At 34.9% G+C, this 115,343-nt stretch carries 105 protein-coding genes (1 of these 105 running past the window's edge); 58 read left to right on the top strand and 47 right to left on the bottom strand.

Annotated elements, in window-relative coordinates:
• Positions 1 to 408, top strand: the 3' portion of a protein-coding gene (locus GKZ88_RS20710) for a hypothetical protein (protein WP_155104217.1). 75 nt of this gene lie to the left of the window's left edge; 408 of the gene's 483 nt are visible here — the last part of the coding sequence; the start codon falls outside the window, past its left edge; the stop codon is at positions 406 to 408.
• Between the two features lie 43 nt (positions 409 to 451).
• Here GKZ88_RS20710 and GKZ88_RS20705 read toward each other — a convergent pair whose 3' ends face one another.
• Both GKZ88_RS20705 and GKZ88_RS20700 read right to left on the bottom strand, forming a co-directional pair.
• Positions 452 to 2,002, bottom strand: a complete 1,551-nt coding sequence (locus tag GKZ88_RS20705; protein WP_155104216.1) for a patatin-like phospholipase family protein — start codon at positions 2,000 to 2,002, stop codon at positions 452 to 454.
• Between the two features lie 253 nt (positions 2,003 to 2,255).
• Positions 2,256 to 2,702, bottom strand: coding sequence for a DUF4375 domain-containing protein (locus tag GKZ88_RS20700; RefSeq protein WP_230392570.1), 447 nt, complete (start codon positions 2,700 to 2,702; stop codon positions 2,256 to 2,258).
• 637 nt (positions 2,703 to 3,339) lie between these two features.
• Between GKZ88_RS20700 and GKZ88_RS20695 the strand changes: the two genes are divergently transcribed.
• The 5 genes from GKZ88_RS20695 (at position 3,340) to GKZ88_RS20675 (ending at position 6,759) form a co-directional block, all read left to right on the top strand.
• Positions 3,340 to 3,789 (top strand): protease complex subunit PrcB family protein, encoded by a 450-nt coding sequence (locus tag GKZ88_RS20695; protein ID WP_155104215.1) that lies wholly within the window; start codon positions 3,340 to 3,342, stop codon positions 3,787 to 3,789.
• Between the two features lie 140 nt (positions 3,790 to 3,929).
• The gene (locus GKZ88_RS20690) at positions 3,930 to 4,358 is read left to right on the top strand and encodes an SMI1/KNR4 family protein (protein ID WP_155104214.1); all 429 of its coding nucleotides are present in this window, start codon (positions 3,930 to 3,932) and stop codon (positions 4,356 to 4,358) included.
• A gap of 9 nt (positions 4,359 to 4,367) precedes the next feature.
• The gene (locus tag GKZ88_RS20685; protein ID WP_155104213.1) at positions 4,368 to 4,925 is read left to right on the top strand and encodes a YdeI/OmpD-associated family protein; all 558 of its coding nucleotides are present in this window, start codon (positions 4,368 to 4,370) and stop codon (positions 4,923 to 4,925) included.
• 74 nt (positions 4,926 to 4,999) lie between these two features.
• A complete protein-coding gene (locus GKZ88_RS20680) occupies positions 5,000 to 5,902 on the top strand; it encodes a PhzF family phenazine biosynthesis protein (RefSeq protein ID WP_155104212.1) in 903 nt (300 codons plus the stop codon).
• Between the two features lie 122 nt (positions 5,903 to 6,024).
• The gene (locus GKZ88_RS20675) at positions 6,025 to 6,759 is read left to right on the top strand and encodes a hypothetical protein (protein ID WP_155104211.1); all 735 of its coding nucleotides are present in this window, start codon (positions 6,025 to 6,027) and stop codon (positions 6,757 to 6,759) included.
• A 53-nt stretch (positions 6,760 to 6,812) separates the two neighbouring features.
• On the opposite strand, the gene GKZ88_RS20670 is transcribed toward GKZ88_RS20675, so the two are convergent.
• Positions 6,813 to 7,949, bottom strand: a complete 1,137-nt coding sequence (locus GKZ88_RS20670) for a DUF664 domain-containing protein (RefSeq protein WP_155104210.1) — start codon at positions 7,947 to 7,949, stop codon at positions 6,813 to 6,815.
• Between the two features lie 143 nt (positions 7,950 to 8,092).
• Positions 8,093 to 8,320, bottom strand: a complete 228-nt coding sequence (locus GKZ88_RS20665) for a CDGSH iron-sulfur domain-containing protein (protein WP_012022943.1) — start codon at positions 8,318 to 8,320, stop codon at positions 8,093 to 8,095.
• A 449-nt stretch (positions 8,321 to 8,769) separates the two neighbouring features.
• On the opposite strand from GKZ88_RS20665, the gene metG reads away from it, so the two are divergent.
• The 11 genes from metG (at position 8,770) to GKZ88_RS20610 (ending at position 20,964) form a co-directional block, all read left to right on the top strand.
• Positions 8,770 to 10,905 carry a methionine--tRNA ligase gene (gene metG, locus GKZ88_RS20660; RefSeq protein ID WP_155104208.1) on the top strand — a complete coding sequence of 712 codons (2,136 nt, stop codon included), beginning with the start codon at positions 8,770 to 8,772 and terminating at the stop codon, positions 10,903 to 10,905.
• Between the two features lie 131 nt (positions 10,906 to 11,036).
• Positions 11,037 to 12,512, top strand: a complete 1,476-nt coding sequence (locus tag GKZ88_RS20655; RefSeq protein ID WP_155104207.1) for a hypothetical protein — start codon at positions 11,037 to 11,039, stop codon at positions 12,510 to 12,512.
• An 87-nt stretch (positions 12,513 to 12,599) separates the two neighbouring features.
• Complete coding sequence (locus GKZ88_RS20650) at positions 12,600 to 13,484, top strand: DMT family transporter (RefSeq protein ID WP_155104205.1); 885 nt, start codon at positions 12,600 to 12,602, stop codon at positions 13,482 to 13,484.
• A gap of 200 nt (positions 13,485 to 13,684) precedes the next feature.
• Positions 13,685 to 14,392 (top strand): HAD family hydrolase, encoded by a 708-nt coding sequence (locus GKZ88_RS20645; RefSeq protein WP_155104203.1) that lies wholly within the window; start codon positions 13,685 to 13,687, stop codon positions 14,390 to 14,392.
• The gene (locus GKZ88_RS20640) at positions 14,392 to 15,021 is read left to right on the top strand and encodes a chloramphenicol acetyltransferase (protein WP_155104202.1); all 630 of its coding nucleotides are present in this window, start codon (positions 14,392 to 14,394) and stop codon (positions 15,019 to 15,021) included. Before GKZ88_RS20645 ends, GKZ88_RS20640 begins: the two co-directional genes overlap by 1 nt.
• A 37-nt stretch (positions 15,022 to 15,058) precedes the next feature.
• Positions 15,059 to 16,441, top strand: a complete 1,383-nt coding sequence (locus GKZ88_RS20635; protein WP_155104200.1) for a hypothetical protein — start codon at positions 15,059 to 15,061, stop codon at positions 16,439 to 16,441.
• 127 nt (positions 16,442 to 16,568) lie between these two features.
• Positions 16,569 to 17,705 carry an OmpA family protein gene (locus GKZ88_RS20630; RefSeq protein ID WP_155104199.1) on the top strand — a complete coding sequence of 379 codons (1,137 nt, stop codon included), beginning with the start codon at positions 16,569 to 16,571 and terminating at the stop codon, positions 17,703 to 17,705.
• Positions 17,706 to 17,864: 159 nt separating this feature from the next.
• Positions 17,865 to 19,301: a hypothetical protein gene (locus GKZ88_RS20625; RefSeq protein ID WP_155104198.1), complete on the top strand. Its 1,437-nt coding sequence runs from the start codon at positions 17,865 to 17,867 to the stop codon at positions 19,299 to 19,301.
• 94 nt (positions 19,302 to 19,395) lie between these two features.
• Positions 19,396 to 19,914, top strand: a complete 519-nt coding sequence (locus tag GKZ88_RS20620) for a ferritin (RefSeq protein WP_035652756.1) — start codon at positions 19,396 to 19,398, stop codon at positions 19,912 to 19,914.
• 81 nt (positions 19,915 to 19,995) lie between these two features.
• Positions 19,996 to 20,181 carry a hypothetical protein gene (locus tag GKZ88_RS20615; protein WP_056188713.1) on the top strand — a complete coding sequence of 62 codons (186 nt, stop codon included), beginning with the start codon at positions 19,996 to 19,998 and terminating at the stop codon, positions 20,179 to 20,181.
• Between the two features lie 90 nt (positions 20,182 to 20,271).
• The gene (locus tag GKZ88_RS20610; RefSeq protein ID WP_155104197.1) at positions 20,272 to 20,964 is read left to right on the top strand and encodes a DUF2461 domain-containing protein; all 693 of its coding nucleotides are present in this window, start codon (positions 20,272 to 20,274) and stop codon (positions 20,962 to 20,964) included.
• 72 nt (positions 20,965 to 21,036) lie between these two features.
• Here GKZ88_RS20610 and ssb read toward each other — a convergent pair whose 3' ends face one another.
• Complete coding sequence (gene ssb, locus GKZ88_RS20605) at positions 21,037 to 21,369, bottom strand: single-stranded DNA-binding protein (protein ID WP_155104196.1); 333 nt, start codon at positions 21,367 to 21,369, stop codon at positions 21,037 to 21,039.
• Positions 21,370 to 21,541: 172 nt separating this feature from the next.
• Between ssb and GKZ88_RS20600 the strand changes: the two genes are divergently transcribed.
• Genes GKZ88_RS20600 through GKZ88_RS20585 form a run of 4 tightly spaced genes read left to right on the top strand, consistent with a single transcriptional unit; the run spans position 21,542 to position 26,238 of the window.
• Entirely contained in the window at positions 21,542 to 23,071 is a 1,530-nt protein-coding gene (locus tag GKZ88_RS20600; protein WP_155104195.1) for a bifunctional GNAT family N-acetyltransferase/carbon-nitrogen hydrolase family protein, read from the top strand.
• Positions 23,068 to 23,415, top strand: coding sequence for a hypothetical protein (locus tag GKZ88_RS20595; RefSeq protein ID WP_155104194.1), 348 nt, complete (start codon positions 23,068 to 23,070; stop codon positions 23,413 to 23,415). Before GKZ88_RS20600 ends, GKZ88_RS20595 begins: the two co-directional genes overlap by 4 nt.
• Before the next feature lie 11 nt (positions 23,416 to 23,426).
• Entirely contained in the window at positions 23,427 to 25,817 is a 2,391-nt protein-coding gene (locus GKZ88_RS20590) for a M28 family peptidase (RefSeq protein ID WP_155104193.1), read from the top strand.
• A 1-nt stretch (position 25,818) separates the two neighbouring features.
• Positions 25,819 to 26,238, top strand: coding sequence for an SRPBCC family protein (locus GKZ88_RS20585; protein WP_155104192.1), 420 nt, complete (start codon positions 25,819 to 25,821; stop codon positions 26,236 to 26,238).
• A 138-nt stretch (positions 26,239 to 26,376) separates the two neighbouring features.
• Here GKZ88_RS20585 and GKZ88_RS20580 read toward each other — a convergent pair whose 3' ends face one another.
• On the bottom strand, positions 26,377 to 26,772 hold the full coding sequence (locus tag GKZ88_RS20580; RefSeq protein WP_155104191.1) for a rhodanese-like domain-containing protein: 396 nt from the start codon (positions 26,770 to 26,772) through the stop codon (positions 26,377 to 26,379).
• Positions 26,773 to 26,918: 146 nt separating this feature from the next.
• On the opposite strand from GKZ88_RS20580, the gene GKZ88_RS20575 reads away from it, so the two are divergent.
• The 9 genes from GKZ88_RS20575 to GKZ88_RS20535 all read left to right on the top strand — a co-directional run bounded on the left by GKZ88_RS20575 (position 26,919) and on the right by GKZ88_RS20535 (position 36,148).
• Complete coding sequence (locus GKZ88_RS20575) at positions 26,919 to 27,821, top strand: LysR family transcriptional regulator (RefSeq protein ID WP_155104190.1); 903 nt, start codon at positions 26,919 to 26,921, stop codon at positions 27,819 to 27,821.
• Complete coding sequence (locus tag GKZ88_RS20570) at positions 27,806 to 28,255, top strand: GNAT family N-acetyltransferase (protein ID WP_155104189.1); 450 nt, start codon at positions 27,806 to 27,808, stop codon at positions 28,253 to 28,255. The genes GKZ88_RS20575 and GKZ88_RS20570 overlap by 16 nt, the downstream gene beginning before the upstream one ends.
• A 95-nt stretch (positions 28,256 to 28,350) precedes the next feature.
• The gene (locus GKZ88_RS20565) at positions 28,351 to 29,163 is read left to right on the top strand and encodes an SDR family oxidoreductase (RefSeq protein WP_155104188.1); all 813 of its coding nucleotides are present in this window, start codon (positions 28,351 to 28,353) and stop codon (positions 29,161 to 29,163) included.
• Positions 29,164 to 29,366: 203 nt separating this feature from the next.
• Positions 29,367 to 29,843, top strand: coding sequence for a methylated-DNA--[protein]-cysteine S-methyltransferase (locus GKZ88_RS20560; protein ID WP_155104187.1), 477 nt, complete (start codon positions 29,367 to 29,369; stop codon positions 29,841 to 29,843).
• A 92-nt stretch (positions 29,844 to 29,935) separates the two neighbouring features.
• On the top strand, positions 29,936 to 30,649 hold the full coding sequence (locus GKZ88_RS20555; RefSeq protein WP_155104186.1) for a 3'-5' exonuclease: 714 nt from the start codon (positions 29,936 to 29,938) through the stop codon (positions 30,647 to 30,649).
• Positions 30,650 to 31,060: 411 nt separating this feature from the next.
• Positions 31,061 to 32,134 (top strand): winged helix DNA-binding domain-containing protein, encoded by a 1,074-nt coding sequence (locus tag GKZ88_RS20550; RefSeq protein WP_347343904.1) that lies wholly within the window; start codon positions 31,061 to 31,063, stop codon positions 32,132 to 32,134.
• A gap of 109 nt (positions 32,135 to 32,243) precedes the next feature.
• A complete protein-coding gene (locus GKZ88_RS20545; RefSeq protein WP_155104185.1) occupies positions 32,244 to 33,683 on the top strand; it encodes a nucleoside recognition domain-containing protein in 1,440 nt (479 codons plus the stop codon).
• Between the two features lie 59 nt (positions 33,684 to 33,742).
• Positions 33,743 to 34,471, top strand: a complete 729-nt coding sequence (locus GKZ88_RS20540) for a hypothetical protein (RefSeq protein ID WP_155104184.1) — start codon at positions 33,743 to 33,745, stop codon at positions 34,469 to 34,471.
• Between the two features lie 72 nt (positions 34,472 to 34,543).
• Positions 34,544 to 36,148: a fumarate hydratase gene (locus GKZ88_RS20535; protein WP_155104183.1), complete on the top strand. Its 1,605-nt coding sequence runs from the start codon at positions 34,544 to 34,546 to the stop codon at positions 36,146 to 36,148.
• A gap of 121 nt (positions 36,149 to 36,269) precedes the next feature.
• On the opposite strand, the gene GKZ88_RS20530 is transcribed toward GKZ88_RS20535, so the two are convergent.
• Both GKZ88_RS20530 and dinB read right to left on the bottom strand, forming a co-directional pair.
• Positions 36,270 to 36,770 (bottom strand): PAS domain-containing protein, encoded by a 501-nt coding sequence (locus GKZ88_RS20530; protein WP_155104182.1) that lies wholly within the window; start codon positions 36,768 to 36,770, stop codon positions 36,270 to 36,272.
• A 96-nt stretch (positions 36,771 to 36,866) separates the two neighbouring features.
• Positions 36,867 to 37,949 carry a DNA polymerase IV gene (gene dinB / locus GKZ88_RS20525; protein WP_155104181.1) on the bottom strand — a complete coding sequence of 361 codons (1,083 nt, stop codon included), beginning with the start codon at positions 37,947 to 37,949 and terminating at the stop codon, positions 36,867 to 36,869.
• A gap of 140 nt (positions 37,950 to 38,089) precedes the next feature.
• Here dinB and GKZ88_RS20520 point away from each other — a divergent pair, with 140 nt between their 5' ends.
• Entirely contained in the window at positions 38,090 to 38,824 is a 735-nt protein-coding gene (locus GKZ88_RS20520; protein WP_155104180.1) for a metallophosphoesterase family protein, read from the top strand.
• A 48-nt stretch (positions 38,825 to 38,872) separates the two neighbouring features.
• Positions 38,873 to 39,400 carry a DUF6646 family protein gene (locus GKZ88_RS20515; protein ID WP_155104179.1) on the top strand — a complete coding sequence of 176 codons (528 nt, stop codon included), beginning with the start codon at positions 38,873 to 38,875 and terminating at the stop codon, positions 39,398 to 39,400.
• Between the two features lie 107 nt (positions 39,401 to 39,507).
• On the opposite strand, the gene GKZ88_RS20510 is transcribed toward GKZ88_RS20515, so the two are convergent.
• From GKZ88_RS20510 to GKZ88_RS20465, 10 genes are all read right to left on the bottom strand, one after another.
• The gene (locus GKZ88_RS20510) at positions 39,508 to 39,954 is read right to left on the bottom strand and encodes a hypothetical protein (RefSeq protein ID WP_155104178.1); all 447 of its coding nucleotides are present in this window, start codon (positions 39,952 to 39,954) and stop codon (positions 39,508 to 39,510) included.
• Between the two features lie 126 nt (positions 39,955 to 40,080).
• Positions 40,081 to 40,734 carry a CoA transferase subunit B gene (locus tag GKZ88_RS20505; protein ID WP_155104177.1) on the bottom strand — a complete coding sequence of 218 codons (654 nt, stop codon included), beginning with the start codon at positions 40,732 to 40,734 and terminating at the stop codon, positions 40,081 to 40,083.
• 94 nt (positions 40,735 to 40,828) lie between these two features.
• Positions 40,829 to 41,527 (bottom strand): CoA transferase subunit A, encoded by a 699-nt coding sequence (locus GKZ88_RS20500; RefSeq protein WP_155104176.1) that lies wholly within the window; start codon positions 41,525 to 41,527, stop codon positions 40,829 to 40,831.
• Positions 41,528 to 41,924: 397 nt separating this feature from the next.
• Positions 41,925 to 44,231: a transglycosylase domain-containing protein gene (locus GKZ88_RS20495; RefSeq protein WP_155104175.1), complete on the bottom strand. Its 2,307-nt coding sequence runs from the start codon at positions 44,229 to 44,231 to the stop codon at positions 41,925 to 41,927.
• A gap of 9 nt (positions 44,232 to 44,240) precedes the next feature.
• Entirely contained in the window at positions 44,241 to 44,720 is a 480-nt protein-coding gene (locus GKZ88_RS20490) for a gliding motility lipoprotein GldH (protein ID WP_155104174.1), read from the bottom strand.
• Positions 44,704 to 46,044 carry a regulatory iron-sulfur-containing complex subunit RicT gene (gene ricT / locus GKZ88_RS20485; protein WP_155104173.1) on the bottom strand — a complete coding sequence of 447 codons (1,341 nt, stop codon included), beginning with the start codon at positions 46,042 to 46,044 and terminating at the stop codon, positions 44,704 to 44,706. The genes GKZ88_RS20490 and ricT overlap by 17 nt, the downstream gene beginning before the upstream one ends.
• 175 nt (positions 46,045 to 46,219) lie before the next feature.
• A complete protein-coding gene (locus tag GKZ88_RS20480; RefSeq protein ID WP_155104172.1) occupies positions 46,220 to 46,450 on the bottom strand; it encodes a ferredoxin in 231 nt (76 codons plus the stop codon).
• Positions 46,450 to 47,691, bottom strand: a complete 1,242-nt coding sequence (locus GKZ88_RS20475; protein WP_155104171.1) for a peptidase U32 family protein — start codon at positions 47,689 to 47,691, stop codon at positions 46,450 to 46,452. The genes GKZ88_RS20480 and GKZ88_RS20475 overlap by 1 nt, the downstream gene beginning before the upstream one ends.
• 129 nt (positions 47,692 to 47,820) lie before the next feature.
• On the bottom strand, positions 47,821 to 49,179 hold the full coding sequence (locus GKZ88_RS20470; protein WP_155104170.1) for a rhodanese-related sulfurtransferase: 1,359 nt from the start codon (positions 49,177 to 49,179) through the stop codon (positions 47,821 to 47,823).
• 135 nt (positions 49,180 to 49,314) lie between these two features.
• Entirely contained in the window at positions 49,315 to 50,277 is a 963-nt protein-coding gene (locus GKZ88_RS20465; RefSeq protein ID WP_155104169.1) for a polyphosphate kinase 2 family protein, read from the bottom strand.
• A 249-nt stretch (positions 50,278 to 50,526) separates the two neighbouring features.
• Here GKZ88_RS20465 and GKZ88_RS20460 point away from each other — a divergent pair, with 249 nt between their 5' ends.
• Genes GKZ88_RS20460 through GKZ88_RS20450 form a run of 3 tightly spaced genes read left to right on the top strand, consistent with a single transcriptional unit; the run spans position 50,527 to position 56,226 of the window.
• Positions 50,527 to 51,672, top strand: coding sequence for an efflux RND transporter periplasmic adaptor subunit (locus GKZ88_RS20460; RefSeq protein WP_155104168.1), 1,146 nt, complete (start codon positions 50,527 to 50,529; stop codon positions 51,670 to 51,672).
• Between the two features lie 20 nt (positions 51,673 to 51,692).
• A complete protein-coding gene (locus GKZ88_RS20455) occupies positions 51,693 to 54,866 on the top strand; it encodes an efflux RND transporter permease subunit (RefSeq protein WP_155104167.1) in 3,174 nt (1,057 codons plus the stop codon).
• On the top strand, positions 54,859 to 56,226 hold the full coding sequence (locus GKZ88_RS20450) for an efflux transporter outer membrane subunit (RefSeq protein WP_155104166.1): 1,368 nt from the start codon (positions 54,859 to 54,861) through the stop codon (positions 56,224 to 56,226). The genes GKZ88_RS20455 and GKZ88_RS20450 overlap by 8 nt, the downstream gene beginning before the upstream one ends.
• 177 nt (positions 56,227 to 56,403) lie before the next feature.
• Here the strand turns inward: GKZ88_RS20450 and GKZ88_RS20445 are convergent, their stop codons facing one another.
• From GKZ88_RS20445 to GKZ88_RS20425, 5 genes are all read right to left on the bottom strand, one after another.
• Positions 56,404 to 56,814 (bottom strand): BrxA/BrxB family bacilliredoxin, encoded by a 411-nt coding sequence (locus tag GKZ88_RS20445; RefSeq protein WP_133527365.1) that lies wholly within the window; start codon positions 56,812 to 56,814, stop codon positions 56,404 to 56,406.
• Between the two features lie 150 nt (positions 56,815 to 56,964).
• Positions 56,965 to 58,137 carry a lycopene cyclase family protein gene (locus GKZ88_RS20440; protein WP_155104165.1) on the bottom strand — a complete coding sequence of 391 codons (1,173 nt, stop codon included), beginning with the start codon at positions 58,135 to 58,137 and terminating at the stop codon, positions 56,965 to 56,967.
• Positions 58,138 to 58,154: 17 nt separating this feature from the next.
• Complete coding sequence (locus GKZ88_RS20435; RefSeq protein WP_155104164.1) at positions 58,155 to 58,619, bottom strand: thioredoxin family protein; 465 nt, start codon at positions 58,617 to 58,619, stop codon at positions 58,155 to 58,157.
• A 186-nt stretch (positions 58,620 to 58,805) separates the two neighbouring features.
• Entirely contained in the window at positions 58,806 to 61,058 is a 2,253-nt protein-coding gene (locus GKZ88_RS20430; RefSeq protein ID WP_155104256.1) for a TonB-dependent receptor, read from the bottom strand.
• Positions 61,059 to 61,302: 244 nt separating this feature from the next.
• The gene (locus GKZ88_RS20425; RefSeq protein ID WP_155104163.1) at positions 61,303 to 61,656 is read right to left on the bottom strand and encodes a MerC domain-containing protein; all 354 of its coding nucleotides are present in this window, start codon (positions 61,654 to 61,656) and stop codon (positions 61,303 to 61,305) included.
• Positions 61,657 to 61,749: 93 nt separating this feature from the next.
• On the opposite strand from GKZ88_RS20425, the gene GKZ88_RS20420 reads away from it, so the two are divergent.
• The 3 genes from GKZ88_RS20420 (at position 61,750) to GKZ88_RS20410 (ending at position 64,836) form a co-directional block, all read left to right on the top strand.
• On the top strand, positions 61,750 to 62,142 hold the full coding sequence (locus GKZ88_RS20420) for a transcriptional repressor (protein WP_155104162.1): 393 nt from the start codon (positions 61,750 to 61,752) through the stop codon (positions 62,140 to 62,142).
• A 75-nt stretch (positions 62,143 to 62,217) separates the two neighbouring features.
• Positions 62,218 to 64,086: an Nramp family divalent metal transporter gene (locus GKZ88_RS20415; RefSeq protein ID WP_155104161.1), complete on the top strand. Its 1,869-nt coding sequence runs from the start codon at positions 62,218 to 62,220 to the stop codon at positions 64,084 to 64,086.
• Between the two features lie 96 nt (positions 64,087 to 64,182).
• Complete coding sequence (locus GKZ88_RS20410; protein WP_155104160.1) at positions 64,183 to 64,836, top strand: metal-dependent transcriptional regulator; 654 nt, start codon at positions 64,183 to 64,185, stop codon at positions 64,834 to 64,836.
• Between the two features lie 16 nt (positions 64,837 to 64,852).
• Here GKZ88_RS20410 and GKZ88_RS20405 read toward each other — a convergent pair whose 3' ends face one another.
• From GKZ88_RS20405 to GKZ88_RS20370, 8 genes are all read right to left on the bottom strand, one after another.
• Positions 64,853 to 65,320 (bottom strand): hypothetical protein, encoded by a 468-nt coding sequence (locus GKZ88_RS20405; protein ID WP_155104159.1) that lies wholly within the window; start codon positions 65,318 to 65,320, stop codon positions 64,853 to 64,855.
• Between the two features lie 78 nt (positions 65,321 to 65,398).
• Positions 65,399 to 65,797, bottom strand: coding sequence for a hypothetical protein (locus GKZ88_RS20400; protein ID WP_155104158.1), 399 nt, complete (start codon positions 65,795 to 65,797; stop codon positions 65,399 to 65,401).
• A 182-nt stretch (positions 65,798 to 65,979) separates the two neighbouring features.
• Positions 65,980 to 66,762, bottom strand: coding sequence for an enoyl-CoA hydratase-related protein (locus GKZ88_RS20395; RefSeq protein WP_155104157.1), 783 nt, complete (start codon positions 66,760 to 66,762; stop codon positions 65,980 to 65,982).
• A gap of 10 nt (positions 66,763 to 66,772) precedes the next feature.
• On the bottom strand, positions 66,773 to 68,188 hold the full coding sequence (locus GKZ88_RS20390; protein WP_155104255.1) for a HAMP domain-containing sensor histidine kinase: 1,416 nt from the start codon (positions 68,186 to 68,188) through the stop codon (positions 66,773 to 66,775).
• Positions 68,189 to 68,330: 142 nt separating this feature from the next.
• On the bottom strand, positions 68,331 to 68,585 hold the full coding sequence (locus tag GKZ88_RS20385; RefSeq protein WP_155104156.1) for a hypothetical protein: 255 nt from the start codon (positions 68,583 to 68,585) through the stop codon (positions 68,331 to 68,333).
• A gap of 43 nt (positions 68,586 to 68,628) precedes the next feature.
• The gene (locus GKZ88_RS20380; protein ID WP_155104155.1) at positions 68,629 to 69,177 is read right to left on the bottom strand and encodes a CopD family protein; all 549 of its coding nucleotides are present in this window, start codon (positions 69,175 to 69,177) and stop codon (positions 68,629 to 68,631) included.
• A gap of 139 nt (positions 69,178 to 69,316) precedes the next feature.
• Positions 69,317 to 70,333 carry a ferrochelatase gene (gene hemH / locus GKZ88_RS20375; protein WP_155104154.1) on the bottom strand — a complete coding sequence of 339 codons (1,017 nt, stop codon included), beginning with the start codon at positions 70,331 to 70,333 and terminating at the stop codon, positions 69,317 to 69,319.
• A gap of 244 nt (positions 70,334 to 70,577) precedes the next feature.
• Entirely contained in the window at positions 70,578 to 71,450 is an 873-nt protein-coding gene (locus GKZ88_RS20370; protein WP_115887709.1) for an AraC family transcriptional regulator, read from the bottom strand.
• A gap of 226 nt (positions 71,451 to 71,676) precedes the next feature.
• Here GKZ88_RS20370 and hemA point away from each other — a divergent pair, with 226 nt between their 5' ends.
• The 12 genes from hemA to GKZ88_RS20310 all read left to right on the top strand — a co-directional run bounded on the left by hemA (position 71,677) and on the right by GKZ88_RS20310 (position 81,496).
• On the top strand, positions 71,677 to 72,927 hold the full coding sequence (gene hemA / locus GKZ88_RS20365; RefSeq protein WP_155104153.1) for a glutamyl-tRNA reductase: 1,251 nt from the start codon (positions 71,677 to 71,679) through the stop codon (positions 72,925 to 72,927).
• A gap of 131 nt (positions 72,928 to 73,058) precedes the next feature.
• Entirely contained in the window at positions 73,059 to 73,463 is a 405-nt protein-coding gene (locus GKZ88_RS20360; RefSeq protein ID WP_089053462.1) for a GxxExxY protein, read from the top strand.
• 99 nt (positions 73,464 to 73,562) lie between these two features.
• On the top strand, positions 73,563 to 74,486 hold the full coding sequence (gene hemC, locus GKZ88_RS20355) for a hydroxymethylbilane synthase (RefSeq protein WP_155104152.1): 924 nt from the start codon (positions 73,563 to 73,565) through the stop codon (positions 74,484 to 74,486).
• Positions 74,486 to 75,151 (top strand): uroporphyrinogen-III synthase, encoded by a 666-nt coding sequence (locus GKZ88_RS20350; RefSeq protein WP_155104151.1) that lies wholly within the window; start codon positions 74,486 to 74,488, stop codon positions 75,149 to 75,151. The genes hemC and GKZ88_RS20350 overlap by 1 nt, the downstream gene beginning before the upstream one ends.
• Positions 75,152 to 75,203: 52 nt before the next feature.
• Positions 75,204 to 76,229 carry a uroporphyrinogen decarboxylase gene (hemE, locus tag GKZ88_RS20345; RefSeq protein WP_155104150.1) on the top strand — a complete coding sequence of 342 codons (1,026 nt, stop codon included), beginning with the start codon at positions 75,204 to 75,206 and terminating at the stop codon, positions 76,227 to 76,229.
• A 68-nt stretch (positions 76,230 to 76,297) separates the two neighbouring features.
• On the top strand, positions 76,298 to 76,675 hold the full coding sequence (locus GKZ88_RS20340; RefSeq protein ID WP_155104149.1) for a hypothetical protein: 378 nt from the start codon (positions 76,298 to 76,300) through the stop codon (positions 76,673 to 76,675).
• 2 nt (positions 76,676 to 76,677) lie between these two features.
• Complete coding sequence (locus tag GKZ88_RS20335; protein WP_155104148.1) at positions 76,678 to 77,229, top strand: GNAT family protein; 552 nt, start codon at positions 76,678 to 76,680, stop codon at positions 77,227 to 77,229.
• A complete protein-coding gene (hemF, locus tag GKZ88_RS20330) occupies positions 77,219 to 78,121 on the top strand; it encodes an oxygen-dependent coproporphyrinogen oxidase (RefSeq protein WP_155104147.1) in 903 nt (300 codons plus the stop codon). The genes GKZ88_RS20335 and hemF overlap by 11 nt, the downstream gene beginning before the upstream one ends.
• A gap of 2 nt (positions 78,122 to 78,123) precedes the next feature.
• Complete coding sequence (locus GKZ88_RS20325; protein ID WP_230392568.1) at positions 78,124 to 79,050, top strand: DUF4421 family protein; 927 nt, start codon at positions 78,124 to 78,126, stop codon at positions 79,048 to 79,050.
• Positions 79,051 to 79,113: 63 nt separating this feature from the next.
• Complete coding sequence (locus tag GKZ88_RS20320; protein WP_155104145.1) at positions 79,114 to 80,016, top strand: fructose bisphosphate aldolase; 903 nt, start codon at positions 79,114 to 79,116, stop codon at positions 80,014 to 80,016.
• Positions 80,017 to 80,094: 78 nt separating this feature from the next.
• Complete coding sequence (gene hemB / locus GKZ88_RS20315; protein WP_133523770.1) at positions 80,095 to 81,087, top strand: porphobilinogen synthase; 993 nt, start codon at positions 80,095 to 80,097, stop codon at positions 81,085 to 81,087.
• A gap of 1 nt (position 81,088) precedes the next feature.
• Positions 81,089 to 81,496: a c-type cytochrome gene (locus tag GKZ88_RS20310; RefSeq protein ID WP_155104144.1), complete on the top strand. Its 408-nt coding sequence runs from the start codon at positions 81,089 to 81,091 to the stop codon at positions 81,494 to 81,496.
• Between the two features lie 62 nt (positions 81,497 to 81,558).
• Here GKZ88_RS20310 and GKZ88_RS20305 read toward each other — a convergent pair whose 3' ends face one another.
• Positions 81,559 to 83,616 (bottom strand): M13 family metallopeptidase, encoded by a 2,058-nt coding sequence (locus tag GKZ88_RS20305; RefSeq protein ID WP_155104143.1) that lies wholly within the window; start codon positions 83,614 to 83,616, stop codon positions 81,559 to 81,561.
• Between the two features lie 202 nt (positions 83,617 to 83,818).
• Here GKZ88_RS20305 and GKZ88_RS20300 point away from each other — a divergent pair, with 202 nt between their 5' ends.
• The 5 genes from GKZ88_RS20300 (at position 83,819) to GKZ88_RS20280 (ending at position 88,187) form a co-directional block, all read left to right on the top strand.
• Entirely contained in the window at positions 83,819 to 84,742 is a 924-nt protein-coding gene (locus tag GKZ88_RS20300; protein WP_347343903.1) for an EamA family transporter, read from the top strand.
• Between the two features lie 207 nt (positions 84,743 to 84,949).
• The gene (locus GKZ88_RS20295) at positions 84,950 to 85,615 is read left to right on the top strand and encodes an SCO family protein (protein ID WP_155104141.1); all 666 of its coding nucleotides are present in this window, start codon (positions 84,950 to 84,952) and stop codon (positions 85,613 to 85,615) included.
• 104 nt (positions 85,616 to 85,719) lie between these two features.
• Positions 85,720 to 85,959: a FeoA family protein gene (locus GKZ88_RS20290; RefSeq protein ID WP_133523765.1), complete on the top strand. Its 240-nt coding sequence runs from the start codon at positions 85,720 to 85,722 to the stop codon at positions 85,957 to 85,959.
• Positions 85,959 to 88,058, top strand: a complete 2,100-nt coding sequence (gene feoB, locus GKZ88_RS20285; protein ID WP_155104140.1) for a ferrous iron transport protein B — start codon at positions 85,959 to 85,961, stop codon at positions 88,056 to 88,058. Before GKZ88_RS20290 ends, feoB begins: the two co-directional genes overlap by 1 nt.
• A 6-nt stretch (positions 88,059 to 88,064) precedes the next feature.
• The gene (locus GKZ88_RS20280; RefSeq protein ID WP_155104139.1) at positions 88,065 to 88,187 is read left to right on the top strand and encodes a FeoB-associated Cys-rich membrane protein; all 123 of its coding nucleotides are present in this window, start codon (positions 88,065 to 88,067) and stop codon (positions 88,185 to 88,187) included.
• Between the two features lie 344 nt (positions 88,188 to 88,531).
• On the opposite strand, the gene GKZ88_RS20275 is transcribed toward GKZ88_RS20280, so the two are convergent.
• The 3 genes from GKZ88_RS20275 to GKZ88_RS20265 form a co-directional block, all read right to left on the bottom strand.
• Positions 88,532 to 89,185, bottom strand: a complete 654-nt coding sequence (locus GKZ88_RS20275; RefSeq protein WP_155104138.1) for an HD domain-containing protein — start codon at positions 89,183 to 89,185, stop codon at positions 88,532 to 88,534.
• 204 nt (positions 89,186 to 89,389) lie between these two features.
• A complete protein-coding gene (locus tag GKZ88_RS20270; protein ID WP_155104137.1) occupies positions 89,390 to 90,382 on the bottom strand; it encodes an acyl-ACP desaturase in 993 nt (330 codons plus the stop codon).
• A gap of 52 nt (positions 90,383 to 90,434) precedes the next feature.
• Positions 90,435 to 91,175, bottom strand: a complete 741-nt coding sequence (locus GKZ88_RS20265) for a lysophospholipid acyltransferase family protein (protein ID WP_155104136.1) — start codon at positions 91,173 to 91,175, stop codon at positions 90,435 to 90,437.
• A 125-nt stretch (positions 91,176 to 91,300) separates the two neighbouring features.
• Between GKZ88_RS20265 and rnpA the strand changes: the two genes are divergently transcribed.
• The 3 genes from rnpA (at position 91,301) to GKZ88_RS20250 (ending at position 94,269) form a co-directional block, all read left to right on the top strand.
• Positions 91,301 to 91,717 carry a ribonuclease P protein component gene (rnpA, locus tag GKZ88_RS20260; RefSeq protein ID WP_155104135.1) on the top strand — a complete coding sequence of 139 codons (417 nt, stop codon included), beginning with the start codon at positions 91,301 to 91,303 and terminating at the stop codon, positions 91,715 to 91,717.
• Positions 91,718 to 91,820: 103 nt separating this feature from the next.
• Positions 91,821 to 93,458 (top strand): S41 family peptidase, encoded by a 1,638-nt coding sequence (locus GKZ88_RS20255; protein ID WP_155104134.1) that lies wholly within the window; start codon positions 91,821 to 91,823, stop codon positions 93,456 to 93,458.
• A 7-nt stretch (positions 93,459 to 93,465) separates the two neighbouring features.
• Positions 93,466 to 94,269, top strand: a complete 804-nt coding sequence (locus tag GKZ88_RS20250) for an OmpA family protein (RefSeq protein WP_155104133.1) — start codon at positions 93,466 to 93,468, stop codon at positions 94,267 to 94,269.
• Between the two features lie 148 nt (positions 94,270 to 94,417).
• On the opposite strand, the gene GKZ88_RS20245 is transcribed toward GKZ88_RS20250, so the two are convergent.
• From GKZ88_RS20245 to GKZ88_RS20185, 12 genes are all read right to left on the bottom strand, one after another.
• Positions 94,418 to 94,864 (bottom strand): GNAT family N-acetyltransferase, encoded by a 447-nt coding sequence (locus GKZ88_RS20245; RefSeq protein ID WP_155104132.1) that lies wholly within the window; start codon positions 94,862 to 94,864, stop codon positions 94,418 to 94,420.
• A 113-nt stretch (positions 94,865 to 94,977) separates the two neighbouring features.
• Positions 94,978 to 95,625, bottom strand: coding sequence for a DUF1579 domain-containing protein (locus tag GKZ88_RS20240; protein ID WP_155104131.1), 648 nt, complete (start codon positions 95,623 to 95,625; stop codon positions 94,978 to 94,980).
• Between the two features lie 314 nt (positions 95,626 to 95,939).
• Entirely contained in the window at positions 95,940 to 96,905 is a 966-nt protein-coding gene (locus tag GKZ88_RS20235; RefSeq protein ID WP_155104130.1) for a DUF4837 family protein, read from the bottom strand.
• A 45-nt stretch (positions 96,906 to 96,950) separates the two neighbouring features.
• Positions 96,951 to 98,783 carry a lytic transglycosylase domain-containing protein gene (locus GKZ88_RS20230; RefSeq protein WP_155104129.1) on the bottom strand — a complete coding sequence of 611 codons (1,833 nt, stop codon included), beginning with the start codon at positions 98,781 to 98,783 and terminating at the stop codon, positions 96,951 to 96,953.
• Between the two features lie 110 nt (positions 98,784 to 98,893).
• Positions 98,894 to 100,081, bottom strand: coding sequence for a phosphoglycerate kinase (locus tag GKZ88_RS20225; protein WP_155104128.1), 1,188 nt, complete (start codon positions 100,079 to 100,081; stop codon positions 98,894 to 98,896).
• 267 nt (positions 100,082 to 100,348) lie between these two features.
• Positions 100,349 to 100,849 (bottom strand): hypothetical protein, encoded by a 501-nt coding sequence (locus tag GKZ88_RS20220; protein WP_155104127.1) that lies wholly within the window; start codon positions 100,847 to 100,849, stop codon positions 100,349 to 100,351.
• 10 nt (positions 100,850 to 100,859) lie between these two features.
• Positions 100,860 to 101,555 carry a pirin gene (locus GKZ88_RS20215; protein ID WP_155104126.1) on the bottom strand — a complete coding sequence of 232 codons (696 nt, stop codon included), beginning with the start codon at positions 101,553 to 101,555 and terminating at the stop codon, positions 100,860 to 100,862.
• Positions 101,556 to 101,573: 18 nt separating this feature from the next.
• Positions 101,574 to 102,317: an intradiol ring-cleavage dioxygenase gene (locus GKZ88_RS20210; RefSeq protein ID WP_155104125.1), complete on the bottom strand. Its 744-nt coding sequence runs from the start codon at positions 102,315 to 102,317 to the stop codon at positions 101,574 to 101,576.
• A 291-nt stretch (positions 102,318 to 102,608) separates the two neighbouring features.
• A complete protein-coding gene (locus GKZ88_RS20200; protein WP_155104124.1) occupies positions 102,609 to 103,298 on the bottom strand; it encodes a LytTR family DNA-binding domain-containing protein in 690 nt (229 codons plus the stop codon).
• On the bottom strand, positions 103,295 to 104,386 hold the full coding sequence (locus tag GKZ88_RS20195) for a sensor histidine kinase (protein WP_155104123.1): 1,092 nt from the start codon (positions 104,384 to 104,386) through the stop codon (positions 103,295 to 103,297). The genes GKZ88_RS20200 and GKZ88_RS20195 overlap by 4 nt, the downstream gene beginning before the upstream one ends.
• A 159-nt stretch (positions 104,387 to 104,545) precedes the next feature.
• The gene (locus tag GKZ88_RS20190; protein WP_230392567.1) at positions 104,546 to 105,520 is read right to left on the bottom strand and encodes a type IX secretion system membrane protein PorP/SprF; all 975 of its coding nucleotides are present in this window, start codon (positions 105,518 to 105,520) and stop codon (positions 104,546 to 104,548) included.
• 43 nt (positions 105,521 to 105,563) lie between these two features.
• Positions 105,564 to 115,337 carry a T9SS type B sorting domain-containing protein gene (locus GKZ88_RS20185; protein ID WP_230392566.1) on the bottom strand — a complete coding sequence of 3,258 codons (9,774 nt, stop codon included), beginning with the start codon at positions 115,335 to 115,337 and terminating at the stop codon, positions 105,564 to 105,566.
• Positions 115,338 to 115,343: the final 6 nt, after the last annotated feature.

Raw genomic sequence — 115,343 nt, 5'->3', positions numbered from 1 at the left:
AGCTACAATAACCAAATCGTCGAAGCACATACAAAGCTTTTTCAAGCTAACGAGGAATTCCTAAAAGGAAGTTTAAGTTTAATAGGAAAACCAGAATCAAAAAAAGAACTTTTAACATTGATTGCGTCAACAAGAAATAAGTTGATAGCAGCAAAAAAACCAGTCGATCTTTTATTGCCATTAAGTTCAGACCAAGGTTTAAGAAAAACGATGCTTGATATGTTTGACAGCAGTATAACGTCAATGGATGGCCTTGAAATAAACATAGACATTTTAACCGCTAAAGACAATGAAGCCAAAGCCGCAACTATGCTTCAAGGCGCTTTTACTGAAATTATAGAACTTGACGAAAAGATTAAACAAATTCAAGTTGAATATGCAGATTCTAACAATGCTCAATTAAGATAACATCTTAATTGGGCATTTGTCTTTTATGTAAATTATTTAGTTTTTACAGTTCCTTATTTTCTACCAGAAGACCTTTCAATTCATTCGTTTTTATGTAAACGGCAAAACGCCCAGCAAGCAATAACATTTCCTTTTCTTCTGCTGCGATTTTTAGTTTGGTTTCAACATGAGAGGCATATTCGTACAACATCAAAAGTTCGCTGGCACCAAAATCTTTAAAAGCTGTTTTATCTAGACTCGAAAGTACAAGCTCGCCATTTTTGTCTTTTTTGAAATGGTCTGTACCAAATTTTGCAATTAATTTCAGTTTAAAATCATCATGAAGCTTTAGCCAGCTTGCGGTTTCATCATCGGTATTTTTTAATTGTTTTACCAAATCTTCGTAGTCCTGATCTTTTTTCAATGTTGACAGATAGTTTCGTAAAGTCGTAAAACCAATAATCTGGTAATTTGAAGTCGGGATTTTGTATTTATCCAGAACATTTTCAACGTCCTTTTCAAACGTAATGTAACGCGTTTGAACCGTATACAAAGAAGCTGTTTCTAATAACGAAATCAATCGGATTTTCTCATCGTTTATAAAAGGTGCTTTTTTGCCGGGTCCCAAACAATCAATAAAAAGTGCTTTTTTGTTTTTGTCTTTCACTTTGGTGTCGCTGTGAAGCAATTCAAGAAGGGTTTCATAACCCGTATTATCTGATGCACCGCCATCAATTACGCATAAAATTTTGTCCTGATTTTTGATTCCGAATTTGGTTTTTGGAAGAACACCAGGAAATGCTGAACTCGCCGTAATAGCATAGGTCAGCGGAAAATCATAACCATTATTTATTTGATTTCCGTCAAGCGGAAGTGACGCTTTATTTGGAGCCAAAGAGGCATTAATTTTCAAAGCATGAATAATATGCGGCATAAACGGAAAACGTTCGCCATTGTTATACGCCGTTCCGTTAGCAACCATTATGGGCAATTTCGGACTTAGTTTGCTTTCTTTCGGAATAAAAAAGTCGGATAAAAGCATTTGAGTTCTAAACTTATTCTCGTTTTCAGGATTAGTACTGTCGTACTGCAAAACTTCAAAATCTAATCTTTGTGCCATTGAAATTTTTTCCCCCTTTTCGTTTCGGCTATTGTTAAGAAGAGATAAAAGCGAAGCCGATTTATTTACATCTGATTTATAGGCATCGGCTTTAGAAAAATAAAATTCGTTGAAACTGCAATTATCATATTGCAATTTATTTTTCAAAACCGTCAAATAATATCCCGCCGAATAACAGCCTCCGGAAACCGTTGAGAAATAATCAACTTCATTTAAAAAATTGCGCTTCGAATCGTTTTCCTGAATGTCTTCTAAACCCAAAAGCACGCCCATACTAAAAAACTGCGCGCGCGAACCACCGCCAGAAATCCCAACTCCCAAAGCAATATTAGGGTTCTGAAATTTTGCATCTCTTTCTTGAACTGATTTGTAATCCGCGAGTGAAACTTCAGGAATCGAACTGTAATTGATTTCTGAAAAAAGATTTATTTTGTTTTGAGAAATTGCTGTTTGAGCAAAAAGAACGAGCAAAATTGGGCAGTACTTAAATCTCATTTTGGCTGTTTTAAAATAGATAAATCACTCAAAGCGAAATTAATAAAAGTTTTTGAAAAAAGTGGCAAAGGTTCAGAGAGACAAAGGGACAAAGGTTTTTTTAGCCACAGATTTAAAAGATTAAAGTGATTTTGAAATCTGCTAAAATCTTTAAAATCTGTGTGAAAAAACTTTGCGAGGCTTCGACTTCGCTCAGCCTGACAAACTACTTTGTCTCTTTCTCACTTTGTTACTTTGTTACTTTGAAAAAAACCTAAGCTCGTTTAATCTCGTGTCCCACAAACTCCTCCAAAGCCGCAAACATATCGTCTACCGAAAGCACTTCAAAATCGGGGTGATTCTTCAAAAAATTAGCATTTAGTTCAGCCAGATTTTCTTCTAATTCAAAAAATTTATCATTGTTCAAAGCATCACGAACCGGATTTGCACCTTCCAATTTTCCTTTTAAAAATTTATCCAATTTGATATTGCTCGTAATTCTGACTTTTTTGCTTTGTTCCAAAAACAATTCCAAGTGTTTTTCAGCACCAATTAAAGCCAGACCTTCTTCAATCAATTCGTTTAATTCTTTGTTCCAGCCAGAATTATGAACAAACTGAGCAAAATTTCCTTCGGCATATTGTGAATAGTAATAATCAAGGTAATAACTCGTAATTGCATCTTCGTGAATCAATTCGTCGTCGACACCTTCTTCACGCATTAAGTTGATTACCGAAATATTAGAATGCACAACATCCTGCGGATTTTCACTTTTCATTGCCGTTTCTGAAACTATTATTCTGCCAAATTCTTCCATTGTATTTTGTTTTGAGTTTTTGCTAAGATCAGAATCTTCGCCGTTCTTATTTTCATTTATTTTCGCCGCCAAAACCTTCAAACGTTTAGCCTGAGCTTCTTTTTCTTCTCGAAGCTTGGCCTTTTTCCTGTTCAGCAGCTTCGTATGCAAAGCCTTATTTTTGGTGTTTTTTTCTGGTCCTTTCGCCATGATTTCTATCCTTCATGTTTTCATTTGCAAATTTCGTGGAAATAATAATACAAACACCAATATTTTTTTGGGCGTTTCCCGCCGAACAGCGGGCCGGGCTATCCGCTTCAAGTCCTCGCTCTTCCTTCGTCAGGCTGTGGGCTTTCCGCTTCAAATGAAATTCACTGAACTCCACTAAAAAATAAATATATTGTGAAGTAATCCCTAACGCAATCACGGTTTCATAAGAAAAAATCGTTTTTTAAATTTTTATTAAAAAAATTAAAATTGCAACGCAACCATTTAATAAAAATGCTATCTGTTTAATTAGCAAATCATTACAATTAATTTTTCAACCTAAAAAACCAAAACCATGAAACAGATAATTTTATTTTTAAGTCTTGCATTAACATTCGCAAGCTGTAGTAACGACAACGATGACGGATCAAATATTGCGTTTACAACAATTTATCAACGAGACAATTACGGAGCATCGCCTGGAACTATTCCTAAATCAAATCTGGTTATTACAAATCAAACTGATTGGAACACTTTACTAGAAAAACTAAATATCATCACGCAAGCTTTGTACACAACTCCTGATACAAATGTGGACTTTTCAAAATATCAGGTTATTGCTGTTTTTGATGAAGTACGCAATTCTGGTGGCTATTCCATAGACATTACCAAGATCACGCAATCGAACAACGAAATAACAGTTAAAGTGGAACAATTAAAAAAAGGCAATTTAACCTCCGTAATTACACAGCCTTTTCATATTGTCAAAATAGCGAAATCCAACAAAACTGTGGTTTTTAAATAATTTGGAATTTAAATTTTTACCCTAAATTACAAAACAGAAAATCAAGAAATTCGCCTCTTCTCTTTTAATTAATTATCATACTTTTATCCTTAATTAACGCAATTGCTAATTTGTGGGAATCTCTTATCTCTGATAAAACAATGATAGAAAAGTATAATAAAGAAAAAGATTTTTTGAAAAAAGTCGAAAACCCTGATGATGAGACCAACAAGAGAGAAATCTTAAATAAAGAGCAAATTGAAATGTTGCTTGAAAAATATCCGAAAGTACCTCAGGATTATATTTCTTATTTGCAAGAAATTGGATCCGGAAATTTTAGAGAAGGTCAATTTAAAGTTCATTCTTCTTTATTTAATCTTGAAGATTTAGGTCTTGAAGACCACTACGAATTACAATCAAATATCTGGTTTTTTGGAGATAATTACTGTGGCGATTTTTCGGGTTTTGATTTTAATGAGGAGAACGGCAATGTGGTCGAATTTTGGCATGAAAGCGGCGAACTTCATTATACCAATACGTCTTTTCAGACCTACATCAGAACTCAGATGCTTATGGATGAAAAATACTAAAAGTAAAAAATGACACCAACCTTCTTCTCCACTCAAGAAAAATTCAGAGCATGGCTCGAAAAGCATCACGAAAATGAAACTGAACTTTTAGTAGGTTTCTATAAATTGAAAACCAAAAAACCATGTATGACTTGGTCAGAATCTGTAGATCAGGCGCTTTGTTTTGGCTGGATTGACGGCATTCGAAAAACTATTGATGATGAAAGTTATACGATTCGGTTTACACCGAGAAAAAAATCGAGTATTTGGAGTGCAATCAACATCAAAAAAATTGAACAGCTCACAAAAGCCGGACTTATGAAAGAACCCGGAATTAAAGCTTTCGAATTCAGATCTGAAGAAAGATCCAAAATTTATTCGCATGAAAATGAAGCTTATGTTCTTGATCCGGAATTCGAAAAGCAATTTAAAGCCAATAAAATAGCTTGGGAATATTTCAGCAATCAAGCGCCATCGTACAAAAAAGTAATCATTCACGTAATTATGAGCGCCAAACAAGAAAAAACCAGACTTGCAAGATTAGAGAAAGCAATAAAATTTAGCGCTGAAGGAAAACGAATGTTGTAATGCCTATTGCTTTAGTATAGTATAAACAGTAACTTTATTCCGTCTAAAAAAGTTTCAGTTAAAAAGAAAAAGGAATGGAAGGAAGAAAAGCATTAGAATATTACGTTTTGGATGTATTTTCAAACGAAAGCTACAAAGGAAATCCGCTTTCTGTGGTTTTTACAGACGGCAATCTGCCATTAGATACCTATAAAGATATTTCTAAAGAATTTGGCTATTCCGAAACTTCTTTTGTCTATTATTCTTCAAGAGAAAAAGCACTGATGGTGCGTTCATTTACTCCAACTGGAATCGAAATCGACGGTGCAGGACATAATTTATTGGGTGCGGTCTGCGGCGCTCTGCTAAAAGGAATGCCTATTTTTGAGGACCAAAATGAAAGCGAGCCTTTTGTCATCATGAAACATTCTGCGATACCTGTAACGGTAAGTTTTGATCCGGTTACTTTTTATCCTGTTGTTCAAATGCATCAAAAATCGGCAGTGATCAAACAAGAAATCCCAACGTATAGAATTGCGGTAGCTCTTGGTTTAAAAATTGAAGATTTAGACGTAAATGCTTTTGTTCCAACAATAGTTAAAACAGAAGTTGCACACACCATGGTTCCTATAAAAAACAGTCAAATACTAAACAGCTTTGTTCCAGACAGCCAACTCTTGATTGAAATTTCAAAAGAATACAATTTTGAAGGATTTTACTGTTTCACCCTTGCTGATGGCGACCAAGAACATATAGTCGAAACAAGATTTTTTAACCCAATAATCGGGATAAATGAAGATCCAGCAACAGGAACCGCTGCAGGTCCTTTAATTGGTTTTTTAACGCAAAAGAAATTCACTAAATCTGAAAAGGAATACAAAATTCTTCAAGGCGTAAAATTAAAACAGGCGTCAATGATTGAAGTTATGAATCGTGAAGAAGATATTTTAGTTGGCGGTTCTTCGATTATAACGATGAAAGGTGAACTTTATATTTAACAATAAAATATTTATACAATTTAACACCGAATTGAAGCTGTAATTGTTAAAAGATGAAAAATAATAATATATTTGGGTTAATTTAATGTTTAACCCATAATCTACTTTTAACAACTATTAAAATGGAGAGAATCATAATTCTTATTAGACTTGCAATCGCAATTTTTCTATTCTATGTGCTTAATTATGTATTATACAGCACATTTAATCAAATCCCAGATTTCATAAGTGCCCCAATAAATGTAATTTTAGTAATTGGCGCTTTGTATTACATTTATAAAAGCAGAAAACAATTTATTGCTGATAATGAAGATGAAGAAGGGATGCCTCTTCAATTAGAAAAATCAAGTTACTTTTTTATACCGCTAGGAGCTGTAATCGCATTTTTTCTTGTGTCGTCTAGTTTTAGAACTGATCTTTATATTGACAATGGAAAATCTGTTCCAGTTGAATTCAAAATATCTTCAGAAGCAACACAAACCATTCCTGCAAATAGTTTTATTAAAATCGTTGCTCCGATAGGCGAAAACGAAATGATCATAGATGGAAAGAAAAAGAAAATAAACATAATCGACAACGGACGATGGGTTTATAATGTAGATAATTTGAATTCTTATATCGAAGGAACCGTAGATTATGCAGATCAGGAAATAAGAAATATAAATAATACACAGGATACTACCACAACAAAACTGTCTGTCGATAAAATTATCCATAAAGAATTTTTCAAACTGGAGTCCGATTTTATTTTTGAAGCCCCTGAAACTATAACTGTTTCAAAAGATGCTCAAACAGGTACAGTACACACACAAACTGTTTTATATAGATTGCCAAAAGAATTATCTCAAATAAAATAAACCCACAAAAAAAAGCTGCATCTAGAAAATGCAGCTTTTTTTTATTCAATATTTTAGTTCTTAATCTCTTGTTTAATTGGTTTTAATGGTTCTTGTTGAGGCGGAATTCTCTTTTGCAAAAATAAAATTTGTCCCAAATGACTTGATTGATGTTCCATAACATGAAACCAGCAATACTGATTGCTTATATCGTATTTCATTTGAATAGTGGCAAACCATGCATCATCTCTTTTCTTTAATTCCGAAATAGTTTTTGCTCTTACTTCATTATAAATATCAAGATAATATTGAATATCATGCCCTTTAAATTCATCTCGCGCGTCTTTCCCAAGATTTAGAGCGCTTTCCCATTTTTTCTTTTCTTCTTCGTTAAATTCTCTATTTTCAAAAGTAAAGACTTGATAGTATTTTTCAGCAGCAGCCAAATGCATTACAAGTGCTCCAATTCGGTTTGCATTTTCATCGTGCAAGTAATCAATTTCGTATTGATCCATATTTTTAACTGCGTATTCAACACGGTCTTTAAGGTCTTCCAGCATCGAAATCATGTCTCCAATTTTTGGTGAAGCACCTTCAACATTTCCTATTTTTCCGCTTTCTTTTACTACCATACCACTTCCGTCAAGTAATAATGAATATTTTCCGTCTGCGCTTGATTTATCTGAAGAAATGTTAAATTCCTTAACCTTAACGTTTTTCTGTTTCGCATTGCCCAAATTCCATTTTGGAATATCTGTATTGGTTGCCAATGTTTCAAAACTTGAATTTAAAATGGTTACAGGTTCAAAAACACCTTTTGCATTTTCGATAAATAATTGAAATTTATCAAAATAAAACTTTCCGTTTAACTCGCAAACGCCTCCAAAAACTAATCTTTCACTATTCTCATCAATCGTTCCTTCAACCGTATACGATTGCCATTCTTTTGATTTTATTGGTCTGTCATGCATATTATCAGCAAAACCTTCTTCATTATTTGAATTAAAAACTCTTCCAAAAACTCCTGCCCATGCATTTGGATCAGTAGACTCTACTTTTACTGAAGCAATTACTCGAAATTTTTTCTTTACCGGAGTTTTAATATCTATTGCTTGACTAAAAGCCATCCATTGGCTGGAAATAACTTTTTGTGTTTGAGCCTTTGCCGACACTAAACTTAAAAACAGGAATACTAGTAAAAATCTTTTCATTTTTTATGTTTTAACATTTTTTGTAAATATATACTGTTTTTTTAAGAGTAGAAAACAATTATTTAATCGGAAATTCTTTCAAATAAGAAAATAAAAAAAGCCGCAATAAATGCAGCTTTTACTATAATCAGAAATAGAATTTCTTAATTCGTTTTCATTGGAGGCAAATCAAACGCAACAGAATCGTGCTCGAAGTTGTTTCTGTGTCCGCCATCGCAAAATGGTTTGTTAGCAGATAATCCGCAACGGCAAAGTCCTAATGCTGATCTTCCCTGTAAACCGTAAAGTGCTCCTTCTGGATCCATGATTTCAAAATCACCTTCGATTTTGATTGATCCGTTTTTATTGATAATTAATTTTGTCTTGCTCATAAACTTGTTTTTTCGAATGCAAAGATTGCGAAATATATTTTGAAGATTTTAATGCGAACGCTAGTTTAAACTGGTTCTATTTTATTCGCTTTTCCGCAGAGATTTGCAAAGATTTTTTTAGAATATGAAATAATCTCGCAAAGACGCGAAGGCGCAAAGCTCTTTATTCAATAGCGTCCAGCTTTAGCTGGATGGAATTGTGATTATGTTTATCGGCTTTAGCCTAAATGCATATTTTTGGCTAAAGCCCAATAAATTTGCTTTACATAATCTCCAGCTAAAGCTGGAGGCAATTGATAATTCAATTTAAAATCTTTGCGCCTTCGCGTCTTTGCGAGATTCAAAAAATAAAAAACTCTACGAATCTCTGCGAAAAATCTCCGCGAATCTCCGCGTAATAACAAAATCTCAATTCTATTGCTTATTTTTGCACTCAATAAAATTGAGTTATGATACAGAATCCAAAAAGATATACTATTACAGCAGCATTGCCTTATACTAATGGACCAATCCATATTGGCCATTTGGCGGGGGTTTACGTGCCGGCAGATATATATTCTAGATACTTAAGATTGCAAGGAAAAGATGTAGCATTTATCTGCGGAAGCGATGAACACGGTGTTGCAATTTCGATGAAAGCAAAAAAAGAAGGAATTACACCACAAGAAGTTATTGATAAATATGACGGAATTATCCGCAAATCATTCTCCGATTTCGGGATTTCTTTCAACAATTATTCAAGAACTTCGGCAAAAGTTCATCATGATACGGCTTCAGAATTCTTTAGGACTTTGTATGATAAAGGCGATTTTATTGAAGAAGTTACAGAGCAATTGTACGATGCAAAAGCAAATCAGTTTTTAGCAGACCGTTTTGTTGTTGGTACTTGTCCAAAATGTGATAATCCAGAAGCTTACGGTGATCAGTGCGAAAAATGCGGATCGACTTTGAATGCGACGGATTTGATCAACCCAAAATCGACAATTACAGGAGAAACTCCAATTTTAAAAGAAACAAAACACTGGTTTTTACCTTTAGACCGTTATTCTGATTTTTTGACGGAATGGATTTTGGTTGGACATAAAAACGATTGGAAACCTAACGTTTACGGACAAGTTAAATCTTGGATCGACGGCGGACTTGAACCTCGTGCCGTAACGCGTGACTTGGATTGGGGAATTGATGTTCCGGTTGAAGGTGCCGAAGGAAAAAAATTATACGTTTGGTTTGATGCGCCTATCGGATACATTTCGTCTACGAAAGAATGGGCAGCGCGCGAAGGAAAAGATTGGGAACCATATTGGAAAGATGAAGATACCAAACTAGTTCACTTTATTGGGAAAGACAATATTGTTTTTCACTGTATCATTTTCCCAGCAATGCTAAAAGCGGAAGGAAGCTACATTTTACCAGACAACGTGCCTGCAAATGAATTTTTGAATTTGGAAGGAAACAAACTTTCGACTTCTAAAAACTGGGCCGTTTGGTTACACGAATATTTAGAAGAATTCCCAGACAAGCAGGATGTTTTACGTTATGCATTAACATCAAACGCACCGGAAACAAAAGACAATGATTTTACTTGGAAAGATTTCCAAGCTAGAAACAACAATGAATTAGTTGCCATATTTGGAAATTTTATTAATCGTGTTGTGGTTTTAACCAACAAATATTACGATGGAATTATCCCAACGCCAAATGAATTTTCTGAAGTTGATGAAAATACTTTAGCCGAATTAAAAGCATATCCAGCTGTAATTTCAAGTTCAGTTGAGCGTTACAGATTCCGTGAAGCTTTAGGCGAATTGATGAATGTTGCCCGTTTAGGAAATAAATATCTTGCTGACGAAGAGCCTTGGAAAGTTATGAAAGACAATCCAGAGCGTGTAAAAACGCAAATGCATGTGGCATTGCAAATTGCTGCAGCGTTGAGCGTTTTAGCTGAACCTTTTTTACCTTTTACAGCGGCGAAATTATCTAAAATCTTGAATTTAGGTGATCTTAAAGAACATTTTGAAGGATTTAGCAAGTTTCTTAAAGAGAAAGATCGTGATGCAAAAGACATCATTCTTAATAAAACATTAGGTTGGAATGATATTTCTGAAAATTCAGATTTAATTCCGGCAGGACACAAAATTGGTGAAGCAGAATTGCTTTTCGCTAAAATCGAAGACGAAGAAATACAAAAACAAATAGATAAATTGGAAGCTACAAAAACAGCTAATCTTGCTGAAAACAAACAACCGGAACCGCAAAAAGATTTAATTCAGTTTGAGGATTTTGCGAAAATGGATATTCGTATCGGAACTATTCTAGAAGCTGAAAAAATGCCAAAAGCAAACAAACTTTTAGTTCTTAAAGTAGATACTGGAATTGACGTTCGAACAATTGTTTCAGGAATTGCGGAGAGTTTTTCTTCAGAAGAAATCATTGGAAAACGCGTTTCTGTTTTAGCAAACTTAGCGCCAAGAGCGTTACGCGGTGTTGAAAGTCAAGGAATGATCTTAATGACAACAAATGCCGAAGGAAAATTGGTATTTGTTAATCCAGATGCTGACGCTCCAAACGGATCGACTGTAAACTAAAAATTTATATACTTTATAATCGCGTGAATCAGTTTATATTAATTGATTCACGCTTTTTGCTTTATAAACATTTCATAAGTCTCCAAAAAATCAGATATTCGTCAAAAAATAAATTAATTCACCTCTTTCAAATGGCAAAAAAACTACTATTTATTCTGTTATTTTTAAACAACTATATTTCTTTTTCTCAAGAAATTGTAAAAGAGTTTGATTTGGTAATGGAAAAGAAAAGAGATTTTTTTCAGGTAGTTAATGAAAACAAAAAAGAAGTTATTCTGTTTTTGAACGATAAAGAGAAAGTCACTGCTATACGATTCGACGAAAAATTTGAAATAAAAGATTCTCTGTCTTCAGCAAGACCTGAAAAAATCTATGACGAAATTATTGGATACTCTCAGAATGAAAACGATTATTTTGTTTTTTGGGGATCCGAAGACAGAAAAAAAATCAACTCTCAATACTTTAATTTTGCAACAAAAGAAATCAAAACAACTTCTATAAGTTTAGATTTAAAAAAAGAAAAGATAATCAAAGAGCTTACAATAAATAATGTCTTTTATCTTATTACAATTGTCAAAAACACGAGCATTTTAAAATTTTATATTTCTGACAATAAAGGTAATTTAAATGAAAAGACCGTAGACTTATCTCATTTGGAATTCAAAAATATGTATGGTAATCCTGAAAATTTATACACTGTTTTAACAGATGAATCTTCAGAGCCCTCTTTTCAGAAGGTAGCAAATGATAGTCCGCCATCACTGGCATTGAGTACTAAAAGATATAAAATTTATACTTATAGTCCCAATGAAATTATTTTTACAATGGATAATACCACAAACGCAACCCAAGTTTTACGAATTAATTCTCAAGATTTCACATCAGAACTTAAATCTATTGCGCAGCCAAAAACTCAGAGAGGAGAATATGGCTCATTAATATTTAAATCGAATTCATTTTTGATTGACAATAAAATTCTTCAGATAAAAACCAATGCTTTTGTTTTGTTCATTACAATAAGTGATTTGAATGGCAACAAGATTAAAGAATATAAGGCTTTACATGATCAGGAAATAGACTTTAAAAACTCTGATTTTTTTCAGGAAAGTGACGGTATTCTTAATCAAAAAAATATTGAAAACACAGAGAAGTTTTTACGCAAAATCCATAACTTTCCAAGTATATCGTGTTATAACTTAAATGGAATCTATTATACCGCAATAGGAAGTTCTGTAGATAAATCTCATGCTAGTGGCGGTGGCGGAATGGGAGTTTCAGGTATTGGAGTCGGCGCTGGCGGTATGGTACCAATTTATTATGGAAGTTATACAGTGGAAAATTTGATCTCTTATACAGATAAAATTGTACTTTACACCAACTGTCTATTTGATTCTAATTTTAATCATGTTAAGGGTGAAGTAAAAAAATCAGCTTTTGACAAAGCTAGAATCTTCCTTGAAGAAGATAAAAATATTCACGAAAGTGTTTCATTCTTTACAAAAAGCATATATAAAGATTTAATACTTTTCAAGTTCAACAAGAGTTTATACTTGGGAAACTATAATAAAACAAATAAAAAATATCAGATTTTTAGTTTTACTGAATAATATAAGTATTCAATTAAAGTTTTAAACTAAAAACTCTAAGCTTTTCTTTCGATGATTTGCTTTCGAAAGCTAAAAAACAAAACAAAAATGAAACTCACCAAACCAAGATTAGCTTTAATCTGCGGTATACTCTGCATTTCGATTTTTCCAATATTGGTCAAATTACGCTTAACGCCAGGATTAATTTCGGCTTTTTACCGAATGTTCTTTGCCTTAATTTTGCTTTTGCCTTATACCTTTTTGAGTAAAAATTTTAAACTTCCTAGTCTAAAATTTACACTTTTGGCAATGCTTTGCGGTGTATTATTTTCTTCGGATGTTGCGGTTTGGAATATTGCCATTCAGGATTCGAGCGCGACTCAGGCCTCTTTGTTGACAAATTTATCTCCGGTTTGGGTCGGAATAGGCTCTTTCTTATTTTTGAAATCAAAACCGGCAACGAATTTCTGGATCGGAACTATTGTTTCTTTATTCGGAATGGTGACTTTGGTTGGCTTTGAATTTTTTATTGATTTGAATTTTGACCAGGCTTTTCTGTTTGCGGTTTTATCCGGAATCTTATATTCGATTTATCTTTTGGTCAGTAAAAATGTGCTTTCAGAAGTTGATGTTTTGTCGTTTATGACCATCAGTTTGTCAGCTTCAAGTATTTATTTAGGAATTCTTTGTTATTCCTTAAACGAACCTTTTACAGGGTTTTCGAATACAGGCTGGTTTGTATTGATTTTGCAGGCCGTCATTTGTCAATTGTGTGCTTGGCTTTCGATCAGTTATGCAACGCAGCATATGCGTGCAACGAGAGTTTCACTGAGTTTATTGAGTCAAGCGGTAATTACTTCAATTTTAGCTTGGTTGTTTTTAGAAGAAAAAATAACTTTACAAATGGTTTTTGGCGGCATCATTCTGCTTTTCGGAATTAGAATTACTTTTTACGACAAGACAATTTCTTTGAAAAGGTTGTTTTCGAAGTAAAAAATCGGCTCACAGATTTTAACGGGTTAAACGGGTTTACGCTGATAATTTGCGAAATTCGTGGTAAAAAGTTTCCCGCAGATTTTACAGATCAAGCAGAAAAAAAATTAGTTTAATTCGTGAATTCGTGGCGAAAAAAAGTCAATTTGCAGAAAAAAACCTGAAACAAAGAAAACCTAAAACCTGAAACAAAAAACACCATGTTACATAAAAACAAAATACCAAATTTAAAAGTAATCGCATTTGATGCCGATGATACTTTGTTTGTAAACGAACCTTATTTTCAAGAAACTGAACATAAATTTTGTGCTTTAATGGAAGATTATCTTTCGCATCAAGGCATTTCGCAGGAATTATTCAAAATTGAAATTGCAAATTTGCCTTTATACGGTTACGGAATAAAAGGTTATATACTGTCGATGATTGAAGCGGCGATGAATATTTCGAATAATACAATTCCAATGGAGGTCATTGAAAAAATCATTCAATACGGAAAAGAACTTCTTGAAAAACCAATTGAACTTTTGGACGGAATCGAAGAAACGTTACAAGCTTTACACGGAAAATATAAACTTGTTGTTGCCACAAAAGGCGATTTAAAAGATCAGCACAGTAAATTGCACCGTTCTGGTTTAGGGCATTATTTCCATCATATCGAAGTAATGTCAGACAAACAGGAAATCGATTATGAAAAACTTTTGGGCCGTTTAGACATTCAGGCACATGAATTTTTGATGATCGGAAATTCGCTAAAATCAGATGTTCTTCCAGTATTAGGAATTGGCGGTTATGCGGTTCATATTCCGTTTCACACCACTTGGGAACACGAAAAAATCAATCACAAAGTAGAACATGAACATTTTAGTTCATTTGAAAACATCACCCAAGTTGTTCCTAATTTAATATAATGAAAACACTTTTAGACCTAGAAAACTGGAACAGAAAAGAACATTTTGCCCATTTCAGCAGAATGGAAGAACCTTTTTTTGGCGCAACAGTCGAAATAGATTGTACTAAAGCTTATCAAAGCGCCAAAGAACTGAATGTTTCTTTTTTTATTTATTACCTGCATAAAACATTAGTCGCTGTAAATTCGGTTGAAAATTTTAAATACCGAATTGCTGAAGGCAAAATATATGTTAATGATCGTATTGATGCATCAGCAACTATTGGGCGTGAAGACGGAACTTTCGGGTTTTCTTTAATCGAATACAATCCTGATTTTGACATCTTCAAACAAAATGCTTTAGCCGAAATTGAACGTATTCAAAACACAACCGGACTATTTACAAGGGAATTTAATGATGATAATTTGATTCATTTTTCAGCCATTCCATGGTTAAACTTTACATCACTTACTCACGCCCGAAGTTTTACTTTTCCAGACAGCTGTCCAAAAGTTTCTTTTGGCAAAATGATGGTTTCTGAAACAGGCAAAAGAACGATCTCAATGGCTGTATATGTTCATCATGGATTAATGGATGGATTACATTTGGGTCAATTTGTAGATCATTTTCAAGAATTGATGAACATCTAAAAAATAAAATTGGAATGCTTTTTGTGCGTAAAAACACATGAAACAAATCTACCTTTTATTAGCTGTATTTTATAATACCGTTTTATTAAGTCAAACGGTATTAACTTCTTATCCTTTAAATTTTTCTAAAGAATTAAAATCTGCTCAGATCTTGACTGCAGCAAATCATGCAACAAATGAAGTATTTGTTTTTGCACGAACAGACAAGGAACTTACAATTTTAAAATACAATAGCGCCTTATTTTTAAAAGATAAATTTACTTTTTCACCTGAATACACCGAGGATACACTTTTAATTGGCTACAGCTTTAGCGAAGATGGAAATCCCACTTTATATTGGAGTTCTGGAGATGGCAGCATTATCACAATAATTAAATATTATTTTGAAGACAAAAGATCAAAAGCCCTTATGTTTTTATTCCCTACCAAAACACAAACTCTTCGGGCAGAATATGAAAACAACAATTCTTTCTACATGCTTGCTGAAAGCAAATCACAGTCAAAACTTATTTTGTATATTTTTAAAAACGGATTAGTAGAACAAAAAGAACTTGATTTCAGCAGATTTAATTTCCAAAACAACAATGCCACAAATCTAAATTTTCGCCAAATTTTGAAAGAAAATCAAATAGAAAAAATGGAACCGAATGAATACAATTCAATATATAAAGCGAGTTCAAAATTAAAAGTATATCCTTTGAAGGACAGAATCATTTTAACTTTGGATAACAATATTAAAAACACACAATTATTTGATATAGACTTAAGCACTCTTGAAATAAAAGAAAAATATTTCCCACAGCCTCTAGGCAAAAAAGCACCTAAAACATCTAATTCTTTTTTTCGTGACAATAAATTATTTCAAATTAATACGAATGAAGAGCAACTTTTATTCGAAATAAAAGATTATAATTCCGATCAAGTCATGAAGCATTTTGATGTTGCTAAAAACGATACTATACGTTTCAAAAATTCACCATTTCAGTTTCAAAAAAACAATAGTAAACCTAGACAGTTAAAAAACACAGCTTCTTTTTTAAAACAATTATCAAATGGCACAGTAGGTTTATCCGTTTTTAACAATCAGCAAAATATCTTTATAACCATTGCAGGAGTTGCTAAAAAAGCCATTTTTGATCCTTATGAAATTTCTAATCCAGAAAATATTTTTTATGGAAATAACCCGAGTAGTTTTTACAGCACATCTGTATTTTTTGAAAGCATTTGGGATAAAAATTTTAACATAACCACTAGCGAACAAGAACCGCTTGCAACAGACAAAATCTACTATTTTATAGATAAAAACCAAAAAATCAGAATGCAAAGTATTTTAAAATTTAAAGATTATTTTGTTTTAGGCTATTATGATTTAAAAACGAAACAATACGTTCTTCGCAAATTTACAGATGGATATAATTAGTCCTATTTTTATCTAAAAAAGAAAGAAAATCCAACTAACCTTATTCTGCTATAATTATAACTTTTAGGGGACGATTATTCTTACAATACGTTGTTTTTTTGAGCCAAATTTAAAATCTCAAATAACAATGAAAAAAATTGTAATTACTCTGGCATTTGCTCTAAGCATTATGCGTGTAAGTGCACAAACAGAAACAAAAACTGCTGATAACTTTAATAAATGGTCTGTAGAACTTGACGGCGGTTTTAATAAAGCACAGCGCCCATTTACTTCAAGCAATTATTATAGCTCAAGAATCAGTCCTTTTACTGCAGATCTAGGAGTAAGATACATGCTTAATAACAAGTTTGGTTTAAAAGCTGATTTTGGATACAATGATTTAACAGAGCAAAAAAACAGCTCTCTTGCCTTTGATTCAAAATATTACAGAGTGGACTTGCAGGCTGTAGCAAACTTAGGACGTATCATGAATTTTGAAACATGGACGAATACATTTGGTTTATTAGCACATGCAGGTTTTGGAGTTGCTCAATTAGAGAACAAAGATTATCACGTAAGAGACCGAATTGGAAATGCAATTGCAGGGTTGACTGGGCAAGTGAGATTAACTGACAGAGTTGCTTTGACGGCTGACATGAGCACTATTTTAAATGCGTACCAAGATCATACTTTTGATGGAGCTGCTGCAACTGCAAACAGAGGGTTTTCTGGTTTGCTTTTTAACGGAACTGTTGGTTTACAAGTTTACTTAGGAAAAAACACAAAACATGCGGACTGGGTTGTAATGTCTGATAATGCTGATATTGCAGCTTTAGAAAACAAAGTAGCGGGTCTTGAAGAGCAAATTAAAAAAGCTCCAGAAAAACAAGTAATTGTAGAAAAGCCAGTAACAAACACAGTTGTGGCTGACAAAGATGTTGTTAAAGAAATGATCAACGACAAATACTACAGTGTTTATTTTGACTTTAACAAAGCAACTCCAATTGAAGCTTCAACATCGGCGATTGATGTTATTTTATCTTATTTAAGAAAAAATCCATCTGCATCAATTGATATTGTTGGTCACGCAGATCAGGTAGGAAGCTCTGATTATAACAATAAGTTAGCCAATACAAGAGCTACGAATGTGAAAACCATTTTAGAAAAAGCTGGTATTTCATCTTCAAGATTAAATGTTATCTCTGAAGGAGCTGATAATTCAATCCAAAAAGAGTCAGAAGAAGCTAGAAGATTAGCTAGAAGAGTTACTTTCAGAGTAAAATAATCTCTTTATAGTTCAAAAAAAAAGCCTCAAAGAAATTTCTTTGGGGCTTTTTTTTATGATTTAGAAGACAAAAAAATGTCTCTTTGCTTTCTGCATTTTTCCTTCTGTAAAAAATCATTTTATTTCATTAATTTTGAAAATATATCCGACCAAATCCTAATGAAAAAATTATTGCTTTTCTGCTTTCTGCTTTCTCAATCCATATTGTTAAGCCAGACTATATTAAATTCTTCTGTTCTAAATTTGAATAAGCCGTCAGAAAATGGCCAGCTTATAAATGCTGAAAATGTAAAAACTCATGAAGTATATGTTTTTGCATCTGACAATAGAACCATCAATATTTTAAAATATAATAAATCCCTGTTTCTTGCAAATCAATTCACAGATACTCTTAGAGGAGAGCAAAAGAGAGATATGATGGGATATAGCTTTAGCGAAGATGGAAACCCGACACTTTATTGGGGTTCAGACAATCGCAAAAATGTCCGAATAATAAAATACAATCTGCAGACAAAAACATCAAATGCTTTAAGTTTTGATTTTCCGGCAAATACAGGAAATATTATTACATCTTTCCAAAAAAACAATACCTTTTATGTTCTTTCCAAAGAAAAAGATCAAGAACATTTGCTTTTATTTGAATTTAAAAATGATAAATGTGAAATAAAAATGTTCAATTTCACTCCATTTTCTTTTCAAAATGAAAGAGGTCAAGCTGTTTCTTTCAGCGCACTTGTTCAGTACCACTACCCGATTGAAAAAATGGAAACTGACGATTTTTCTGCTTTGGACAAAACTGAAAAGAAAAGCAAAATGTATGTTTTGGACGACCGAATTATTCTAACATTTGATTACAACACAAAACGTACTCAAACTTTTAGTCTAAATATGCAGACTAATGAGGTTATGGAGAAAATTTTTGATACACCTGACACTCAATTGTCACAAAAAACGACCAACTCTTTTTATCTGGAAAATAAGCTCTATCAAATTAGTGCAAACAGCGAACAACTTCTGTTCAGCTTGAAAGATTTTGAGTCTGGCAAAAGCTTAAAAAATATTTCGGTTTCAAAAAACGACACGATCACTTTTAAAAATTCACCTATGTTTTTACAGGTAAATGGCGAAAAACCTCAGAAATTAAAAACAACTGCCAAATTCCTAAAACAATTATCGACCGTAAACGCAACACTTTCAGCTTTTAAAAACAGACAATATACGTTTGTTACTTTTGGCGGATTTGCTTCCTATCAGTCTCTGAGTGTAAATTATGGTGACGGTTTTAATAATGTTCAAAATGCAAGCAAAATGGTATTTTTTGATACGGCATTAAATTCTGATTTTGAGTTTATAAAGGATAATCAGATTGAACCTTTAGCAATTGATAATCTAAATTATTTTATAAGTACCAGCAGAAATATAGCAATGGTCAGTATTCTGAAAGTAACCAATTTTTATATTCTAGGATATTACGACACGGTTTCAAAAAGCTACATCATGCGCAAATTTACAGACGGTTTTATGGATCAAAGTGCTGGAAATCCAATTATAAACAAAGCGATATTTTCAAAATCTCTTCCACTGAATAGAAATTAATTTTATTGAGAATCAATCCAAATGTCTCATGTTTTAGCCATTTCTAAAAAGTGGAATGGATTATTTTTGTTAATTTTACAAAAAAGACATCATTATGCTATCAAAAAATATTGAAACAGCTTTAAACAAGCAAATTCGCATAGAAGCAGAATCTTCGCAAACTTATCTTTCTATGGCTTGTTGGGCTGAAGTACACGGATTAGAGGGAATCGCTCAATTCATGTACACACAGTCAGATGAAGAGCGTGCACATATGCTTAAATTAGTAAAGTATGTAAACGAACGCGGAGGACATGCTCACATAACAGATCTAAAAGCACCAAAAACAAGTTATTCTACTTTTAAAGAAATGTTTGAGGAGCTTTACAGTCATGAACTTTTTGTTTCAAAATCTATCAACGAATTAGTGCATATTACTTTTGAAGAAAAAGATTATGCAACACATAATTTCTTACAATGGTATGTTTCTGAACAAATCGAGGAAGAGGCTACAGCTAAATCAATTTTGGATAAAATCAACTTAATTGGCGATGACAAAGGCGGACTTTACTTGTTTGATCGTGATATTCAGCAATTAACAGTTACAAGCTCGATTGCAATCAATCCTAAATAAAAAAGTTAAAGTTTATTTAGAATACTTAAAAATAACTTTTTTGATATATATTTGCCACTGTTTTTATAATACAGAGGAAAATTGAGCAAGAAAGAAAAAGACAAAGACAAGAAAAAGGATAAAAAGAAAAAGAAGAATAAAGTTATCCTTGAGAACATCAAGAAGTTAGAAAACTGTAAATCTTCTTGTTGTGAGAAATACAAAAAAAGTGAAAAGAAGCGTTGTTCACGTTGTCCGATGTTTGATTTATTCAAAAAAACTGCTTAACTAAATATACAAAAACCCACCAAATTTTTTCGGTGGGTTTTTTAGTTTTAAATTGCAGTCTTGTTGCAATTTAAAAGACTCAAAATTTATATGGAAAACCAAATCATAATCCCAAAATCCAGTCTGGATTTTTTGTGCCAGCTCAAGGAAAACAACAACAAACCTTGGTTTGAAGCCAATAAACCACAATATTTAATCGAATTAAATCATATTGAGAATTTCGCTGGCGCTTTACTAAAAGAACTTTCCAAAACTGATGTTTTAGAAAATACTTCGGGAAAGAAAAGTGTTTACAGAATCTATCGAGATATACGTTTTTCTAAAGACAAAACTCCTTTTAAACATTTTTGGGGAGGAAGTTATACGCGCGCAACTGCAGCCAGACGCGGCGGTTATTATTTTCATTTAGAAAAAGGAAATAGTTTTTTCGCTGGAGGATTTTGGGGACCAAATGCCGCAGATTTAAAACGAATAAGAGCAGAATTCGCGAGAGATCCTGAAACTTTTCAGGAAATATTGAATGCAAAATCTTTCATCAGCAACTTCGGAACTTTACAAGGCGAGCAGTTGAAAACAAAACCAAAAGGCTTCGAAGTAGATCATCCAGCAATTGACTTACTTCGTTTCAAACAATTTTTGGTTATAAAACGTTTTTCAGATGAAGAAGTATTAAGTCCACTCTTTCTCGAGCAGGCTTTAGATGCTTTTAAAAACATGAGACCTTTTTTTGATTATATGAGCGAAGTGCTTACTACTGATATAAATGGGGCTTCGGTTCTATAACTATTTTTAGGCGACACAATTAAACCCGACAGGTTTCAAAAACCTGTCGGGTTTGCTTCATTCAATCAAAGATTATTTACTAAGCAATAAAATCTCGTTTACAACAACTTCGGTAATGTACTTTTTTTCTCCATTTTTGTCATCGTAACTTCTATGGGTCAGTTTTCCGTCTACCGCAACTTCTTTTCCTTTTACAACAAATTTTTCGATAATTTCGGCCGTTTTGCCCCACGCCGTAACACGATGCCATTCCGTCTGTTCTACTTTTTCGCCTTTATCATTTCTGTAACTTTCGTTTGTAGCGATAGTTAAATGTGCCAGCTTTTTACCGCTTTCTAATGTTTTAATTTCTGGATCGTTTCCTACGTTACCAATTAATTGTACTCTGTTTTTCATTGCATTCATGGCGTATACTATTTAAATGTTCATATAAAAATTCGTTGATCAAATTCAACAATGCAAAGTTGCGATGGCTCTGCTAAAATATTCGGTTGCAAACTATTTACTTTCGATTGTAACTATTTGTAAGCGTTTGCAAATGGAAATAATTTTGTATATTTGAGATAAATCCTACGATATGCAAACAAAAATCAATAAGGTTGAACTTCGTAACTTGGAAATCGAAGATTACAAGCAGTTAAAAAATTCGATGATTCAGTCTTATCCTGAAATGGCGAATTCGTATTGGCAAATTGAAGACATTGAAAGATTGCTGAGTATTTTTCCAGAAGGACAACTGGTAATCCTGGTAGACGGCACCGTTGTAGGATCAGCATTGTCGCTTATTGTTGATGAAAAACTCGTCGACAAAAAACACAATTACAGTCAGATTCTTGGTGACTATACTTTCTCAACACATAATTCCGATGGCGAAATCCTATACGGAATAGATGTTTTCATTCATCCAAATTATCGTGGTTTACGCTTAGGGCGCCGATTATATGACGCGCGTAAAGAACTTTGCGAACAACTGAATTTAAAAGCAATTGTCTTTGCCGGAAGAATCCCAAATTACGCACAACATTCCAAAAAGCTGAGTCCAAAAAATTATATAGAAAAAGTAAAACATAAAGAATTATATGATCCCGTTCTTTCTTTTCAGCTCAGCAACGATTTTCACGTTTTAAGAATTATCAAAAATTATTTAGAAGGCGACGAAGAATCAAAAGAATTTGCAGTTTTGCTGGAATGGAATAATATTTATTACGACGAAAGTCCAAAACTGATCAATCTTGAAAAAAGCGTTATTCGGCTTGGTTTGATTCAATGGCAGATGCGTCCGCTCAATAATCTAGAAGAATTTTTTGAGCAGGCTGAATTTTTTATTGATGTAGTTTCTGGTTATGGAAGCGATTTTGCGTTGTTTCCAGAACTTTTCATTGCTCCGCTGATGGCCGATTTCAATCACTTATCCGAAGCCGAAGCGATTAGAGAACTAGCACGCCATACTGAACCCGTCAGAAAACGTTTCCAGGAACTTTCTATTTCATACAACATCAATATTATTACCGGAAGTATGCCTTATATGGAAAATGGAAATTTATACAATGTTGGTTTTTTATGCAAAAGAGACGGAACTTCAGAAATGTACACGAAAATTCACATCACCCCAAACGAAGTGGTACATTGGGGAATGAAAGGTGGTTCAGAATTTAAAACCTTTGATACGGACTGCGGTAAAATTGGGATTTTAATTTGTTATGATGTCGAGTTTCCAGAACTTTCAAGACTTTTGGCAGATGAAGGAATGAATATTTTATTTGTGCCTTTTTTAACGGATACTCAAAACGGATACACTCGTGTAAAACATTGTTCGCAGGCACGCGCGATTGAAAACGAATGTTATGTCGCCATTGCAGGATGTGTAGGAAATCTTCCAAAAGTGAATAATATGGATATTCAATATGCACAGGCATCTGTTTTTACGCCATCTGATTTTGCTTTTCCAAGCAACGGAATCAAAGCCGAAGCAACTCCAAATACAGAAATGACATTAATTGTTGATGTCGATTTAAATTTGCTGAAAGAACTGCACGAACATGGAAGTGTTCATACTTTAAAAGACAGAAGAACAGATTTATACGAAATTAAAAAACTCAATTCATGAAGACCTGCCTCGAATGTTCCGAAAAAATTGTTGGCCGTGAAGACAAAAAATTCTGTTCAGACAGCTGCCGAAATGCCTACAACAACAAAATAAATAAAGACACTACTAATTTTATGCGGAATGTAAACAATAAATTACGCAAAAATTACCGTATTTTGGCTGAATTAAATTCAGAAGGAAAATCGAAAGCAACGCGGGAAAAAATGATAAATAAAGGTTTTGATTTTGATTTCTTTACCAATATCTTGCAGACCAAAACAGGGAATACCTACTATTTCCTGTACGACCAAGGATACCGTTCCCTGGACAACGATTATTTTATGCTAGTTAAAAAAGAAATATAGTACGATTCATCATGAAAAAAAACCCCACCTCAATTCTTGGATTTCTTTGTGTATTAGGCATTTTGGGCATTATTTATGCCACAATGATGCCACAATATATCTCGCGGGAAGAAGAAGCTCTGGCAGAATTCTCCACAGAAAGAGCCTTGAATCAGGTAGAAATAATTGCGCAAAAACCGCATTATGTAGGGTCAACCAATCATGAATTAGTTGCAAATTACTTAAAACTTGAACTAAACAGAATAGGTTTAGAAGTCACTACTCAAGAAGGTTTTACACTAAACGACAGAGGGCTTTTAGTAAAATCTAAAAATATTCTGGCGCGCATAAAAGGAACTGACAACTCAAAAGCACTTTTGCTTCTTTCACATTATGACAGTGCACCGCATTCTTTTTCAAAAGGAGCAAGCGACGATGCTTCTGGAGTTGCCACTATTCTTGAAGGAATTCGTGCTTTTTTATATGCAAAACAGCCTCATAAAAACGATATTATAATTCTATTTTCTGATGCTGAAGAATTAGGATTAAATGGAGCTGCACTTTTTGTAAACAAACATCCGTGGGCAAAAGATGTTGGTTTGGTGCTGAATTTTGAAGCTAGAGGTTCATCTGGCCCAAGCTATATGCTGATGGAAACCAACAAAGGAAACAAAGCGCTTGTAAAAGAGTTTTCGAATGCAAAAGCGGCATATCCGGTTTCAAATTCATTAATGTACAGCATTTACAAAATGCTTCCAAATGATACTGATTTAACTGTTTTTAGAGAACAAGGCAAAATTCAAGGTTTTAACTTTGCTTTTATCGACGGACATTACAATTATCACACACAGCAAGATGATGTACAGCATTTAAACAAAACCACTCTGGCGCATCAGGGATCTTATCTGATGCCTTTGCTGAAGTATTTATCAAATGCTGATTTGAATGCTACAGATTCTGCCGAAGACGATGTTTATTTCAGCGTTCCATTTTCTTTCATCAGCTATCCTTTTTCTTGGGTAACGCCAATGACAATAATTGCTTTAGGATTACTGATTCTTTTTATTTTTATCGGAAAAGCAAAACACATCATCAATTTCAGAGAGATTTTCAAAGGTTTTGTACCGCTTTTAGGAGCAGTAATTATTGCTGGATTAGTAACTTTTCTAGGCTGGAAAATTGTTTTAGAAGTATATCCGCAATATTCAGATATGCTCAACGGATTCACTTATAATGGCCACGCTTATATTGGCGCATTTGTAACACTGAGCATTGCCATTTGCTTTGCATTTTATCATCATTTTTCTGATCCAAAATCAACAATGAATCATTTTGTGACTGCATTGCTGCTTTGGATTATTATAAATGCCTTTATAGCAAATAATTTAGTTGGAGCCGGATTCTTGATTGTTCCTGTTTATTTCGGAATAATTTTATTCGGAATTTATGTTCTTACAGGTCATAACAGCTTAGGTCTAAGTTTACTATTTTCTATTCCAGCTTTAATCATCATTGCGCCATTCATTGTAATGTTCCCAATTGGTTTAGGTTTAAAAATTCTTTTTGGAAGCGCCATTCTAACTGTTCTGGCTTTCGGATTATTGCTTCCAATTTTTGGTGCTTTTATTAAAAAAGGCGTTTGGACAATGTTATTTTTTGTAGTTTCAATCAGCTTTTTTATCTATGCAGGCTATCATTCAGGATACGAATACGGAAAAGCAAAATCGAACAGTTTATTATATGTTTATAATGCGGACAATAATTCTGCTGTTTGGACAACATATGATGTTAATTTAGACGAATGGACAAAATCATATTTAGGTGAAAAAAATCAAAAAGCTGTTGGTTTAAATAGTCTTCCGCTTGCCAGCAAATACAATTCTGGTTTTACATACAGCGCAATCGCTCCAGTTGTTGATGTTCCAAAACCAACGATTTCTTTCTTGAGAGACAGTATAATTGGAAACAAAAGATATCTGAAAATAAGAATTACTCCAAATCGTAAAGTAAACCGTTACGACATTTTTGCAAATCCAAAAATGACTTTCTACAACTTTAAGGCAAATGGAGTTGCAGAATTGGGCGCAAAAACAAATCATCTTGAACGTGAAGGCGCAAAAATATTATGCTATTATGTTGTTGGCAACGAACCTCTTGAAATGGAATTTTACATCAATAAATCATCTATTTTTGATATGGATTTAATTGAAAGTTCTTTCGATTTAATGACAAATCCATTACTTAAAGTTAGACCAAGAAGCGACTGGATGATGCCAACTCCATTTGTATTAAATGATGCCGTTTTAATTCAGCAAAAAATAAAAAGATATGTCGCGCCAGTGCCTCAATTGCCTGTTGCTCCGGTAACCGACAGTTTATCAGTGGTAAAAGACAGTTTAAAACCAGCTATAAAAATAGAATAAAATGGCAACAAATATTTCTACAATCGTTCTGAATGCCCCAATCGAAAAAGTATGGAATGCCTTGACAAAACCAGAATTGGTCAAACAATGGCAATACGGAAGCGACCTTGTCACAGACTGGAAAAAAGGCAATGAGATACGGTTTAGAAATGAATGGGAAGGCCAAGTTTTTGAACAATGGGGAACTGTTATTGAAGTTACTCCGAATCAGAAAATCTCTTATTCTTTGTTTTTTCCGAGGCCGGAATTAGAAGACAAGCCAGAAAACTATTTTATTATGAGTTATCTTTTATCTGAAAAAAATCAGAAAACAAAACTCGAAATCATTCAGGAAGACAATCGTCCCGGAGCCGTTCAGGAAGAACCGCAAGGTGAAGAGAATCCGATTTTGCAGGCATTAAAAGCTTTGATTGAATCTTAAAAATAGATTCAAAGTGACAAAGACACAGAGGTACAGAGATTTAAAACAAAAGCACTATTTTCATAGTGCTTTTGTTATTTATACAATTTTTGAAACCTCAGTACCTTAGAATCTTAGCATCTCAGAACCTTTAAATGCTTAACACGCACATTCAATTTTCAATCCCGACTCAACTCCTTTTGTGCCTTCGGTTGCATAACCGTCAAACTTCCACCACTCGATTCCGCCAATTAATTCTTTGACCTTAAAACCTAGTTTCGTCATATTCAACGCGCCTTTCGTCGAAGCATTACAGCCAATTCCGTCGCAATAGGTTACATACAAAATGTCTCTGTCTAAATGTTGTGTGGTTTCTAAATTCATTTCGCGATGCGGAATATTAATCGCGGTCGGAATATGCTCGGCTTCAAAACCAAATGCTTTTCGGGCATCAATTACCACTACTTTTTCACCGTTATTTAAGGCATCAAACAAATCAGAAGGATCCATTTCGAAGGCTAATTTGTTTTCATAATGTTTAATTTGTGCTTCCATATTTCTTTGTTTTATGATTTTGTTTTTTCAAAAGTAACAGAACATCAAACACCATAAAAACGAAAAGAATTCATCACTTTGATTACTTTTTTTCATAGAAAAGCCATTCTAAAATTTTGTTCCTTTGTATTTAAATTCGGTAAAAAATGGAAATACGTCATTTACGATTAATAAAAGCAATTGTCGAAGAAGGAAGCATTACAAAAGCGATAGATAAATTGCATTTGACGCAATCGGCCTTGAGTCACCAGCTCAAAGAAGCTGAGTATCAATTGGGAACTGCTATTTTTTTGAGAACGAACAAAAAATTAGTATTGACAAAAGCTGGCGAGAAAATCTACGAATTGGCCAACGAAATTCTCGACAAGCTTTCGCAGACCCAAACACAAATCAAACTAATGGTTTTTGGAGAATACGGCGAAATCCGAATCAGTACCGAATGTTTTTCGAGTTATCACTGGCTCCCGTCGGTGATGAAGCAATTTCATTTCCTTTATCCGAATGTTGAACTGAAAATCGTAACGGAAGCAACTCATATTCCGTTGCAAAAATTATTGGACAATACCATTGATATTGCGATTATCAGCGATCAGATTAATGATAATAACATCAAATACATGGAGCTTTTTCAGGACGAAGTTGTAATGGCGGTTTCTGAAAATCATGCCTGGGCAAACAAAAAATTCGTTGTTGCCGAAGATTTTATCGATGAACATTTGATTATTCATTCCCTTCCGATGGAAACGGTAACCATTCACCAATTTCTTTTGGCTCCAGCCAAAGTATCTCCGAAGAAAATTACCGCCTTGCCTTTAACAGAAGCTTCTCTGGAAATGGTAAAAGCCGATATGGGCGTCATGTCGATGGCAAAATGGGCTTTATTACCACATTTAAAGAACAATCCGATAAAAGCCATCAAAATTGGAAAAAACGGCTTAAAAAGAAAGCATTTTATTGCCATTCGGGATAATCAAGAGTATCCGGCTTATTTTCATCATTTCATAACCTTTTTACAAACCGAAATTAATCTTCAATGGAATATACAATAAGAGATTGCGAAATAGCTGATTTGCCCAAATTGGTCATCTTATGCCAAAAACACACAGAATTTGAGAAAGCGGAATATGATCCAGAAGGAAAAGAAAAAGGTTTACAAGAAGCTTTATTTGGTGAAAATCCCAAATTATTTTGTTTAGTAGTTGCCACTGATGATGATATCGTGGGCTATGCTTCTTATAATTTTACGTATTCCACCTGGAGCGCAGGCGATTTCATTTATATGGATTGTTTGTTTTTGGAGGAAGAAGCCCGAAATTTTGGAATTGGAGAAGCACTAATCGATAAAATAAAATTAATCGGAAAAGAAAAAAAATGTGTCAACATGCAGTGGCGCACGCCGCAATTTAACGAAAGAGCTATTAAATTCTACCACAGAATTGGTGCAAAGGGAAAAGAAAAGATTTGTTTTTTTCTTGATTTGTAAAAATTTAATCTCGCAAAGGTGCGAAGTCGCAAAGAAATAGGCTTAAAAATTTAACTTTGCGCCTCTGCGACTTTGCGAGAGCTATACAAACGACAATGAAACAAATAAGCATATTAGGGTGCGGATGGTTAGGGCTGCCTTTAGCCAAAAGACTTCTCGAAAAAGGAAATTCGATAAGCGGCTCCACAACTTCTGAAAACAAACTTTCAATTTTAGCAGAAGCTGGAATAGATCCGTTTTTGGTAACGTTGGAGAGCGAAAGTGTCTCAGAAAACATAACTTCTTTTTTATCCGAAAGCGAAATCCTAATTATTGATATTCCTCCGAAATTAAGAAATACGGGTGATTCTTCGCAAAAAGTTTTTGTGCAGAAAATCGAAAATCTAATTCCGTTTATAGAGAGATCAGGGATAAAAAAAGTACTTTTTGTAAGTTCAACTTCTGTTTATGGAGATGACAACAGTTTGATTACAGAAGAAACGATTCCGAATCCGGAGACTGAAAGCGGTAAGCAATTATTTTTGGCAGAAGCTATTTTACAGCAAAACCAAAATTTCGAAACCACCATTTTACGCTTCGGCGGATTAATTGGTGAAGAACGTCATCCAGTAAAATTTTTGGCAGGAAAAGAAAACCTCGAAAATCCTGATGCACCAGTAAATTTGATTCACCAGAAGGATTGTATCGGAATTATCGAAGCAATCCTAAATCAATCAAAATGGAATGAACTTTTCAATGCCGTTGCGCCTTTTCATCCGACAAGACAGGAATATTACACTCAAAAAGCAAAGGAACAAAACTTGATTTTACCGAAATTTAGTTCTGAAAAATCGAATATTAAAAAGATTGTTTCGAGCGAAAAAATTGAAACCATTTTAAACTATCAATTTAAGCTAGAAAATTATTAGAGATTGTCAGGCTGAGCGAAGTCGAAGCCCCGTCCCAATTGGCGAGCCCTTCTCCCGAAGCCTCGGGATCGCTCAGGGTGACAATCGTATGATAACACAAAACCATAAATTACTTATATAACTTATATGGTTTAAAAAAACTTTGCTCCCGATAACTATCGGGATTGCGAAACCTTCCTATCTTTGTGATTAACCTAAAAAATATGGAAACAGCATATATCAATTCGCCTTTAGGAATCACCAAAATCATTGGAGATGAAAATGGTATTGCTGTGATTTCCGTTTCAGATGTTGGCACAAATGAAGTCTCTAAAAAAATCCCAAAAGTTTTAAAAGACGCCGTTTTGCAACTTGCAGAATATTTTGAAGGTAAAAGAACCGATTTCGATTTAAAACTAAACCCGAAAGGAACCGAATTTCAACAAAAAGTCTGGAAAGCATTATTGGAAATTCCATATGGAAAAACCATCAGCTACATGGATCAAACCAAAAAACTGGGCGATATCAAAGCCATTCGTGCGGTAGCTTCGGCAAATGGCAAAAACCCGCTTTGGATTGTGGTTCCCTGTCATCGGGTTATAGGCACGAATGGTTCTTTAACCGGTTACGCCGGAGGTTTGTCCCGCAAAAAATGGTTACTTGAACACGAAAGTCCTTCTGCTCAACAAAGTTTGTTTTAAAAAACATACGTTAATTCTTATATAAAGATTGGTTTTTTGTACTTTTATAAATCTAACAAGTCTAAAAATCTAACATCTAAGATGTCTCAATAATGATTGAAAAAATTAACCTCAACAACATTTTATTTCTTGATATAGAAACCGTTCCGGAAGAAGAAAACTTCAATTCGCTTGACTTAGAAATGCAATCGCTTTGGGATCAGAAAACGCAATATCAGCGAAAAGATGATTTTACGCCTGAAGAGTTTTATGATCGTGCCGGGATTTGGGCGGAGTTTGGAAAGATTGTTTGTATTTCTGTTGGTTATTTTACAATCAAAGGAGATATTCGAAATTTTAGAGTAACATCTTTTTTTGGAGAAGAAAAAAAGATTCTGAAAGACTTCAATAATCTGCTGAATAATCATTTCAATCAGCCACAGCATTTATTATGCGGACATAATGCCAAAGAATTTGATATTCCGTTTATTGCGCGACGAATGATTATCAACCAAATCGCAATTCCTGATAAACTGAATTTATTTGGCAAAAAACCTTGGGAAATTGCGCATTTAGACACTTTGGAATTATGGAAATTTGGCGATTACAAGCATTTTACTTCTTTAAAATTACTGACCAAAATTCTCGGAGTTCCATCTCCAAAAGGCGATATCGACGGAAGTCAAGTTGCACATGTTTTTTATGTCGAAAAAGATATTGACCGAATTGTAACGTATTGCGAAAAAGACACCATTGCTGTAGCACAGATTTTCCTTCGCTTACGCAGAGAAGAATTGCTTATTGACGAAGAGATTATTCACGTCTAAAAAGGCAGCTATGAAAAATCTATTGATTTACTTTTTACTATTATCAGCAATGGGGATTTTATTTTTTCCATTTTTTGAAAATTCGGTAACTCATTCTAGCTCCTATTCAATAAATTACCTCGAATATAGTATCGAAATAACTAAAAGTATTTTTTACCATTTAAGATATCCCTATTTGGAAACAATAGATCTTTTTATTGTTCTTTTAATTCCCATTTCTATTCTATTAGAAATAATTTCTTTTCATTTTAAAAGACATAAATTAATATATACACTTATCATTTTATGCCTACTTTCGTCTGTATATTTTATCTACTTTAATCAAAGTCAGTTAAAATTTGGAATTTATATTTTAGTCATTCAGCAATTAATATTGTTTTCTTTTTTAATTTTCTATTATAAAAACAAATTGTGACACATTCTGAAATTTCACATCATCGTTTGGTTGCTCAAAAATTGTACAAAACAAATTCCTGCACACCGCAAGAAGTTGTTCGGCATTTTGGTGCAATGCAAGCGCAGGATTATGCAATGGCAAAATGGGCGGTTGGTTCCCGATGTGATGCTTCTGAAAAGGAAATTGAAGAAGCTGTAAATTCGGCTAAAATTATCCGGACACATATTTTGCGTCCAACTTGGCATTTTGTTTCTTCAGAAGATATTTATTGGATGCTGGATCTTTCGGCTCCACAAGTGAAACGTTTTACAGCTTCGGCGGCTAAGAAATTTGGTTATGATGCCAAAAAACTCGATCAGACCAATTCCAAAATCGAAAAACTATTAGCAGGAAATAATCATCTGACACGTGACGAAATCATGCAAGAACTCAACATCAAAAAAACGTCTGTTGCCGATTTTTTGAGTGCGGCCTTAATGATGAATGCCGAACTCGACGGCTTAGTTTGCAACGGAAAAATGAAAGGCAAACAAATCACTTATGCATTATTAGAAGAAAGAGTTGCTAGACCAAAAACCAAATTAACCAAAGAAGAAGGCCTCGCAAAACTAGCAAAACGATACTTCGAAAGCCACGGCCCTGCTACGATTACTGACTTTTCGTGGTGGTCTGGTTTCCCTCCAACTATCTGCTCAAAAATCATTAATGCAATTAAGTTGCAATTAAATTCTATCGAAATTGACGGACAGATTTATTGGTTTGGAACGGATTGTTCTTTTGAAAATGACTTCCGCGAAAGCGTACATTTTCTTCCGGCTTTTGATAAGATTTTAATTTCGTATAAAACTCGAGAAGCTTCGATGCAGCCAGAACATCAATCAAAAGCTTTTACCAACAATGGTATTTTTAAACCCATTATTCTCGAAAACGGAAAAGTAATTGGAATTTGGAAAAGAACGGTCAAAAAAGATCATGTCAAAGTAGAAACACATTTTTTTAATGCGATCGAAAACTCTAAAAAAGAAATTTTATTTGATGAAATTAAAGCTTTTGAAAAGTATCTCGGAACCAAAATTGTTATTGAATAAATCGAATTTTCACTAAAAGATTGCCGTTTCATATAAATACTTCTGCTTTCGGCACTAAAATCTTTGTGCATTTTATTGCTAAATAATTACATTTACAAAAAATATAATTATGGTTTTAAGCAGATTTTGGTTAGCGATTTTCATTTCTTCAATTTTCTTTATTGTAGTCAGTTTATTTACTGCCAATACTTATACTGTTGATTCTGTATTGAATGGAAAAAAAGACGACCCAATTTTGGTTTCTGAAAAATACATCGAACAGCTTCCAGCTTTCATAAAAGACAGTATTACAAAAGCGAAGGATCAAACCATGATTATCAATCGCGATACGCTAAATGCCGATACTACTTACGTTTACAAAAACAAAACGGTAAAAATTTACAGCGGTCTTCAAAAATCTGATGGTTTGCTGCCAACTTGTAAAACTACTTTAGTTGATATAATTCTGCCGCTTATTGCTTATTTGGCTTTCTTTTGCGGTTTAATGGAACTTTTGATTATTTCCGGAGCTTCTGGAAAATTAGCGAAACTTTTGAGTCCGGTATTTGTGAAAGTATTTCCAAGTATCCCACAAAATCACCCGTCGATATCCTATATGACGCTAAACTTTGCTGCTAATTTCTTAGGTTTAGATTCGGCCGCAACGCCTTTTGGACTGAAAGCCATGGAAAGTTTACAAGAAATAAACCCCGATAAAGACAAAGCTAGTGATGCGCAGATTATGTTTATGTGTCTTCATGCGTCTGGATTAACCTTAATCGCGACTTCGATTATTGGATATCGTGCAGCGGCAAATGCAACAAATCCAGCCGATGTCATGCTGCCATGCATTATAACCTCATTTATTGGCACAATTGCCGCTTTCTTAATTGTGGGAATCAAACAAAAAATCAATTTTAAAAGTGCTTCACTTCTTATTGGTTTAATGGTTTTAATTGCAGCAATTGTTGGTTTGCTTATGTATGTGAATCATTTGGATTTAATTGGAAAAAATTATTTTACGTCTAACCTTTCTGGGTTAATATTAATTGCAATTATTGCATTTACCTTGATTTTCTCATTTGTTCATGAGAAAAAATTTAAAGAAGCTGACACGACTGTTTTTGACACATTTGTAGTCGGCGCGAACAACGGAGTTAAAACCGGAGTTACCATTTTCCCTTATGTTTTGGGAATGCTGGTTGCCATTTCTTTATTCAGAAACAGTGGCTTATTTGAAATTATCAGTGATGGAATCGGATTTGTATTTTCGAATTTAGGTGTAAGTCAAGAAATCACGAATGCTTTACCTGTAGCAATGTTACGTCCTTTTAGCTCTGCGGGATCAAGAGGCTTTTTGATTGATTCTATGAATACTTTTGGCGCAGATTCTCTAACGGGAAGATTGAGCAGTATTTTTCAATGCAGTGCTGAAAGCACTTTTTATGTAATTGCGGTTTACTTTGGTTCGATTAATATAAAAAATACGCGTTATGCTTTAGGCACAATGCTTTTGGTAGATTTAATTTGTGTTATTACGGCGATTTTTGTGGCAACTTGGTTTTTTTAAATCTTTATATATAATTAAATTGAGTTTAACACAAAAAAATTAATAAATATCAAACATTAATGAAACCACAATGCCTTTTTATCCTATTTCTTTTAATTGGTTGCCAAAAACCAAAGCCGGCAAATCAAACTTCTGAAAAAACTTCTAAAACCAAAACAGAAGCGATTACGGAAAAAGAAATTTTCTTAAAAACAGATACCGTTTCTGTTTATACAAATGGAGAAACTGCAAAGGATAATTATATTTTGGCACATCTGTTAGATAAAAAAATGGATAAGGATAGTGTTGTAACGGGAAAATACCGACTTGATTTTTATTTTAATAAGACGAAAACTGCCAATACCGAAATTACTATTAAAGGAATTGAAGAAGGATCCGAATGGAATCTTATTTATGGATTGGGCAGAGAGAGTATCGAAAGTTCTCTTTTTATTCAACTGGGTTTTGGATATCCTGCATGTGGTTATATGCACGAAAACTATTTGTATTATTTAAAAAACAACGACTTACAGTTGGTTTATGATTGGTACACGCTGTCTGACAGTGGCTGGGGGAATTGGGTTGAATTCGAAAATCCGTCGAAGAAAGCCAATCCTGAATTATTCTACTGTAAAACCGTTGCATTTGTACCGGATGATAACGACGAAAATATGGGAACCGTTACTCACTCTGATTCGATTATTTTTCGCTTAAACGGAAATCATTGGAAAAAGCAATTGCTTTCGGCAAAAGACAAGACTTATTTTGAGAAAAAAATGAGTTTTGATGACTTTCATAAACAAGAATAATCACTTTAAAACACCCCTAATTCAAATTCTTTCTTAGGTAAATAATTTCTAACTTTGTAAAAAAACAAAACAATGATTGATTTTATATACCAAGATCCTTATCCAATTTTAAAGGATGAGACACAATACCGCAAAATCACTTCTGATTTTGTAAAAACAGAAAAATTTGGAGAACGCGAAGTTTTAACTGTTGATCCTAAAGGTCTAGAATTATTGGCTGAAGAAGCGTTAACAGATGTTTCGTTCATGTTGAGAACAACACATTTACAAAAACTAAGAAAAATTCTTGACGATCCAGAAGCGACTGACAATGATCGTTTTGTGGCGTATAATCTACTTCAAAATGCTTCGGTTGCAGCCGAAGGTCAATTGCCAAGCTGTCAAGATACAGGAACTGCAATTGTAATGGCAAAAAAAGGCGAAAGCATTTTTACTGGTGTTGATGATGCAGAATGGCTAAGCCGCGGAATTTTCAATACCTACCAAAAACGTAATTTACGTTATTCTCAAATCGTTCCAATTACGATGTTTGAAGAGAAGAATTCAGGATCAAATCTTCCGGCTCAAATTGATATTTATGCTAAAAAAGGGAATTCTTATGAGTTCTTATTCATGGCAAAAGGAGGCGGATCTGCTAATAAAACATATTTATACCAGCAGACAAAATCGTTATTGAACGATAAATCCCTTGACGCCTTCATTCGCGCAAAAATTAAAGATTTAGGAACTTCGGCTTGTCCTCCATATCACTTGGCTTTAGTAATTGGCGGTACTTCTGCGGAAGCGAATTTAGGCGCCGTTAAAAAAGCATCTGCAGGATATTATGACTATCTTCCAACATCAGGAAATATGGCCGGTCAGGCTTTTCGTGATTTAGAATGGGAAGAAAGAGTTCAAAAAATCTGTCAGGAAAGTGAAATTGGAGCTCAATTTGGAGGAAAATATTTTACACATGATGTTCGTGTCGTTCGTTTGCCTCGTCATGCCGCTTCTTGTCCAGTTGGATTAGGAGTTTCATGTTCTGCCGATAGAAATATTAAAGGAAAAATTACGAAAGATGGAATCTTCGTTGAACAGTTGGAAGTAAATCCGAAACAATTTTTACCAGAAACAGCACCACATTTAGAAGCTCCGGTTGAAATTGATTTGGATCAGCCAATGGAAGCGATTTTGGCTAAATTATCTCAATATCCAATTAAAACACGTTTGAAATTAAACGGAACTGTAATTGTTGCTCGAGATATTGCGCACGCAAAAATCAAAGAATTATTAGATGCCGGAAAACCAATGCCGGAATACTTTAAAAATCACCCTGTATATTATGCTGGACCAGCAAAAACTCCAGAAGGAATGGCTTCAGGAAGTTTTGGACCAACAACGGCTGGGCGTATGGATGTTTATGTAGATGAATTCCAGAAACATGGCGGCAGTATGGTTATGCTTGCAAAAGGAAACCGTACGAAACAAGTTACGGATGCCTGCAACAAATACGGTGGCTTCTACTTAGGTTCTATTGGTGGCCCAGCTGCTATTTTGGCACAAGATAATATCCTAAAAGTAGAAGTTGTTGATTTTGAAGAGCTAGGAATGGAAGCGGTTCGTAAAATTACCGTGAAAGATTTCCCTGCTTTCATCATCACTGATGACAAAGGAAATGACTTCTTTGAGAATTTATAATCTGAGGTACTGAGATTCTAAGTTTTCTTTATGAATATAAAAACCGCCTTTTGGGCGGTTTTGTTTTTTATAAATCTTGCGAACCTTGCGCAGGTCTTAGCGTACTTTTGGGTTAAAAAAATTAAGCACTAAAGGCATTTCTTTCAAATGCTATAAAATGAGAAACTTCGCCTTTAGCGTTATAAACTGGAAAACCGCTGATGTGACAGCTGTACATTTTTCCATTTTTTTTATAGTTTTCTATCGTCTTCTCAAATGCAGTTTTTAACTGAATTGCTTCTCTGATTTCTTTCAAAGCACTTGGGCAAGTTTCCGGACCTTGGAACATCTTGGGCGTATTGCCTAAAACTTCTGCCTCGGTATAACCCGTCATTCTTTTAATTTTACTGGATGCGAAAACGATTTTCAAATTCAAATCTGTAATCACAACTACTTCATTTTTAATTCGTTCTTCTATTTCAAGTTCCTTTTCATTCCATGAATATTGAGTTGAAATATCATGGAGCTTTTTCAAATCGGAAACTATCGCTTTCAATTCATTTACATATTCATAGTGAAAATCCCAAGCCAAAATTGGAACCGAATATCGATAGGAAGCATCTTCATGGTCAGCGTTTTTCATTTGGAGCAATTTAAATGAGACATCTTTTCTCTCAAAGATAAAGCTAAAACTCCAATTTTTATTACGGAAAACCGTATTTTCAAATATTATAACATATCAAAATGAAAATTTTAATTGCACAACAACCGCTTTCTTTTCCTCTGTATTTAAGTTGTTTAGCGAAATTCCAAGCAATCTCACAGAATCTTTCATTCGCTCTTGATACAATAATTCTTCTACGGTTTCTAAAATCAGACTTTTATCTGAAATAAAGTATGGAAGTGTTTTACTGCGGGTCTGTTGTGTGAAATCGCTGTATTTGATTTTTAGCGTAACTGTTTTTCCTGAAATATTATGTTTCTTCAAACGTCTTTCTAATGATGTTGCGATTTTTTCAAGCTGTTCAAGCATAAAAATTTCAGATGATAAATTGACATCAAAAGTATGTTCAGCTGCAACAGATTTTGTAATGCGGTTTGATTTTACTTCGCTGTTATGGATACCGCGAACAACTTTATAATAAAAACCTCCAGATTTTCCGAAATGTTTTTCCAGAAATTCCAGCGTTTTGCTTTTTAAGTCGGCTCCGGTAAAAATACCAAGCTGATACATTTTTTCTGTCGTTACTTTTCCAACACCATAAAATTTCCGGATTGGCAATTCTTCTAAAAAAGCTAAAACCTCATCTGGATTAACGGTTTTTTGCCCATTCGGTTTGTTGACATCGCTGGCAATTTTAGCAACAAATTTATTGACTGAAATTCCTGCAGAAGCTGTAAGCCCAACTTCGTTCAAAATTCGCATTCTGATTTCCTGCGCAAGCAAACTGGCACTTGGGTTTCCTTTTTTATTTTGAGTTACATCAAGATAAGCTTCATCCAGCGAAAGCGGTTCAACTAAATCCGTATAATCATGAAAAATTTTATGAATTTTAGAAGAGATTTCTTTATAACGATCAAATCTCGGACGGACAAAAATAATTTCTGGGCAGTATTTTTTGGCCAAAACTCCACTTATAGCACTTCGGACACCAAATTTTCTGGCTTCATAACTCGCTGCTGAAACTACTCCTCTGTTTTCTGAACCACCAACAGCGACGGGTTTTCCACGTAAAGCCGGATTATCCATCTGCTCTACTGAGGCATAAAAAGCATCCATATCAATGTGGATAATTTTACGGTATGTTGGCGTTTCAGACATTGTACAAATTTAAATAGGAAAACAATAAAAAAACGCTGGCAATAGTTATAAATAGTATCAATTTTTAAAGATTAACAACTAAATGATTCCAAACAAATCATTTTCTCTATTTTTGTAATCCTTATTCGAAATATTAAAAAATGCGAACATTTGTTATAGGCGATATACACGGAGGATTACGCGCACTTGAGCAAGTGTTGGACAGAGCCAAAGTTACCGCAGACGATACTCTTATATTTTTAGGTGATTATGTAGACGGCTGGAGTCAATCTGCCGATGTAATCGATTTTTTAATTGATCTTAAAACCAAACAAAAATGCATTTGCATTAGAGGAAATCATGATCAGCTGGCTCTCGACTGGCTTGAAAACAGACATGAAGATTTTGATGAAGAAATGTGGTATAAACATGGCGGAAAAGCTACTGTTGAAGGATATTCTAAACTTTCTGAAGAAAAAAAGAAAACACATATTGCATTTTTAGAATCACTGAAGGATTATTATCTTGATGATGAAAACCGACTTTTTGTTCACGCTGGATTTACAAATTTGAATGGTGTAGTCTGGGAATACTTTCCGAAATTATTTTACTGGGATAGAACGCTTTGGGAATCGGCGCTTGCTTTAAATCCAAATTTAAAGCCCGATGATTTATATTATCCTAAACGTTTTACAGTTTATAAAGAAATCTACATTGGCCATACTCCTGTTACCAGAATTGGGCAAACTGTACCTGTAAACAAAGCCTGCGTTTGGAATGTTGACACTGGCGCAGCTTTTAAAGGACCACTTACGATCATGAATGTTGACACAAAAGAATTCTGGCAAAGTGACCCGTTAAATGAACTCTATTTTGATGAAAAAGGTAGGAATTAATGTATAAAAGTTTACATTTGCAAACCAAATCAATTAATTTAAAGTTTTATGAAAAAAATTATTACATTTTTGTTTTTATTATCATTCGGATTAACGCAAGCACAACAAGCATTTAAAGGAAAAGGCGACATCAAAGTTAACGTAGGTGCTAATCTTCAAGATGGCGGTTCAGGAATTCAGGGTTCTGTAGATTTCGGATTAGGAGAAAATTTCTCTTTTGGTTTTGTTACGAATTATTTACTTGGAGTAAATAATTTTAATGGTATTTATGGTGGCAATCCAACTCCGTACAATGATTACAAACCAGAATTCAAAGATCGTTTTGATGCAAAAGCAAGAATCAACGCTAATTTAAGCAGTGTTATCGGAATTGAACAATTAGATATTTACCCAGGTTTAAGTATAGGTCTGAAGAATTTTGGTGGTCACGTAGGTGGTCGTTATTTCTTCACTGAAGGATTTGGAGTTTTCACAGAAATTGGTTTTCCAATAGCAAAATACAGCGATAACAATGACGTTTTTGATCATTTGAATAATCAAGCAACTTTTAGTTTAGGAGCTTCTTTTAATTTATAGTACTTGGTATTTAACCGCAAAGAATGCTAGGATTTACGCAAAGTTCGCAAAATCTTATAAATGAAAAACCGCCTCAATGGGCGGTTTTTTATGTTTTCTATTTTATGCTAAATTTCTGCTATTAGTCTAAGTTTTCTTTTTAACATAAAAAGAAAATCATTTAATGTGATAACATAATCTTCACTTGAGTTCTCATCAATTAAAAATTCTGAAAGATCTTTTCTTCTATAAGAAAACAGTAAAGAATTATATCGAATATCTGAACTTGAAGTTTGGTTTAAAAATGAAACTAGAAAGAAATAAAATATCAAAAGCCTAATGAAAACAAAAAACTTTCGAAAACCTTTACTTAAACCATTTTCATTATTTTCTTTAAAAGCTTTAACAGTAAAATAAAACAATTGAATTATAAAAACCGGAATAACAAAATTAGACAGATATAACAAACTGCGACCGTCTATCAAAGACATTAATAATGCTATAAAAATTGTACTTGCTGTATTTATAATGAAGAAATAACTTCCCCATTTAATATCTATTTCAAACTTTTCCAAATGCGTCTTTTTTAAAATCACAACAAATGTAAATAAAAGATTACTTTGTTGTTTGATCTGAAAAATAAAAAAGAGAACCCTTTTTCAAGAAGTTCTCTATATTTAAATTAATTTAAAAGCTAAACTTTAAATCGACATTTCAGGAATTTCGCCTTCGATAATCAAATCCGCTTCCGTTGAAGCGATGATGTGCTCGACAGAAATACCTGGCGCTCGTTCTAAGAGCTTAAAACCTTTTTCGGTTACTTCGAGAACTGCAAGTTCGGTTACAACCTTTTTAACGCATCCTACACCTGTTAATGGCAAAGTACATTTTTTTAAGATTTTAGATTCCCCTGCTTTGTTCACATGCATCATGGCAACGATGATGTTTTCGGCGGAAGCCACTAAATCCATTGCACCTCCCATTCCTTTTACCATTTTACCCGGAATTTTCCAATTGGCAATATCACCGTTTTCAGAAACTTCCATTGCACCTAAAATCGTTAAATCAACTTTTTGACTGCGGATCATCCCGAAACTAAAAGCCGAATCAAAAAAACTCGCACCCGGAAGCGTTGTAATAGTCTGTTTCCCGGCGTTGATAATATCGGCGTCTTCTTCGCCTGCAAATGGAAAAGGTCCCATTCCCAAAACTCCGTTTTCACTTTGAAATTCAACCGCAATATCTTCTCGAACATAATTCGCAACCAAAGTCGGAATCCCAATTCCAAGGTTTACAAAATATCTGTCTTTTACTTCTTTTGCAATTCGTTTTGCTATATCTTCTTTACTCAGCATATTTCTAATGTGTCTTTTTTTTTAATGTGCCAATTAGTCAATTTGATAATTATTTAGATTACGCAGAGCATTTTCTAATTATCACATTTTCTAATTATCTAATTCTAACCGTGCGTTGCTCGATACGTTTCTCAAATTTCTCTCCTTGAAAAATACGCTGTACCATAATTCCCGGAATATGAATTTGATTTGGATCTAAAGTTCCCACTGGAACCAGTTCTTCAACTTCGGCAATTGTGATTTTTCCAGCACCGGCCATACAAGCGTTAAAGTTTCTTGCAGTTCCTTTAAAAATAAGATTTCCTGCTTCGTCGCCTTTCCATGCTTTTACAATCGAAAAATCAGCTTCAAAAGCTTTTTCCATAATATGCATTTTTCCTTTGAATTCACGCACTTCTTTTCCTTCTGCAACTTCAGTTCCATAACCAGCTGGCGTGAAAAATGCAGGAATTCCGGCTTGCGCTGCGCGGCATCTTTCTGCTAAAGTTCCTTGTGGCGTCAATTCAACTTCCAATTCTCCAGAAAGCATCTGGCGTTCAAACTCAGCATTTTCACCAACATATGAGGAAATCATTTTTTTGATTTGTTTTTTCTGCAAAAGCAATCCCAAACCAAAATCATCAACTCCCGCATTATTTGAAATACAAGTTAAATCTGAAATTGATGTGTTTACCAGCGCTGCAATCGTATTTTCAGGAATTCCGCATAAACCAAAACCACCAAACATAATTGTCATTCCGGTTTCAATTCCTGCTATTGCTTCTTGAACATTGTTAACTTTTTTTGTTATCATAACAAACTGTCTTTATTACCGTATATTTTTGATAAAAATAAGATTTTTAGATTGAATTATATCGATTTCGTAATAGTTTTGATGAATTTATTTTCATCGGTTTAATTATAAATATTCAATCCAATATAAATATATCTCGTAGAGATTAAATATTGATAGAAAATTTATTGTCAATGCTATTTTGTCCCATAGGGACTATATGTGAAATTCATTAAGAATCTTAAAAGATCTAGTCCCTACGGGACATCTTCAAAATCTAAACATTCAATGTTTTCTACCAATATTTAACTCCTAGCGGAGTATATATGTAAAAGCTAGTGATCAAAAAAATCCTTTTGTATTCTTCAGACTTAGAAGACTACAAAAGGATTTATTATTTAAAAAACTAAATTTAAGTTTACAACTCGAATTCGTCTGTGTTTTGTTCTGTCTGCGTAGTATCTTTTACGACAGCTGGTCTGCTGTAGCAATCTACTTTTATAGAAAGATTTGCTGGACGCTCAAATTCTGATTTTGAAATCTGAAGGTTTTGATCTTTATAACAAAGCTTCATAAAGTAAGCCCAAACTGGTAATGCTGCAGTAGCTCCCTGTCCATAAGTCAAACTTTTGAAACGTGCTGAACGATCTTCACAACCAACCCAAACTCCTGTTACTAAATTTGGAACCATTCCCATAAACCAACCGTCTGACTGATTTTGTGTTGTTCCGGTTTTACCTGCAATTGGATTTGTAAACATATAAGGGTATCCTGTCCAACGGTTATCACCGCTTCCTCCGCCCTGCGTACGTAAACGCGCACCAGAACCTGTTTCAGTAACACCTTCTAATAATTTGATTACTGCAAAAGCAATATCTTTATTTAAAACGTCATGCGATTCTGGAATTGGTTCATAAATCACCTCACCGCTTTTATTTTCAATTCGGCTTAAAAACTGAGGTTTTACATAAACTCCCTGATTTGCAAATGTGCTGTACGCCGCAACCATATCTTCAACCGTAATATCTACAGCTCCTAATGCAATCGATGGCTGTACTGGAATTTCTGTTTTTACACCTAATTTTTTAGTTAATTCAACCACCGCTTCTGGACCAGTTCTGTCAATTAATTTGGCAGAAACTGTATTGATTGAATTTGCCAAACCTTGTTTCAACGTTACCATTCCGCGGTATCTGTTGTCTGAGTTTCTTGGTTCCCAGTCTTCTGTTACGTGATGACGTCCTTTATGAATCATGAATGGTCCATCTAAAATTGAATCACATGGAGACATATTTAGCTGCTCGATTGCCGTTGCATAAACAAAAGGCTTAAAAGTCGAACCAACTTGTCTTGCTCCCTGACCAACGTGATCGTATTGGAAATATTTGTAATTGATTCCTCCAACCCATGCTTTGATATTTCCGGTTTGAGGTTCCATTGCCATTAAACCAGACTGCAAAAAGTGTTTGTAATAACGAATTGAATCTAGTGGCGTCATAATAGTATCACGTTCTCCTTTCCAAGTAAATATTCGCATTTGCGTTTTTACTTTGAATGAAGCAATGATATCATCCTCACTCTTATCCATATCTTTCATAATTGCCCAGCGAGAAGAATTTTTCATCGCCTGCATCATGATTCTGTCTGTTTCAGCTTGGGTAATATTTACGAAAGGAGCATTTTTATTGGTTTTCATTTCAAGGAAAAACTGCTGTTGTAAATTTTTCATGTGTTCTGAAACCGCTTCTTCAGCATATTGCTGCATTCTTGAATCGATAGTTGTGTAGATTTTTAGACCATCTTTATAAATATCATAATCAGAACCGTCAGGTTTTTTGTTTTCAGCAACCCACTTTTTCATGTAGTCACGAAGATATTCTCTAAAGTATGTTGCCATACCTTCGCGGTGACTTTCTAATTTGAATTTTAAAGTAATTGGCAAAGCCTGCAATCTCAGTTTTTCTGCTGTAGTAATCATTTTTGCTTTTTCCATTTGAGAAAGCACAACATTACGGCGATTTTTTACGCCCTGCGGATTACGAACTGGATTGTATAATCCTGAATTTTTGAACATTCCAACCAAAATCGCTGATTCGTCCATTGTCAAATCTTTTGGATCTTTAGAAAAATAAGTCTGCGCTGCCGAACTTACTCCAACAGAATAATTTCCAAAATCATAAACGTTGCAATACATTGCAAGAATTTCGTTTTTGGTATATTGCCTTTCTAGACGAATCGCAATAATCCATTCTTTTATTTTCTGAACAATTCTAAACGGCAAAAACTTAGAACCTTCTCCGTGAAATAATTGTTTGGCTAATTGCTGTGTTAATGTACTTGCTCCACCATTAGTTCCTAAGGTGAAAACAGCTCTTAAAGTTCCGCGTCCGTCAATTCCTGAGTGTTCGTAAAAACGTGCATCTTCTGTTGCCACTAACGCTTCAACTAAACTTTTTGGCAAATCAGAATATTTAAGCTGAGATCTGTTGGTTTTGAAATATTTACCGATAACTACACCATCTGAAGAAATAATTTCAGTGGCTAAATTTGAGTCCGGATTTTCCAAATCTTCAAACGAAGGCATTGAACCGAATAATCCCCAAGAGGCAAATAAAAAGAAAGCCAGAATACCCAGCAAAGTATATGCAAAAACACGCCAGAACTTCTTTTTATAGTAATTAATATCTTTAACGCTATTTGTTTGATTGTTTTTCTTAGCAGCCATAATTATTTTCTAATCTTTTTGTTCTATTCTAAAACCAACGTCTGTAATACCTTCTAAAGCCTGAACACCAGGAATTTTGCCTGATTCTCTAACAGCTTGTTTAATATGAACTTTATATTTTCCTTTAAACTTTACATCTTCTTTGTAAAACAATTTACTCTCCTTGATATCAGTAAAACCGTTTCCTAACAATGTTCCGTCTGGATTTGCCATTTGATATTCTAAAGTATCCACTTTTGTGAAACCGCTTGGCGTTTCAATAGCCACAATTAGAAACAAATTATTATACGGATAATTGTTGTTGTCTCTCAAATTTACAAATAAATTGTATTTTTTGGTAGAATCTAAAACTGGCAGATCAAATGTTACGACACTATCTTTATTCCAGGCGCTTCCAACCGATTTGTATTCATCAAATACTCTTTTCTTATCGCAAGAGAAAAGAAGTATTGCAACCAAAAGAAGAATTGCGCTATTTTTTATTCTCATTTTTAGTAATAATTATAGGTTTTCTAGGTTCAGCAGGCTTGTTTTCATTCGGTTTATTTGATTTATTCGAATTATTTTGCTTGTTCTGTCCTTTGTTCGATTTATTCGGATTTCCCCCAGCCGGTTTATTATTATTGTTATTATTTCCTTGCTGTGGTTTAGCTGGTGCCGTTGCCACGACCGCATTTTCAGCATTTGGTTTGCGCTTGCGGTTTGGTTTTTTCTTTCTTTTTGGCTGATCAAAACGAGTTAAGCTCTCTTGACCCATTGCATTATTAAAGTCTTTTTCTGGCTCAGAAGTTACTTCGATCGCAAAATCTTCTAATGAAGAAACTTTATTTTTCTGCTTATTCTCGGCAATAATTTCTTTAACCTGATCAATTTTTAAAACATGCCAGTTTGCAAAATTATTAGTGTATGCAAACCACATTAATCCTTTAAAAATATCTTGTTTTTGACAAACAGCGTCTCCTTTTTCGGTTACTAATTTAGTATCGTAATCTGGAAAATCTTTTAAAGCATCCATGTAAGTATCTAACTCATAGTTTAGACAACATTTAAGCTTTCCGCATTGTCCTGCCAATTTTTGTGGATTCAACGACAATTGCTGATAACGCGCCGCCGATGTATTGACACTTCTAAAATCGGTCAGCCAAGTTGAACAGCAAAGTTCACGTCCGCAAGAACCAATTCCGCCTAAACGTGCCGCTTCCTGACGGAAACCAACTTGTTTCATCTCAACTCTTGTACTGAATTCTTTTGCAAAATCCTTAATCAGCATTCTAAAATCGACACGATCATTTGCGGTGTAGTAAAACGTCGCTTTTGATCCGTCTCCTTGAAATTCGATATCCGAAATTTTCATTTCCAATTTATGCTGAATTGCCAATTCACGTGCACGAACTTTCATTGGTTCTTCACGATCACGGGCTACAGACCAAATATCAATATCTTTTTGAGATGCTTTTCTGTAAATTTTCGGAACTTCGTTACTTTCGTGATTTACTCCTTTTTTCTTCATTTGAATTTTAACCAATTCGCCTGTCAAAGTAACAATTCCAATATCATGTCCTGGCGAAGCAACAGTTGCTACAATATCGCCAATACTTAAAGTTAATTTCTCTGAATTTCTAAAAAATTCCTTGCGTCCGTTTTTAAAACGAACCTCAACACAATCAAAAATCGCCTCTCCATTAGACGGACTCATGTTCGAAAGCCAGTCAAAAACCGTCAATTTATTGCAGCTATCGGTGCCGCAAGTCCCATTATTTTTACAACCTTTTGGTGCGCCACCATCTGAGGTTGAACAACTTGTACATGCCATAATTATATATGTAGTGTTGCATAAAAGCAACTTAAGTTCATAAACGTTTGATCGGTAAAGATAGTATTTTTTTTATTTGGCTATTTATAGATTACTTCTAAAGGGTTGTTAAATAAAAAAACCTATTCTGTTTGTCACAAAATAGGCTTGTTTATTGTTCTATAAATTCATTTTTTCAGGTTTTTTTAACCGTAATAATTTTTACCGGACAAGCTTTTGCTGCCAATTCACAGCTTTCTACAATTGCATGACTGGGAGATTTCAAGGTAAAAAAACCTTTTGCATTTTCAGAATGAATCAAAACCGATTTTCCGTCTTTTTTTGACATCTGAAAATGTAACGGATCCATTTCGACGCAGTAATTACAGCCAATGCATTTGTCTCTTTGTAAAGTAACAATCACCATTACGCCTCAACAATTTTATATAATTTGTCCGACATTCTGATTCGGAATGGAAGTTTAAAAGTACAATCGTCACCTTTTGTTGCTTTTTCTGCCGTAAGATCGTTTACAAACATTTCGTCGATAATCATTTCCTGAGCACCAGTACTTGGTCCGGTAACCAAAATTTTATCTCCGATTTTAATCTCGTAAGCTTCAATTTTGAATTGACCAATATTAGCTTTTGGAAAATAATGTGTTCCTTTCCCCACATAAACCTTTTTCTGTGTTGCTGCAGATCCCGCAATATTACTCCATTCTCCTAACTCTTGCCCAAGATAATAACCTGACCAGAAACCGCGATTGTAAACCGTTTCTAAAGCCTGCATCCAAACTGTAATTTTTTCTTTTGAGAAAGTTCCATCGCAATAGGCGTCAATGGCTTCACGATAAGTTTTGGTTACTGTTGCTACATATTCTGGCGCGCGTCCTCGTCCTTCAATTTTTAAAACTTTAATTCCGGAATCGATAACTTGATCTAGAAAATCCAAAGTACATAAATCCTTAGGCGACATCATGTATTCGTTATCCAATTCGATTTCAAAACCAGTTTCCTGATCGATAACCGTATATTTTTTTCGGCAGTTTTGTTTGCAGGCGCCACGATTCGCAGATGAATTATGCGAATGCAGGCTCAAATAACATTTTCCCGAAACCGCCATACACAAAGCTCCGTGTCCGAAAATTTCGATTTCAACCAAATTCCCGTTTGGACCTTTTATTTGCTCTTTTTCAATTTGAGCCGTAATATTTTTCACTTGACGTAAGCTTAATTCTCGGCTTAAAACCATTGTATCGGCAAATAAGCTGTAGAATTTTATAGTTTCGATATTCGTTACATTCAACTGTGTGGAAATATGAACTTCCATTCCTATTGATCTTGCCATGGCGATTACGGCTTGGTCAGAAGCAATTACAGCAGTAATGCTTGCTTCTTTAGCTTTGGTCAATACTGTTTTTACGACAGACAAATCGTGATCGTAAATAATTGTGTTTAAAGTAAGATAGCTTCGAACATTTTTTGCTTCGCAACGATTGGCGATTTCTTTTAAATCATCAATCGTAAAATTCACCGTTGAACGGGCGCGCATGTTGAGTTGTTCTACACCAAAATAAATAGAATCTGCACCATTATTTAGTGCAGCCTGAAGTGACTCAAAGCTCCCTGCGGGAGCCATGAGTTCAATTTTTTCATGAAATGTCATTGTGAATTAATTTTAAAGCTTATACTTTTCTCTTAAAATTAACTTTATGTGGTATTTGAACGTGCTAAAGTTTCGCACTAAATATATTATTGAAAACAGCTGTTTTTTAAAGACTTATACTAAACGCTTTTATTCTAAAATCTTATATATTTTATCAGACAATCTGATTCTGAAGGGAACTTCAAAAGTAACTTTATCACCAATTTTTGCAGTTTGGGTTTCTGCGCCATCAACGATTATTTTATCTAAAACTAATTCCTGATTACCTGTTGTTGGGCCAGAAATTAATATTTTATCACCAACCTTTACTTCTTGATTTTCAACTGTAAATTGGCCAACTTGCGCTTTTACATAATAATGCTCCGCTTTTCCAAGAAGTACTTTTTTTACTTTTATTTTCTGACGGATATCGGCTGGTTTTTCAACCTCAGCAAGAGCAGCATTCGGCAGTTCTCCCGAATGTTTGAATTTTAGATTCTCTGATTTACCTTTTCTGAATACTTTGTTTCCAACTTGTTTTCCGGTTCTCAAACGAACTTGGTCAACCAAAGGCATATGAATAATCTCTAAACATTCTGTTGAACAGCAGTTTTCCATTGCGGCTTTACATTCATCACACTGAATAAATAATAAATGACAACCATCGTTTTCACAGTTGGTGTGATTGTCGCAAGGTTTTCCGCATTGGTGACATTGGGAAATAATATCATCCGTGATTCTTTCTCCAAGGCGATTATCAAATACAAAGTTTTTCCCGATGAATTTGCTTTCTAAACCTTCCGCTTCAATTTGTTTGGCATAATTGATAATTCCGCCTTCTAATTGAAACACGTTTTTAAAGCCTTGGTGCTTAAAGTATGCACTTGCTTTTTCACAGCGAATTCCTCCGGTACAATACATTACCAGATTTTTATCTTCTTTATGATTTTGAAGCTGTTCGTTGATGATTGGCAAACTCTCTCTGAAAGTTTCAACATCTGGAGTAATGGCATTTTTAAAATGTCCAACTTCACTTTCGTAGTGATTTCTAAAATCAACTACAATGGTGTTTGGATCGTCAAGAATCTCGTTGAATTCTTTGGCTTTCAAGTGAACGCCAATATTAGTTACATCAAAAGTTTCGTCGTTTAAACCGTCGGCAACGATTTTGTGGCGCACTTTAATGGTTAATTTTAAAAAGGAATGATCATCATGTTCTACAGCTTCATTCAAACGAATGCCTTTCATGAAATCATAAACTTCAAGAGTTGCTCTGAAAGCCTCCAAGTTTTCTTCAGGAATACTCATTTGAGCATTTATTCCTTCATTGGCAACATAAATTCGGCCTAAAGCGTCGAGTGCGTTCCAGGCTAGAAATAAATCATCGCGAAATTTTTTGGGATCTTCAATTTTGGCATACGCATAGAAAGACAACGTAAGACGTTGTTTACCTGCATCATCGATCATGACAGCTCTTTCTTCTGCGCTCAAAGTGTTATACAGTTGCATGCTATAAACAGTTTTAAGTTAAGAATATTTTTATGAGCGGCAAAAGTACGGAAAAAGGTTCTAAGTTACAAAGGTTCTGAGGTACTAAGGTTTTTAAAAAGAAAAAAAGCAAAACTGTATAAATTATTTTCCTTCTTAATCTTTTTCATCGAGCAATGCTTGTTTTACTGCATTCAACTCTGTGATTTTTTCTTCGCTTACTTTTGGATATTCTAAATCCATTTCGTCCAAAGCATGAATAATTGCTGATGCGATGGCAATTCGGGCATAATATTTATTATCGGCCGGAATAACGTACCAAGGTGATTTTTTGGTTGATGTATTCTTGATCAACTCTTCGTAAGCGAACATATAATCATTCCAATAACCTCTTTCTTTGGCGTCGGCTGCGCTGAATTTCCAGTTTTTATCGGGATTATCAACTCTTTCTATAAATCGTCTTTTTTGTTCTTCTTTGGAAACATTCAGAAAAAATTTGATTACAACGGTTCCGTTTCTATTTAAGTATTTTTCAAAATTTCGGATATCCTGAAAACGCTGGTCCCAAATATCTTCGGTAATCAATTTTTCAGGAATTTTTTGTCCTCTCAAAATTTGTTCGTGCACGCGAACTACTAAAACTTCTTCATAATAAGAGCGATTAAAAATCCCGATTCGCCCTCTTTCCGGCAGATGTTTTTGACAGCGCCAAAGATAATCGTGATCTAATTCTTCAGAACTTGGACCTTTAAAAGAAGAAACCTGACAGCCTTGCGGATTTATACCAGACATTACATGTTTGATTGCACCATCTTTTCCCGCCGCATCCATTGCCTGAAAAATAATCAGCACCGACCATTTATCCTGCGCATATAGAGTGTCCTGCATCGCCGCCAATGCTTTTACTCCCATTTGCAAAGCTTCTTTAATTGCCGATTTTGATTCATCTCCAAAATAAGAAGTAGGCTTTTCCTTTAGCGTAAAATCTTTATCATCACCTACACAATATTGTTCGGAGAACTTTTTGGCCTTATGCAGTAATTCTTTTTTGCTTAATGCTTTTAGATTGCTTGAAGCGCTATTCAAATTCTTCGATTTTATTTTATTTTTTTTTGACATAATAGGAGCTTTTTAGAATTAAAACTGGACACTATAAAAATTTATTCTTACAAAAAAATGCAGTTTAGCGATGTTTTACATCATTTAGTCGGCTTTATTAACAATTGAATATCAATTACATATAAATTTAATAAAAAATAGAAATGAAAATAATATTTCAAATCTTAATTAAAAAAATGTTAACTTAGCTATGGAATTATTTGGTTTTTAGTTAGTTGAGTTTTAATAAAATTTAATAAAAAATTAAAAATGAACAAAATCTACCCTCCAGCAATCTTCTTACTTTTTTTATTGTTATCCTGCAAAAAAGAAGCCCCGCCACAACCCAAGCCACTTGAAATTTCAGTTACAACCGTTTTACAACAGGATGTTAAAATAGAATCTGAATATACTGGACAAACTTTTGGTCAATCTGATATTCAAATTAATCCTAGGGTTGATGGTCTTATCGAAAGTATAAATTTTAAGGAAGGCAGTTTTGTTTCAAAAGGACAACTATTGTATACCATTGATCCATTGCCTTATAAAGCCAAACTCAATGAAGCTGAAGGAGGCGCCGCAGAATCACAAGCGAGATTATCAAAAACCAAATCAGATTTGGACATGATTGCTCCATTGGCAAAAATGAATGCAGTGAGTCAAAGAGAATTAGTTTCGGCTAAATCAGCATATACAGCTTCCATTGCACAAATCAAAGCATCAGACGCATCAGTGCAAAATGCTAGAATTGAATTAGGCTACTGCCGAATTGTTGCACCAATTTCCGGATTAATCGGAATCTCGAAAGTGAGAGTTGGCGATTATGTACGCCCGGGTGCGGCTTCCATTTTAAATACCATTTCTGATTTAGGAGACGTCAGAGTTCGATTCACCATGAGTGAGCAGGAATTTTTGCGTCTTTATAGAGAATTCAACAAACCAAATTCGGCTTTAAGAGGTTCCGGAGCAACTGTGACTTTAAAATTATCAGATGGTTCAATTTATCCTCAAACAGGAAAAGTAAGTTTTACCGACAGACAAATAGATCCGGCAACTGGCGCCATAACATTTGAAGCCGCATTTCCAAATCCTGATAAATTACTTCGTCCGGGACAGTATGCAAAAATTGCATTGCTGACAGACATTCGCAAAGATGCCATTGTAATTCCGCAACGTGCCGTTATAGAAGTACAAGGTATTTATCAGGTTTATGTTTTAGGAAATGACAACAAAGTGCAAATGCAAATTGTAAAACCAGGTCCGGCGGTTCAAAATGGATATATTATTGAAGAAGGTTTAAAACCCGGCGACAAAATAGCCATGGGAGGTACTTCACTATTGAAAAATGGAAGCGTTATTACGCCAAAAGTCACACAATGGCAATTAGGTGAAACAGAAACTGCAGTTACTAAATAATAATCTAGATACATAGTATTATGGGAGAATTTTTCGTTCGAAGACCAATCGTTGCTATTGTAATCAGTATTATTATTGTGATACTTGGATTACTGGCTTTACAAAAAACGCCTATTTCGCAATATCCGGATATTAATCCTCCTGTTGTAAAAATCACTACTTCTTTTACAGGAGCAAATGCGCTGAATGTTGAACAGGCTGTTGCCACGCCAATTGAGCAAAAAGTAAATGGTGTTGAAAACATGTTATACATGAAATCCATCAACACTTCTGACGGTGCCTGTACAATCGAAGTAACTTTTGATGTAGGAACCAATTTGGATAATGCCAATATGCTTACCCAAAACAGACAAAACCAATCGGCGCCATTTATGCCTTCGAGTGTAAAACAACAAGGGGTTGTGGTAAAGAAATCTTTGTCTTTCCCGATGATGCTTTTTACGGTTACCTCAACCAATCCAAAATATGATGCGAAGTTTTTGAACAACTATGCGAGTATTAATATTGTGGATCAATTGGCCCGTATCAAAGGAGTTGGAGAAGTTACGCTCTTTGGAGGAAGTGATTATTCGATGAGAATTTGGCTTAAAGCCGATATGATGAGCAAACTCGGCATTACCGTTGAAGATGTAAAAAATGCACTGAACGCTCAAAACATGATTAGTCCGGGAGGAAAATTTGGTGCTGAGCCTGCTCCTCCAAATACCGAATTTACATATGGTGTTACACTTCAGGACCGATTAGTTACGGAAAAAGAATTTGGAAACATCGTTGTTCGAAGCAAAGAAGACGGAGCACAAGTTTTAATGGGTGATATTGCCCGAATTGAATTGGGAACAGAAAACTACAGCTCAACCGCACGAAGAAACAGTTCACCAAGCGCCGTTGTAGCGGTGTATCAAATGCCAGGAAGTAACGCTCTTGATGTAGCTGAAACTGCTAAAAGTACGATGAAACTGTTATCTGAAAAATTTCCAAAAGATATCGAATATCAGGAATCTTTGGACACCACTTTAGCCATTACTGCCGGAGTTGACGATATTGTTCACACGCTTTTTGAAGCCATTATATTAGTAATTTTAGTAGTATTCATTTTTCTTCAAAATTGGCGTGCTACTTTAATTCCGTTGATTACTGTTCCGGTTTCGCTTATCGGAACTATTGCGGTTTTCCCTTTATTAGGATTTTCCATCAATACATTATCGCTTCTCGGATTAGTACTCGCAATTGGTATTGTGGTGGATGATGCCATTGTGGTTGTAGAAGCCGTTATTCATCATATTGAACATGGCAAAAGTCCGAAAGAAGCAACCGTTCAGGCCATGAAGGAAGTTTCGGGTCCTGTAATTGCGATTGCTTTGATTTTATGCGCCGTGTTTATTCCGGTTGCAATGACACCAGGAATTACCGGACGATTTTATCAGCAGTTTGCCATAACGATTGCCGTCTCGGTCGCGTTCTCGGCATTTAGTGCGTTATCGCTAAGTCCCGCCCTCTGCGCGATGCTGTTAAAACCAACCAAACCGATCGAAGAACAAACCGGATGGCTGGCGAAGTTTTTTGCCGGATTTAACAGAATCTTCGAAAAAGTTACCGGAAAATATATCAGCGGAGCAACCTTTTTTGCTAAAAAGGCCATTCGAATTGTGCTGTTGCTCGTAGTAATATTAGTCGCTACTGCATTTTTAGGAAAGAAAATTCCGTTAGGATTTATTCCCGAAGAAGATCAGGGTTACGTTTTAGTCAATATTGCATTGCCACCCGCATCGTCATTACAGCGTACAGATGAAATTTCGAAAAAAGTAGATAGTTTCTTAAAAGAAGAAAAATCTATTTTATCCTATACGACGATAAACGGATTTAGTATGCTTACTAACTCCTATCAACCTAACAATGCGTTTATTTTCATCTCATTAAAACCTTGGGAAGACCGAGAAGAAACGGCCAAACAATTTGTGGACCGATTTAATATGAAACTTGCCACTCAAATTACGACAGCCACTTGTTTTTCATTTGGTCCGCCTGCAATTCAAGGTTTAGGTGCATCGGCAGGTTTCAGTTTAATGCTTCAGGACAGAGGTGGAAATACACCTCAATACTTGGCCGAACAAACTCAGGCTTTTATTGCCGCCGCACAACAGCGTCCAGAAATAAAACGAATTTATACCACTTTTAATGCCGGAACACCGCAGGTTAAATTAGACATTGATAACGACAAAGCGATGAAATTAGGCATTCCTGTTTCTAAAGTTACAGAAGCATTAGGAGCCTTTTTAGGAGGAAGTTATGTAAACGACTTCAACCGATTTGGCCGTCAATACAAAGTTTATCTTCAAGGTGAAGCAGCTGATCGTGTTCGACCAGAAGATTTAAATTTGATTTATGTGAAAAATAATGCCGGTGATATGTTGCCAATATCAACACTCGTTACAGCAACAAAAGTCACAGGTCCAGATTTTACCAATCGTTTAAATTTATTCCGATCTGCAGAAATCGGCGGAAGCCCAAATGACGGTTATAGTAGTGCGCAAGCCTTAACTGCATTAGAAGAAGTCGCCAAACAGACTTTGCCTGCCGATATGAGTTTCGATTACATCAACTTGTCTTATCAGGAAAAACATTCGCCGGGCGGAGGTTCGGTTTTCATAATGGCATTGGTATTTGTATTCTTAATTCTTGCCGCACAATATGAAAGCTGGAAACTGCCTTTCAGTGTTTTGCTCGGAGCTCCTTTTGCGGTTTTTGGTGCCTTTTTAGGATTAATGCTCGCTAGATTTGGAAGTGATGCTTATGTAAATAACGTTTTTGCCCAAATTGGACTCGTATTGTTAATTGGATTGGTTGCTAAAAATGCCATTCTGATTGTGGAGTTTGCCAAAGAAGAATACGAAAAAGGAAAACCGCTTTACGAGTCGGCGATGGTGGCGGCGAAATTGCGTTTCAGGCCAATTTTAATGACGGCGTTTGCATTCATTCTTGGAGTAGTTCCGTTATTGACCGCAACTGGTGCAGGTTCGCAAGCTCGTATCGTAATGGGAATGGCGGTATTCAGCGGTATGTTAATCGCCACGGTTTTGGGTGTATTAATTGTACCGGGTCTATTTGTAATGATTGAAAACATCGGAAAAAAGAAAGATGATACAGTCATATCTACGGAAGATAATGTGGAACCAAATACTACGGGCCATGATTAAGAGACATAAAATAATCGTCGTTATATTTATCCTGATCCTATTTCCTGTGGGCTGTATGGTGGGGCCAAAATATAGCAAACCAGAACAGCAGCAATCAGATTCATATAAAAACGAAAGAAACCTAGACAGTCTGGCGAACGTAACCAATTTGAAATGGTTTGATCTTTTTAATGATGATGTTTTAAAAGACCTGATTAAAAAAGGCTTGGAAAACAATTACGATCTCAAAATCGCGGTTTCCAGAATTGATCAGCTTCGTGCCGAATTAGGTTATGCCAAAGCCGATTTGTTTCCGACATTTCAATATGGAGCCACAATAAACAGCAACAAGAAAAACTTTACGCCTTCAAATGCCGGAGCAAGTATGTCCTGGGAACTTGATTTTTGGGGAAAATACCGTCATGAAAATAATGCCGTTCAAAGCGAACTCCTTGCTACTGAAGAAGCCCGTAAAGTGGTGCTCTCAGAAATCGTCAGCAATATTGCATATGCGTACTTTCAAATGCGAAACCTTGACGAACAGCTGGAAATTACAAAGTCAACGCTTTCTACCAGAGAGAAATACTATGATATTATAAACGAAAGATTTAAAAGCGGTTATATTTCTGAAGTGGACAAAGTACAAATTGAACAGCAGGTAGCAATTGCAGAAGCTGCGATTCCAAACATTCAAAGACAAATAACGTATCAGGAAAACACAATTGCGCTTCTTACTGGTCAGCTTCCTACTGAAATTCCTAGAGGAAAAAGCAATACCGAATTGCGAATTGTCAGTGAAATTCCACTTTCTCTTCCATCAGCTTTGTTAGAAAACAGACCGGACGTAAAAGCAGCTGAATTACGATACAAAGCAGCGAATGAAAGAATTGGCGTAGCTCAGGCGATGCGTTTTCCATCTCTGAATCTGGCTGCAATTGCTGGCTTCGCGAGTGCCGATTTAAGCAATTTATTTCTGGGAAGCTCCTATTCGCAAAATGCATCGGCCGGAATTGCAGGTCCGATATTTGCCTTTGGAAAAAACAAAAGAAGGGTTGAAATCAATAGACAACAAGCAGAACAATTCAAATTCATTTATCAAAAAACCTATATTGGCGCCGTTTCTGAAGTAGAACAATCTATTCAAAACATCAAAACGTACAAAGAAGAATGGAAAGCTCGCGACAGACAAGTTAAAGCGGCCTTAATAAACTTTAATCTTTCCCGCGAAAGATATGACAGCGGTTACGTTTCCTACTTAGAAGTTTTAGATGTCGAAACCAATTTGTTCAACGCACAATTAAGCTTGGCACAATTATCTGAAAGACAATTAAGTTCGATGGTTGAGTTATATAAAGCACTTGGCGGGGGATGGAATCTTTAAAGGTTCTGAGATGCTGAGGCACTAAGGTTCTAAGATTTTGAACTAAAAACGTATAAAAATAACAAAAGCACTATATTTCTATAGTGCTTTTGTTTTAAATCTTTGTGCCTCTGTACCTTTGTCACTTTGAGCCTAAAACCTTAGAACCTCAGTAACTCAGAACCTTAGTCCCTTAAATTAGCAAAACTCGTTAAACGCGTCTTGCAAATTCTCAGCGATCAATTCAGCTGGGCGGCCTTCGATGTGGTGACGCTCTAACATGTGAACCAATTCTCCGTTTTTGAACAAAGCCATAGATGGCGATGATGGAGGAAATGGAAACATATGTTGTCTTGCAGCATCAACCGCTTCTTTGTCAACGCCAGCGAAAACTGTAATAAGGTGATCTGGTTTTTTAGCTCCGTCTAAACTCATTTTTGCTCCCGGACGTGCATTTCTTGCAGCACAACCGCAAACAGAGTTTACAACAACTAAAGTGGTACCTTCAGCTTTGATAGCGTTATCAACTGCTTCAGCACTATGTAAATCTTGAAAACCAGCAGAAGTTAATTCAGCTTCCATAGGTTTTACCATTTCTTGTGGATACATATTTTTATTTTTTAAATTTTACTTTTATGCTGCAAAGTTACAAAGTTTACCCGCAACTACTTAATTTGAAGTATAAAGTTTTGTTATAGTTCGATTGATAAAGTCGAAAGTTGGAAAGTCACAAAGTCAAAAGCTTGAAAAAACCTGCTTTTACTTCAGTATAACTCTTTTCAAAGCCTTTATAAATGGCATTTTTGGGCATTTCATGATTACTTGAAAATCTTCGAATAAATTGGTTTCCTCATCTAAAAATTTAAAAATCAATTTGGCATTTCCTTTTTTGAATAAAGAAGAAAAAATAGAACTTCCCAATTCATTATGACGATATAAGATATCTAAAAGCAATAAATCATAAAACCAAAATCTATTCTTTTTATGAAACATTGTCATGCTGAGCGGAGTCGAAGCACTTTTACCCTCAATAAACTCAACTAATTCCGAAGATTTTTTATCCGAATTTTTAAAAGTATAACCCGTACTGGCTTTTGTCCAACCGCCGGCAGTTCCAATATTTAAAACTCTTTTGGTGTTCTTTTTCCAAAAAGGATAACTCGTCATCGGGATACTTCCCTGCTCTTTTTCGATAATTTCATATTGATGAATTCCGAGTTTTTCCAAATAGATTTGAATTTCATTTTCGTATTCTTCTTTTGGAAGAAGTTTGTCTGAAAACAAAGTATATTCTACCAAAGCTTCTGTTTTAGAAGTTGGCAAAACATACATAAATCTTGTATTTCCTTTCTGTTCAACCGAAAAATCCATAAAAATGACTTCTTCTGGATTAAAAACTTCTGATTCTAATTTTATAAACCAGCCCGTAAAATGCTGTTGTAAAACGGGATATTTGTTTTGACTTTCGGCGAAAGCCTTAGTATAAATGCTGTTGAACAAATAATGGCAGGTGTATCGATTTTCTTCTGTGCCAACAAAAACATGGTTTTCCAGTTCATTTATATCAGTCACTTTTTCATTTAAAAAAGTAATATTCGACTGATTTGAAATATTCTCAAAAACGAAATTATAAAAATCTAAACCATTGATTTTATTGTATGAATAGGGTTTAAGATCTAAATCACGTTTGAAATTTTCATTGGCAAACAAAGCCAAATCCCATTTTTTTGAAACAATTGAATTCCAAATTGACGCTTCCTTTTCCCAAAAACTCCAAGTTCTGTCATTGTTTTTTTTAGCGTCTTTATCAAGCAGTAAAATTGATTTATCTGAGAATTTGCCAGACAAAACCATTTTATAAACGGTCATTAAAGAAGCCAGTCCGGCGCCAGTAAAAATGTAATCGAAATGTTTGATTTGAGAAGAGTTCATTTTCAAAAATAAGGAATTTATTCTTTTAGTTTTTCTAAAAGAATTTTAAAATCCTTTGATGACAAATAGTTGTTATATTGAAAGATAATTTCGTTTTTCTCATTCAAAACACACAAAACGGGATATGCAATCTGATTATTTATTGTTCCGAGCTGTAAAGCCAGTTCATGAACGCCAACATTATTTCCCGAAGGTTTGTATTTAAATGTCTGATTATTAAAAGTAATTTCTCTTTTTTCCTCCGCATTAAAATCAATGAAATAGAAATCTGAATTTAGTTTTTCGATAATTTCCTGATTTTTAAATGTTGTTGCTTTCATTCTTTGGCAAAACTGACACCAATCGGTATGAATGAAAATAATGATTTTTCGTTTTTGAATTCGCTGTAAACTGTCAATTTCTTCAAAAGAATGGCTTTTCAGCTGACAGAAACCTGTTGCTGAAATTCCGAAGAAGAAGATTAATAGAAAAAGCTTTTTCATTTTGTTTTTTGTTTTTTGGGCCACAGATTGCACAGATTAAATGGATTTTTTTCTGATTTGTCACCCTGAGCGGAGTCGAAGGGCTCGCCAATTGGAACGGGGCTTCGACTCCGCTCAGCCTGACAAATGCAAATCAAAATCTAAAAAAAAATCCATTTAATCTGTGCAATCTGTGGCTATAAAAAATCATCTCAAAGTGTATCGCAATCCCAAAAACCCGCGAATCGTTTGGTTTTGTCCGTAAACATACGTCGTATCAAAAGTCAAACCATAAGGATTATCAGGCCTAACCAAAACTTTTCCGGCCGAATCGTACTGCACATTTTTATCAAAAGGATCATTTGTTCTCGAAATCAAAAACGGATTGTTTTGCATTGGCGTAAAATTCAGCAAATTTTTGATGCCTCCATAAAGCTCAAAATTCTTCCAGCCCGTAAAGGTAAACTGAATATTCTGAATGCTGTACCAAGGCGAATTTGGATTTCGAGGATCTGTTTCGCTCAACAAAGGCAACTTCATCGGACTGTAAACATTCCCGGTATAATCAATTAATAAATTCCACGGCTGTATTTTGTATGAAACGCTCCAGGTTGCAGTAAAATTCTCGGTTAAAAAAGGTCTTTCAGAAATTCCGTTCTGCACATTTTTATTATCTAGAATTGTCGCGCCCACAATAAATTTTAAACCTGACGGAAAATTAAGATCGACATTCGTACTGATTCCTTGACTCAACGCATATCCGTCGATATTATCGTAAACAATCTTGTTTGGGTCAGTTTCGTAATCAGAAATGATTTTATTGCTGAAACGGGTGTAAAAAGCCGTTGTTTCGATACCCATAAAAGTTCCATTGCCAAAATTAATTTTCTGAATATAATTCAGATTCACATTTACCGACTGTTCCGGTTTCAAATCATTTGCAATCACAACATCTCTTGAACCTGTCAACGCAGCGTGATCTTCGGTAAACAAATTCACAACTCTAAATCCGGTTCCCGCATTTAATCTGAAAATCGTGTTTTCATTGGCTTTGAATCGATAGGCAAATCTTGGCGTAAAAATAGAACCGTGAATCGAATTGTAATCATAACGCATTCCGAGCAAAACCTGGCTTTTTGGAGAAAATGTAATTTCGTCCTGAACAAAAACGCCCGGAAGCCAAGTACTTTCAGCTTCTTTAGTTGCTGTTGTGTTATCATCGTAATACGAATATCGGCTGGCAATTCCGGCAAGCATATCATTTCGACCTATCTTTTTATCCCATGTCAATTGTAGAAAACCAATTTTCTGATTCGCGATATATGACGTTGTTCCGTAACGACTGTCTTGATAATGCACATTTCCAGAGAACGAAAGCATCAATTTTTCTTCAAATGGCAATTGGTAACTGCCTATTAATTCGGCTCTTTTGGTATAAATACTTTCGCCATAAATTTCATCGCCTCCGCGATTTTTCTTTTCCCAGCGCACATCTCCGCCCCAACGATCTTCGTACATCCCGCGTACCGCAACACTGAAAAGCCGATTATTGTTTCGCAGAAAACTCCATTTATTAAAAACCGAAATTCGGTCAGAAAGGGTCACATCCGTAAAATTGTCTTTGTCTTTATCAATAACCTGATTGTAATTGAAATAATTAAGGCCCAAAAGTGCGTTGGCTTTTTTTCCGATATTAAATTTCATTCCCAAATCAAGATTGTTTTCGAAATAAGTAGTCGTAAAATAATCGGCAGAAAACATTGGAGCGTTTGTTGGGTTTTTAGTGATAATATTGATCAAACCGCCAACCGCTTCACTTCCATAAAGAGATGAAGCAGGGCCTTTTACAATTTCAATTCTTTCCACCAAAGAATTTGGAATTCCAGACAAACCGTAAACTGTCGAAAGACTGCTCACAATTGGCATTCCGTCAATTAAGATCAAAGTATAAGGACCTTCCAATCCATTTATATGAATATCGCCCGTGTTGCAGACACCGCAATTCAGCTGTGGCCGAACGCCATTTACATTCTGAAGCGCATCATAAATACTTGGCGTTGGATTTTTTTTGAAGAAAACCGGCGAATAAACCTCAACCGGAACAGCACTTTCTAAACGTTTTACTGGTTTTAAGGTTCCTGAAACTACAACTTCGTTAAGTTCGTTTTGATCTTCAGTCAATTCAAAGTCAAGATTTAAATTTTGATTTTCTAAAACCGAAATTTTTTGGGTTATGCGTTTGAATCCCGTTGAAGTTACATGTATTTTATAATTCCCTTTCGGAACATTTTCTAATTTATAAAAGCCAATTGAATCGGTTTGTGTTTTAAAGTTTGTATTTAATAAGCTGATATTAATTTCCTGTCCTGCAGGAATTAGACTGTCAATTTTTCCGGAAATATTTTGCGAATAAAGGCGTGTAGCAGAAATTATTAATATTGTCAAAAATAAATATTTCATCATTATAAAATTAAATTTAGACAAAACTAAAAATTAAATTTGATAAATATTGTTTCTAATTACAATAATTTTAAACGGATTGAATTCAATGTGTTAGATTTCTGTTTAAACTTTGAAGAAAAATATTAAAAGCATCTATTTTTAATCTCTCAAAATGCTAACACTTTCTAAACCAAATAAGTTATACAAGATGATTTAAGCTTCACTTTAAATGGGCTTACATAACTTATATGGTTTTATTTTTTTAATGATTTTGTTTTTTGTGCCAATTGTAATTCAATAAATGCCCGATTATCATTCCGATGCCGCCGAAATAGATTAATTCAAGATGCATTTCAAACATGATTTCACTCAAAATACTGATCCAAATTAAACTCATTGAAACAACTAAAATTGACGACACTAAAAGCGATGATTTTTTTATAATTTTGATTATTGCAAATAAACCAAAAGAAGCAAAAATCAAATCGATTATCGGGTTATGAATTAGTCCTAAAGGAAGGATTGTCAGAACAGGAAAAATCAAGCAATGCACCAAGCAAAATGTCGCGCTTGAAATTCCTAAAATATCGTAAAAAGATGTTGTTGTTTTCTTCATAAGTTGCAGATTTGCTTAATGCAATTTAGTTGCAAATATATCACAATTTTATTAGTTGCAACAATGTTGCGATAAATTTTTTAATTTATAAAAATGAAAACTACACGTAACACCACAGCAAAGACGGCCGTTTTAGAGGTTTTTGAAAAATCCAGAACCGCGCTCTCACACACCGAAATTCAAAAACAATTGAACGATGTCTGCGATCGCGTTACTATTTATAGAATCCTTGATCGACTAGTTAACGACGATATTGTGCACAAAATTTCGAACCTCGACGGAACAGTAAAATATGCAAAATGCAATCATTCTAACCAGCGAGTTCACATACATAATCACGCTCATTTCAGCTGTGAAAACTGTCATGAAATTACATGTCTCGAAAATGTAAAACCGAGTTATATTATGCCGCATAATTACAAAGTGAAAGAAATCAATTTTACATTGTCAGGATTATGCCCGAATTGTTTAAATTCTAACACCTAAGTTTTAGACTCGCCTAAAAATATTGTTATACGAATATAATTTTTACATATATTTGTTAAAACAACATTTTTTACAATGACCAAATCTTTAGAAGAAGTAAACCAATCGGTTGCTACAGAACATAAAAAAACAGGATTCAGGAAAATATTAGCCTTTTTGGGCCCCGCATATTTAGTCAGCGTTGGTTATATGGATCCCGGAAACTGGGCAACAGACATTGCCGGCGGAAGTCAGTTTGGTTATACGCTTGTCTGGGTCTTATTGATGAGCAACTTAATGGCGCTGCTTTTGCAAAGTTTAAGCGCGCGTCTCGGAATTGTTACACAACGTGATTTGGCGCAAGCTTCGCGTGAAACCTATTCTAAATTCATCAACTACATTTTATACTTTCTGGCGGAAATTGCAATTGCAGCCTGTGATTTGGCAGAAGTTCTCGGAATGGCAATCGGAATAAACCTTTTATTTGGAATTCCTTTAATGGAAGGTGTTTTAATTACCGTTTTAGACACTTTTCTTCTCTTATTTCTAATCAACAAAGGAATTCGCAAAATGGAGGCCTTTATTATTGTTTTAGTCGCAATTATTGGTTTTTCTTTCATCTTCGAAATGATTTTTGCCCAACCGGAAGTTCCAAAAATCCTCGCCGGACTAATTCCTTCAATCCCAAATTCGGCGGCTTTGTATATTGCCATCGGAATTATCGGAGCGACTGTAATGCCACACAATCTTTACCTGCATTCGTCTTTGGTCCAAACCAGAAAATTTGACCGAACTCCAGCCGGAATAAAACAAGCCTTAAAATACAATTTAATAGATTCTACGATTGCCCTAAACCTTGCTTTCTTTGTTAATGCTGCCATCTTAATTCTCGCCGCGGCAACATTTCACAAAAATGGAATGTTTGAAGTTGCTGAAATTCAGGATGCACATAAATTTCTGGAACCTTTATTAGGAACTAAATGGGCGCCAATTTTATTTGCAGTAGCCTTAATCGCTGCGGGACAAAGTTCGACCGTAACCGGAACGCTTGCAGGACAAATTGTTATGGAAGGTTATCTGCATTTGCGTATTCAGCCTTGGGTACGCCGAATCATCACACGTTTAATTGCCATTGTTCCGGCTTTGATCGTGATTTATATTTATGGCGAAAGCGTAACCGGCAAATTATTGATTTTAAGCCAAGTTATTCTGAGCCTTCAATTAGGATTTGCCATAATTCCGCTTATTCATTTCGTGAGTGACAAATCAAAAATGAACGGTTTTCATATTTCAAAAACCACACAGTTCGTTTCCTGGATTATTGCTGCGATTATCGTTTCATTAAATGCAAAATTAGTTTATGATGAAATTACTTCTTGGCTCGAAAGTTCAAATCATCCTGCTGTTCTCTGGTTTACTGTTGTGCCACTCGCTTTCGGATTCCTTGGATTGTTGTTATACATCGTTTTTAAACCTTTCATTGCGAAAGCAAAAATAAAAACCCTCAATCATTCTCCGCACAACCTGAAACTGCAGTTTACACCAAAAGAAAGCCAAAGCATAAAAAACATAGCGGTTTCTGTCGATTTCTCAAAAGCCGATGAAGCAGCGCTAAACAAAGCTTTTGAATTAGGCGGAAGCGACACTCAATACACACTTATTCACATTGTTGAAACTGTCGGTGCTTTAATGTATGGAGGAAATGTGGACGATCATGAAACTACTATAGACGAAAAATTGCTTTTAGAGTATCAAAGCATGCTTTCAGAAAAAGGTTTCAAAATCGAAACGAAACTTGGTTTTGGAAAACCAAACAACGTAATTCCGAAAATTATAAACGAAGGAAATTTTGATATTCTCGTTATGGGAACCCACGGCCACACCGGATTAAAAGATATTCTTTTTGGCACAACGGTAGATAAGTTGAGACATAAAATTTCGATACCTTTGTTGATAGTAAAATAGTTGCTAAGGTTCTAAGATACTAAGATTCTGAGATTTTCTTTTGGATTCTTAAAACTTAGAATCTTAGTCCCTCAGAACCTTAGAACCTTTCAAAAAATGACCTTTTCAGAAGAAAATTATCTAAAATCAATATATCACTTAACTGCTTCTTTAGAAACCGAAGTGAGTACCAATGCTATTGCTGAAATGATGGAAACCAAAGCATCTTCGGTTACTGATATGCTTAAAAAGCTGGCAGATAAAGATTTGGTTAATTATAAAAAATACCAAGGAGTTTCTTTGACCGAAAACGGAAAACTGGCAGCCAAAATGATTGTCAGAAAACACCGTTTATGGGAAGTGTTTTTAGTTGAAAAGCTGAATTTCTCTTGGGATGAGGTTCACGATATTGCAGAACAATTAGAACACATCAAATCGGAACAATTGATCAACCGTCTGGATGATTTTCTTGGAAATCCGACAGAAGATCCGCACGGCGACCCTATTCCGGATGCCAACGGCCGAATTATTAAAATTGAAAAACAGCTTTTATCTGAATTAGAAGAGAACCAAACCGGTGTTTGTGTGGGCGTGAAAGACACTTCATCAGAATTTTTGAAATATCTGGACAAACAAGGAATTGCTTTGGGTTCAAAAATTGAATTTCTTTCTAAAGAATCTTTTGATTTATCGGTCCGAATTAATGTTGACGGAAAGGAGTTGTCAATTTCGAATAAAATTGCTTCTAATTTATTTGTGAAGCTGGTTTAAAAACTCAATTCTGTCTTTAAAAATCTAAATTCACAAAATGATTCTCCAAATTCTGAATCAGATTATCAGCTCTGTTTAAGCTCAATAGATTTATTGAAAGTCCTTTTTTATCTTTAGAATTTGTTTTTATATAAAGGATGAAATGACTCACACTGAAACCTTTAATTTCATCAAACTTTAATCGGCGGGTTGCAAATGCGTTTTTCAAAATAATCGAATCACTAGCAAAAATTATCTTTTTACTAAAAACCGAAATAATCAAAACAGCGTCAAAAACAATTAATGCCATGATTAATAAAGGCATCGAATAGTAAAAGAAATTTATTGAACAGCAGGTATAATACATTTTTAATGCAAAAGCATCGGCAGGCAAAGAAATAAATGGAATTATTAATAAGCCTATTAAAGCAATTATAAATGAGATTGAAAAAAAAGTAATAAAAGCTTTCAATCTATCTGATATACTATATACGTTACCTTGCATTGTTTTTCATTTTAAAAAACAATGCAAATTTAAAGTATTTTTCTTACAAAATAATAAAGCCGAAAAACTTTAACAATTTTAGATTATTCCTTTTTCAATCATCTCCAACATAACCGGCGAAGCATTTTTAAATGTCGGGTCTTGCTCGATAATACTTCCGGCGTTCTTTTTATTTACTTTAAAAGTTACATCGTTGTCTGTAGTAAACAAAAGCGCTGTCAGAAAAGGTTTTTTGATATAAGTTCCCAAAACCAACAAAGCTTCCTCTAAACTATGAATGCTTTCAATTTCTTCGGTTTTATATCGAGAAGTTAATGAAATGGAGAAAGTGTCATCTTCATTCAGAACTAGTCTGAAATAGATGTTTTTTATTTCTGTGTCGCCCATTGTTTTTGCCAAAGTCAGTTTTGCGAAAGTTCCATTTTGGATGCTTTCTTTAACTCGTTCACAAAAAAGGGCAAATATTGGTTCGTACATTTTTTTTAAAGGTGCTAAGGTTCTGAGATGCTAAGGTTCTAAGTTTTTAAAACCTTTGCCTATTATTTTAACCGCAAAGGTCGCAAAGATTTACGCAAAGGTCGCTAAGTTTTTTATTTTCTTTGTGTGCTTTGGGTAATCCCTCGCCCCCGATAGCTATCGGGATTGCGGTTAAGAAAAAATTATTTTCCTGTAAATTCGGCTTTACGTTTTTCTAAAAACGCGGTTGTTCCTTCTTTAAAATCCTGCGTTCCGAAACATTTTCCGAAAGATTTTATCTCTGTATCAAATCCGTTTTTGCCATCTTCAAAATTAGCATTTATAGCTTTTATAGCTTTTGCTATCGCAAACGGAGCGTTTTTAATGATTTTTTGCACTATTACAGTTGTGAAAGATAAAAGTTCTGCTTGAGGCACAACATGATTTACTAAACCATATTGTTTTGCTTCCTCTGCAGAAATCATTGCTGCCGTCATAATCATTTCCATGGCACGGCCTTTTCCAACTAACTGCGGTAAACGCTGCGTTCCTCCATAACCCGGAATTAATCCTAAAGTTACTTCTGGCAATCCCATTTTTGCATTGTCTGAAGCGACTCTAAAATGACAAGCCATTGCCAGTTCTAATCCGCCTCCAAGAGCAAAACCATTTACGGCTGCGATAACAGGTTTTTTAAGGTTTTCGATAAAATCGAATAAAGTTTCCTGACCTTCTGCTGCCAATTGTGCACCTTCAACAACGGTATAATTGGCAAATTCTGAAATATCAGCTCCGGCAACAAAAGCTTTTTCACCGCTTCCGGTTAAAATTATAGCGCGAACTTCATCATTTTTGCTCAATAACTTTATTGCTTCACTCAGATCACTGATTGTTGCTTTGTTTAAAGCATTTAATTTAGCAGGTCTGTTAATTGTAATTGTTGCAATTTTCTCTTCAATAGCAATTAAAATATTTTCGTAATTCATGACGCTGATTTTATGAGTTTGTAATAGGCAAAGAAACCGTAAAAGTGGTTCCTTTTCCGTAAGCTGATTCAAAGGTAATTGTTCCTTTGTAATTTTCTATGATGTTTTTTATAATTCCGAGTCCAAGTCCCATACCACTAGTTTTAGTGGTGAATTTTGGTTCAAAAATTCGGCCGATATCTAGTTTCTGGATTCCAATTCCATTGTCTTTTACCGCGATTTCAACATTATTATTTCTCCTTTTTACGGTAACTACAATTGATTTCTTAAACTGACTTTCGGGAATAGCCTGAGTCGCATTTTTAACCAAATTCGTAATAACACGGATCAACTGCGTACGATCCATTTTCGAAATAATTTCTTCTTCATCACTTTCGAAAGAAATATATTCTTCGTTGAAAATATCCAATGCCAATTCGACAACCTCAACCACATTCAAAGTTTCATTTTGCTGCGCCGGCATCGAAGCAAAGTTCGAAAATGCCGAAGCCACTGCCGTCATGGTATCAATCTGCTGAATTAAGGTTTCAGAATAATCATTCATTTTCTGCTTGACATCTGGAGCGGCAGGATCAAACTTTCTTTGGAAACTTTGAACTGTTAATCGCATTGGTGTAAGTGGATTTTTAATTTCGTGTGCAACCTGTTTCGCCATTTCGCGCCAGGCTTCTTCACGCTCACTTTGTGCTAATTTAATCGCACTGGTTTCCAGTTTATCAACCATTCCATTATAAGCTTTTATCAGGAAGTTGACTTCTTTACTATTGGCTTCTAAAACAATTTTTTCGTTTTTCTGATCCAGATTTGTTTCTTCCAAACGGTCTGAAATTGTTTTTAACGATTTTGTGATATAGGTTGAAAGTAAATACGCCAATCCAAAAGCCACAATAAGCATAAAAGAATATACTTGACTTAAGCGAATCAGGAAAGTATTCAACTCATTATCGTAATAACCGTCGTCTTCTAAATACGGAAGATTTAGAATTCCGAGTGGTTTGAATTTTTCGTCTTTTATTAAACTATATGAAGATCTATTTTTTACTCCATCAATGGTTTTAATGTCGACAAAACGCTTTTCGATAGAGGAACGGACTAATTTTAAAATATATTCCGGAATTGGCGGCGGTGCTTTGTCAACGGCAAAAGATTCTTTTGAAGATTTAAGCAGTTTTCCGTCAAGGCTGTAAATGTTGATTTCAATTTTATGAATCTGCGCTAACTCGTGAATTTTATCTTTGAAGATTAAATCCAGGTTTTGTGTTTTAAGCGGGTAAGTCGTGGTCGAAAGCACATAATTGATATGTTCTTTTACTGCATTTTCTTTTCGTTCTAAACGTTCCTGATGATATTCTTTGGCCTCAGTTTTAAACTGAATAATTGAAATCGAAGCCAATAAAAAAGATGCCACAACAATCAATACAATCATCGACAGGAAAATCCTGGTACGAAGGGACAGCATTGTCATTTTGAAGTTGTTAAACATAATTTTTGTTTTATTTTGTTTCAGGTTTCAAGTTTCAGGTTACGTTGCGATTGGCAACTTGAAACCGAATCTTTCAAATATCTTTTTAATCAAATATTAAATAACCGCTTAATGATAACACCGAAATTGGGATACCGCTCCACCATGCATATTTGATATATTTATATCGATCAATCCTTATATCAATTTTTAATCCTTTTTTCCAAAACATATAACTAATAATAAAAACTGGAGGTCCTAAAAAAAGATTCATAAAAAAAATCCAAGCTCCGCAAACCATCGCAAAATATATAGCGCTAATAAGAGCAATAGTAAAATAAACATCTGCTTTTTTAATCATACTTTTTAAAAGTTATTTATTTACTATACTGCGAAATGCAAAACTATTTTCTTTCACGTATTCGTTTGTAAAAACGAAACCCTAACATTATTAAAACCGAAAATAAAATAATTCCAATTACACCGAAAATCCAGTTGACGGCACTTTTTAAAACTACTAAAAAGACCACGGCAAACAGAATAATTGTAGCTCCTTCATTCCATAAGCGCATAAAATTATTGGAATATTTCACCTCATCATTTTGCAATTGTTTGAAAATCTGATGACATTTTCCGTGATATAAATATAAAAGAAAAACGAAACATAATTTTACATGCATCCACGGCATTGTGATCCAAATATGACCAGCATCTGTAAAAAACAGCATCCAAAAAGCAAAAATACTTGCCAAAATCGCCGACGGCCACGTAATTATGTACCACAAACGATAGGCCATTATTTTATATTGCGCCTGAAGAATTTCTTTTTCTGGTGAAGGTTTTTCATTTGCTTCGATTTGGTAAACAAACAAACGCACAATATAAAACAAACCTGCAAACCAAGTTATCACAAAAATAAGATGCAGTGATTTTAGGTAATTATAATATTCCATAATTTTTGTTTCAGGTTTCAAGTTTCAGGTTTTCTTAAAGTTGATTCTAACTTGAAACCTGAAACTTGAAACAAATATTATTTTGAACACAACTTGCGTCCATTATAAAGTCTTTTTTCTTTACTCTTGCCTCTATTTTCTATTTCGAAGCCCAATCATTAATCCAATTTCCAACCGTTTCGCACCATTCATCATCATCATTCAAACACGGAATGGTTAAGAATTCTTTCCCTCCATTTTCTTCGAAATCTTCTTTGGCGCGCATGGCGATTTCTTCAAGAGTTTCTAGACAATCTGTTACAAACGCAGGCGTTACGACTGCAATTTTCTTAATTCCTTTTGCTGGCATGTTGTTTATTTCAATGTCTGTATAAGGTTCTAGCCATTTATCGCCCGCCAATCTCGATTGGAAAGTCAAGCAATATTTGTCTTTTGGAATTCCTAATTGTTCAACAACCAGACGAGTGGTTTCATAACATTGATGACGGTAGCAAAAATCATGCGCCGGCGAAGGTGTATTGCAACAAGATCCATCAATTTTACAATGTGATTTAGTCACATCAGTTTTGCGAATATGACGTTCCGGAATTCCGTGGTATGAAAACACCAATTGATCATAATCAAAATCACGCAAATGTGTTTTAATTGAATCAGCAACGTTTTTGATGTAATCCGGTTTGTTGTAAAATGCCGGAACATCTGTAAATTTCATGTGAGGAAATTTCGCTTTGCGGATTTCTTCTGCCAAAACTAAAATCGTCAAAGTAGAAGCCATTGCATATTGTGGATAAAGCGGGAAAAGCAAAACTTCTGTAACGCCTTGATCGTGCAGTTTCTGTAAACCTTTTTCGATTGTCATTGATCCGTAACGCATTGCCAATTCAACCGGAACATTGGTTAAAGGCTGCACTTTTTTATGCATTCTTTCAGAAAGAACGATTAACGGAGAACCTTCTTCCCACCAAATTTTTGCGTAAGCGTGTGCTGATTCTTCTGGTCTTTTTCTTAGAATGATTCCACGAACTAATAATGCTCTCAATAAATACGGAACATCGATCACGTATTTATCCATTAAAAATTCATCTAAATAAGGTTTTACATCTTTTGGAGTTGGACTGTCTGGAGATCCTAAGTTTACTAATAATACGCCTTTCATTATTTTTTTGCTTTAGGCTTTAAGCGCTGGGCTTTAAGCTTTTTATTTGTTTTTAAAATTTCGTCAAAAGTAGGGCTTGCTACTTTTTAGAAATATGATAATTATTACTTTTTAATTATTGTAGAATATTTAAAATCGATTTGAACAATTCGTGAAATTTTTCACGCAGATCTAAACAGATTAGAACAGATGTTCGCAGATTAATTCATGATCCCGATAGCTATCGGGAGTGGCGAACAAAAATCTAAACATTCGCATTAATAGACATCAAATACTTTTTAGGTGTCGTCGCGAACTTTTTCTTGAACGCCGCAATAAAGTGACTTCCTGTGCTATAACCAATTTTCAGTCCAACTTCGTTTACATTATAAGAACCGCTGTCTAAAAGTTTTCGGGCGAAATCCATTTTATAATCGAAGAGGAAACCGTAAACCGTGTCGCCGTAAATTTGTTTGAAACCCATTTTGAGTTTCTTCAAATTCAAACCAATTTCATCTGCCAGTTCTTGCAATCCCGGCGGCTCAGCCATATTCGCGATAATGATTTCTTTTGCTTTTCTGATTTTCAGCACATTATCTTCATCAATCAAAAACGGACATTGTTCTGCATTCGGATCTTCGGTTCTATTGAAATACAAACTCAATAATTCGTATCCTTTTCCCTTATAATAAAGGTTTTTTATAGACGGATGAAGATTATAATGAAACAGCTGACTCAGTACAATTGCCATTGACGGACTAATATTTCCTTCATTATAATACTTTTTGTCTTTATTATCAGGACTTAAAAAAGTAATATAATCGGCTTCGGCAGAAAACAACGCGTGAAATTTTTTGATGGAAACAATTACCGAAATGACCCACGAGTTTGGAGCCAATTCTAAATTAAGCGGTAATTCTTTCTGCGGATTGTATAAAAGCAGTGATTTTTCTTCCTTCAGATCTAAAGCATAAGAACCTTGATTGAACAAGAATTTAGCATTGCCTTTTATCCCGAAGTGAAACTGTATCAAGCCAGTACCTATTTCGTGCTGTGCAGAAAAAGGTTCCAAACTATCATTTTGAAAACGGATCAGCGTAAAGTCGTCTTCAATTTTTATAACTTCTTGAGAACTCATAGCGATATTTTTTTTTAACTAAAATCAAATCTAACGCGAAATGTTATTTAGAATCACTCTAAACTAATCACTTGAAATGAGTTGATTTTGCTACAAAAATAGTCCTTTTTACTCAAAAACACCCATTTAGGTTCAAAAAAACATACAGCGATATAAAAAGTACTTTTAGCGTTACTTTTATAAACACTATTGCAATAATTTTGTTGCACTTTATGAAAGTGAATTTATGGAAAACAATAATGTACCGAAACACCTTTATTTTTACTCAGTTGGTCTGAGTTATAAAAAAGCTGATGCTGAGGTCAGAGGTCAATTTAGTTTAGACGCAATTGCGAAAACGCGTTTGCTGGAACAAGCTAAAAACGATGGAATAGAAAGTTTACTAGTTACTTCAACTTGCAACAGAACTGAAATTTACGGTTTTGCTGAACATCCATTTCAATTAATAAAACTTATCTGCGACAACAGCAATGGTTCTGTTGACGCTTTTCAAAGAGTTGGTTTCGTTTACAAAAATCAAGAAGCAATAAATCATTTATTTCGCGTAGGAACTGGATTAGATAGTCAGATTCTGGGCGATTTTGAAATTATATCTCAAATCAAAACTAGTTTTGTTCATTCAAAATCAATGGGATTGGCCAATAATTTCATGGAAAGATTGGTGAATGCAGTGATTCAGGCGAGCAAGAGAATTAAAAATGAAACGGAGATCAGCTCTGGCGCTACTTCGGTTTCTTTTGCATCGGTACAATATATTTTGAAGAATGTTGAAGATATCAGCAATAAAAATATTTTGCTTTTCGGAACTGGAAAAATTGGAAGAAACACTTGTGAGAATTTAGTAAAACACACTAAAAACGAACACATTACTTTAATCAACAGAACGAAAGACAAAGCGGAGAAATTAGCTGGAAAATTAAATCTGATTGTTAAAGATTATTCTGAATTACATTTAGAACTTCAAAAAGCTGATGTTGTTGTTGTGGCAACCGGCGCGCAAAACCCAACGGTTGACAAAGCGATTTTGAATCTTAAAAAACCTTTGTTGATTCTGGATTTGTCTATTCCGAAAAACGTTCATGAAAATGTTGAGGAATTAGAAGGCGTAACGTTGATTCACATGGATTATTTGTCTCAATTGACAGATGAAACTTTGGAAAACAGAAAATTACACATTCCAGCTGCTGAAGCGATCATTGAAGAAATCAAAGAAGAATTTCTAATTTGGATGAAAGGCAGAAAATTTGCCCCAACAATTAACGCCTTAAAAGAAAAACTAAACGCCATTAAAAACTCGGAATTAGATTTTCAAAGCAAAAAAATCGCTGACTTCAACGAAGAACAAGCTGAAATCATCAGTAATAGAATCATTCAGAAAATCACTACTCATTTCGCAAATCATTTAAAAGACGACGATACTATGGTTGATGAAAGCATCGAATGGATCGAAAAAGTCTTCAAAATAAAAGCATCTTAAAATTTAGTTTTACCATTAAGAGATTAAGAAAATTAAGTCCAAGCTTTGTCAAGAGAATTAAGTCAAACAATTTTTGACACAAAGCTTAATTAACTTAATGTCTTAATGGCGAAAAAACAATAATACGTTCTATGACAAAAAAAGAGGTAACACAATTGGCTTATGAAATTACAGGTTTTGCTATAAAAGTACATAAAGCTTTAGGACCTGGACTTTTGGAAAGTATATACGAGAAGTGCCTCAAATATGAATTAGAACGAAACGGATATGATGTAAAACAACAGTTATCTGTTAAAATTGATTATTATGATCTTGAATTTGAATCTGATTTAAGAATAGATCTATTGGTTAATGATTGTGTCGTTGTTGAATTAAAGGCTATAGAAAACCTATTACCAATTCACGAAGCTCAATTATTAACCTACATGAAATTATTACAAAGACCTCAAGGGTTATTGATAAATTTCAACACAACAAATATTACAAAATCAATGAAACCTCTTGTAAATGATCATTTTGCAAGATTAATAGATTAAACGAAAATTTGAACCATTATATTAAGAAAGTTAAGTTTAATGTCCTTTGACAAAGAAAAGCTTAATTACCTTAATATCTTAATGGTAAAAAAACAAAAAATGGCTGAAAAAACAATCAGAATTGGAACTCGCGACAGCGAATTAGCACTTTGGCAAGCGCATAATGTCGAAAAACAACTGAACGATTTGGGTTATAAAACTTCAATTGTCGCGGTTAAATCTCAAGGCGATATTATTCTGGACAAACCTCTTTACGAATTAGGAATAACTGGAATTTTTACCAAAACGCTGGACATTGCCATGATCAATGGTGATATTGATATTGCAGTGCATTCCATGAAAGATGTTCCAACGGCTTTGCCAAAAGGAATTGTTCAGGCAGCAGTTTTAGAAAGAGCCAATGTTTTAGACATTTTGGTTCATAAAGGAAATCACGATTTCGCGAACCCAAGTACGATTGCGACAGGAAGTTTACGTCGTCAGGCGCTTTGGTTCAATAAATACCCAAATCATACTGTAGTTGATTTACGTGGAAATGTAAATACGCGTATGCAAAAATTACAAGACAATAATTGGGACGGAGCTGTTTTTGCTGCTGCAGGTTTGGAGCGCATCAACTTAAAGCCTGAAAATTACATCAACTTAGACTGGATGATTCCGGCGCCGGCACAAGGAGCAATGCTTGTTGTGGCAATGGAAGATGACAATTATACGCTTGATGCACTTTCACAATTAAATCATATTGAAACTGAAATATGCACTTATATCGAACGTCAGTTTTTAAGAACGCTTGAAGGCGGATGTACAGCGCCAATCGGGGCTTTGGTTAGGTATAATGAAGATGAAGATACACTTCATTTTCACGGAGTTTTGCTTTCTATCGATGGAAAACAAAAATTGGAAATCAACAAAACCGTTGATATTTCAGAATGGAAAAAATTAGGTTTTCATTCGGCTCAGGAGATTTTGAATAATGGCGGAACGGAATTAATGCAGAAAATTAAAGAATCCCTGAAAAAATAATGGCAAAATCAACTCAGATATTATCTACCAAAATATTATCTCCTCTTCAAAAACAAGAGTTGACAAAAGCTGGCATCGAAGTAATCGAAGCTGATTTTATCAAAACCGAAAACAAACCTTTCGAACTTAAAAACCTCAACGAAAGTTTAATTTTTACCAGCCAAAATGCGGTTTATAGTGTTTTATCAAATCCAGAATCAGAAAAACTTAAAACCAAAAACGTTTACTGTGTTGGTTTAAAAACAAAGATTCTTTTATCTGAAAACGGATTTAATGTTGTGGCTTACACAGGTTACGCTTCAGATTTAGCCGAAATTATCACTTTGATTTACCGTAATGAAAGCTATACTTTTTTCAGTGGAAATCTGAGAAGAGATACTCTGCCAAATGCTTTGAAAGAAGCAGGAATAAAACTGAACGAAATTCAGGTTTACGATACCTCGTTACAGCCACAAAAAATAAAAACTGCAGTTGATGCAATCTTATTTTTCAGTCCGTCTGGTGTTGAAAGTTATTTGAAAGAGAATACAATCAAAAAAGAAACTTGCTTTTGCATTGGAGAAACCACTGCCGAAGCTTTACATAAAATCACAAAAAACATCATCATTGCAGACCAGCCAACGGTTGAAGATGTGATTGAAGATGTTTTAGAAGAATATAAATAAAAACCTTTGCAACTTTGTCCCTTTGTGACTTTGCAACTAAAATAAAAAACTCATGTTAAAAAACGACCTATTTTTAAAAGCATTAAAAGGAGAAACAGTGCAGCGTCCGCCAGTATGGATGATGCGTCAGGCAGGAAGATATTTACCTGAATTTAGAGAACTTCGTGATAAATATGATTTTTTTACGCGTTGCGAAACTCCTGAATTAGCTGCTGAAATTACAGTACAGCCAATCAGAAGAATTGCTCCAGATGCGGCAATTTTATTTTCAGATATTTTGGTAGTCCCTCGTGCAATGGGAATTCACGTAGAATTGAAAGATAATTTAGGACCAATAATTCCAAATCCGATTCGTTCTTTAGCAGATGTTCACAAAGTTTTTGTTCCAGATGTAAATGAAACTTTAGGTTACGTTTTTGATGCTGTAAAATTGACTAAGGAAATGTTGAACGACGAAGTGCCGTTAATTGGTTTCGCTGGTTCTCCTTGGACAATCTTCTGTTATGCTGTTGAAGGAAAAGGTTCTAAAAGTTTTGATACTGCAAAAGGTTTCTGTTTTTCGAATCCTGCTGCAGCACATACTTTATTACAAAAAATCACCGATACGACTATTTTATATTTAAAAGAAAAAGTAAAATCTGGAGTAAATGCCGTTCAAATTTTTGATTCTTGGGGAGGAATGCTTTCTCCGGTTGACTATCAGGAATTTTCATGGAAATACATCAACCAGATTGTTGACGCTTTAGCAGATATTACTCCGGTTATTGTTTTCGGAAAAGGATGTTGGTTTGCTCTTGGCGAAATGGGAAAAAGTAAAGCTTCTGCATTAGGGGTTGACTGGACTTGTTCGGCTAGAAACGCTCGTTACTTGTCTGGCGGAAATATTACTTTACAAGGAAATTTTGATCCGTCAAGATTGCTTTCTCCAATTCCGACTATCAAAAAAATGGTTCACGAAATGATCGACGAATTCGGAAAAGACAAATATATCGTAAATTTAGGTCACGGAATTTTACCAAATATCCCTGTAGATCACGCAAAAGCATTTATTGACGCGGTTAAGGAATATGGGAACTAGTATTCAGTTTCCAGTCGCAGTTTTCAGATTTTAATGCGACTGAAAACTGCGACTGAAAACTAAAAAGCATGCTAAACAAAGGTTTAAGAGACGAAGAAAAAATCAGAATTGATAACGTTCTTAAAACGTTACGAACTCTTGTTTTTGTCCCTTATCCTTTGAGTATTTTACAACAATCAGAAATTGAAAATCAGCTGAAAGAAGTCGGATTAAACATTCAAAGTTTAATTGATTATTCAAATGAGGATTTAATCGCATTCTTAATTCAACTTTCCTTTGATTGGGAACAATTAGAACAATTTGCTGATATTTTAGTCGAATTTTCTAAAACTGAAAACTTTAATTTTGAAAATAAAGCTTTGGCCGTTTATCAATATATTCAGGCAGAGAGCAAAGTTTTTTCTTTCGGAATCAATACTAAAATTGCTTCTCTAAAAAACAAATAACAATGAGTTTTACAGATTGGAAAATAGACCGAATTGAACATATTCTTCCCAACGAGTTTTATAAACTAATTGACAAGAATAAAAATCATATTGGAAAAACTTTTCCCGTAACACTGGCTAATTCTGACTCACCAGAAAAAGCAGAAAATTTCATTTCCGTTAGTAAAGACAAAGAAAAAAATAGCGAAGGATATTATTTCTATGCCAGAGAAATAAACACCAATAATCTAATTGGTTATCTCTGTGTAAAAACCATCGATTACCGTATTTCAAAATGTGAATTAGGCTACTTTATTGACGAAGATTTTCAAGGAAAAGGCATTACATCCAAAATGGTTTCCTATGCACTAGCTTTCTGTTTCGATGAATTGAAACTTAACAAAGTTTTCATCTGTACTTCAGAAATAAATTTAGCAAGCCAGCAAATTGCATTGAAACACAATTTTAAACAAGAAGGAATTTTAAGGGACGAATTTAGAAACGGTGATGGCACTTTGCAAAATACCGTTTACTTCGGATTACTTAAATCAGAATATATTCAACATGAAAGATAAATTTTACGCCTACATACAACAATTACAAGATCAAATCTGCGCTGGACTAGAAGCTGTTGACGGAACGACGAAATTCCGTGAAGACTTATGGAAACGTCCAGAAGGCGGAGGCGGAAGAACTCGCGTTATCGAAAACGGTGCTGTTTTTGAAAAGGGCGGTGTAAACATTTCAGCCGTTCATGGAAAATTGCCGGAAACGATGCAAAAAATGTTTGGCGTTGGCGAAGCTGATTTCTTTGCCTGCGGATTAAGTTTGGTTTTACATCCAAAAAACCCAATGACACCAACCGTTCATGCCAATTGGCGTTATTTTGAAATGTATGATGAATCAGGAAAAGTCATCCAACAATGGTTTGGAGGCGGACAAGATTTAACGCCTTATTATTTGTTTGAGGAAGATGCAAAACATTTTCACCAAACGTGCAAAACGGCTTGCGACAAACACAATCCAGAGTTTTATCCAAAATATAAAAAACAATGTGATTCGTATTTCTGGAATGCGCACCGAAATGAAGCCCGCGGAATTGGCGGTTTGTTCTTTGATTATTGCAAAGCAAATGAATCAATGTCAATGGAAAATTGGTATAACTTTGTAACTGAGGTTGGTAATAGTTTCCTTGAAGCGTATGTTCCAATTGTCGAAAGAAGAAAGAATCTTCCTTATACTCCAGAACAAAGAACTTGGCAGGAAATTCGTCGTGGCCGTTATGTGGAGTTTAATCTGGTTCATGACAAAGGCACATTATTCGGTTTAAAAACGAATGGAAGAATTGAGAGTATATTGATGAGTTTGCCTCCGCACGTGCAATGGGTTTATGATCATCATGCAGAAGCTGGAAGTGATGAAGAGAAATTGGTGAATGTGTTAGAAAACCCGCGTGAATGGATTTAAAAATGATTTACATAGCGTTTTTTGTCAGCGTTTTTGGGTGTTTCGCCCAAAGCGACACGTTGCAGAATCCCTATTTTAAATCATATAATGATAAAATTACCGCCAGCGTTTATTATTTAGACACTTCTAATAGTTTTCAAATTGCTTCAGATAAGCAGGAACCCAAAGTCTATTTGGATCTTGTTCCGAACAGAAGAGAACAAATTGGTTTTAACTTAAATTATAAAATCATTGATGTTACGATAGGTTTTGCTCCAAAATTTCTTGGCGGCAATACTGGCGATTCACATTCCAAGCACTTTAATTTCAATACTCGATTTTATTATAAAAAATGGATGCAATCCTTCACTTTCATAAATCAAAAAGGGTTTTATGTAAAGGATAACAATATAACGGCACAATTGCCAGATATGCGTACGACAAAAATTGGCGGCTCTACAGCTTATATTTTTAATGATAATTTTTCTTTTAAAACACTGGTCAGCCAAAACGAATGGCAAACTAAAAGTTCTGGGAGTTTTATCCCAACGTTCTCGTTTTATTACACCAACATAGATTTAAACAGCCCGGATACAACTCCTGGTGATATTTACGTATTTACTCTTGCTCCATCTTATTTTTATAATTTTGTAATCAGTGACCGCGTTTTAATTGGAGCGGGAATTGCTTTGGGTGCCGGAATTAATGATGTTGACGGTGACACCTCAGCTTTATACCAAGCCGACTTAAATTTAAAATTGGCTTATAATCAAGATCGTTTTTTTGCTTTTGCGAGCCTTAATGCGACAAGTTTTGATCAGGACGAAAAAGTAGATCCAAGATTGAATGATAATATTGTCACTTTTAAAATTTCTGCAGGGTATCGATTTGATACTCCAAAAAAGGTAAAAGAAGTATACGACAAGGCAAATGAGAAAATAGGGCTTTAAAAAGTCTTCAAAATAGCAAAAACAAGCATAAGCAGGGATTTCTAATAATTAAAAATCATTATTATGGAAAAGAAAGATGTAAAAACGGCACAATTAAATCGTATGCATTCCGGAAAAGGCTTTATCGCCGCACTTGATCAAAGTGGCGGAAGCACTCCAAAAGCTTTAGCACAATACGGCGTACAGGAAAGCAGTTACACAAATGAAGAGGAAATGTATGGACTTGTTCATGAAATGCGAACCCGAATTATTAAAAGTCCTGCCTTTGACAGTCAATATATTCTCGGCGCAATCTTATTCGAAAACACAATGGACCGTAAAATCGACGGACAATGGACGGCCGATTATTTATGGGAGAAGAAAAATATAGTTCCGTTTTTAAAAGTAGACAAAGGTCTTGCTGCTCTTTCAAACGGGGTACAAATCATGAAGCCGATTTCTAATTTAGATGAATTGCTTACAAGAGCTGTAGAACGAAATGTTTTTGGAACAAAAATGCGCTCGGTTATTAAAGAAGCAAATCTGGCCGGAATTCGCGAAGTTGTTGAACAACAATTTGCAGTTGGTTTGCAAATATTTGAAAAAGGATTAATTCCGATTATCGAACCTGAAGTTGATATTTATAGTTCCGATAAAGAAAAATCAGAAGCAATTTTAAAAGAAGAAATCTTAAAAGCACTTAACAAACTTGATAAAAATGTAAAAGTAATGCTGAAGCTTTCGATTCCAACTGTAAATAATTTCTATAGCGATTTAATGAATGATCCACATGTAGTTCGTGTCGTTGCACTATCAGGAGGTTATTCTCGTGATGAGGCCAATGATAAGCTATCTCAAAATCATGGATTGATTGCGAGTTTCTCAAGAGCACTATCAGAAGGTCTTTCAGTTGGACAATCTGATACCGACTTTAATAATGAGTTAAGTAGCACAATTAAAGAAATTTACAAAGCTTCAATTACATAAAAGCTTTAGAAAAATAAAACACAAAAAATGAATATTTTCAGGATAAAACCTGAAACTTTAAACTTTAAACAAATTAAAATGTTCCCATTACAAAGAAACCGCCGTTTAAGAACCAATGAATCTATTCGTTCTTTAGTTCGCGAAACAAGTTTAAGTCCACAAGATTTTATGCTTCCAATGTTTGTGGCCGAAGGAAAAGATGTAAAAGTTGCCATTCCGTCAATGCCTGGTATTTATCGTCATTCGTTAGACAACACCATCAAAGAAGTTAAAGAAGCGTGGGATTTAGGAATTAAAGCGGTTAATATTTACGTAAAAGTAAGTGATAAACTAAAAGACAATAAAGGCGTTGAAGCCTGGAATAAAGACGGCTTGATGCAACAGACAATCCGAGCGATAAAAGATGCGGTTCCGGAAATGATTGTAATGCCGGATGTGGCTCTTGATCCGTATTCGATTTACGGTCACGACGGAATTATCGAAAATGGTCAATTAATCAACGATGCAACTGTTGATGCTTTAACAAGAATGAGTTTAAGCCATGCCGAAGCCGGTGCTGATTTTGTAGCGCCGAGCGACATGATGGACGGAAGGGTTTTGGCAATCAGAAAAGCATTGGAAGAAAACGGACATCATAATGTTGGAATTATGAGTTACAGTGCAAAATATGCTTCGGCATTTTACGGACCATTTCGTGATGCATTGGATTCTGCTCCGGTAGATTCGCAAAATATCCCAAAAGACAAGAAGACGTATCAAATGGATTATGCTAACCGAATTGAAGGAATTCGTGAAGCATTATTAGACGTTGAAGAAGGTGCAGACATCGTAATGGTAAAACCCGGAATGGCTTATTTGGACATTGTTCGTGAGGTAAAAAATGCCGTTCATGTACCCGTTGCAGTTTACCAAGTATCTGGTGAGTACGCTATGGTAAAGGCCGCAGCTGAAAGAGGATGGCTTGATCATGACAAAATTATGATAGAGCAACTTTATTGCATTAAGCGTGCTGGTGCAAGTATTATCTCAACTTACTTCGCAAAAGAAGCTGCCGTAATCTTAAATAAATAAAATGAAAAAAGCAGTATTTTTAGCAGCCGTTTTAACATTTGCTTCATGCAAAAAAGAGAGTCAGGAACCTTTTGGAAAATCAGAAGAAACAACAGAAACATCTTCAGAAGGAGAATCGGCGAAAGCCAAAACTCCATTAGATTTAGGAAAAGAAATTTTTGAAGGAAGAGGAAATTGTACTTCTTGTCATCAGCCTGATCAAAAAGTTATTGGTCCAAGTATTCAGGAAATAGCAAAAATCTACAAAGACAAAAAAGGTGACATCGCAACTTTCTTAAAAGGAAACGCAGATCCAATTGTCGATCCGAGTCAGTTTGCTGTAATGCAGACTAATTTTGCAATTACCAAAGAAATGTCTGATGAAGAATTAAAAGCAATTGAAGCTTATATTTACAGCTATTCGAAATAGAAAAACACACATAAAAAAAAACGGCGCTTAATTTAATAAGCGCCGTTTTACTTTTTATAAGATTACCAGATCTTAACTCTTTTATCTTGTTCAACATACATAGCATCTCCTTTTTTAATTCCGAATGCTTGGTAAAATGAATCTAAGTTCTGAATTGGCACAACTGCTCTGTACATTCCTGGAGAATGTGGGTCAGTTTTAACTTGGCTTTTAATTGCTTCGTCTCTAGATTTTGTTCTCCAAACTGTAGCCCAAGAAATAAAGAAACGTTGTTCTGGTGTGAAACCATCAATTAATCCTGGATTTCCGTTTGCTTTCAAATACAATTGTAATCCATCGTAAGCAGCGTTTGTTCCACCTAAATCACCAATGTTTTCACCTAAAGTAAATTTACCATCAACGTGAATTCCTGGCAATGGCTCTAAAGCGCTATATTGAGCAGCAAGTTCACCGCCAAGAGCAGTAAATTGTTTTAAATCGTCAGCTGTCCACCAGTCAACAAGATTTCCATCTGCATTGTAACGAGCACCAGAATCATCAAAACCGTGAGAGATTTCGTGACCAATTACTGCTCCAATTCCACCATAATTTACAGCAGCATCAGCTTGGTAATTGTAGAATGGCGGCTGTAAAATTGCTGCTGGGAAAACAATCTCGTTGTAAGATGGATTGAAATAAGCGTTAACCGTTTGTGGAGACATTCCCCACTCTGTTTTATCAACTGGTTTTCCAAGTTTATCTAAATTGTCTGCGTAAGCCCATTTTGAAATATTTTTCATATTGTCAAAATAAGTTCCGCCTTCCTTAACGTCTTTAATTTCTAATTTTGAATAATCTTTCCATTTGTCAGGATATCCAATTTTAACCGTTAATTTTTTTAATTTTTCAATAGCTTTCACTTTAGTTTCAGCAGACATCCAAGGCAAAGCATTGATTCTGTTTTCATAAGCTAACATCACGTTTGCGATCATGTCTTTTGCTTTTGCTTTTGCTTCAGCAGGGAACAATTTCTCTACATAAAGTTTTCCTAAAGCTTCACCTGTTGCTCCGTTGATAACCTGCAAAGCAACTTCCTCACGTGGACGCTGTTTTAAAGCTCCAGTTAATGTTTTTCCGTAAAAATCAAAGTTTGCGTTTTCAATCTCTGTAGTCAAAGTTGAAGCAGCTCTGTTTAATAATGACCATTTTAAGTACTCTTTCCAAGCTTCTACTTTCTTTTCAGTAAAAGTTTTTTCTAAAGCGATCATGTAACGAGGCTGCGCCACATTTACAGTGTCTAATTTTGCCATTCCAATTCCTGTGAAATATTTCTCCCATTGAATTGATGGTGTATTCTTTTTCAAATCAGCAACAGCAGTTGGGTTGTATTGTTTTCTTCTGTCTCTTCTTTCAACACGATCCAATCTTGGCGCAGACATTTCAACCTCTAAAGCTAAAATTTGTTTTGCGCTTTCTTTTGCTTTCGCAGGAGATTCTCCAATGAACTGCATCATACGAGCAACATGAACTTCATATTTCTCACGTTTTTCTTTAGAATCTTTATCCTCTGAATTGTAGTAATCTTTATCAGATAATCCTAAAGTACCTGGGCTTAAGCTCACAGAATTTTTATTACTGTTTTTAGCATCAGCACTAACATAAACTCCAAAGAAACCTGATCCGCCAGAAAGCTGCATTTCAGTAATGTAATTTTGAAGATCTGCGACATTTTTAATAGCGTCGATTTTCTTCAAATAAGGCTGAAGCTGTGTAACGCCTCTTTTGTTTCTTCCAACAGTATCCATGATAGTGTTGAACAAAGCGATAGCTTTTCCTTGATCAGTGTTTGATTTATACTTCGGATTCTTCGAAGCTTCTTTCAAAATAGCAAGTGAATTCTCGTCAGTTTTTTGACGCAATTCATTAAAACTTCCCCATGAATTTCTATCACTAGGAATTTCAGTTTTGTCAAGCCAAGCTCCGTTTACATAACGAAAAAAGTCCTGACTCGGACTCACTTTTGTATCCATATTGGCAATATTGATACCTGGTTCTTTTGGTTTTGCATCTTGAGCTTGAACTGCAGTAAAAGAAATTGCAGAAACTACACAAAACATAGGTTTGATAAGCTTTTTAATCATTATAATTTATTGTTTTAGTATATATACAAACGTATTGTTATTATTTCGAATATTATGTTAAAATTTTCCAATAATTAAAGCTGCAGCTTAATATTCAATATCCGAATAGAAAGCAGCTAAAACTTTCATCAATAATTTGTGCGATTTATACCCAATTTTTGAAATTGTTTTTGGAATATTTGTCAAAAGAAAAAACAGAAAAGTGAAAGCAAAAATTCAGAATGCCGTTTCAGGAAAAATTGAACTAATTGGATTTCCAATTCTGGCTTTATGCTGGGTAAGTTTTGGTTGGGGAACAACTTGGCTTGCATCAAAAGAAGGTGTTAAACATATGCCGGCGCTTCAATTAGCGATGATTCGCCAGTTTTTAGCGGGGCTAATTTATGTTGGTTATTTTCTTCTGAAAAAAGAACCTTGGCCAAAAGGCAAACAATGGATCACCATTTTAATTCTAGCTTTTTTGAATTTTGTCTGCAGTAATGGCTTAAGCACTTGGGGTGTAAAATTCATTAGCAGCGGTTTAGGTGCCATTATCAGTGCTATTTTCCCAATTTGGATTATTATCATCAACTTTTTCAATGGCGAGCGTGTTGCAAAATTAGCCATAACCGGAATCTTAATCAGTTTTGGCGGTATCTGTATTATATTTATGGATCATTTGACCGAGTTTTTTAAACCTGATTTTCAATTCGGAATCTTCTTGACAGTTGTTTCAACAATTACTTGGGCTTTCGGAATTCTATTTATCAAGAAAAAAGCAGCGAGTTTCAATCCGTATTTTAGTTTAGGTCTGCAAATGCTTATTTCCAGCTTTTTACTTTACGGAATTACAGAACCTTTAGGAATGAATATTTCATTGTCTCAAATTCCGGCCGCATCGTGGTGGTCAATCGCCTATCTTGTAATTATTGGTTCTGTTATGACTTTTATTGCGTTTATCTACACATTGCAACATCTTCCAACAGAAATCAGCAGCATTTATGTCTATATAAATCCAATTGTTGCGATGATTTTAGGGTTTTTCATTTTTGGAGAAATGCTTACGCAAGCCATAATTATTGGCGGGATTGTAACTTTGATCGGAATATATTTGGTCAACAAATCGATTCGAAAGCCAAAAATTTAAAGAATGTTTTGCCACAAATTTCACGAATTTTCACGAATTAATATTTAAATCAATTCTTTTTAAAATTGCCAAAGATTTATACAAAAACAAAAAAATAGTGGAAATTCGTGAAATTGGTGGCAAATAAAACTTCAGCATCTTGTTAAAAAGTGTTATAACCGCACCTTTTAAAAAGCTCTTTTCGTATTTTTGCGCCAAATTATTTTTATGAAATCGCTTTTATATAAATACCGCAAATTCTTTATTGTTTTAATTCTATTTTCGGTTGTCACTATATCCTTATTTTATTCGGCTTTAAAACCACAAAAAACGCTTCCAATTTACAATCCGTCTGATGTAAATCCAGAATTGGTAGACAGTACCATTCAGTACAAAAGCAAATACCACACCATTGCCGATTTCTCTTTTGTGAACCAAAATGGCGACACCATTACTCAAAAAAATTACGAAGGAAAAATTTACGTAGCCGATTTCTTTTTCACAACCTGCGGATCTATCTGTCCAAAAATGTCAACGAATCTTGTTGATGTTCAAAAAGCAGTTTTAAATAATCCGAAAGTGATGCTGCTTTCACATACTGTTTTTCCTGAAGTTGACAGTGTTTCGGTTTTAAAAGCCTATGCGATAAAATATGGTGTTGTCGACAGCAAATGGAATTTGGTAACCGGCGATAAAAAAGAAATTTATACAATGGCCCGAAAATCCTATCTGGCAGTAAAATTAGGAAGACCAGATCAGCTTTATGATATGGTTCATACCGAGAATTTTGTTTTGGTTGATCAAAAAAGACGTGTCCGCGGATTTTATGACGGAACCAACAAAGAAGAAATTAAACGCCTATTAGAAGACATTGATTTTTTGTCTAAAGAGTAAAATTTGCTTTATTTAAGTAAATTTTGGCATAATGAAAACCGCTAAATGCCTTTGAATAAAGAATTATTGCCTACTTTTGCAATCTAAACTCAATCTAAATAAGCTTGCAAAATACAATTCACACTCTGAAAAAAGGCGAAAAAGCCATTATCAAAGATTTTGATATCGATCTTATTCCTCTAAAATTATTAGAAATGGGTTGTTTGCCGGGAAGTGAAGTCGAATTATTACAAATTGCTCCTTTTGGAGATCCTTTATATCTTGACATTAACGGCTCTCATGTCGCAATTCGCATTGAAACAGCTCGTGAAATTGAAGTTGAACTTATCAAAACCAATTTGTAATGAGTGTTCAAAATATTAATGTTGCCCTTATTGGAAATCCAAATACCGGAAAAACTTCTGTTTTTAATCAATTAACAGGTTTAAATCAGCAAGTTGGAAATTATCCCGGAATTACGGTCGAGAAAAAAATCGGATTTTGTAAACTTCCACATAATATTAAAGCCAATATTCTGGATCTGCCAGGAACGTACAGTCTGAACGCCAGTTCTATGGACGAAAGCGTTGTGATTGAACTTTTACTAAACAAAAACGACAAATTATATCCTGACGTTGCTGTAGTTGTAACCGATGTTGAAAATCTGAAAAGAAATTTACTGATTTATACACAGATAAAAGACCTTGAAATTCCAACGATTTTGGTGATCAACATGTCTGATCGTATGGAACGCAAAGGGATTACTCTTGATATTCCGCTTTTAGAAGAAAAACTAAAAACTAAAATTGCATTAGTAAGTTCACGCAAAGGTTTAGGAATTGATGCATTAAAAGAATTAATTGTTTCATACAAAACCATTCCGCACGAACCTTGTTTAAACGCTTCGGTTATTGATGAAGAATATTTCAAAAAACTGAAACACGCTTTTCCAAATCAATTATTGTATAAATTATGGCTTGTGATCACTCAGGACGTTAATTTTTCAAATTTGGACCGAAATGAAATTCGAAGCACATTTACTAAATCACATTCGGAATTAAAGCGTTTACAGCAAAAAGAAACCATTAAGCGTTATCAATTTATAAATGATGTTTTAAAAGAAGGTTTAAAAGTTGATGCTTCGATTGCAAAAGATGTTCGTGCAAAAATTGACCGCGTTTTAACGCACAAAGTTTGGGGTTATGTTATTTTCTTTGCCATATTATTTTTGATTTTCCAATCGATATTCAGCTGGTCAACCATTCCTATGGATTTCATTGACAGTACTTTTGCTTCTTTAAGTGCTTGGACTGCTAAAGAATTGCCGAGCGGTATTTTAACCGATTTGCTTTCGCAGGGAATCATACCAGGAATTGGCGGTGTTATCATCTTTATTCCCCAAATTGCCTTTTTGTTTTTGTTCATTTCTATTTTAGAAGAAAGCGGTTATATGAGCCGTGTTGTCTTTTTGATGGATAAAATAATGCGCAAATTCGGGCTTTCAGGAAAAAGCGTCGTTCCTTTAATTTCAGGAACTGCCTGTGCAATTCCGGCAATTATGGCGACTCGAAATATAGAAAACTGGAAAGAACGTTTGATTACCATTTTAGTAACACCGTTTACGACCTGTTCAGCAAGATTACCTGTTTATGCGATTATAATTTCATTAGTGATTCCGAGTAGACGTGTTTTTGGTATTTTAAATCTTCAGGGATTAACATTGATGTTTCTGTATGTTTTAGGATTTGCTGCGGCAATTATATCGGCTTATATTTTGAATAAAGTTTTAAAACTTCAGTCAAAAACCTATTTTGTTGTCGAAATGCCAAACTACAAAATGCCTCTTTTTAAAAACGTCGGAATTAATGTTGTAGAGAAAACGAAAGCTTTTATTGTTGGCGCTGGTAAAATCATCTTGGCAATATCTATTATTTTATGGTTTTTAGCTTCATACGGGCCCGGAAAAGATTTTAACGAAGCAGAAGCCATTGTAAAGGAAAAATTTGCAACGACAACTTTAACTGAAGTTCAATTTGAAAATGAAGTGAATTCACAGAAACTCGAAAATTCATACATCGGATTAATGGGAAGAGCAATCGAGCCTGCAATCGCACCTTTAGGCTACGATTGGAAAATCGGAATTGCATTAATCAGTTCGTTTGCTGCGCGTGAAGTCTTTGTTGGAACTCTTGCAACAATATACAGTGTTGGAGACAGTGATAACGAAGCAACAATAAAAAGCAAAATGCAGGAAGAAATTCATCCTGATACCGGACAAAAAGTATTCAATTTTGCCACCGGAATTTCGCTACTGTTATTTTATGCTTTTGCCATGCAGTGCGCGAGTACGCTTGCCATTACTAAAAAAGAAACCAATTCATGGAAATGGCCTGCAATGCAGTTAGTTTTTATGAGCGGTCTGGCTTATTTTATGGCCTTGTTGGCTTATCAATTTTTAAAATAAAAAATTATGATTCAGGAAATTATAGCTTTTGCCATATTAGGATTTGCGGTAGCTTTTTTGATCAAAAAATTCTTCTGGAAATCCAAGAAGAAAAAAGACTGCGGTGATGGAAATTGCGGCTGCGGTTAGGTTTTAGCTATTCCACAGCGATACGCAGAATAAAAAACAGAAAGCTTCACAAAGATTTGAAATTCTTTGTGAAGCTTTTTGTTTACGTGGCGCATTTTTGCAAATGAAAAAATGGCTTATAACATCATATAAATGACTTTTAATGGCTCTAAAGGAATTCCTTTTGCAATTAATTTTGCAAATTAAAAACCATCAAAGATGACTAAAGAAGATCAAATAGAAATTATCAGAGACAATAGAGTAGCAAGGTTATTATGGTTCACACTCGGATTTTTCTGTGCTGTAATTATAACGTATTTAGTTATGAAGCATCATTCTTAGTATTGAAAACTGAGACCAAAAACTTACTTCACCCCTTCCCATTCCGCATAAAATTGAGCCAGAAAGGTTTCCATAAAACGATGCCTTTCTGCAGCAATTTGTTTGCCTTTTTCGGTATTCATTTTATCTTTTAAAAGCAATAGCTTTTCGTAGAAATGATTAATTGTTGGAGCATTATTTTTTTTGTATTCCTCTTTTGTCATGTTTGTTACGGGTGCAATTTCCGGATCGTACAAAGCTCTGTTTTTAAATCCGCCATAATTAAAAGCTCTCGCTACTCCAATTGCCCCAATTGCATCTAAACGATCTGCATCCTGAACAACATCCAATTCGACAGAAGAAAACTTCTTTTCAAAATTACCGCCTTTATAAGAGATGTTTTCGATAATCTTTACCACATGCTCGATAATCTCTTCTGAAACTCCTTCCGATTCTAAAAATAAGCGTGCTGTTTTTGGACCAATCGTTTCGTCTCCGTTGTGAAATTTACTGTCGGCAATATCATGAAGCAAAGCTCCTAACTTTACGATTTCTAAATCACAAACGGTATCATTTGCAATTAAAACAGCATTTTTAAAAACACGCTCGATATGAAACCAATCATGTCCGCCTTCGGCATCATTTAATTTCTCTTTTACAAAAGCAATTGTCTTATTTATTAATTCAGAATTATTCATAAGTGTGTTACGGTTTATGTAGAAATGGCGCACAGATAAATCAAATTAAACAGATTTACACTGATTGCTTTCCTCATTTAAATAAAAATGTTGATTGTCAAAGCTTTGAAACCTCAACAATCAACAATATTTTCAATATCAATATCAATTGCAAAAATCAAGTTTCAGAACAATCCAAAATCTATAATCTGCAATCTAAAATCGCTACAATCTAGCTGGTTCAACCCATTTAAAAATGTGGCCTTCTTCAGGAATTACTAATCTTTCAGAAATTCTTGCCATACGAGCTGGCAATTTCATTAAGTAATCGCGTGCTTTTTCTGCTTCATCTGTCAAATTAGAGATTTTATCAATTTCCCATTTGGTGATTAATTTCTGCATAATATCAACATAATCATTGGCAGTATACACACCAATACGCTGTGCTGAATCAGAAAATTGTTCAAATGCAGAACTTATCTTTTGTCCAGATTCTCTCAAGAAATGTGCTGGCATAACGATTTTTTGCTTCATCATATATTGAAAAGCAAGCATCATTTCGCTTGGATCAACTGCAAAAATACGAGTTACGAATTCGCTGTAAGCATGATGATGACGCATTTCGTCACCTGCAATCATTTTACACATTTTAGACAACTTGTTATCGCCAAATTTCTTAGCAATCTGTGCTACTCTATTGTGCGAAACATACGTCGCTAATTCCTGAAAACTAGTATATACAAAGTTTTTGTATGGGTCAGTTCCAGTTCCAATATCAAAACCGTCGTTGATCAAATGCTGTGTTGTCATTTCGATTTCACGCATGTTCACACGACCAGACAAATACAAGTATTTATTTAAAAGATCTCCGTGGCGATTTTCTTCTCCAGTCCATTGCCTGATCCATTTTGACCAGCCATTTCCGCCATTTTCAATCTGATCGATGCCTTCTACATCCATTAACCAAGATTCATATGTAGGCAAAGCTTCCTCAGTGATGGTATCACCAACAAGCGTAACCCAGAAATCGTATGGAAGTTCTTTAGCAATTTCACGCAACTCTTTTACCTCTTCAAAGAAGTTTTCTCCTTCAGAATTAGGTAAAAAGTCTGACGGCTGCCAAATTTTTTCCACTGGAATTAAATACTGTTCAACGAAGCTATCCACGTTTTTTTCCAAAAACTGCATTACTTCTAATCTAATGTTTTTTATAGACATTACTTATTTTTGATTTGCGATTTTTATTTTAGCTCGGACTAAAAACAAAAATCTATTTATACTCGTTTACTCCTTCTACTACAGCCTTTTCTGTCAAAGCCATTAATTCGGCAAAATCATAATCTTTTACTGCCATTGCTTTATGCGCAGTAAAAGTCAGACGGTTTCCTAAACCAACAGGAAACATACCATAGCGAACCATTTTCCATGAATTATTGATACTCACCGGCACAACATAAGCTGACGGCGCGTATTTACATAAGATTTTTAAACCACTTTGGGCAAATTCTTTAGGTTTTCCAGTCTTGCTTCGGGTTCCTTCCGGAAAAATAACTGCAGCTCTGGTATTTTTTTCGATATATTCAGACAAGCCTTTGATTACAGGAATCGCTTGTTTAGGGTCTTTACGGTCAATAAGCACTGATCCGCCGTATTTCAAATTAAAAGAAACACTCGGTATGCCGCTTCCTAACTCTTTCTTACTTACAAATTTACAATGAAAACGTCTAAAATACCAAATCATTGCGATTATATCGTACATACTTTGGTGATTTGAGACAAAAATAATTGGAACACCAGTGGGGATAGTATCTGCGCCTTCAATTTTATAGGTCGTTCCAACAAGATTCGTACATCTTAAAAGCCAAAAATTTAGGTAATCAACGCTTTTTTTGTGTGCTTGATAACCAAACACATTCAGGCAAATCCATTGTATTGGGTGAAAAACAACCAAACACAATCCAAAACATAAATAGTAAATAACGGAGATGGGATACGAAATTATCTTTTGCATGCTTCAAAAATTAATTGCCAAAAGTAGTAAATAAATTTTTAGCGGTATAAAAATTGAAAACAATAACTGTTTTTCTCGTTTAATTGTACCTTTGCCCTAAAATTTGCAAATTTTTTCTGAACTAAATGAACTTCACTTACCCTAAAAATGAACGCTTAAAGAGCAAAACGATAATTGGATTACTATTTTCTGAAGGAAAATCGGTATCAAAATATCCTCTTCGTTTGGTTTACCGTCAAGCGGAAGAAAATTCAGAAGAAAAGATCAAGCTTGGTGTTTCGGTTTCAAAGAAATATTTCAAAAAAGCGGTTGACCGTAATTACTTCAAAAGAGTCCTGCGCGAAACGTATCGATTAAACAAACATTTGCTTTTAGATCAGCTGGATCAGCCTTATTCCATCATGTTTTTTTATCAGACAAAAGACAAATTATCGTATCAGGAAATTAACACCAAAACGATTCAATTGTTTGAGAAATTTTTGCAACAAATAAACAAAACTCCGGATTCTGAAAATAAAACACAAACTCAGAATCCCTTATAATCAATCAGTTTGAAATGCTCGATTGAGATTAGTCTGTCCGAATAATCGTAATTGATGATTTATTCTTATTTTAGTACTTTATAATTTAAGATATCTCATCATTATGTATCCATATTTCAAAAAGAAATTCATTATACCAGCCGTTGCGTCAGGATTATTATTTATTGGAGCCAGTTTCAAAGAAGATTTTTTTGAAATTGCCAAGCAAATAGAAATCTTCACCACTTTATTCAAAGCTGTAAACACCAATTATGTAGACGAAACTAATCCGGGTGATTTGATGGATAAAGCCATTAAAAGCATGCTGGCAAGTTTAGATCCTTATACGGTTTACTTTAACGAACAGGATGTTGTGAATTTCAAAATCAACAATACTGGAGAATACACCGGAATTGGCGCTTTGATTTCAAGAAAAAAGGATCGTTTAGTTGTTCGTGAACCCTACAAAAATTATCCAGCAGACAAAGCAGGCTTAAAAGCAGGCGACGAAATTATTCAAATTGGTGACGTTTTGATTGCTGATTTTAAAGATGATGCATCACAATTATTAAAAGGAACTAAGAATACCAAAATTCAAATTAAATACCTGCGTCAGGGAAAAACAAATACTACAGAATTGGTTTTAGACGAAGTTGACATTAAATCGGTTCCGTTTTACGGGAAAATTGATGATAAAACAGGTTATATTGTTTTATCACACTTTAGCCGAAAAGCTGCTCTAGAAGTAAAAGAGGCTCTAGAAAAACTAAAAGCCGATGGAGCAACTCAAATTGTTTTAGATTTAAGAGGAAATCCTGGAGGTTTATTAAACGAAGCAATTGACATCTGTAATTTATTTGTTCCGAAAAATGAAGTAATTGTTACTACAAAATCGAGAATTGAGAAACATAATAACACATACAAAACAACCAAAGATCCTGTTGATACTGAAATTCCGCTTGCTATTTTAGTTAATGGTAGAAGCGCATCAGCATCTGAAATTGTTTCTGGAGCTTTGCAGGATTTAGACAGAGCTGTAATTCTTGGAAGCAGAAGTTTTGGAAAAGGTTTAGTACAGCGTTCTGTTGATTTAACTTACGGAACACAGCTTAAAGTAACTATTTCTCGTTACTATACACCATCTGGACGCTGCATTCAGGCACTTGATTATGCGCACAAAGACAAAAATGGCGTCGCACAAAAAACGGATGCCAAAAACTTTAATGCTTTTAAAACCAGAAAAGGCAGAACCGTTTATGACGGAGGCGGTGTTTTGCCAGACATTGAATTGGATGAAACTAAAATGAGTCCAATTACAAGCGCTTTATTAAAAAACGACGGTATTTTTGATTATGCAACAACTTACTATTACAAAAATCCAAATTTAGGAGACAAAATTCCGGTTCTTAGTGATGCTGATTACGTGAGTTTCAAGCAATATTTAAAAACCAATAAAATCACTTTTGATACCGAAACCGAAATTGCCCTGAAAAATACTTTGGCTGCAGCCAAAACAGAAAAAATAGATGAAACAATTGCACCGGAATATCAGCAATTATTAGCCGCATTAGAAAAAAGCGAAACCACTCTTTTGGATAAAAATCAAAAGGAAATCAGGGGTTTAATTCAGGAAGAGCTCATCAAGAGATATCAATATCAAGAAGGTCTTTATCAATTTTATTTAAAAAACAATTCAGAAATTAAAAAAGCGGTCAGCGTTTTAAATAATCAAACTGAGTACAAAACGATTTTAAAAATGTAAAAATGAAATGAAACTTTGTTTAGCCCTATTTCTGTTTATTATTTACAATTTATCGGCACAGCAAAAACCTATTGAAACCATTTATTTTGAGTTTGACAAATTTGATCTTACTCCCCTACAAACCGAAGTTGTAACTAATTTCATTAAAAGTATTGACACAACAAAAGTTGAATCAATACAAATCTACGGTTACTGCGATGATCGCGGTACGGACGAATATAATTTTAGATTATCAAATAATCGTGCCAATACGATTCAGAACTTATTGGTATCTGCCGGATTTAACCAGAGTAAAATAGTCATTTTAGAAGGAAAAGGCCGTATTGTAGTTCGGCCTGATACGATCGAGAATCTTCATGAAACTCGTTCTCGGAATCGGCGGGTCGATTTGATAGTAGTAAAACGAAACAGTTTTGGAAAAGGAATTTACACCTCTTTTAAAGACAATCTAAAGGTTGGCGACAAAATATATTTAGAAAGTATACTGTTTGATATTGGAAGCTCTGTCTTAACCTCCTCTTCTAAAAAAGAACTAGACAAAATTGCCGAAACACTGCTTCGGCATAAAAATTTTCAATTTGAAATAAGAGGGCACGTTTGCTGCACACCCGAAATGTACGACGACGGAATCGACAAAGCCACCAAAGAAAGACGTCTTTCCTGGAACCGCGCCAAAACGGTTTTCAATTATCTGAGTTCAAAAAAAATATCCAAAAACCGAATGACTTATCAAGGCTGTGGTAATAAATATCCGTTAGGAAAAGGAGATAAATATGACCGCAGAGTTGAGTTTTTGATTACGAAGATTTAAAAAAGTTTATTTTAAACCAGCTAAAAAACTTCTCTTTTTAATTAAAGTTATACTTTAAAAAAAACTGTTATTAAATTGTTTTTTAGACAATTATTAAAACAAACAAATCTTAAAAAACTTTAAAGCAACATTATTGCGTTAGTATTTTTTACCCGAGAATCATCTCAATATGTTCAATATCATCTTCAAGATACATTTCGCTTGATTGGACAAAACCGTGGCTTTCGTAGAATTTTTTAAGATACAACTGAGCACCAATTGTAATCTGATCTTTTCCAAAATTTTGTTTTATTGCGGCAATTGATTCACGCATTAAATCATGTCCCCATTTTCTATCGCGATAATTGGCATCAACAACCACTCTTCCTATCGAAGCGTTATCAAAACTAATTCCAGCATCGAATAAACGTGTATAAGCGACAATTTTGCCGTCAAACTCTCCAATTAGGTGTAATCCTTTCTTGTCTTTGCCGTCAAGATCCAAATAAACGCAATTTTGCTCCACTACAAAGATTTCACTTCGCAGTTTAAGCAAATCATATAACTCATGAACCGTTAATGCCTCAAACGGCTTTATTTTCCATTTTAACTCCATTCTTTATATCGTTTGTTGTTTTGTGTTTGTTGTTTATTTGCAAAATTACACCAAATAGAAATCCCGACTACAATTTGTAATCGGGATTTCTATTATTTACTCGAAAGTAATAACTATTTTTTCTTCATCACGATTTCCATGCTTTTATATTCGGCGCCGTTTTTTGTGTCAAACATTTCCATTTTACGAGTTGTGGCATCGACAATTGTATAAAGTTCACGATATGGCGCTTTTTTTCCCGATACCGGATTTACAATTTCTCCCTTAAGTTCTATCGTTTTTGAACCTTCATCATATTTACCCGTGGCCACCATCATTCCAGTTCCCATGTTGTCGATAAAAGTATTCGTATATTCTTTACTGACATTATTGTAAGCCAAAGTACCTTTTCCTTCAAATGGTGATCCCATTATCGTTCCTTTATAATCCGTTTCCTGATAACGGCCTCCAAGAAGCATTTTTACATTTGCGGTTGAACTTGCTTTTTCTGGTTTTCCATTTGGCTCATACCAAAAAGTCATATCACAAGTCCACGTTCCAACTTCATCGGCCATTATTTTATGTGGCTCGCCTGGTGTTGCATACGCTTGCCATGCTTTTACTTGTGCTGCAGAATCTACTGGAGCTTCTGCTTCAGCAACTGGTTCTTCTGTTTTAATACTGTCTGAATCCTTTGTTGTTACTGTTTCTGTTTTAACTTCTTTTTTACAGGAAATAAAACTCAATATCAATACTACTAATATTCCGGTTACATTTTTCATAAGTATTTGTTTTTATGTTTGTTACAAACAAAATTAATGAAAAATTTTTAGTTTCAGGTTTCAAGTTTCAGGTTTCAAGTTTAACCGCAAGGTTCGCAAAGAACTACGCAAGGATCGCAATCATGACAAACATAGCCAATGGTTTCAACCATTGGAGCGCAATGAGCTAATTTTTACATTCGTCCCCAAGGTTAAAACCTTGGGCTATATCTTTTCATAAAGTTCGCAAAACTGTTAGGATAAAGCTTTGCGAACTTTGTGCTTTTTACAAACTTCAATATGTCCCAAAATCTTAGCGCGCTTTGCGTTAAGACCTACCTCTTATCAATATTAACTGATTTTATAATAGCTTCGAGATCCAACATTAAATCGCGTTCTTGATTTGATGGTGAATAACAAAAACCTTCAATCACTAAAATTCGATTATGAGTTTTGTCAAGAATTGCATAATTAATAAAAGGGCCGGCCATAAAATCGTTTTTCATTTCCCAGCTTCCTTTGGTTTCGTAAGCTTTTTTTCCGTCTAAAATTGTAGTCGAAAAATAAGGGGCATATGCTTCTCCTGTAATCATTCGGGTATTTGGTTCTCTCCCTTTAATGTAACCGCCCACAGAATCACGCATTTTAACAATATCAGCTACTACATTTGATTTCTTAAAAGATTTTAGCGGAATCTGATAAACAAGTAAACTTGTATTGCCGCTTATAATATTCTTTTTGAGCCAAATAAAATTCTTTTTATGAAGCATGTACTCATATCCAATAGGAATTTCGAGTTCTACATGGAATTTATTTTTGATTATGGCTTGATTCAGCAAGGATTTACTATTGTCCTGTTGGATTTTTTCGATCTCAGCATCCCGAATTATTTTGATCATTTGCGCCGAATTGAGTTCGATACTGCAAATGATATCATCTACGGATTTTCCGTAAATGCGAAAAGTATTGTGTGGTAATTTTTTGCTTCGAATGATTTCAAACTTATCCGTTGTTGCTTTTTTAACAACAATAATGCTTCGGCTATCGGTAACAAAACCTTCAAGTAAACGTGCTGGATATTGATTAATGGTAAAAAGTGGCTCTTCTTGAGTTAAGCCCCAAACTGGAGAAGCAAATTTATTTCTGATCGTATCACCAACTTCTCCATACCAAAGCTGATCGTCAATAATAATAGAAATGGTATTGGTTTTGCCGGATACAGGCTGAGACTGTTTATCGGTTTTTAAACACGAAACCAGTAAAAACGACAGTATTAGAAATAAAAAAAGGGTTTTATTCATTTTTTTAATTTATGAAATAAAACCCAAATTTAGATGATTTTTTTATTATCCGTTTATTTTAAGTTTCATTCCAGGTTTTATATCTCCATCTTTAATGCCATTCCATTTTTTGATATCTGAAATTGTAACTCCAGGATATTTTTTAGAAATGCTATAAAGAGAATCTCCTTTTTTAACGTAATAATCTTCGCTGATCTTTTTTGATATTGCGCTTTTCTTGAATGAATCTACTGAAGCGTTTGATGCTAAAGCTGTATTCACATTTACAGTTTCTTCAATTACGGGAACTTCTTTAGAAATCACTAATGTTTTTCCTAAACCAATATTATTTGAAGTAAGATTATTAAGTTCTTTTAACTCCGCAACAGTCATGCCGAATTTTTTAGCAACGCTTCCTAAATTGTCTCCAGCGACAACAACATATTCCTGTGGCTGGCCAGCATTTTTATCTTTATCTTCAGCAGAAGCAATTGCTTCTTCCGATTTTTTCTCAACAGCAGGAATCGCTTTTGCTTCTTTTGAAATCTTAGTAGGATCAACATCCGACTTGATTTTTAAAGTTCTTCCTAATGCAACATTATTTGATTTTAAATTATTCCATTTCTTTAAATCAGCAATATTGACATCGTATTTTTCAGCAATTGCGCCTAAATTATCACCTTTCTGCACTTTATAAAGCTGCATATCAGTGTCTATTATTTTCTCAGCCTGTGGTTTTACTTTTGGAGCAACTTTCAAAGCCAGTTTTGCTGGAATCGTACGAATTGTCGATTGATGATCTACGTAAGCATAAATTTGTTTTTCATTTGAAACGAAAGTGGCAATTTTATCTTTCGGAAGTCTTAGACAATGCTGTTCACCTTGATAGAAAGGCACAACATTTAATTTATAAGAAGGATTTAAAAGTTGAATTTGAGATTGAGGCATATCAAGCAAATCTGCGATTTGTTTGAAAGTCATTTCTCTTTTTATATTCAGAGTGTCTGTTTCGAAGTTTTTAACAACAGCTCTTTCAGGATTGATTCCGTGTTCTTTGTGATATTCAAAAAGGTACATTGTTGCATAAAAAGCAGGAACATAACCTTGAGTTTCTTTTGGAAGATTACTGCGGATATCCCAGTATTTTGTTTGTCCACCAGATCGGCGAATGGCTTTAGTGACATTTCCAGGTCCTGAATTATAAGATGCCAAAACAAGTTCCCAGTCACCAAAAACATTAAACATTTTAGTCATATAATCACTGCAGGCAGCGGTAGCTTTCATTGGATCACTGCGCTCATCTACATATGAATCGATTTTTAAAGCGTATTGTTTTCCCGTTCCGTACATGAACTGCCAAAGTCCCGTAGCGCCCATTTTAGAAACTGCTTTAGGATTTAAAGCAGATTCTACAACGGCTAAATATTTTATTTCTAAAGGAACATTGTTTTTTGCAAAAGACTCTTCAAAAATTGGGAAGTAGTATTCGGATAAAGCCATTAATCGAGAAAACGATTTTTTACGATTCTTAAGAAATGACTTTATTAAATTTTCTAAACCTTGATTGTACTCTATATTAAACGGTGATTTTTCGTTCATTGCCTGCAATCGCTGTTTCAGCAATTCTGTCGGCAATTCTTCATCAACCGTAACATCTGAATTAATAGTCTGAATATCTTTCGATAGATCATCATAAATATCGAGACTTGTTAATTCTTTCATCCAAAGACTGTCTGCTTTTGCAGCCATATCATTCTTTTTGAAAGTACTTTTAACCGAATCGAGATACGATAATTTTACTTCCGGCTTTATTTCATTTTCTGGTGACGCAGCTTGCTGTGCAAACATTGATATTGAACATAGAGCCCCGACTATTATAGATATTTTCCGTACAATCATATAACATTTTTTTAAAATCTTATAAATCAAATCATTATAAGACGCTTATTTTTGCAAAACTAAAAAGTTTAGTGTCTAAAAATACGCAAAAAAATGTTAATTGTGATATTTTATTCTAAAATTGCGGCAATTCCAGGTAAAACTTTACCCTCAAGCATCTCTAGCATAGCTCCACCGCCTGTAGAAACGTAGCTCATTTTATCTTCGAAACCAAATTGTTTAACAGCAGCAACAGAGTCCCCACCTCCTACTAATGAAAACGCACCATTTTCTGTAGCTTCAGCGATATAATCTCCTAATGCAATTGTTCCTTTTGAGAAAGTTTCCATTTCGAAAACTCCTAATGGGCCATTCCATAAAATAGTTTTCGATTCTAAAATTACTTTTTTGAAGTTCTCTAAAGATTTTGGACCTGCGTCAAGACCTTGCCATCCATCAGGAATTGCAGTTACATCAACAATCTGAGTATTTGCAGTATTTGAGAAATCATCAGCAGCAACTACATCAACTGGAATGTGAACCTGAACACCTTTTTCTTTAGCTAATCTTAAAATTTCAAGAGCTAAATCTTGTTTGTCATCTTCACAGATTGACTCTCCAATTTTTCCGCCTTGCGCTTTAACAAAAGTAAAAGTCATACCTCCGCCAATGATCATGTGATCAACTTTGTCTAAAATATTTTCGATAACAGTAATTTTTGAAGAAACTTTAGAACCTCCAAGAACAGCTGTTACAGGTTTTTCACTGTTTTTCAAAACTTTATTTAAACTCTCGATTTCTTTTGCCAATAATGTTCCGAAACATTTTTCAGTTGGAAAAAACTGAGCAATAATTGTAGTCGAAGCGTGTGCTCTGTGTGCAGTACCAAAAGCGTCGTTTACATAAATATCGCCAAGTGAAGCTAATTCTTTTGCAAAAGCAACATCTCCAGCTTCTTCTTCAGCGTGAAAACGTAAATTTTCAAGCAATAAAACTTCGCCTGGTTTTAGGTTTTTAGCAGCAGTTTGAGCTGGTTCTCCAACGCAGTCTGAAGCAAACTGAACTTGAACTCCTAAAATTTCAGAAGCTGTTTTTAAAATATGTTTTAATGAATATTTTTCTTCAGCACCTTTTGGTCTTCCTAAATGCGACATTAAAATTACACTTCCGCCTTGCGCTAAAATAGCATCAATTGTAGGTTTCGCAGCTTCAATACGTGTTGCATCAGTTACATTGAAATTTTCATCTAAAGGGACATTAAAATCAACACGAATAATTGCTTTTTTATTTTTAAAATCGAAATCGTTTAAAGTTTTCATTTGACTAGTTTTTTAATTTTTTTGAAAGAACAACAAATATAGAACTTTTGCAGTACTAATAAATTCGGATAAACTAAAAAATCGATAATTAAAAGAACGAAAACGTTATAATTTCACAAATAAATTGGTTTATTAAATATTAAACACAATTTTAAATGCAAAATTTACAGCTACTTTACCAAAAAAAAACCTTTCCTGCTTACAGACTAGCAGAAAAGGCAAAAAATGAAACGAATAATTCCTATTTTTCTGAAACTAAAAGTTTATTTATTTTTGAATACAACAGATGGACAAATTCTTTTGAACAGGAAACATGATGGTTTCAAATTCGTTTGTTTCTTCTACACTTTTTGAAACGAGATAATTTCCTTCGACAATTCCGAAATACGTTAATAACGGTGAATAAAATGTAACTCCGATTTTATGTTTTGATGCATCTGTACTATCAGTATTGATGATATCCAGCTGGTAATTGATAAATGGAAAATAGCTGTTTCCGAGAACATCTGTAACGCGATGAAAGTTTCCTTTTAGCTGATCAACATAACCGCTTGCTGCGATTCCGGTCAGAAAATGCAATTTTTCTGCTTTTTCGTTTTCGGCCAATAATTCACGAAAGGTGTTTTTTGGATTTGTTTCCGAATTAAACTGCTGGCTCTGCATTTGATATTCTTTGAAAGTATCTTCAAAAACATACTTGTCCCACAAAAAAGTGGAAGAACTGTCGATGACAATTCGGTACGCTAATTTTATCTTTTTGATTTCCATTTCTCAAATTTTAAAACTTCAAAGGCACCTCAATTACTAACAGAATAGCATTTTCGGACAAAGCCTCCCATTCGATGGTTGAAATTCTTTTCATTCCTAAACCGTCTTTAGCTTCTAAAAGCCGATTTTCAATTTCAAAAGCTCCATTTATAACAAAAGCAAAAACACCATTTTCAGCATTTTTCAAAGTATAAAACCCTTCTTTTCTTCCATCATAAATTCCGATAAAACCTAGTGCTTTTTCAATCTCAAATAAAGCATTCAGCTTATTATGTGCCGTAATATCAAACTTATATTGCTGAAAATAATTCTTAAAGTACTGGGGACTCATTTGAAAATCGATTTCAAGATAACTCACATTCTCCCCATCGTATGGATTAAATATTTCGATTTCCAAATCATCATCAGCTGCTATAACCCGAATTTGATCAACGCGCAAAAACTCCTCATTACCAAAATTATCCTTGTATTCAATACCGCCAAATAAAGGCAAAATGATCACATTAGTATTTGAACTTATAAATCGAGTAATACGTTGTTGGGGGGCAAGTATTACTTCATTCAAAATTTTCAAAGATCCAAAGCCTTTTCGGGATATATCTTGGTAATGTTCAAAATTAAAAGTCGCAAAACGATTGTGTTTTGCAGAATTAAACACACCTCTTGCATCTGACTTATAAATTTGAGCTGGAATTTGAACTATCATTATAATCTAATTTTAAAGCTAACTTGCTACATTTATTGTATGTGTTAAAACAAAACCGTCGCTCACGCTTCCGGTTACAGTTGACATTTCGTTGGCAACTGAATCTGAAAAAACATTATCAGCTGCATTATAAGTGTAACCGCTTAATCCTTTTGTATATCCATTAGCCGTTGAAGCGTTTACTAAAGCCACGGCGCTACTAGATCCTTCTGGAAAAGCAATTTGAGTTACTAATAAAGAGGTTCCGCTTGCGTTGTAAATATGAACGTGAATATGCGTTGCTCTGCCCGAATACCAGCCTGGAAAAATAGAAGTAAAAGTCACTAATCCATTGTCATCTGTAGTTTGCCTTCCTCTTAAAAAATGAACCGAAGTGTAATTTACAGACTGCATTGAAGTACCTCCATATTCAGAATAATAACCGTCTTTATCGCAATGCCAAATATCAACTATAGCACCTTTCAAAGCGGCACAACTCGCCTTTGTATTTTTAATTGTGATTTTAATTGTAAAGCCAACTCCGGTTCTGTCCATTACAATATTAGATTTTACTAAAGACGAAGGCGTAATTGTTGGGAAAGGTCCGGCAGTTTCTGACGGAGATACGGAGCAATCGCCAGAAGACGATCCTGAACCAGAAGATGAACCAGTATCTGAAACAGCATCAGACTCGCCATCTTTACTGCATGAGTTGATAATGGGAATTGCCAAAGATGAAATTCCGATTAAACCCAAACCTCTTAAAAACTCTTTTCTTTTCATTGCTTTTGTTTTAAATGTTATACCAATGGAATGATTAACAGTTATTTTCGAGTAAAATTATTCGAAATTAAAGCGTTGAAAAAAGTTTGAGGTGAACCACAAAATTTATGAGGTAAACAAAGAAAAAAATGATTTTTGTAGTAAAAATAAGTTGATTATACTGTTATTATAATTTGGAGAATAGCACACGGATGACACTGATTTAAACTGATAAAAACGGATTTTTAAATTAAAAACAATGAAAACCCGTTTAATCCGCGTTATCTGCGTGCCTTTAAATTAGCCATATTCTTATTTTTGATCTAGAAGTGCAAAAAAAGCTTCTTCATAACTGGCACTTATCGGGATTTCAGCCTTTTCGATAAATAGCACTTTGTTTCTAATTTTTTCGATTTTTGCAATTGGAACAATAAAAGAACGATGCACTCGGATAAATTCAGTTTCCGGCAATTTTTGCAGTATAGCTTTTAATGTCATTCGGGCAACGACGGTTTTTTGATTCTGAATATGAATCTTCAGATAATCATCTAAACCTTCAATATAAAGAATATCAGAAAATAAGATTTTGATCAAACTATAATCGGCACGAATAAAAAGATATTGCTGTTCGATGTTTTGATTTTGAAGTTTCCATTGCGAAAAAGCTTTTTCAGCTGCTTGCTGAAAACGGGAAAGCGAAATAGGTTTTAAAAGATAATCCGTTGCACTTAAAGTAAAACCTTCGACAGCAAATTCAGAATAAGCCGTAGTGAAAATAACCATTGTTTTGTGCGGCAGTTTTTTATAAAAATCCAAACCCGAAATCGACGGCATATTGATATCTAAAAACAATAAATCAACCGGATATTTTTTAAGATATTTAAAAGCTTCATCAGATTTCGTAAAGACTTTGTCCAGTTCTATGTAATCAATTGTATCACATAAACTCTGAAGAATTTCTAATGCCAATGGCTCATCATCTAATGCAATCGCTTTAATCATCCTAATTTTATAGAAAGGTTTACAACATATTTTTCTAAAGTCTCTTCAATTTTAAGCTGATGTTTATTTGGGTAAACCAATTTTAATCTTTCGATTGTATTTTGAAGTCCAATTCCGGATTCAGACTGAACAGAAAATGTTTTTTTATTGGAAACGAATAGCGTCAACAACTCTTCTTTGATATCAATATAGATACAAATTTCAGAAGTTTGATCTGGATTTACACCATATTTAAATGCATTTTCGATAAAAGATATTAAAATAAGCGGTGTTATTTGTTTTCCAAAAGTATTCCCGGTGACTTTATAATCAACAATAACGGTATTTCCCAAACGTGTTTTTTGGAGTGAAATAAAATTATTGATGTAGTTGATTTCTTTGGATAAATCAATGACTTCATCATTTGAATTGGTCATGATATATCGCATTAATTCAGAAAGCTGTACAACAGCGTCTGGCGTTTTATCATCTTTTTTTAAGGCCAAAGCATAAATACTGTTGAGGGTATTAAATAAGAAATGCGGATTTATCTGCGCTTTTAGGAAAGCAAGTTCCGATTTTACTTTTTCTTTTTCAACACGCTGCAATCTGCCTGTAATTGCAAAAAGCAAACTCGAAATTACACCAATTAAATAAACCAAAGCAGTATGTCCGTATTGTGTTGGCGGACCGCCGACGAAATCAAAAGATTGTTCTTTTAAAAAAGAAGGAGGCGGAGGAAAATGCTCTGGAAATGGTCCAGGATTGTGTTCAAAATGTTCTGGAGGATTTCTGAAATCTAAAAAATTTCGGTCAGGATGATCTAAAGTGGTTGATATCCAAAGAAAGAATAATAGAAATGCAACAATGATGGAATAGTATAGAAACTTCTTTTCGGAAAAGTAGAACTTCGGAATCAAATAATAATAGTTAAAGTAAAAAAAGCAAAGAAGTGTAAAATAGATAAAAAAGTAAATACGGTCGTGCGGATTTGTGTATAAATGCGGCAACGAAAAAATAGTATTTGTCGATGTGAAGGCATACGGCAAAAATAAAAAAGCGAGGCACAGAACTATATGTTTCGCATAAAGTGAAAATTTTGCTTTCATAAATCAAATTTGATTTATCATTTTGACGATGCAAACTGATACTATTCAAATTTAATGTTATTGCCAGTTTATTTCAAATTATTGCGGTAAAAACACATAATGTTGCGACTCGCTTTATACTAAAGGCTGATTTTGCCCTTGAAATGGTTTTGTTTTTTATTAATCGTGAACTGGACTCTGCGTACAAGGACAGTTACTGATAGCCTGCAAGAAATCAAAACCTATGGTTACTACGTGAGTACCTGTATTGTAGTTTCCTAAATCGTTGAACATAACTTGGTAAGAATATCCAAAGTAAAATCTGGACTTCATAAAACCAGCCATTGGCCCGACAGATAATGGTTTTGGAAACTGGTCATTTAACATACGATACGAAACTCCAATCCAATAATAATCTTCATAACGATTGTAACGTCTGTATTTGAAGTTGAAATCGGTTGTTGAACGTTTATCACTTGCAAAGTATTGATAAAAGATCGATGGTTCGTATTCTATTCGTCTATTTTCTCCGTCGTTAAAAATATATCCTGTGTAAACCTGATAGTTAGAAAGCAAGTTTGGCTCTACTCCACGGTATTTATCTACATTTTTCTTTAAAACGTTATTCGCATTAAAACTCAAATAGAAATTTTTATTACGGTACAAAGCACTAATATCAAAGTTATTATTCCCTGTATAGCGATTGTCTGTAACCGAAGGGTCAAGAACTGGATGCTCAATAGTATTGTTGAACTCATCAATATCAATTCTGAAACTGTTGAAATTATACGAAATACCAAAAGACAAATATTGTTTAGAATAATAATCTAAAATCAAGTGATGTGCAAATGAAACCTTAGCACCGGTTTGTCTTGTGTATCCGTTTTTATCATTATAAATCGAGATTCCAACACCTGAACGATCCAAGACTCTAAAATCAGCATACAAAGATTGGTTTTCAGGAGCGTCCTTAATTCCGACCCACTGTGTCAAACCATTCGCTCTAATACGAAAGTTATCTCCAACACCGGCATAGGCAGGCGAAAGTACGAATGGGTTATCAGCTAAATACTGGGTAAACACTGGTAGGTTTAACTCTTGGCTGTAACTTGTTGTTACAGCCATGAGTACTAGGGATAAAATAAACTTTTTCATTGTAATAATTTTTTTAGATAACATCATAGGGGCTATTACTTTGTTATCTGTATAAAGTGAAATGTCCAACAAACTCTCTTGCATCTTTCTCGTCATTTAGTTTAAGAACATACCAGTAATCACCTGTAGGCAATTCTTCTCCATTGTATCTTCCGTCCCATTTTTGACCATAGTGATATTTAGCAACTACACGACCGTATCTGTCGAAGATTGAGAATTCAAGGTTGTTGTAAATATTAGTACAACCAGGTCCCCAAGTATCATAAACACCATCTCCGTTAGGTGTAAAGTAATTGTCTAAACAAATATCAATATATTTCGCTGGCACTGTAATAGTAGCCGTACAGCCGTTTTGATCTCTTACTACCACTACATAATCACCAGATTTGTAGATTTTGAATGTGTTAGAAGATGTAAACGGTTCTCCGTTAAAACTGTACTCATAAGCAGGAGCTCCACCTGAACCTACTACTGTAATGATATTCATTTCAGGTTTTCCACCAGCTAACTTAATTGCCAATGGCTGAACAGCTTTAATTTGGAAACTTACTGTTGGAACTTCACATCCGTTAGTATGTCTAGCCGTAATATAGTGGTTACCTGGAGCAACATTTGTAAAGATGTTACTTGGTTGGTAAGCACCAGTTCCGTCAAGTTTGTAATCAACATCAGCTGGGTTTTTGATACTGCTATCAATAGTAACAGTTACTCTGTTAGCCGCTTTGTTATCAACACAGTCATAGTTAATTTCAACTTTTGGATCTAGAACTACTGGCAATGGCATATCGATTTGAATAGCATTTGTACAGCCTGCAGCATCTTTATAGTAAACTGTGTGGGTTCCACCAGTTAACTTAGTAAAGTCAAATATTGTCTGACCAGCTGCACCAGCAGTAAATGGTCCTTTTTCAACATCAAGACTTACACTATATGGAGCAGTACCGCCCGTGATTTCAACACTAAATGCACCATCTTTATCACCAACACAAACTTCTGGAATCATAGAGTTTGGAACTTCAGCAGCTTTTAATAATGGTGGCTGTGTAATTGTAATAACACGTACTTCATTACATCCATTCTCATCCATAGCAATTACAGTGTAACTACCAACTGATAAGTTTTGGAATACATTTTTAGTATCAAACTGATCAGAATCTGGAGAGATTGAATATTTAAACGATCCAGTACCTCCAGTTGCAGTAACCGTAATACTACCGTTACTTTCTCCAAAACAGCTAACGTTTTTCTGAACAAAGTTCGCTGCAAACGGTGTTTTAGGTTCAGTAATTTCAAATGGAGCACTAACAATTCTACAATCAGAACCACTTGCTACTGCCACTCTATAGAAACCAATTGGTAAATCTAAGAATGAACCATTGTTTTGTGCAGGACGTACAACTGTTGTACCAGTAGTACCGCTATACAATGTGTATACATAATTTCCTAAACCACCTTCGGCTTTAGCAACTAAGATAGCTGTAGCATCTCCTTTACATCTTACGATAGCGCTTGATACATCTAAACTCACTGTTAATGGAATCATTACAGGAACAGTAATTTCATTACTTGCAAATCCTACGCAACCATTAGCATCAGTCACATAATATTTGTATAATCCTGGATTCACATTAAATGTAACTGAACTAGTGAAAGTTCCTAAAACAGTAGTTCCATTTGTACTATAAGTGTATGGCGCTTTTCCTCCAACTGCACTTAATGTAAGCTGCGCTTGAGTGTTACAAGTTGCAGTTTTAGACTGTACTAAACTTGCCGCTACAATAGTAGGCTCACTGATCACAATTTGAGCAGATGTAGCCGAACAGCTGAATCCGTCTGTAACAGTTACTGTGTAAGTTCCTGCACCTAATCCTGTAAATACTGGATTAGCTTGTGGACCCGCAACACTCACTGGGTTATCAGATACTTTAGTCAATGTATACATATAATTACTTCCTTGACCTCCTGTTGGAAGTGCAACAGTAATTACTGCACTCTTATCTCCGTGGCAAGACAACATTGTTGCACTTGCTGTTGCATTCACAACGATTGGAGCTGGATTAACAAGTACCGCAGTTGTAGTTGCAATACATCCTTTTCCGTCTTTTACGTTTATTGTATAAGTTCCAGCTGTTAAGCCTGTGAACACATTTACTGATGAATACGTTTTGCTTACTGGACCAACTAATTCATATTGATAATTAGAATCCCATCCGCCAGCTGCTGCAACTGAAATTGATCCGTCATTGTTTCCAGCAGCACATGTAATTGGCGATTGTGATTTAGTAATCGTCAATGCAGCTATTGGCTGTTTAATATTAAACACAGTAGTTACTGTACATTCTGGACTGTTAGTCAATTTAGCCGTAACTGTGTACTGACCAGCTAATAATCCTGAAATTCTAACTGGACCTGAATTTGCAGAACTTCCTGTACTTGGCACTGGACCAGTAATAGTATAAGTGAATGCACCTGCATCATTTGTTGGATTCAACAGATTATCTACGAATGTCAAATCAGCACTTCCATCAGCAGCTCCATAACATACTTCACTGTTTACTGGTGTTGCGTTGATAGCAAAAGTATTAGGATCATATACATAGTGGAAACCAATAATTGTACATCCAGTTGTTGGATTAAATACCGTGATTTGATATTTTCCAATCGCTAATCCAGAGAATAATCCTGTTGGATTTGTCTGATTGAAAACAGTTCCAGATACACCTGTAAGTGTATAAACTAATCCTGTTGGAGTTCCGCCTGTTGATGCTACAGAAACCTGAATAGTTTCGTTTGCAATACAAGTAATTGGAGCAACCACATTCACACTTACATCTGTCATTGTAATGAAAGGTGCAATTGTAATAGGAGCAGTTGAAGAACCTTCACAACCTTTGCTGTCAAATACTCTTACTGTGTAAGATCCACCTGCAAGATCCGTTTCATTATAAACATTAGAACTGCTGTTTTGAACAACTGTTCCGTTTTTGCTGAACTCATAAAGAACGTATGGTGCTGTACCGCCAGTAACAGAATTAACTGTAATGCTAGCGAAGTTTGTACTGTTTGTACCTGTTGTACAATTAAATTGTGCAACAACAGGAGCACCTACTACAATTGGACTTGGCTGTATAATTCTAGTGTCAACTTGAGCGTGACAGCCTCTTCCTGAAGCAACAAGCACTGTATAATCTCCTGGAAGAAGGTTATCAAATACGTTGCTTTCCTGAGGACCAACACTAACTGGAATATTACCAATAGTTGTTCCTGTTAATGTATAAGTATATACAGGATTATCATTCACACCTGGCGCATTTGGAGCCAAGTTCACAATAATTAATCCGTTTGAACCTCCGTTACAAGTAACATCAGTTTTATTTAAAGCTAAACCTGTAATTTGAGTAGCTTCTTTTAATTCAACTGTTACGATGTCTTTACATCCTGTTGTTAAATCTTCCACAATAACTGTGTGAGAACCTGCACTCATATTATTAAATGTTGCAGTAGTTCCAACAACTACAGGAATATAAGCACCTGAAGTATATTTATAGTTTCCAGAGCCACCGTTTGCTTTTGCTACGATTATTCCATCTGGAGCATCACAGCTTGGTAATGCCTGAATGTTTAATTGTAAATCTAAAGCACCACTAATAGTTACAGCAGCAGTTACTGTTACTGTACAACCGTTAGCATCTTTAACAGTTACGTCATAAGATCCTGAAGAATTAACCTGGAACGTAGGACTAGATTGGAATCCGCCTCCGATACTATATTCTAATGGAGCTTTACCAGTAGCAGAAACCACAATTTCATAAGTTCCTGTCGTACTAGGACACTGACTTGTAACATTTGCTGTAATAGCACTTGGAAGTGCATCAGTCAAGATGTTTAGAGTTTGTGCCAATGTATTACATCCGTTAAGATCTTTCACATAAACATCCCATGCTGTTCCTAAATTCGTATCTACTACTAATTTATTACTAGTACTGAATGTTGTTGGAGCAGTGCTTCCGCTAACTACTGCAGCATAACCGTAAGCAGGAGTTCCGCCCGCAGCTGTTACTGTAATAGTAGCATTTTTATTATTACAAGAAATGTTTGTAGCACTCATTGTAAAACTTAGAGGTGTAGTTGGCTGTTTTACTAAGAAATTAGTAACATTATCTGTACATCCTGAAGTGTTATCAGTCACAGTGAATGTATAATTAGCCGCAGTTAAACCAGTATATGTTACAACATCTCCAGTTTTTGTAAATGTTCCGTTGTTTGGAGACAATACAAATGTGTAATTAGCAGGAGAAATGTAGTTGCTCACTGTAAAGGCGATTGAACCTGTAGTTCCACCGTTACATAATACATCACTTAACAATTGTGCATCAACACTAATTTCGCTTGCTTTTTTAACTTCAATTGAATTTAATGTACTACAACCGTTGAAGTCAGTAACCTTAACTACATAAGTTCCTGGCAATAGGTTAGCAAAACTTCCTGTTCCATTTGAAACAGCTGAAGCAACTGGATCAACAATAGCATAAGTGTATGGAGCAACTCCACCTGTTACTGAATTTACAGTTACAGTAGCAACTCCTCCAGCAGTATTACAATAAATTGGCGTAGCCGACATATTGAAATTCGTTGGCGGGTTGTAAGCTGGAACAGTAGCTGATCCACTTGCTCTACATCCGTTAAAATCAACTATTACATAATTAACCGTAGCTGATGCATTCATAGTGTATGATGGAGAAGCTCCAAAAGTTACACCATTATCAAAACTATAGCTGTATGGTCCAGTACCGTCATGAGCTGTTAATGTAAGTACAGCATCTTTTGCAGTATTTGAAGGATCACATCCAAACGGTGTAATAGCATGCGTTGCTGTCAATAAAACTGGTTCTCCAATCGTAACTGGAACCGTTGTCGCCGGACAGTTTTTAGCATCTTTAACCGCAATATTATAAGTTCCTGCTGCTAAACCTGCAAAAATATTTACAGATCCAAAAGCTCCACCATTAATACTGTACTGGTAAGGTGCAACACCATTACTTGCAGTAACTGTAATACTTCCGTTAGAATCTCCTTTACATTTCGCGTTAACAGGATCAACTGTAAACATTGGAGTTGTAATTGGAGTAATTACTACTGGAACAGAAACTGCTTGACATTGAGCATCTTTAACTCTGAAAGTATAAGTTCCAGGAGTAGTAGTTACGAAAGGCAATGCAGTAACTGCAGTATAAGTACCACTATTATTTCGATCATACTCAAATGAATATGTACCTGCTCCTGTACCTTGCGTTGCAGTCAATGTAACTGTTGCATTGTTTGTTGTACAATTTAAATCTTGTGTAAGAGTCGCTTGAATCAACAATTCTTGTCTTAATACATAAGTTGCTTTAGCAATACATCCGTTACCATCTTTAATAAAGAATGTATAAGTTCCTGGTGCATTCAATGTAAAGTTTGGACTAGCATAGTAACCATTTCCAATACTGTATGTTGGTGCTTTAACAATATCTGGATCTGTAGTTCCTGTAATTGTGATTGGAACTGGTCCTCCAGTATAACAATATGTATTAGCATTTACATCGATTGTTGGAGCATCGTCTTTTGTAATTGTAACATCTAATATATCTGAACATGTCAAGTTTGCATCTTGAACATATACATCCCAATTAGCACCTAAAGCGAAATCTAGAACTGCGCTGTCGCTAGTTGTATAATCAGATGCTGTTGGTGTAGCTCCGTCTAATACAAATGCATATTTGTAAGCTGGAGTTCCGCCTGTTGCTTTTACAGTAACAATTGCACCTAAGTAGCAATTTGCAGCTGTTTTTGACACAAGAGCAACATCTAAGATAGCTGGCTGGTTAACTACAACTGTTGCTGTGTTTGTACAACCTGTAATTGCATCCACCACAGTTAATGTATAAGGTCCTGCTGGCAAGTTCGTAACCGTTACTACGTCACCCACTTTTGTAAGTGTACCTAAAGCAGGGCTTAAAGTAGCGGTATATCCACCAGCTTTGTTTTCTGCTGTAAATTTGATAGAACCGTTAGTTCCGCCATTACAAGAAACATTATTAACTAATTGTCCTGCCACAGTAATGTTTGTTACTGGCGCCAATGTATATGACTCAGTATATGTACATCCGTTTGCATCTGTGATCTGGAATACATAAGTATCTGGATCTAAGTTTGCAAATGTTGTAGTTCCTTGTTTCACTCTTACAATAGGAGATAAAATTTCATATTGGAATGGTGCAACACCATTTGATTGACCTGTAACATCAACAGTACCTTTTACTAAACAAGTTACTGGAACTGTAGTTGCAAAAGTCATATCAGTTGGAGGATTTAACGCTGGTACATTCACACCATTAGTGATTGTAACTGAACATCCGTTTGCATCTTTAACAAGAACATTAAATGTTGTTCCTGCATATGTTTCATAAGTATTCGTTGTAGAATAGCTTACTCCATTATCAAAACTGTATTGGTAAGGAGTTGTTCCGCCTGAAGCCACTACTGTAACAACCGCTTTTGATGGCGCGTTGCCTGCTGTACAAGCTAAAGGTGTCGTAACACTTGAAGTTGCAGTCAATAAAGTAGGCTCAGTAATTGTTACTGGAACTTTTGCTGACGTACAGTCTTTAGCGTCTTTAACCTGAATGTCATATGTTCCTGCCACTAAGCCAGGGAACGTATTTGATGTACCAAAAGCAACAAGAATTGTAGCTCCTTGTGATAATTGGTATTTGTATGGTGAAATTCCGTTTGAAGCTGTAACCACAATGCTTCCGTTGTTTCCTCCAATACAGCTTACATCAGTTTGTGTAAATGATGCCATTGGAGTTGTAGTCGGTGTTACTGTGATAACATTTGAAACAGCCTGACATCCTTGAGAATCTGTAACTCTGAACTTGTATGTTCCAGCTGTATAAACCGCAGGAAGAGCCACGAATGTTCCGCTTGCGTTGATTTCAACCTCGTAAGTAGGATAAACTCCTGTTCCTCCGCCTGGCGTCAATTTGATATCAGCAGCCAAAGTACAAGTCAAGTCCTGAAGCAATTCTGCTACAAGGGTAACCTGAGGCTTAACTTCATAGGTTATGATGTTTGACTCACAGCCATTAACATCTACAACACTGAATAAGTATGTGCCTGGGCTTGTTACAGTATAAACTGATCCTGTAATATTTGAACCGTTTACTCTATAAACTGCTGTTCCTGCTACCGGAACTGTTGCAACAAGAGATAAGTCTATTGCAATTGGAGCGCCTTGGTAACAAACTGGAGCTGGTGCAGTCATTGTCGGCGAAGCATCTTTGATAATTGAGATGGCCAATGGCGTTCCAATTACACAACCGTTAGCATCTTTTACATAAACTTTCCAGTTTAATGATGTTGCCGGATTCAAGAATGTTTCGTTTGCAGTAATGTAAGTTCCAGGACCTGCAGCAGATGCAACTACGAATGAATATTGGTATGGAGCTGTTCCGCCTGTAGCCGTTACGCTCACTTTTGCATCTGAATTACAATTTGCATTTACAAAAGGATTAGCAGTCAATGCCAATGCCGCTGGCTGAGCAACCGTAATTGATGCTGTAGCTGTACACTGAGTTGTATTGTCTGTAACCTGTAATGTATAGTTTCCTGCAACTAAACCTGTAGCCGTAATTACATTTCCAGATAAAGCAAGTGTTCCTGTTCCTGTTGTGAAAACATAACTGATTGCCCCTGTATTGTTTGCTACAGTAAATGTCGCTGAACCGTTAGAACCTCCGTTACAAGAAACATCTGCAGTTAACTGGCCAGAAACTGTAATGTTAGTAACTGGTTTAACTGTATATTCTTCTTCGTATGTACATCCGTTAGCATCTTTCACCTGGAATAAATAAGTATCCGGAGCTAATGCTGTGAACACACCGCTATTTAGACCTGAAACGTTTGTTACCGCAGAAGCTGGAGATAAGATAGCGTATGTTTTAGTACCTACTCCGTGCTGTACATTGCTGATCGTAACTGTACTTTTCTGGCTAGCCACTGGTAAACAGTAAACTGGAGTTCCTGTAATATCCATGTCTGTCGGTGCGTCTAATGCTGGTACATTCACACCATTTGTGATTGTAACTGAGCATCCGTTTGCATCTTTAACAAGAACATTAAATGTTGTTCCTGCATATGTTTCATAAGTATTCGTTGTAGAGTAGCTTACTCCATTATCAAAACTGTATTGGTAAGGAGTTGTTCCGCCTGAAGCCACTACTGTAACAACCGCTTTTGATGGCGCGTTGCCTGCTGTACAAGCTAAAGGTGTCGTAACACTTGAAGTTGCAGTCAATAAAGTAGGCTCAGTAATTGTTACTGGAACTTTTGCTGACGTACAGTCTTTAGCGTCTTTAACCTGAATGTCATATGTTCCTGCCACTAAGCCAGGGAACGTATTTGATGTACCAAAAGCAACAAGAATTGTAGCTCCTTGTGATAATTGGTATTTGTATGGTGAAATTCCGTTTGAAGCTGTAACCACAATGCTTCCGTTGTTTCCTCCAATACAGCTTACATCAGTTTGTGTAAATGATGCCATTGGAGTTGTAGTCGGTGTTACTGTGATAACATTTGAAACAGCCTGACATCCTTGAGAATCTGTAACTCTGAACTTGTATGTTCCAGCTGTATAAACCGCAGGAAGAGCCACGAATGTTCCGCTTGCGTTGATTTCAACCTCGTAAGTAGGATAAACTCCTGTTCCTCCGCCTGGCGTCAATTTGATATCAGCAGCCAAAGTACAAGTCAAGTCCTGAAGCAATTCTGCTACAAGGGTAACCTGAGGCTTAACTTCATAGGTTATGATGTTTGACTCACAGCCATTAACATCTACAACACTGAATAAGTATGTGCCTGGGCTTGTTACAGTATAAACTGATCCTGTAATATTTGAACCGTTTACTCTATAAACTGCTGTTCCTGCTACCGGAACTGTTGCAACAAGAGATAAGTCTATTGCAATTGGAGCGCCTTGGTAACAAACTGGAGCTGGTGCAGTCATTGTCGGCGAAGCATCTTTGATAATTGAGATGGCCAATGGCGTTCCAATTACACAACCGTTAGCATCTTTTACATAAACTTTCCAGTTTAATGATGTTGCCGGATTCAAGAATGTTTCGTTTGCAGTAATGTAAGTTCCAGGACCTGCAGCAGATGCAACTACGAATGAATATTGGTATGGAGCTGTTCCGCCTGTAGCCGTTACGCTCACTTTTGCATCTGAATTACAATTTGCATTTACAAAAGGATTAGCAGTCAATGCCAATGCCGCTGGCTGAGCAACCGTAATTGATGCTGTAGCTGTACACTGAGTTGTATTGTCTGTAACCTGTAATGTATAGTTTCCTGCAACTAAACCTGTAGCCGTAATTACATTTCCAGATAAAGCAAGTGTTACTGTTCCTGTGGTGAAAACATAACTGATTGCACCTGTATTGTTCGCTACAGTATAGGTCGCTGAACCGTTAGAAGCGCCGTTACAAGAAACATCTGCAGTTAACTGGCCAGAATCTCTAATGTTAGTACGTGGTTTAACTCTATAATCTTCTTCGTATGTACATCCGTTAGCATCTTTCACCTGGAATAAATAAGTATCCGGAGCTAATGCTGTGAACACACCGCTATTTAGACCTGAAACGTTTGTTTCCGCAGAAGCTGGAGATAAGCTAGCGTAGGTGTTAGTACCTACTCCGTGCTGTACATTGCTGATCGTAACTGTACTTTTCTGGCTAGCCACTGGTAACCAGTAAACTGGAGTTCCTGTAATATCCATGTCTGT

It is taken from the genome of Flavobacterium sp. LC2016-01, from assembly GCF_009711135.1.
Taxonomy (GTDB): Bacteria; Bacteroidota; Bacteroidia; order Flavobacteriales; family Flavobacteriaceae; genus Flavobacterium.
This window is presented reverse-complemented; position numbering and strand designations above follow the sequence as displayed.

Coding starts and splice junctions, on each gene's coding strand:
- GKZ88_RS20705 (WP_155104216.1), bottom strand. CDS start 2,002: ATGAGATTTAAGTACTGCCCAATTTTGCTCGTTCTTTTTGCTCAAACA.
- GKZ88_RS20700 (WP_230392570.1), bottom strand. CDS start 2,702: ATGCGTGAAGAAGGTGTCGACGACGAATTGATTCACGAAGATGCAATT.
- GKZ88_RS20695 (WP_155104215.1), top strand. CDS start 3,340: ATGAAACAGATAATTTTATTTTTAAGTCTTGCATTAACATTCGCAAGC.
- GKZ88_RS20690 (WP_155104214.1), top strand. CDS start 3,930: ATGATAGAAAAGTATAATAAAGAAAAAGATTTTTTGAAAAAAGTCGAA.
- GKZ88_RS20685 (WP_155104213.1), top strand. CDS start 4,368: ATGACACCAACCTTCTTCTCCACTCAAGAAAAATTCAGAGCATGGCTC.
- GKZ88_RS20680 (WP_155104212.1), top strand. CDS start 5,000: ATGGAAGGAAGAAAAGCATTAGAATATTACGTTTTGGATGTATTTTCA.
- GKZ88_RS20675 (WP_155104211.1), top strand. CDS start 6,025: ATGGAGAGAATCATAATTCTTATTAGACTTGCAATCGCAATTTTTCTA.
- GKZ88_RS20670 (WP_155104210.1), bottom strand. CDS start 7,949: ATGAAAAGATTTTTACTAGTATTCCTGTTTTTAAGTTTAGTGTCGGCA.
- GKZ88_RS20665 (WP_012022943.1), bottom strand. CDS start 8,320: ATGAGCAAGACAAAATTAATTATCAATAAAAACGGATCAATCAAAATC.
- metG (WP_155104208.1), top strand. CDS start 8,770: ATGATACAGAATCCAAAAAGATATACTATTACAGCAGCATTGCCTTAT.
- GKZ88_RS20655 (WP_155104207.1), top strand. CDS start 11,037: ATGGCAAAAAAACTACTATTTATTCTGTTATTTTTAAACAACTATATT.
- GKZ88_RS20650 (WP_155104205.1), top strand. CDS start 12,600: ATGAAACTCACCAAACCAAGATTAGCTTTAATCTGCGGTATACTCTGC.
- GKZ88_RS20645 (WP_155104203.1), top strand. CDS start 13,685: ATGTTACATAAAAACAAAATACCAAATTTAAAAGTAATCGCATTTGAT.
- GKZ88_RS20640 (WP_155104202.1), top strand. CDS start 14,392: ATGAAAACACTTTTAGACCTAGAAAACTGGAACAGAAAAGAACATTTT.
- GKZ88_RS20635 (WP_155104200.1), top strand. CDS start 15,059: ATGAAACAAATCTACCTTTTATTAGCTGTATTTTATAATACCGTTTTA.
- GKZ88_RS20630 (WP_155104199.1), top strand. CDS start 16,569: ATGAAAAAAATTGTAATTACTCTGGCATTTGCTCTAAGCATTATGCGT.
- GKZ88_RS20625 (WP_155104198.1), top strand. CDS start 17,865: ATGAAAAAATTATTGCTTTTCTGCTTTCTGCTTTCTCAATCCATATTG.
- GKZ88_RS20620 (WP_035652756.1), top strand. CDS start 19,396: ATGCTATCAAAAAATATTGAAACAGCTTTAAACAAGCAAATTCGCATA.
- GKZ88_RS20610 (WP_155104197.1), top strand. CDS start 20,272: ATGGAAAACCAAATCATAATCCCAAAATCCAGTCTGGATTTTTTGTGC.
- ssb (WP_155104196.1), bottom strand. CDS start 21,369: ATGAATGCAATGAAAAACAGAGTACAATTAATTGGTAACGTAGGAAAC.
- GKZ88_RS20600 (WP_155104195.1), top strand. CDS start 21,542: ATGCAAACAAAAATCAATAAGGTTGAACTTCGTAACTTGGAAATCGAA.
- GKZ88_RS20595 (WP_155104194.1), top strand. CDS start 23,068: ATGAAGACCTGCCTCGAATGTTCCGAAAAAATTGTTGGCCGTGAAGAC.
- GKZ88_RS20590 (WP_155104193.1), top strand. CDS start 23,427: ATGAAAAAAAACCCCACCTCAATTCTTGGATTTCTTTGTGTATTAGGC.
- GKZ88_RS20585 (WP_155104192.1), top strand. CDS start 25,819: ATGGCAACAAATATTTCTACAATCGTTCTGAATGCCCCAATCGAAAAA.
- GKZ88_RS20580 (WP_155104191.1), bottom strand. CDS start 26,772: ATGGAAGCACAAATTAAACATTATGAAAACAAATTAGCCTTCGAAATG.
- GKZ88_RS20575 (WP_155104190.1), top strand. CDS start 26,919: ATGGAAATACGTCATTTACGATTAATAAAAGCAATTGTCGAAGAAGGA.
- GKZ88_RS20570 (WP_155104189.1), top strand. CDS start 27,806: ATGGAATATACAATAAGAGATTGCGAAATAGCTGATTTGCCCAAATTG.
- GKZ88_RS20565 (WP_155104188.1), top strand. CDS start 28,351: ATGAAACAAATAAGCATATTAGGGTGCGGATGGTTAGGGCTGCCTTTA.
- GKZ88_RS20560 (WP_155104187.1), top strand. CDS start 29,367: ATGGAAACAGCATATATCAATTCGCCTTTAGGAATCACCAAAATCATT.
- GKZ88_RS20555 (WP_155104186.1), top strand. CDS start 29,936: ATGATTGAAAAAATTAACCTCAACAACATTTTATTTCTTGATATAGAA.
- GKZ88_RS20545 (WP_155104185.1), top strand. CDS start 32,244: ATGGTTTTAAGCAGATTTTGGTTAGCGATTTTCATTTCTTCAATTTTC.
- GKZ88_RS20540 (WP_155104184.1), top strand. CDS start 33,743: ATGAAACCACAATGCCTTTTTATCCTATTTCTTTTAATTGGTTGCCAA.
- GKZ88_RS20535 (WP_155104183.1), top strand. CDS start 34,544: ATGATTGATTTTATATACCAAGATCCTTATCCAATTTTAAAGGATGAG.
- GKZ88_RS20530 (WP_155104182.1), bottom strand. CDS start 36,770: ATGAAAAACGCTGACCATGAAGATGCTTCCTATCGATATTCGGTTCCA.
- dinB (WP_155104181.1), bottom strand. CDS start 37,949: ATGTCTGAAACGCCAACATACCGTAAAATTATCCACATTGATATGGAT.
- GKZ88_RS20520 (WP_155104180.1), top strand. CDS start 38,090: ATGCGAACATTTGTTATAGGCGATATACACGGAGGATTACGCGCACTT.
- GKZ88_RS20515 (WP_155104179.1), top strand. CDS start 38,873: ATGAAAAAAATTATTACATTTTTGTTTTTATTATCATTCGGATTAACG.
- GKZ88_RS20505 (WP_155104177.1), bottom strand. CDS start 40,734: ATGCTGAGTAAAGAAGATATAGCAAAACGAATTGCAAAAGAAGTAAAA.
- GKZ88_RS20500 (WP_155104176.1), bottom strand. CDS start 41,527: ATGATAACAAAAAAAGTTAACAATGTTCAAGAAGCAATAGCAGGAATT.
- GKZ88_RS20495 (WP_155104175.1), bottom strand. CDS start 44,231: ATGGCTGCTAAGAAAAACAATCAAACAAATAGCGTTAAAGATATTAAT.
- GKZ88_RS20490 (WP_155104174.1), bottom strand. CDS start 44,720: ATGAGAATAAAAAATAGCGCAATTCTTCTTTTGGTTGCAATACTTCTT.
- ricT (WP_155104173.1), bottom strand. CDS start 46,044: ATGGCATGTACAAGTTGTTCAACCTCAGATGGTGGCGCACCAAAAGGT.
- GKZ88_RS20480 (WP_155104172.1), bottom strand. CDS start 46,450: ATGGTGATTGTTACTTTACAAAGAGACAAATGCATTGGCTGTAATTAC.
- GKZ88_RS20475 (WP_155104171.1), bottom strand. CDS start 47,691: ATGACATTTCATGAAAAAATTGAACTCATGGCTCCCGCAGGGAGCTTT.
- GKZ88_RS20470 (WP_155104170.1), bottom strand. CDS start 49,179: ATGCAACTGTATAACACTTTGAGCGCAGAAGAAAGAGCTGTCATGATC.
- GKZ88_RS20465 (WP_155104169.1), bottom strand. CDS start 50,277: ATGTCAAAAAAAAATAAAATAAAATCGAAGAATTTGAATAGCGCTTCA.
- GKZ88_RS20460 (WP_155104168.1), top strand. CDS start 50,527: ATGAACAAAATCTACCCTCCAGCAATCTTCTTACTTTTTTTATTGTTA.
- GKZ88_RS20455 (WP_155104167.1), top strand. CDS start 51,693: ATGGGAGAATTTTTCGTTCGAAGACCAATCGTTGCTATTGTAATCAGT.
- GKZ88_RS20450 (WP_155104166.1), top strand. CDS start 54,859: ATGATTAAGAGACATAAAATAATCGTCGTTATATTTATCCTGATCCTA.
- GKZ88_RS20445 (WP_133527365.1), bottom strand. CDS start 56,814: ATGTATCCACAAGAAATGGTAAAACCTATGGAAGCTGAATTAACTTCT.
- GKZ88_RS20440 (WP_155104165.1), bottom strand. CDS start 58,137: ATGAACTCTTCTCAAATCAAACATTTCGATTACATTTTTACTGGCGCC.
- GKZ88_RS20435 (WP_155104164.1), bottom strand. CDS start 58,619: ATGAAAAAGCTTTTTCTATTAATCTTCTTCTTCGGAATTTCAGCAACA.
- GKZ88_RS20430 (WP_155104256.1), bottom strand. CDS start 61,058: ATGAAATATTTATTTTTGACAATATTAATAATTTCTGCTACACGCCTT.
- GKZ88_RS20425 (WP_155104163.1), bottom strand. CDS start 61,656: ATGAAGAAAACAACAACATCTTTTTACGATATTTTAGGAATTTCAAGC.
- GKZ88_RS20420 (WP_155104162.1), top strand. CDS start 61,750: ATGAAAACTACACGTAACACCACAGCAAAGACGGCCGTTTTAGAGGTT.
- GKZ88_RS20415 (WP_155104161.1), top strand. CDS start 62,218: ATGACCAAATCTTTAGAAGAAGTAAACCAATCGGTTGCTACAGAACAT.
- GKZ88_RS20410 (WP_155104160.1), top strand. CDS start 64,183: ATGACCTTTTCAGAAGAAAATTATCTAAAATCAATATATCACTTAACT.
- GKZ88_RS20405 (WP_155104159.1), bottom strand. CDS start 65,320: ATGCAAGGTAACGTATATAGTATATCAGATAGATTGAAAGCTTTTATT.
- GKZ88_RS20400 (WP_155104158.1), bottom strand. CDS start 65,797: ATGTACGAACCAATATTTGCCCTTTTTTGTGAACGAGTTAAAGAAAGC.
- GKZ88_RS20395 (WP_155104157.1), bottom strand. CDS start 66,762: ATGAATTACGAAAATATTTTAATTGCTATTGAAGAGAAAATTGCAACA.
- GKZ88_RS20390 (WP_155104255.1), bottom strand. CDS start 68,188: ATGATTGTATTGATTGTTGTGGCATCTTTTTTATTGGCTTCGATTTCA.
- GKZ88_RS20385 (WP_155104156.1), bottom strand. CDS start 68,585: ATGATTAAAAAAGCAGATGTTTATTTTACTATTGCTCTTATTAGCGCT.
- GKZ88_RS20380 (WP_155104155.1), bottom strand. CDS start 69,177: ATGGAATATTATAATTACCTAAAATCACTGCATCTTATTTTTGTGATA.
- hemH (WP_155104154.1), bottom strand. CDS start 70,333: ATGAAAGGCGTATTATTAGTAAACTTAGGATCTCCAGACAGTCCAACT.
- GKZ88_RS20370 (WP_115887709.1), bottom strand. CDS start 71,450: ATGAGTTCTCAAGAAGTTATAAAAATTGAAGACGACTTTACGCTGATC.
- hemA (WP_155104153.1), top strand. CDS start 71,677: ATGGAAAACAATAATGTACCGAAACACCTTTATTTTTACTCAGTTGGT.
- GKZ88_RS20360 (WP_089053462.1), top strand. CDS start 73,059: ATGACAAAAAAAGAGGTAACACAATTGGCTTATGAAATTACAGGTTTT.
- hemC (WP_155104152.1), top strand. CDS start 73,563: ATGGCTGAAAAAACAATCAGAATTGGAACTCGCGACAGCGAATTAGCA.
- GKZ88_RS20350 (WP_155104151.1), top strand. CDS start 74,486: ATGGCAAAATCAACTCAGATATTATCTACCAAAATATTATCTCCTCTT.
- hemE (WP_155104150.1), top strand. CDS start 75,204: ATGTTAAAAAACGACCTATTTTTAAAAGCATTAAAAGGAGAAACAGTG.
- GKZ88_RS20340 (WP_155104149.1), top strand. CDS start 76,298: ATGCTAAACAAAGGTTTAAGAGACGAAGAAAAAATCAGAATTGATAAC.
- GKZ88_RS20335 (WP_155104148.1), top strand. CDS start 76,678: ATGAGTTTTACAGATTGGAAAATAGACCGAATTGAACATATTCTTCCC.
- hemF (WP_155104147.1), top strand. CDS start 77,219: ATGAAAGATAAATTTTACGCCTACATACAACAATTACAAGATCAAATC.
- GKZ88_RS20325 (WP_230392568.1), top strand. CDS start 78,124: ATGATTTACATAGCGTTTTTTGTCAGCGTTTTTGGGTGTTTCGCCCAA.
- GKZ88_RS20320 (WP_155104145.1), top strand. CDS start 79,114: ATGGAAAAGAAAGATGTAAAAACGGCACAATTAAATCGTATGCATTCC.
- hemB (WP_133523770.1), top strand. CDS start 80,095: ATGTTCCCATTACAAAGAAACCGCCGTTTAAGAACCAATGAATCTATT.
- GKZ88_RS20310 (WP_155104144.1), top strand. CDS start 81,089: ATGAAAAAAGCAGTATTTTTAGCAGCCGTTTTAACATTTGCTTCATGC.
- GKZ88_RS20305 (WP_155104143.1), bottom strand. CDS start 83,616: ATGATTAAAAAGCTTATCAAACCTATGTTTTGTGTAGTTTCTGCAATT.
- GKZ88_RS20295 (WP_155104141.1), top strand. CDS start 84,950: ATGAAATCGCTTTTATATAAATACCGCAAATTCTTTATTGTTTTAATT.
- feoB (WP_155104140.1), top strand. CDS start 85,959: ATGAGTGTTCAAAATATTAATGTTGCCCTTATTGGAAATCCAAATACC.
- GKZ88_RS20280 (WP_155104139.1), top strand. CDS start 88,065: ATGATTCAGGAAATTATAGCTTTTGCCATATTAGGATTTGCGGTAGCT.
- GKZ88_RS20275 (WP_155104138.1), bottom strand. CDS start 89,185: ATGAATAATTCTGAATTAATAAATAAGACAATTGCTTTTGTAAAAGAG.
- GKZ88_RS20270 (WP_155104137.1), bottom strand. CDS start 90,382: ATGTCTATAAAAAACATTAGATTAGAAGTAATGCAGTTTTTGGAAAAA.
- GKZ88_RS20265 (WP_155104136.1), bottom strand. CDS start 91,175: ATGCAAAAGATAATTTCGTATCCCATCTCCGTTATTTACTATTTATGT.
- rnpA (WP_155104135.1), top strand. CDS start 91,301: ATGAACTTCACTTACCCTAAAAATGAACGCTTAAAGAGCAAAACGATA.
- GKZ88_RS20255 (WP_155104134.1), top strand. CDS start 91,821: ATGTATCCATATTTCAAAAAGAAATTCATTATACCAGCCGTTGCGTCA.
- GKZ88_RS20250 (WP_155104133.1), top strand. CDS start 93,466: ATGAAACTTTGTTTAGCCCTATTTCTGTTTATTATTTACAATTTATCG.
- GKZ88_RS20245 (WP_155104132.1), bottom strand. CDS start 94,864: ATGGAGTTAAAATGGAAAATAAAGCCGTTTGAGGCATTAACGGTTCAT.
- GKZ88_RS20240 (WP_155104131.1), bottom strand. CDS start 95,625: ATGAAAAATGTAACCGGAATATTAGTAGTATTGATATTGAGTTTTATT.
- GKZ88_RS20235 (WP_155104130.1), bottom strand. CDS start 96,905: ATGAATAAAACCCTTTTTTTATTTCTAATACTGTCGTTTTTACTGGTT.
- GKZ88_RS20230 (WP_155104129.1), bottom strand. CDS start 98,783: ATGATTGTACGGAAAATATCTATAATAGTCGGGGCTCTATGTTCAATA.
- GKZ88_RS20225 (WP_155104128.1), bottom strand. CDS start 100,081: ATGAAAACTTTAAACGATTTCGATTTTAAAAATAAAAAAGCAATTATT.
- GKZ88_RS20220 (WP_155104127.1), bottom strand. CDS start 100,849: ATGGAAATCAAAAAGATAAAATTAGCGTACCGAATTGTCATCGACAGT.
- GKZ88_RS20215 (WP_155104126.1), bottom strand. CDS start 101,555: ATGATAGTTCAAATTCCAGCTCAAATTTATAAGTCAGATGCAAGAGGT.
- GKZ88_RS20210 (WP_155104125.1), bottom strand. CDS start 102,317: ATGAAAAGAAAAGAGTTTTTAAGAGGTTTGGGTTTAATCGGAATTTCA.
- GKZ88_RS20200 (WP_155104124.1), bottom strand. CDS start 103,298: ATGATTAAAGCGATTGCATTAGATGATGAGCCATTGGCATTAGAAATT.
- GKZ88_RS20195 (WP_155104123.1), bottom strand. CDS start 104,386: ATGAAAGCAAAATTTTCACTTTATGCGAAACATATAGTTCTGTGCCTC.
- GKZ88_RS20190 (WP_230392567.1), bottom strand. CDS start 105,520: ATGAAAAAGTTTATTTTATCCCTAGTACTCATGGCTGTAACAACAAGT.
- GKZ88_RS20185 (WP_230392566.1), bottom strand. CDS start 115,337: ATGGATATTACAGGAACTCCAGTTTACTGGTTACCAGTGGCTAGCCAG.